At 63.1% G+C, this 97,444-nt stretch carries 89 protein-coding genes, 4 tRNA genes and 1 pseudogene; 50 read left to right on the forward strand and 44 right to left on the reverse strand.

Going from position 1 to position 97,444, the window contains the following annotated elements:
• Positions 1-133: 133 nt before the first annotated feature.
• A complete protein-coding gene (locus LB557_RS28510) occupies positions 134-1,711 on the reverse strand; it encodes a trimethylamine methyltransferase family protein (RefSeq protein ID WP_224643637.1) in 1,578 nt (525 codons plus the stop codon).
• A 260-nt stretch (positions 1,712-1,971) separates the two neighbouring features.
• Here LB557_RS28510 and LB557_RS28515 point away from each other — a divergent pair, with 260 nt between their 5' ends.
• The 8 genes from LB557_RS28515 to LB557_RS28550 all read left to right on the forward strand — a co-directional run bounded on the left by LB557_RS28515 (position 1,972) and on the right by LB557_RS28550 (position 11,494).
• Entirely contained in the window at positions 1,972-3,219 is a 1,248-nt protein-coding gene (locus LB557_RS28515; protein ID WP_224643636.1) for a phospholipase D-like domain-containing protein, read from the forward strand.
• Positions 3,220-3,234: 15 nt separating this feature from the next.
• On the forward strand, positions 3,235-3,879 hold the full coding sequence (locus LB557_RS28520) for a phospholipase D-like domain-containing protein (RefSeq protein ID WP_224643641.1): 645 nt from the start codon (positions 3,235-3,237) through the stop codon (positions 3,877-3,879).
• Positions 3,880-4,043: 164 nt separating this feature from the next.
• Positions 4,044-5,219 (forward strand): MFS transporter, encoded by a 1,176-nt coding sequence (locus LB557_RS28525; protein ID WP_224643635.1) that lies wholly within the window; start codon positions 4,044-4,046, stop codon positions 5,217-5,219.
• A 96-nt stretch (positions 5,220-5,315) separates the two neighbouring features.
• Positions 5,316-6,476 carry an MFS transporter gene (locus LB557_RS28530; RefSeq protein ID WP_140615956.1) on the forward strand — a complete coding sequence of 387 codons (1,161 nt, stop codon included), beginning with the start codon at positions 5,316-5,318 and terminating at the stop codon, positions 6,474-6,476.
• Positions 6,477-6,574: 98 nt separating this feature from the next.
• Positions 6,575-8,644 carry a prolyl oligopeptidase family serine peptidase gene (locus LB557_RS28535; protein ID WP_224643634.1) on the forward strand — a complete coding sequence of 690 codons (2,070 nt, stop codon included), beginning with the start codon at positions 6,575-6,577 and terminating at the stop codon, positions 8,642-8,644.
• 244 nt (positions 8,645-8,888) lie between these two features.
• The gene (locus LB557_RS28540) at positions 8,889-10,268 is read left to right on the forward strand and encodes an aspartate aminotransferase family protein (protein ID WP_224643633.1); all 1,380 of its coding nucleotides are present in this window, start codon (positions 8,889-8,891) and stop codon (positions 10,266-10,268) included.
• A 134-nt stretch (positions 10,269-10,402) separates the two neighbouring features.
• Positions 10,403-10,768 carry a hypothetical protein gene (locus LB557_RS28545; RefSeq protein ID WP_224523117.1) on the forward strand — a complete coding sequence of 122 codons (366 nt, stop codon included), beginning with the start codon at positions 10,403-10,405 and terminating at the stop codon, positions 10,766-10,768.
• Positions 10,769-10,849: 81 nt separating this feature from the next.
• Entirely contained in the window at positions 10,850-11,494 is a 645-nt protein-coding gene (locus tag LB557_RS28550; RefSeq protein ID WP_224643632.1) for a cytochrome c oxidase assembly factor Coa1 family protein, read from the forward strand.
• A 282-nt stretch (positions 11,495-11,776) separates the two neighbouring features.
• On the opposite strand, the gene mmsB is transcribed toward LB557_RS28550, so the two are convergent.
• From mmsB to LB557_RS28565, 3 genes are read right to left on the reverse strand one after another with little or no spacing between them, the layout of a single operon-like run.
• Complete coding sequence (gene mmsB / locus LB557_RS28555) at positions 11,777-12,661, reverse strand: 3-hydroxyisobutyrate dehydrogenase (RefSeq protein WP_224643631.1); 885 nt, start codon at positions 12,659-12,661, stop codon at positions 11,777-11,779.
• Positions 12,662-12,714: 53 nt separating this feature from the next.
• The gene (locus LB557_RS28560; protein ID WP_224643630.1) at positions 12,715-13,083 is read right to left on the reverse strand and encodes a four helix bundle protein; all 369 of its coding nucleotides are present in this window, start codon (positions 13,081-13,083) and stop codon (positions 12,715-12,717) included.
• 20 nt (positions 13,084-13,103) lie between these two features.
• Positions 13,104-14,270, reverse strand: coding sequence for an isobutyryl-CoA dehydrogenase (locus LB557_RS28565; protein ID WP_224643629.1), 1,167 nt, complete (start codon positions 14,268-14,270; stop codon positions 13,104-13,106).
• A 144-nt stretch (positions 14,271-14,414) separates the two neighbouring features.
• On the opposite strand from LB557_RS28565, the gene LB557_RS28570 reads away from it, so the two are divergent.
• The gene (locus LB557_RS28570; RefSeq protein ID WP_224643628.1) at positions 14,415-15,029 is read left to right on the forward strand and encodes a dimethylsulfonioproprionate lyase family protein; all 615 of its coding nucleotides are present in this window, start codon (positions 14,415-14,417) and stop codon (positions 15,027-15,029) included.
• A complete protein-coding gene (locus LB557_RS28575) occupies positions 15,029-16,504 on the forward strand; it encodes a cobyric acid synthase (protein WP_140723862.1) in 1,476 nt (491 codons plus the stop codon). The genes LB557_RS28570 and LB557_RS28575 overlap by 1 nt, the downstream gene beginning before the upstream one ends.
• Before the next feature lie 167 nt (positions 16,505-16,671).
• On the opposite strand, the gene LB557_RS28580 is transcribed toward LB557_RS28575, so the two are convergent.
• A complete protein-coding gene (locus LB557_RS28580; RefSeq protein WP_023769888.1) occupies positions 16,672-16,842 on the reverse strand; it encodes a hypothetical protein in 171 nt (56 codons plus the stop codon).
• 51 nt (positions 16,843-16,893) lie between these two features.
• Positions 16,894-17,679, reverse strand: a complete 786-nt coding sequence (locus LB557_RS28585; RefSeq protein WP_140724190.1) for a TSUP family transporter — start codon at positions 17,677-17,679, stop codon at positions 16,894-16,896.
• 114 nt (positions 17,680-17,793) lie between these two features.
• Here LB557_RS28585 and LB557_RS28590 point away from each other — a divergent pair, with 114 nt between their 5' ends.
• Entirely contained in the window at positions 17,794-18,225 is a 432-nt protein-coding gene (locus LB557_RS28590; RefSeq protein ID WP_015317458.1) for a TerB family tellurite resistance protein, read from the forward strand.
• A gap of 16 nt (positions 18,226-18,241) precedes the next feature.
• Here LB557_RS28590 and LB557_RS28595 read toward each other — a convergent pair whose 3' ends face one another.
• From LB557_RS28595 to LB557_RS28615, 5 genes are all read right to left on the reverse strand, one after another.
• Positions 18,242-19,864 carry an ABC transporter ATP-binding protein gene (locus LB557_RS28595; protein ID WP_224643627.1) on the reverse strand — a complete coding sequence of 541 codons (1,623 nt, stop codon included), beginning with the start codon at positions 19,862-19,864 and terminating at the stop codon, positions 18,242-18,244.
• Positions 19,861-20,730 carry an ABC transporter permease gene (locus LB557_RS28600; RefSeq protein WP_015317460.1) on the reverse strand — a complete coding sequence of 290 codons (870 nt, stop codon included), beginning with the start codon at positions 20,728-20,730 and terminating at the stop codon, positions 19,861-19,863. Before LB557_RS28600 ends, LB557_RS28595 begins: the two co-directional genes overlap by 4 nt.
• Positions 20,727-21,674 (reverse strand): ABC transporter permease, encoded by a 948-nt coding sequence (locus tag LB557_RS28605; protein WP_224643626.1) that lies wholly within the window; start codon positions 21,672-21,674, stop codon positions 20,727-20,729. Before LB557_RS28605 ends, LB557_RS28600 begins: the two co-directional genes overlap by 4 nt.
• A gap of 34 nt (positions 21,675-21,708) precedes the next feature.
• Positions 21,709-23,187 carry an ABC transporter substrate-binding protein gene (locus tag LB557_RS28610; protein ID WP_224643625.1) on the reverse strand — a complete coding sequence of 493 codons (1,479 nt, stop codon included), beginning with the start codon at positions 23,185-23,187 and terminating at the stop codon, positions 21,709-21,711.
• A gap of 162 nt (positions 23,188-23,349) precedes the next feature.
• Entirely contained in the window at positions 23,350-24,630 is a 1,281-nt protein-coding gene (locus LB557_RS28615; RefSeq protein ID WP_224643624.1) for an acetylornithine deacetylase/succinyl-diaminopimelate desuccinylase family protein, read from the reverse strand.
• A gap of 215 nt (positions 24,631-24,845) precedes the next feature.
• On the opposite strand from LB557_RS28615, the gene LB557_RS28620 reads away from it, so the two are divergent.
• Positions 24,846-25,274, forward strand: coding sequence for a L,D-transpeptidase (locus LB557_RS28620; protein ID WP_140714882.1), 429 nt, complete (start codon positions 24,846-24,848; stop codon positions 25,272-25,274).
• A 70-nt stretch (positions 25,275-25,344) separates the two neighbouring features.
• On the opposite strand, the gene LB557_RS28625 is transcribed toward LB557_RS28620, so the two are convergent.
• The 10 genes from LB557_RS28625 to LB557_RS28670 all read right to left on the reverse strand — a co-directional run bounded on the left by LB557_RS28625 (position 25,345) and on the right by LB557_RS28670 (position 33,299).
• Complete coding sequence (locus LB557_RS28625; RefSeq protein WP_181171093.1) at positions 25,345-26,328, reverse strand: lipid A biosynthesis lauroyl acyltransferase; 984 nt, start codon at positions 26,326-26,328, stop codon at positions 25,345-25,347.
• A 126-nt stretch (positions 26,329-26,454) separates the two neighbouring features.
• Positions 26,455-27,483: a zinc-binding dehydrogenase gene (locus tag LB557_RS28630; RefSeq protein ID WP_224643311.1), complete on the reverse strand. Its 1,029-nt coding sequence runs from the start codon at positions 27,481-27,483 to the stop codon at positions 26,455-26,457.
• Between the two features lie 36 nt (positions 27,484-27,519).
• The gene (locus LB557_RS28635) at positions 27,520-28,791 is read right to left on the reverse strand and encodes a beta-ketoacyl-ACP synthase (RefSeq protein WP_224643310.1); all 1,272 of its coding nucleotides are present in this window, start codon (positions 28,789-28,791) and stop codon (positions 27,520-27,522) included.
• 44 nt (positions 28,792-28,835) lie between these two features.
• Positions 28,836-30,026, reverse strand: a complete 1,191-nt coding sequence (locus tag LB557_RS28640) for a beta-ketoacyl-ACP synthase (RefSeq protein ID WP_224643309.1) — start codon at positions 30,024-30,026, stop codon at positions 28,836-28,838.
• A gap of 55 nt (positions 30,027-30,081) precedes the next feature.
• Positions 30,082-30,363: an acyl carrier protein gene (locus tag LB557_RS28645; protein WP_010909964.1), complete on the reverse strand. Its 282-nt coding sequence runs from the start codon at positions 30,361-30,363 to the stop codon at positions 30,082-30,084.
• 175 nt (positions 30,364-30,538) lie between these two features.
• Positions 30,539-31,681 (reverse strand): slipin family protein, encoded by a 1,143-nt coding sequence (locus LB557_RS28650; protein WP_224643308.1) that lies wholly within the window; start codon positions 31,679-31,681, stop codon positions 30,539-30,541.
• A gap of 357 nt (positions 31,682-32,038) precedes the next feature.
• A tRNA-Met gene (locus LB557_RS28655) sits at positions 32,039-32,103 on the reverse strand.
• Position 32,104: 1 nt separating this feature from the next.
• Positions 32,105-32,178, reverse strand: a tRNA-Tyr gene (locus LB557_RS28660).
• A 230-nt stretch (positions 32,179-32,408) separates the two neighbouring features.
• The gene (locus LB557_RS28665) at positions 32,409-32,957 is read right to left on the reverse strand and encodes a histidine phosphatase family protein (RefSeq protein WP_015317470.1); all 549 of its coding nucleotides are present in this window, start codon (positions 32,955-32,957) and stop codon (positions 32,409-32,411) included.
• Between the two features lie 93 nt (positions 32,958-33,050).
• Positions 33,051-33,299, reverse strand: a complete 249-nt coding sequence (locus LB557_RS28670; protein WP_140873571.1) for a hypothetical protein — start codon at positions 33,297-33,299, stop codon at positions 33,051-33,053.
• A 57-nt stretch (positions 33,300-33,356) separates the two neighbouring features.
• Here LB557_RS28670 and LB557_RS28675 point away from each other — a divergent pair, with 57 nt between their 5' ends.
• The 3 genes from LB557_RS28675 to LB557_RS28685 all read left to right on the forward strand — a co-directional run bounded on the left by LB557_RS28675 (position 33,357) and on the right by LB557_RS28685 (position 37,057).
• Positions 33,357-34,307 (forward strand): AEC family transporter, encoded by a 951-nt coding sequence (locus LB557_RS28675; RefSeq protein ID WP_140873573.1) that lies wholly within the window; start codon positions 33,357-33,359, stop codon positions 34,305-34,307.
• Between the two features lie 183 nt (positions 34,308-34,490).
• Complete coding sequence (locus tag LB557_RS28680) at positions 34,491-35,948, forward strand: NAD-dependent succinate-semialdehyde dehydrogenase (protein WP_224643307.1); 1,458 nt, start codon at positions 34,491-34,493, stop codon at positions 35,946-35,948.
• A gap of 86 nt (positions 35,949-36,034) precedes the next feature.
• Positions 36,035-37,057: an aldose epimerase family protein gene (locus tag LB557_RS28685; RefSeq protein WP_224643314.1), complete on the forward strand. Its 1,023-nt coding sequence runs from the start codon at positions 36,035-36,037 to the stop codon at positions 37,055-37,057.
• 5 nt (positions 37,058-37,062) lie between these two features.
• Here LB557_RS28685 and LB557_RS28690 read toward each other — a convergent pair whose 3' ends face one another.
• Complete coding sequence (locus tag LB557_RS28690; RefSeq protein WP_224643306.1) at positions 37,063-37,986, reverse strand: sugar kinase; 924 nt, start codon at positions 37,984-37,986, stop codon at positions 37,063-37,065.
• 151 nt (positions 37,987-38,137) lie between these two features.
• Between LB557_RS28690 and LB557_RS28695 the strand changes: the two genes are divergently transcribed.
• Together LB557_RS28695 and LB557_RS28700 are read left to right on the forward strand one after the other, a co-directional pair.
• Complete coding sequence (locus tag LB557_RS28695) at positions 38,138-38,587, forward strand: FixH family protein (RefSeq protein ID WP_023791673.1); 450 nt, start codon at positions 38,138-38,140, stop codon at positions 38,585-38,587.
• A gap of 7 nt (positions 38,588-38,594) precedes the next feature.
• The gene (locus LB557_RS28700; RefSeq protein ID WP_224643305.1) at positions 38,595-39,794 is read left to right on the forward strand and encodes a cytochrome-c peroxidase; all 1,200 of its coding nucleotides are present in this window, start codon (positions 38,595-38,597) and stop codon (positions 39,792-39,794) included.
• Position 39,795: 1 nt separating this feature from the next.
• Here LB557_RS28700 and LB557_RS28705 read toward each other — a convergent pair whose 3' ends face one another.
• Entirely contained in the window at positions 39,796-40,248 is a 453-nt protein-coding gene (locus LB557_RS28705) for an Lrp/AsnC family transcriptional regulator (RefSeq protein WP_015317477.1), read from the reverse strand.
• Positions 40,249-40,411: 163 nt separating this feature from the next.
• On the opposite strand from LB557_RS28705, the gene putA reads away from it, so the two are divergent.
• Positions 40,412-44,020: a bifunctional proline dehydrogenase/L-glutamate gamma-semialdehyde dehydrogenase PutA gene (putA, locus tag LB557_RS28710; RefSeq protein WP_224643304.1), complete on the forward strand. Its 3,609-nt coding sequence runs from the start codon at positions 40,412-40,414 to the stop codon at positions 44,018-44,020.
• 9 nt (positions 44,021-44,029) lie between these two features.
• On the opposite strand, the pseudogene LB557_RS28715 reads toward putA, so the two are convergent.
• From LB557_RS28715 to LB557_RS28730, 4 genes and pseudogenes are all read right to left on the reverse strand, one after another.
• Positions 44,030-44,338: pseudogene (locus LB557_RS28715) on the reverse strand (antibiotic biosynthesis monooxygenase family protein); the annotation flags it as partial.
• Between the two features lie 59 nt (positions 44,339-44,397).
• On the reverse strand, positions 44,398-45,450 hold the full coding sequence (locus LB557_RS28720; RefSeq protein WP_318013385.1) for a TonB family protein: 1,053 nt from the start codon (positions 45,448-45,450) through the stop codon (positions 44,398-44,400).
• Positions 45,451-45,531: 81 nt separating this feature from the next.
• Positions 45,532-45,969 carry a hypothetical protein gene (locus LB557_RS28725; protein WP_224643303.1) on the reverse strand — a complete coding sequence of 146 codons (438 nt, stop codon included), beginning with the start codon at positions 45,967-45,969 and terminating at the stop codon, positions 45,532-45,534.
• 2 nt (positions 45,970-45,971) lie between these two features.
• Complete coding sequence (locus LB557_RS28730; RefSeq protein ID WP_224643302.1) at positions 45,972-48,161, reverse strand: TonB-dependent hemoglobin/transferrin/lactoferrin family receptor; 2,190 nt, start codon at positions 48,159-48,161, stop codon at positions 45,972-45,974.
• A gap of 198 nt (positions 48,162-48,359) precedes the next feature.
• Here LB557_RS28730 and hemP point away from each other — a divergent pair, with 198 nt between their 5' ends.
• From hemP to LB557_RS28755, 5 genes are read left to right on the forward strand one after another with little or no spacing between them, the layout of a single operon-like run.
• Positions 48,360-48,566 carry a hemin uptake protein HemP gene (gene hemP / locus LB557_RS28735; RefSeq protein ID WP_015317483.1) on the forward strand — a complete coding sequence of 69 codons (207 nt, stop codon included), beginning with the start codon at positions 48,360-48,362 and terminating at the stop codon, positions 48,564-48,566.
• 23 nt (positions 48,567-48,589) lie between these two features.
• The gene (locus tag LB557_RS28740; RefSeq protein WP_224643301.1) at positions 48,590-49,651 is read left to right on the forward strand and encodes a hemin-degrading factor; all 1,062 of its coding nucleotides are present in this window, start codon (positions 48,590-48,592) and stop codon (positions 49,649-49,651) included.
• Between the two features lie 10 nt (positions 49,652-49,661).
• Entirely contained in the window at positions 49,662-50,570 is a 909-nt protein-coding gene (locus LB557_RS28745; RefSeq protein WP_224643300.1) for a hemin ABC transporter substrate-binding protein, read from the forward strand.
• A gap of 5 nt (positions 50,571-50,575) precedes the next feature.
• Positions 50,576-51,676: a FecCD family ABC transporter permease gene (locus LB557_RS28750; RefSeq protein WP_224643299.1), complete on the forward strand. Its 1,101-nt coding sequence runs from the start codon at positions 50,576-50,578 to the stop codon at positions 51,674-51,676.
• Between the two features lie 7 nt (positions 51,677-51,683).
• The gene (locus LB557_RS28755; RefSeq protein WP_140661088.1) at positions 51,684-52,475 is read left to right on the forward strand and encodes a heme ABC transporter ATP-binding protein; all 792 of its coding nucleotides are present in this window, start codon (positions 51,684-51,686) and stop codon (positions 52,473-52,475) included.
• A 32-nt stretch (positions 52,476-52,507) separates the two neighbouring features.
• Here the strand turns inward: LB557_RS28755 and rirA are convergent, their stop codons facing one another.
• The gene (rirA, locus tag LB557_RS28760; RefSeq protein ID WP_015317488.1) at positions 52,508-52,972 is read right to left on the reverse strand and encodes an iron-responsive transcriptional regulator RirA; all 465 of its coding nucleotides are present in this window, start codon (positions 52,970-52,972) and stop codon (positions 52,508-52,510) included.
• A gap of 268 nt (positions 52,973-53,240) precedes the next feature.
• On the opposite strand from rirA, the gene LB557_RS28765 reads away from it, so the two are divergent.
• From LB557_RS28765 to LB557_RS28775, 3 genes are all read left to right on the forward strand, one after another.
• Entirely contained in the window at positions 53,241-54,536 is a 1,296-nt protein-coding gene (locus LB557_RS28765; RefSeq protein ID WP_224643298.1) for a DUF445 domain-containing protein, read from the forward strand.
• Positions 54,537-54,642: 106 nt separating this feature from the next.
• Positions 54,643-55,071: a phasin family protein gene (locus LB557_RS28770; RefSeq protein WP_224643297.1), complete on the forward strand. Its 429-nt coding sequence runs from the start codon at positions 54,643-54,645 to the stop codon at positions 55,069-55,071.
• A 259-nt stretch (positions 55,072-55,330) separates the two neighbouring features.
• Complete coding sequence (locus LB557_RS28775) at positions 55,331-55,828, forward strand: MaoC family dehydratase (protein WP_224643296.1); 498 nt, start codon at positions 55,331-55,333, stop codon at positions 55,826-55,828.
• Between the two features lie 232 nt (positions 55,829-56,060).
• Here the strand turns inward: LB557_RS28775 and LB557_RS28780 are convergent, their stop codons facing one another.
• A complete protein-coding gene (locus LB557_RS28780) occupies positions 56,061-57,461 on the reverse strand; it encodes a PLP-dependent aminotransferase family protein (protein WP_224643295.1) in 1,401 nt (466 codons plus the stop codon).
• Between the two features lie 107 nt (positions 57,462-57,568).
• Here LB557_RS28780 and LB557_RS28785 point away from each other — a divergent pair, with 107 nt between their 5' ends.
• Entirely contained in the window at positions 57,569-58,459 is an 891-nt protein-coding gene (locus LB557_RS28785; protein ID WP_224643294.1) for a DMT family transporter, read from the forward strand.
• A 12-nt stretch (positions 58,460-58,471) separates the two neighbouring features.
• Here LB557_RS28785 and LB557_RS28790 read toward each other — a convergent pair whose 3' ends face one another.
• Positions 58,472-59,515: a zinc-dependent alcohol dehydrogenase family protein gene (locus LB557_RS28790; RefSeq protein WP_015317494.1), complete on the reverse strand. Its 1,044-nt coding sequence runs from the start codon at positions 59,513-59,515 to the stop codon at positions 58,472-58,474.
• A gap of 109 nt (positions 59,516-59,624) precedes the next feature.
• Complete coding sequence (locus LB557_RS28795) at positions 59,625-60,086, reverse strand: winged helix-turn-helix transcriptional regulator (protein ID WP_224643293.1); 462 nt, start codon at positions 60,084-60,086, stop codon at positions 59,625-59,627.
• 99 nt (positions 60,087-60,185) lie between these two features.
• On the opposite strand from LB557_RS28795, the gene LB557_RS28800 reads away from it, so the two are divergent.
• Positions 60,186-61,430, forward strand: coding sequence for an MFS transporter (locus tag LB557_RS28800; RefSeq protein ID WP_224643292.1), 1,245 nt, complete (start codon positions 60,186-60,188; stop codon positions 61,428-61,430).
• A gap of 4 nt (positions 61,431-61,434) precedes the next feature.
• Here the strand turns inward: LB557_RS28800 and maiA are convergent, their stop codons facing one another.
• A complete protein-coding gene (gene maiA / locus LB557_RS28805; RefSeq protein ID WP_224643291.1) occupies positions 61,435-62,085 on the reverse strand; it encodes a maleylacetoacetate isomerase in 651 nt (216 codons plus the stop codon).
• A 3-nt stretch (positions 62,086-62,088) separates the two neighbouring features.
• Positions 62,089-62,784 (reverse strand): fumarylacetoacetate hydrolase family protein, encoded by a 696-nt coding sequence (locus LB557_RS28810; protein ID WP_224643290.1) that lies wholly within the window; start codon positions 62,782-62,784, stop codon positions 62,089-62,091.
• Positions 62,785-63,011: 227 nt separating this feature from the next.
• Between LB557_RS28810 and LB557_RS28815 the strand changes: the two genes are divergently transcribed.
• Positions 63,012-63,695: a response regulator gene (locus tag LB557_RS28815; RefSeq protein ID WP_224643289.1), complete on the forward strand. Its 684-nt coding sequence runs from the start codon at positions 63,012-63,014 to the stop codon at positions 63,693-63,695.
• 13 nt (positions 63,696-63,708) lie between these two features.
• On the opposite strand, the gene LB557_RS28820 is transcribed toward LB557_RS28815, so the two are convergent.
• Positions 63,709-65,049: a hybrid sensor histidine kinase/response regulator gene (locus LB557_RS28820; protein WP_224643288.1), complete on the reverse strand. Its 1,341-nt coding sequence runs from the start codon at positions 65,047-65,049 to the stop codon at positions 63,709-63,711.
• A 14-nt stretch (positions 65,050-65,063) separates the two neighbouring features.
• Positions 65,064-66,200: an FIST signal transduction protein gene (locus tag LB557_RS28825; protein WP_224643287.1), complete on the reverse strand. Its 1,137-nt coding sequence runs from the start codon at positions 66,198-66,200 to the stop codon at positions 65,064-65,066.
• 316 nt (positions 66,201-66,516) lie between these two features.
• Between LB557_RS28825 and LB557_RS28830 the strand changes: the two genes are divergently transcribed.
• The 4 genes from LB557_RS28830 (at position 66,517) to LB557_RS28845 (ending at position 71,665) form a co-directional block, all read left to right on the forward strand.
• Complete coding sequence (locus LB557_RS28830) at positions 66,517-67,017, forward strand: (2Fe-2S)-binding protein (protein ID WP_224643286.1); 501 nt, start codon at positions 66,517-66,519, stop codon at positions 67,015-67,017.
• 112 nt (positions 67,018-67,129) lie between these two features.
• On the forward strand, positions 67,130-69,475 hold the full coding sequence (locus LB557_RS28835) for a xanthine dehydrogenase family protein molybdopterin-binding subunit (RefSeq protein ID WP_224643285.1): 2,346 nt from the start codon (positions 67,130-67,132) through the stop codon (positions 69,473-69,475).
• A gap of 114 nt (positions 69,476-69,589) precedes the next feature.
• Entirely contained in the window at positions 69,590-70,387 is a 798-nt protein-coding gene (locus tag LB557_RS28840) for an FAD binding domain-containing protein (RefSeq protein WP_224643284.1), read from the forward strand.
• A gap of 255 nt (positions 70,388-70,642) precedes the next feature.
• Positions 70,643-71,665 carry an acyltransferase family protein gene (locus tag LB557_RS28845; protein WP_224643283.1) on the forward strand — a complete coding sequence of 341 codons (1,023 nt, stop codon included), beginning with the start codon at positions 70,643-70,645 and terminating at the stop codon, positions 71,663-71,665.
• A 125-nt stretch (positions 71,666-71,790) separates the two neighbouring features.
• Here LB557_RS28845 and LB557_RS28850 read toward each other — a convergent pair whose 3' ends face one another.
• Together LB557_RS28850 and LB557_RS28855 are read right to left on the reverse strand one after the other, a co-directional pair.
• Positions 71,791-72,279, reverse strand: coding sequence for a GNAT family N-acetyltransferase (locus tag LB557_RS28850; protein WP_224643282.1), 489 nt, complete (start codon positions 72,277-72,279; stop codon positions 71,791-71,793).
• Entirely contained in the window at positions 72,276-73,034 is a 759-nt protein-coding gene (locus LB557_RS28855; protein ID WP_224643281.1) for a copper homeostasis protein CutC, read from the reverse strand. The genes LB557_RS28850 and LB557_RS28855 overlap by 4 nt, the downstream gene beginning before the upstream one ends.
• Positions 73,035-73,233: 199 nt before the next feature.
• On the opposite strand from LB557_RS28855, the gene LB557_RS28860 reads away from it, so the two are divergent.
• Together LB557_RS28860 and LB557_RS28865 are read left to right on the forward strand one after the other, a co-directional pair.
• On the forward strand, positions 73,234-73,662 hold the full coding sequence (locus tag LB557_RS28860; protein ID WP_015317508.1) for an SRPBCC domain-containing protein: 429 nt from the start codon (positions 73,234-73,236) through the stop codon (positions 73,660-73,662).
• Between the two features lie 102 nt (positions 73,663-73,764).
• Positions 73,765-74,220 carry a carboxymuconolactone decarboxylase family protein gene (locus LB557_RS28865; protein ID WP_224643280.1) on the forward strand — a complete coding sequence of 152 codons (456 nt, stop codon included), beginning with the start codon at positions 73,765-73,767 and terminating at the stop codon, positions 74,218-74,220.
• Between the two features lie 96 nt (positions 74,221-74,316).
• Here LB557_RS28865 and LB557_RS28870 read toward each other — a convergent pair whose 3' ends face one another.
• The gene (locus LB557_RS28870) at positions 74,317-74,748 is read right to left on the reverse strand and encodes a cupin domain-containing protein (protein ID WP_224643945.1); all 432 of its coding nucleotides are present in this window, start codon (positions 74,746-74,748) and stop codon (positions 74,317-74,319) included.
• Positions 74,749-75,088: 340 nt separating this feature from the next.
• Between LB557_RS28870 and LB557_RS28875 the strand changes: the two genes are divergently transcribed.
• From LB557_RS28875 to LB557_RS28885, 3 genes are all read left to right on the forward strand, one after another.
• Positions 75,089-75,577: an Hsp20 family protein gene (locus tag LB557_RS28875; RefSeq protein WP_224643946.1), complete on the forward strand. Its 489-nt coding sequence runs from the start codon at positions 75,089-75,091 to the stop codon at positions 75,575-75,577.
• A gap of 68 nt (positions 75,578-75,645) precedes the next feature.
• Positions 75,646-76,098: a hypothetical protein gene (locus LB557_RS28880; RefSeq protein WP_015317512.1), complete on the forward strand. Its 453-nt coding sequence runs from the start codon at positions 75,646-75,648 to the stop codon at positions 76,096-76,098.
• 43 nt (positions 76,099-76,141) lie between these two features.
• Positions 76,142-76,441, forward strand: a complete 300-nt coding sequence (locus LB557_RS28885; protein WP_023791605.1) for a DUF982 domain-containing protein — start codon at positions 76,142-76,144, stop codon at positions 76,439-76,441.
• Between the two features lie 140 nt (positions 76,442-76,581).
• Here the strand turns inward: LB557_RS28885 and LB557_RS28890 are convergent.
• Positions 76,582-76,656: transfer RNA gene (locus LB557_RS28890), tRNA-Asn, on the reverse strand.
• A 222-nt stretch (positions 76,657-76,878) separates the two neighbouring features.
• Here LB557_RS28890 and LB557_RS28895 point away from each other — a divergent pair.
• Positions 76,879-77,139: a hypothetical protein gene (locus LB557_RS28895; protein WP_015317514.1), complete on the forward strand. Its 261-nt coding sequence runs from the start codon at positions 76,879-76,881 to the stop codon at positions 77,137-77,139.
• 47 nt (positions 77,140-77,186) lie between these two features.
• Here LB557_RS28895 and LB557_RS28900 read toward each other — a convergent pair whose 3' ends face one another.
• Entirely contained in the window at positions 77,187-77,438 is a 252-nt protein-coding gene (locus LB557_RS28900) for a hypothetical protein (RefSeq protein ID WP_224643944.1), read from the reverse strand.
• 217 nt (positions 77,439-77,655) lie between these two features.
• Here LB557_RS28900 and LB557_RS28905 point away from each other — a divergent pair.
• From LB557_RS28905 to LB557_RS28940, 8 genes are all read left to right on the forward strand, one after another.
• Positions 77,656-77,729, forward strand: a tRNA-Cys gene (locus tag LB557_RS28905).
• Between the two features lie 90 nt (positions 77,730-77,819).
• Positions 77,820-78,488, forward strand: coding sequence for a protein-L-isoaspartate O-methyltransferase family protein (locus LB557_RS28910; protein WP_224643943.1), 669 nt, complete (start codon positions 77,820-77,822; stop codon positions 78,486-78,488).
• 180 nt (positions 78,489-78,668) lie between these two features.
• Entirely contained in the window at positions 78,669-80,054 is a 1,386-nt protein-coding gene (locus tag LB557_RS28915; RefSeq protein ID WP_015317517.1) for a TolC family outer membrane protein, read from the forward strand.
• Positions 80,055-80,306: 252 nt separating this feature from the next.
• Positions 80,307-81,131: a PopZ family protein gene (locus tag LB557_RS28920; protein ID WP_224643942.1), complete on the forward strand. Its 825-nt coding sequence runs from the start codon at positions 80,307-80,309 to the stop codon at positions 81,129-81,131.
• Positions 81,132-81,442: 311 nt separating this feature from the next.
• Positions 81,443-84,226 (forward strand): valine--tRNA ligase, encoded by a 2,784-nt coding sequence (locus tag LB557_RS28925; RefSeq protein WP_224643941.1) that lies wholly within the window; start codon positions 81,443-81,445, stop codon positions 84,224-84,226.
• Between the two features lie 359 nt (positions 84,227-84,585).
• Positions 84,586-85,809, forward strand: a complete 1,224-nt coding sequence (locus LB557_RS28930) for an OmpP1/FadL family transporter (protein ID WP_224588157.1) — start codon at positions 84,586-84,588, stop codon at positions 85,807-85,809.
• A 290-nt stretch (positions 85,810-86,099) separates the two neighbouring features.
• Positions 86,100-87,824: a dihydroxy-acid dehydratase gene (gene ilvD / locus LB557_RS28935; protein WP_224643940.1), complete on the forward strand. Its 1,725-nt coding sequence runs from the start codon at positions 86,100-86,102 to the stop codon at positions 87,822-87,824.
• Complete coding sequence (locus tag LB557_RS28940; RefSeq protein WP_224643939.1) at positions 87,811-88,659, forward strand: tetratricopeptide repeat protein; 849 nt, start codon at positions 87,811-87,813, stop codon at positions 88,657-88,659. Before ilvD ends, LB557_RS28940 begins: the two co-directional genes overlap by 14 nt.
• A 23-nt stretch (positions 88,660-88,682) precedes the next feature.
• On the opposite strand, the gene LB557_RS28945 is transcribed toward LB557_RS28940, so the two are convergent.
• The 4 genes from LB557_RS28945 to erpA are packed head-to-tail and all read right to left on the reverse strand — an operon-like array spanning position 88,683 to position 90,603.
• Positions 88,683-89,000: a hypothetical protein gene (locus tag LB557_RS28945; protein WP_224643938.1), complete on the reverse strand. Its 318-nt coding sequence runs from the start codon at positions 88,998-89,000 to the stop codon at positions 88,683-88,685.
• Between the two features lie 50 nt (positions 89,001-89,050).
• Complete coding sequence (gene xth / locus LB557_RS28950; protein ID WP_140873614.1) at positions 89,051-89,848, reverse strand: exodeoxyribonuclease III; 798 nt, start codon at positions 89,846-89,848, stop codon at positions 89,051-89,053.
• A gap of 7 nt (positions 89,849-89,855) precedes the next feature.
• A complete protein-coding gene (locus tag LB557_RS28955) occupies positions 89,856-90,248 on the reverse strand; it encodes a VOC family protein (RefSeq protein ID WP_224643937.1) in 393 nt (130 codons plus the stop codon).
• Positions 90,249-90,255: 7 nt separating this feature from the next.
• Positions 90,256-90,603, reverse strand: a complete 348-nt coding sequence (erpA, locus tag LB557_RS28960; protein WP_140661113.1) for an iron-sulfur cluster insertion protein ErpA — start codon at positions 90,601-90,603, stop codon at positions 90,256-90,258.
• Between the two features lie 76 nt (positions 90,604-90,679).
• On the opposite strand from erpA, the gene LB557_RS28965 reads away from it, so the two are divergent.
• The 3 genes from LB557_RS28965 (at position 90,680) to LB557_RS28975 (ending at position 97,295) form a co-directional block, all read left to right on the forward strand.
• A complete protein-coding gene (locus LB557_RS28965; protein ID WP_140716620.1) occupies positions 90,680-91,894 on the forward strand; it encodes a deoxyguanosinetriphosphate triphosphohydrolase in 1,215 nt (404 codons plus the stop codon).
• Between the two features lie 60 nt (positions 91,895-91,954).
• Positions 91,955-93,712: an arginine--tRNA ligase gene (gene argS / locus LB557_RS28970; protein ID WP_140791068.1), complete on the forward strand. Its 1,758-nt coding sequence runs from the start codon at positions 91,955-91,957 to the stop codon at positions 93,710-93,712.
• A gap of 103 nt (positions 93,713-93,815) precedes the next feature.
• Positions 93,816-97,295, forward strand: a complete 3,480-nt coding sequence (locus tag LB557_RS28975) for an SPOR domain-containing protein (protein ID WP_224643936.1) — start codon at positions 93,816-93,818, stop codon at positions 97,293-97,295.
• Positions 97,296-97,444: the final 149 nt, after the last annotated feature.

Consider the following 97,444-nt stretch of genomic DNA (forward strand, 5'->3'; position numbering starts at 1 on the left):
GCGCGAGCCTAGCCCAGTTGGCTCCCTTCCTCTCGAGGGGGGAGAGGTGGCGCTGCGAAGCAGCGACGGAGTGGGGGTCGACTATTCATCGAATCCATACGAATGATCGGCTCATCAAAACGAACACTGCCGCTCAAAAATCGGTCGGCGCGCCGCCTTCAGCTGTGCGCTTCGCAACAAAGGCGTTGAGCTCCTCGCGGATGGCGGGATCCATGTAGGGCTCGTCATAGGACGCCAGCCGCTCCTTCCACACCTTGTTGGCCTTTTCCATTGCCGTTGGCGAGCCGGCTTCCGCCCAGGTCTCGAAATTGCGCCAGTCCGAAAGGATGGGCGAATAAAACGCGGTCTTGTAGCGGTCCTGCGTGTGCTGGGTGCCGAAGAAGTGGCCGCCGGGGCCGACCGACTGGATGGCGTCGAAGCCGAGCGCTTCATCGGAAAGGTCAAGCGGGGTCAGGAATTCGGCCACCATCTGCAACAGGTCGATATCCAGAATAGTCTTCTCGTAGGAGCAGCGCAGGCCGCCTTCCAGCCAGCCGGCCGCATGCATCATGAGGTTGCCGCCGCCCTGCACCGCGCCCCACAGAGAGAACACGCTTTCATAGGCTGCCTGCGCATCGACGGTGTTGGCGGCGCAGGTGTTGGAGGTGCGGTAGGGGATGTTGTAGCGGCGGGCGAGCTGGCCCCCGACGAGCTGTGCCTTCATGTATTCGGGCGTGCCGAAGGCCGGCGAACCGGACTTCATGTCGACGTTAGAGGTGAAGCCGCCATAGCCGACCGGCGCGCCCTTCCTGACCATCTGGGCGAAGGCAATGCCGGACAGCGCCTCGGCATTCTGCTGCACCAGCGCGCCGGCGATGGTGACGGGCGCCATGGCGCCCGAGAGGGTGAAGGGCGTGACGATGACGACCTGGCCCTTGCTCGACATCTGGATGATGCCTTCCATCATCGGCACGTCGAGCTTGAGCGGCGAATTGGTGTTGATGATGGTGAAGACGGACGGTTCCACGAGCAATTGCTCATGGCTGATGCCGCGCGCGATGCGGGTGATCTCGATGCCGTCGACATTGCGCTCCTTGCCGAGCGAATAGATGTGGAACACCTTGTCGGTCAGCGTGGCGAGGTCGCGGATGCATTCGAGATGGCGCACCGACGGGTGGATGTCAGTCGGCTCGACCGGATAGCCGCCCGTGCAATTCAGGATGTTGTGCATCTGCGCCAGCCGCAGGAAATTGCGATAATCCTGCTGGTTGCCGGGCCGGCGGCCACGATCGATGTCGGAGCAATTGGGCGCCGAGGCCATCATCGAGATGATCAGATTGTCACCGCCAAAGCGCACATTGTGCTCGGGGTTGCGGGCATGGATGGTGAATTCGGACGGGCAGTTCGACACCAGCTCCAGGATCATGTCGCTGTCGAAGCGCACGCGCTCCGAGCCCTCGCGTACGTCGGCGCCATGAGCCTTCATGATGCTGCGGGCTTCGTCGTGCAGGACGTCTACGCCAATCTCGCGCAACACCCGCAAGGAGGCGAGGTGGATCGATTCCAGCTCGTCCTCGGACACCAGCTTGGTCGGCGTCAGCGGATTTTTCAGTTGGCGGAAAGCCGGCTGCTCGAACGCGGCCGAGCCACCGGCGCGCTTGCCGGCGCGACCGCCGCGGCGGGCACGGTCGGGCGCCAATGCCGGTTCTGAGGGTTGTAGGGCGGCGGTCATGATGGTCCTCGTAGGATGCGATAACGGGCGGCATAATGGACCGGCGCCCCTCCGGCCATTGCGGAGGCGGCGACCACTAGAGCGAGGGAAGCGACATGCCGGAACGGCAGCCAGGTGGGCGCGACATCCGCCCTGGCCACGTCGGCGCGCCGGCAGGCGTCTGAGTAAGGCCGTCCGATGGTGCAGATTTAAAGAGGCGTTACAGTACCGTCTTTTACTTCTGACATACTTGCGCGTTGAACTGCTTTTGGAGGGACGCCATGCCTGACGTCGTCAAAGTGCGTGCCGCGACAAACAACGAAGTCGCGTTCCTTTCCTGGGATCTTCACGGGATGATCCCAGGCTGCCTCGGTTTCGAGATCGTGCGCCTCTATCCCGATACAGGCGAGGAGCGTTGCCTTGCGTCCTGGGTGCCCTTCAAGGGTCAGCGCAATCCCCGATGGATTCCTCAGGATACCGGTGTCTGGCCGGTGCAGAAGACATTCTGGCGCGATCTGACTGTCAGGCGCCGCCGCGACAGCATAGACGTCAGGCCGGACGGCGAAATGATCGCCTACCGCGTGCGTCCCGTTGGCGACATGAAGCCGGGTCTCGATCCCGTGCCGGTGCGCCCCGATCAGGTCGTCGACGGCAAACCCGCCTATACCGGACCGGCGCAGCCCCTTGGCTATCTTGGGCAGGGCGCGGTCAGTCCGCCAATCTTCCTGGGCCAAATGTTCGGCAAGGCACGCGTTGCCTTCACCAACGGCGTGCTTTCGACGCAATGGATGTCGCATGCGCTGGCGGAAGCCGGCATCAAGGTCGGCCAGCGCGACAAGATCAGGGCGGTGCTGCAAGACCCGACCAGCAAGATCCGCGCCTATCTGCATGGCGACGTGCCTGACGTGCTGACCAGCCTGTTGAAACGGGCCAAGGCCGAAGGCGGCACGGTCAGGCTTGCGCTCTATGAGCTCGGCGACGACGAATTGTGCGACGCCATCATCGCAGCCAGGGATGTAGTCGAAGTCATCCTCTCCAATTCCGGCAGGGATGACCAGACCAAGGCCTGGGATGCCGGCAACGCACCCTACAGGAAGCGTTTGCACGATGCAGGCGTCGTGGTGACGGACCGCCTGTTCAACAACAACCATATCGGCCACAACAAGTTCGTCGTCTACCGCGACACCCAGGGCAATCCGCAAGCGGTCATGACCGGCAGTACCAACTGGACGTCGACTGGCATATGCGGCCAGTCCAACAACGCTTTTGTTCGCGACGATCCGGCGATGGCGGAGGTGTTCGACGCCTATTGGGAACGCATGAAAGCCGATGTGTTTCCGCCACCGGCTTCGGAAAGTGCTGCCGGCCACGTCGTGCAGACGCAGGGCGTGCCGTTCCGCAAGGAGAACCACATCCCAAACCCGCTCAACGGCGCCTCGGTGGTGTTGGACGGCATGACGGTGTGGTTTTCGCCCAACGACCCGAACCGCAACAAGAAGGACATTTCGGTGCGTCCGGTCGACCTCTAGGACGTCTTTGCCCGCATCAAAGCGGCGAAGCGGGCCGTGCTGTTCCTGGTGTTCAACCCTTCGCTGCTCGGCGAAAATTCGATCGTGGACCAGGCGGTTGCGGCGGCGAAAGCCGATCCGAACCTCATCGTGCAGGGCGCGATCAGCGACGAAACGGCCATGCCCAACTATGTCGCTCCCACCAAGGATCCGGTCACCCACAAGTCGAACAAGGACGGCAAGTCGCCCTTTGTCTATCCGGAGAAGGTCTGGGAGGCCCCGAATGTCTCCATTGTACGGGCGGCGAACCTGACCGGGGCCACCATCGCGACGGATTTCCAGGCCGAAGTGCTCACCGTCGGCCACGCGATCGTGCACGACAAGATTGTTATCATCGATCCGATGGAGGACAACGCCACCGTCATTACCGGCAGCCATAACCTCGGTTACAAGGCGTCCTACGAAAACGACGAGAATTTGGTCATCGTGGAAGGCGACAAGACCTTTGCCGCGGCCTATGCCGTGCACATGCTCGACGTCTTCGACCACTATAAGTTCCGGGCCTGGCGCAGGACGATCGGCAAGGGGCCTTCCGACGCTGACGGGATTGCCATCGACGACAAGTGGCTGAAGCCCTATGCGGACGGCAAGAAAGGCGCAATCGCCCGCTACTTCCCGTAGCCGTCGCGTTCTGCATCCAAGTTCATTCGGGACCGATTGGCGTCGGCCGCCCGGTCGATTTCCTTGGTGCAAGGGGATCTCCGGTCCGGCTCTTTCTTTCCTCTGGTCGAACCAGTAGCTAGTCGTGCTTGCTGGCCGATGGCCGCACTGACATGGATGACGGCATGGTCGCGACCGGCTCGAGCGAAGGCGAAGCGGGAACGCAATGGGCGGCGCTCGCGGGCGTCACCGCCGCACTAGCCATGTTCGGAGCGGCGCAAGGGTTGAGCTCGCCGCTCTTCACGATCCTGATGCAGAAGCAAGGCATGTCGCCCGCCCTGATCGGCTTGTCGGCGGCGATGATGCCGGTTGGCCTGATTCTTTCGGCCTCTTTCGTGCCGGCTGCCGTGCGGCTGTTCGGGGCGCGAAACCTGGCCGTTGGCTGCTCGCTGACCGGGGCGATGTGCTTCCTGGCCATCTTCTGTCTGCAAGACTGGGTTGCCTGGTACGTCATCCGATTCATCATCGGCATCGTCATCAACCCGCTCTATGTGCTGGGCGAAGTCTGGGCGCTGTCGCTGGCGCCGCCGTCGCGGCGCGGGCGAGTGATGGGCGTGTTCAACACACTGATGGGCGCCGGCTATGCCGCAGGCCCCTTTACGCTCACTCTGGTCGGTATCGAGGGCTGGGCTCCCTTCAGCGTCGGCATCGTCGGTTTCCTGCTCTGTGCCGTCATTTTGCGCCTTGTCTCCTCGAAGCTCGCCGGTTTCGAGGATGACGGCCAGCCTGCCGGCAGCTTTGTCGGTTTTGCCCGGCTGGCGCCGGCGCTGCTGCTGGCGGTGCTGGTCTCGGCCGCCGTCCAGCAAAGCACCTATGCGCTGGTTCCCGTGTTTGGGGCGGGCTATGGCTTGCCGGAGGCGGTGCTCGCCGCGCTGGTGATGTCGCTGTCGCTGGGCAACATCCTTCTGCAGATCCCGCTCGGCCTGCTCGCCGAACGCTTCGGTGGCCGGCCGATGATCCTGGCCTGCGCGGTGGCGACGACCGTTTGCGCTGTTCTGCTCCCGCTGCTGATCACCACACCGCTGATCTGGGGCGTGCTTCTGGTGATGGGCGCGGTGGGCTACGGTGTCTATACGATGGCGCTGGTCGAACTCGGCAGCCGCTTCAGGGGTTCGCTGCTGGTCACCGGCAATGCGGCGTTCGCCTTGCTATGGGGTGTCGGCGGTATCGTTGGTCCGCCGGGCGCGGGCCTGCTGATCCAGGCGATCGGGCCGGTGGGTTTGCCAACCGTGATCATTGGCCTCGACGCTTTGCTGGTCGCGTTCGCGCTTTATAGATCGGCCAACCGCGGAGGCTCCTGACAGGGTCTGGCTGGAGCCGGGCATCCGTCCGGGCCGCGGGGCTTACCGCCGCCGGGCCGAACCGCTAAGTCTGCAACCGCGACAGCGTTATGGATCATGGATCTGGTGGATACGAGAAGCGACGAGACGATGCAATGGGCAGCGATCACCGGTGTGATCGCGACCGTGTCCGTTTTCGCCATCGCGCAGGGCCTGTCCTATCCGCTGCTGAGCTTCATCCTGCAGCGCCAGGGTGTCTCGCCCGCGATGATCGGCCTGTCGGCGGCGATGACGCCGATCGGGTTCATCGTCTCGTCGCCAATTATTCCAGCGCTGGCGAGGCGGTTCGGAGCAGGGCGCACGGCTCTGACTTGCGCGGCGCTTTCGGCTGTCGTGCTGGCGCTGATCGGCTGGACGCAGAACGTCTATCTCTGGTTTCCGCTGCGCTTGCTGATCGGCGTCGTGACCAACCCGCTCTATGTGCTCAGCGAAATCTGGGTAATCGCGCTGGCGCCGCCGGCCCGGCGCGGCCGCATCATGGGCCTCTATTCGACGATCATTTCCGCCGGCTTCGCGACCGGTCCGCTTTGTCTGCTCGCCGTTGGCACAGAAGGCTGGCCGCCGTTCCTTGTCGGCATTGGCGCCTTCGTGCTCTGCGGCATCTGCCTGGCGTCGGTTCTGCCACGGCTGCCCAGAGTAGACGAGGCCGGGCATCAGGTTTCGGTGATGGGTTTCATGCCGCTCGCCTGGCTGCTTCTGTCGGCGGTGGTCGTAGCCGCGGGCTTCGAGCAGGCGGTGCTGGCGCTGCTGCCCGTCTACGGCACGCATTATGGCATCGCGGAGGCTCGCATGTCGGCGCTGCTATCGGTCATGATCGCCGGCAACATCGCCATGCAGGTTCCGCTTGGCCTGCTGGCCGAGCGGCTGACGGCCCGTCTTGTGCGCTTCATCTGCGTCCTGCTGACGCTGTTTGGCTGCGTGCTTTTGCCGATGCTGATCGAAACGCCGCTGATCTGGCCTTGCGTCTTCGTCTGGGGCGCGGTGTCCTACGGCATCTACACGATGTCCATCATCGAACTTGGCGAGCGCTTCACCGGTTCGGCGCTGGTTGCCGGCAATGCGGCATTCTCCCTGATGTGGGGTGTCGGCGGCATCCTGGTTCCGCCGCTTACCGGTGGCGTTATGGATGGGATCGGCGCGGGTGGCTTGCCGCTGACGCTCGGCGCGATCTGCGCCGTGCTTGCGTTGGCGACGATTATCCGTCGGCGGGTGCGGTGAAGCAACGCCGCGAGGGCCGCAAAACACCGTATCGCACCTTGAATGTCAGCGCCGCCAACGCAATGTAGGCGAAGCCGTCCAAAATCCCGGAGACCTGCATGACCTCTTCGACGACCAAAGCCCAGCCCTTTCAGAAGACCGGCGATCCCTTCCTCTGGCTGGAAGACAGGACCAGCAAACAGTCGCTCGACTGGGTGCATCGCCAGAACGAGGTCACTGTAGCGGAATTGCAGGGCGACCCATCCTACCAGGCGTCGTTCCAGACGGCGCTCGACCTGATGACGGCCGAGGACAATATCGCGGTTGGCGCGGCAATTGCCGGTCATGTCTACAATTTCTGGCAGGACAAGACCAATGCGCTCGGCCTGTGGCGGCGCACGACGGTCGCTTCCTACAAGACCGACAAGCCCGACTGGGAGACAATCATCGACTTCGACCAGCTGGCTGCGGAGGAGGGGATAAAATGGGTGTTCGGCGGCGCCGTCAGGCTCTACCCCGATTTCAACCGCTGCCTGGTCTCGATGTCGCCCGATGGCGGTGACGCCAGCGCGATGCGCGAGTTCGACATCGCGGCCAAGTCCTTCGTGGAAGGCGGTTTTCAGGCACCGGCGTCGAAATCGGGCTTCGGCTGGCTGGACGAGGATACGGTCATCGTCTCGGCCGCTTTCGAAGAGGCCGACAAGACAGAGTCCGGCTATCCGCGTGTGGTCAAGCTCTGGAAGCGGGGCACCAGGCTGGAAGAGGCGACCCCGATCTTCGAGGGAGAGATCGAGGATCTTGCCGTTGGCGCCGGTGTCGAGTTCGACGGCGAGAAGCGTCACCTGTTTCTGGCGCGGACACTCAACTTCTTCGCATCGCACAGTTTCCTGCGGCTGCCTTCGGGCGAGAACCGCCGTATCCCGCTGCCCGACGACGTCACCGACACCTCGCTCTTTAGGGATCAACTGGTGTTCGGGGTGCGCACGCCATGGACGGCGCCGGACGGCACCGCATGCCAGCCGGACGGGCTTTACTCCTTCGACTTCGCGCATTGGATCGAAAACGGCGATTTTGGCGCCATCGAAACCTTGTTGGCGCCGGCGCACCGGGTTTCCATTGCCGGGCTCGCCAGAACGCAGGACCGCCTGTTCATCAGCTTGATGGACAATGTGCGCGGCAAGGTTCTCGTCTGCGAGCGCGAGCGCGGCGCCTGGTCGCTGAAACCCGTCGTGCTGCCTGAAAACGGCACTGTCGGCATCAGCCATGCCGAGCATTTCGGCTCCACCGTCTCCTTTTCCTTCACCGATTTCCTGACGCCAAGCTCGATCATCTGGTCCGATGACAATGGCGAGACGCTGGCGACCGTGAAATCGCAGCCGGCCCGCTTCGATGCCTCGCCGCTGATCTCGGAGCAGTTCGAGGCGCGCTCGAAGGACGGCACGATGATCCCTTATTTCGTCGTCAGGCGGCGCGACCAGAATGGTCCGGTACCGACATTACTCTACGGCTATGGCGGTTTCGAAGTGCCGCTGTTGCCCGGCTATGCCGGCGTGCGCGGCAGGCTGTGGCTGGAGAAAGGCAATGCCTATGTGCAGGCCTGCATTCGCGGCGGCGGCGAGTTCGGACCGGCCTGGCACCAGGCGGCGCTGAAAGGCAAGCGCCAGAACGGGTTTGATGATTTCGCGGCAGTGGCGCAGGACGTCGTCGAACGCGGCATAGCAACGGCTCAATCGCTCGGCATCCAGGGCGGCTCCAATGGCGGCCTGCTGACCGGCGCTTCCCTGACGCAGCATCCCGAGCTTTTCGGCGCCGTCATCATCGAGGTGCCGCTGCTCGACATGCTGCGCTACACCGAATTGCCGCCGGGCGCTTCGTGGATGGCCGAATATGGCGATCCGTCAAAGCCGGAAGACGCCAAGTGGCTTTCCGCCTATTCACCCTATCAACATGTCAAGGCCGATGCCGCCTATCCGCCGGTGCTCTTGACGACCTCGACCGCCGACGACCGGGTCCATCCCGGCCATGCGCGCAAGATGGCGGCCCGCCTGCAGGAGGCAGGACACGGCAAGACGCTGTTCTTCGAGGAGACCGAAGGCGGACATGGCGGGCGCGGCGACCGCCGGCCGCAGGCGGCGCAGACGGCGATGAAGTATGTCTTCCTGCAGCGCGCACTGAGCGGAAAAGCCTGACCTCATTCCATGGCCCCCCTGAGCAAAGGGTGGTTCACCTCGACCGCCCTTTGCTCTAAGGTACCTTCATGGCTCTCGCTACACTATCAGCTCGCGCATTCCGGGTCGCGGTGACACCGTCGTCACGCACGCTGCGCGCCGAGCTTTTGCGGCTGTGCGCCCGCATCGGCTATTCGCCGCCTGCCGTCCTCTGACGAATTCGCCCCGGCGCCGCCGGAATGATTTCAGAGGAAAGACCAGATCAATGACCTATCAGAATTATTCGCTGAAGCAGCTTCAGCAGATCGACGCCGCGCATCACCTGCATCCCTTCACCGACCATAAGGAGCTGCGTGAGGCAGGCGCCCGCGTCATCACCCGCGCCAATGGCCCGTTCATCTACGATTCCGAAGGGACGGAACTGCTGGACGGCATGGCCGGCCTGTGGTGCGTCAATATCGGCTATGGCCGCGACGAGCTGGCCGAGGCCGCCTATGCACAGATGAAGGAACTGCCTTACTACAATTCCTTCTTCAAATGCTCGACGCCGACGCCGGTGCTGTTGTCGAAGAAGCTGGCCGAGATCGCACCACGCAACGTGAATCAGGTGTTTTACGGCTCGTCCGGATCGGAGGCCAACGACACCGCCTTGCGCCTGGTGCGCCATTACTGGGTGCTTGAGGGTAAGCCGGAGAAGAACCGCGTCATTTCGCGCAAGATGGCCTATCACGGCTCGACCATTGCCGGCACTTCGCTCGGCGGCATGGATGCCATGCACAAGCAGCTCAACGGTGCGGTGCCCAACATCGTCCATGTGATGATGCCCTATGCCTACGAGCTGGCTCTGCCGGGCGAAAGCGACCACGATTTCGGCCTGCGCGCGGCAAAGTCCGTCGAGGATGCCATCCTCGAGGCCGGTGCCGACAAGGTCGCGGCCTTCATCGGCGAGCCGGTGATGGGCGCGGGCGGCGTCAAGATACCGCCGGCGAGCTACTGGCCCGAAGTGCAGCGCATCTGCCGCAAATACGATGTGCTTTTGATGCTGGACGAGGTCATTACCGGCTATGGCCGCACAGGTGAGTGGTTCGCGGCGCAGACCTTCGGCATCGAAGCGGACACCATCACCACGGCCAAGGCGCTGACCTCGGGCTATCAGCCTCTTTCGGCGCTGCTGGTTGGCGACCGCATTGCCTCAACGCTGGTCGAGAAGGGCGGCGAGTTCAACCATGGCTACACCTATTCGGGGCATCCAGTGGCTTGCGCCGTGGCCTTGAAGAACCTGGAGATCATCGAGAGGGAAGGGCTGGTCGACCGTGTCAGGAACGACACCGGACCTTATTTCGCTAGCGCGTTGCAGGAGCGTATTGCCGGGCATGATCTGGTCGGCGAGGTGCGCTCGATCGGCCTGATGGGCGCGATCGAGATCGTCAAGGACAAGGCGACGAAGGAGCGCTTCCTGCCGTCGGGGAGTGCCGCGGTGACGGTGCGCGACCACGCGATCGCCAACGGCATGATGCTGCGCGCCACCGGCGACACGATGATCCTGTCGCCGCCGCTGATCTGGACCCGCGATGCGATCGACATGGCTTGCGAGCGCATCGGCAAGGCGCTCGACCTGGCACAGGCGGACCTGCGCAAGCGATAGGAGCAAACCTCGATTGGGCGTTTTTGCGAAGAAACGCCCAATCCCGGAAATATGCGCTATGAGCGGGAACGAATTTCGCCTTCGGCGCGTAATGTAAGGGGCGGCCGATCCGGCCGCGACAGGGGATTGCCCACATGAGAAAGACCGGCAAAAGCCGACGCGTGCAAGAGGCGGCCAGCCTTGGCGCGGACCTGATGCTGGCGCCGCTGGTGGTGATGATGCGGCTGCCGCTGATGGCCATGGAGGCGCGAAGCGGCGAGCCCTGGAGCGCGGAGACGGCAATGGCTGTCAGCGAGAAGACCGTCGCCATGGCCGAGGGCGCGCTTGCGGCGCAAATGTCTTTCCTGCAATCGGCGTCACGTTTCTGGCCGGAGGTTCTCTCGGGTCGAATGCCGTCGCTGTTCAACGGCGTCGCGGCCGAACGGTCGATCAGCGCAGCGCTGAAGCCGGCCGGCCGCGCGGTGAGGGCAAATTTTCGCCGCCTTTCCACAAAGGGTTGAGGCGGAAGCCCCGGAACTTTTTTGCGCATCGTCGAAGTCTTGCGCTAGAACCAATCGGCATACACGCCGATGGGGAACAACATGGCCGGACAACCGCTCAACCAACCGGCTGAAATTCCAGCCGAACTCGATCGCTGGAACTGGGGCGCCTTCTTCCTCAACTGGATTTGGGGCATCGGCAACAGCACCTTCATCGCGCTGCTGGCGCTGATCCCGGTCGTCAACCTCATCATGATCTTCGTGCTTGGCGCGCGCGGCAGCCGCTGGGCTTGGCAGAACCGGGCCTGGCGCGACGCCGAGCAGTTCCGCAAGACGCAGCGCAATTGGGCGATTGCCGGCCTTGCCGTATGGGTGGTCAGTATCGGCGGTTGTGCGACGATGGTCGGCAGCATCCCTTTTGTGCTCAAAGGCAGCGACGCCTACCGCATGACCATGGACGCCGTCCGCGCCGATGGTCGGGTCAAGGGCGCCATCGGCGACGATTTGGCCGACAATTTCTGGGTCGGCGGTCATCTCAACGTCAATGCGAATGGCGCGGGCGACGCCCAGCTCAGCATTCCCGTCCACGGCGCCAAGGGCAAGGGCACCGTATATTCCCACCTGGTTCGCAATGCCGGCACATGGAGCACGCGCCTGCTCGTGGTCCGTGTGGACGGCGTCGATGCACCGATCGTGCTGACCAATGAAGACCATGTGCCGATCCCCGGTGCGGCGATCGGAATATAGACGGATCGTCGGTAATAAAGGGGCCGGAAATGCAAAAACCGCGCCCCATCGGGAACGCGGCTTTGCCAGATACGCATGGCGTTTCGCTACGAAGACACTTGCGAAACTTACGGGCTCCGGTACGCGAGACCTGATCCGGAGCGCCGGGCGGATGCGATATGTCCGCCTCGCAATCTGTTTTATAGGGACATCGTTACCGCGGAGTTATCGAGAGCTTAAGCAAATCTAAATTTGCGGCCTTGGTCCGGAAGAACCCGAAAAAAACTAAACCAAATCCGCTGCTTACGCCGAGTTGCCGCGCAGAAAATTTATTATGCCGGAGAAATCGGCGCCGCCATGGCCTTGGGCGTTGAAAAGGGCGTAGAGCTGCGCCGCTTCTGCGCCAAGCGGTGTCACCGCGCCCGTGCCAAGCGCTGCTTCCTGCGACAATTTCAGGTCTTTCAGCATAAGAGCCGCCGCAAATCCGGGCTTGTAATCCCTGTTGGCGGGCGAAGTGGGAACCGGGCCAGGCACCGGGCAATAGGTGGTCAGCGACCAGCACTGGCCCGACGAGGTCGAGGCGACGTCGAACAGCGCCTGATGCGACAGGCCGAGTTTTTCCGCCAGCACGAACGCCTCGGCGACGCCGATCATCGAAATGCCGAGGATCATGTTGTTGCAGATCTTCGCCGCCTGTCCGGCGCCGTCACCGCCGCAATGGACGATGCGGCCGGCCATCGGCTTCAGGATCGGCTCGGCCGCCGAGAAGGCATCGTCGGCTCCCCCAGCCATGAAGGTCAATGTTCCGGCCGTGGCACCACCGGTGCCGCCCGAAACCGGCGCGTCGATGGACAGCAGGCCGTGCTTTGCTGCGATCGAATGCGCCTTGCGCGCCGATTCGACGTCGATCGTCGAGGAATCGATGAACAGCGCGCCGTTCCTGGCCTTGGGAGCGATGTCCCCATAGACCGACAAAACATGCTTGCCGGCCGGCAGCATGGTGATGACCACGTCGGCATCCTTCACCGCCGCGAGCGCATTGGCCATAACGACGACGCCATGTTCGCGCGCGACCGCGAGGTTTTCCGGCATCAGGTCGAAACCGTGCACGGCATGCCCAGCCTTGACCAGGTTTGCAGCCATCGGATTGCCCATATTGCCGAGGCCGATGAAGGCGATGGTGGTCATAGTGGCGCTCCGTGATTGGGTAAGTAGGCAGTAGGCAGTAGGCAGTAGGCAATCTATTCCGGCGCAAGTTTGCTGATGAGTTGGCGGAGCATTTTTCCGATGCCCTCGGTTGCTAACAGCATGCGGTCAGCTTGATCATGCGTGGCAAGACCGATGCGCTCAGCGATCTGGAGATGGGTCTCCAACTCCTTCAGCGAGCCTTGGGCGATCCTGAGAAATTGCTGATATGAGCCTCGATTGTCCCGGCCATAACCTTCTGCAATGTTTGCGGGAATAGAGGTTGCAGAGCGGCGGATTTGGCTGGTAAGGCCATACAATTCCTCTTTAGGCCATGCTTTGGTCGAGGCGTATGTCGCGACGGCCAGATCCATCGCCTGCTGCCATACGATAAGATCCTTGTACGAATTGATCGTGCCGGTCATCTGCCTACTGCCTACTGCCTTTACCGTCCTATCAGGGCGCGCGCGATGATGACGCGCATGATTTCGTTGGTGCCTTCGAGGATCTGGTGCACCCTGAGATCGCGCACCAGCTTCTCGATGCCGTAATCATGCAGGTAGCCGTAGCCGCCCAGCAGTTGCAGCGCGTCGTTGGCGACGTTGAAGCCGGTGTCGGTGACGAAGCGCTTGGCCATTGCCGACCATTTGCCGGCGTCCGGCGCCTTGCGGTCGAGTTTGGAGGCCGCCGCATAGAGAAAGATGCGCGCCGCCTGCAACTCTGTCTCCATGTCGGCCAGCCTGAACTGCAGCGCCTGGAACTGGTTGATCTTCGAGCCGAATGCCTTGCGCTCGGCGGTATAGGACAGCGCCTTGTCGAGCGCCGACTGGGCGCCGCCCAGCGAACAGGCGGCGATGTTCAGCCGGCCGCCGTCGAGCCCGGCCATGGCGATGCCGAAGCCGGCGCCTTCGCCCGACAAGAGGTTCTCCGCCGGCACCTTGCAGTCCTCGAAGATGACCTGGCGGGTCGATTGCATGTGCCAGCCCATCTTGTGCTCATTGGCGCCGAAGGAGAGGCCGGGCGCATCCTTGGGCACGACGATGGTGGAGATGCCTTTCGGGCCGTCGGCGCCGGTGCGCACCATGACGGCATAGACATCGCTGTCGCCGGCGCCGGAGATGAACTGCTTGGCGCCGTTGAGGATGTAATCGCCGCCGCTTTTCACCGCGCGCGTCTTCAGCGCCGCCGCATCCGAACCCGAGCCAGGCTCGGTCAGGCAATAGCTCGCCAGCCATTCCATGGAGGTGAGCTTCGGCAGGAAGCGCTGGCGCTGCTCATCATTGCCGAACCGGTCGATCATCGAGGCCACCATGTTGTGGATCGAGATGAAGGAGGAAAAGGCCGGGTCGGCGTGCGACAGCGCCTCGAAGATCAGTACGGCGTCGAGCCGGCCGAGCGCGGAACCGCCGACATCGTCCCTGACATAGATGCCGCCGAGGCCGAGCGGCCCCGTCTCGCGGATCACATCGGCGGGGAAATGTCGCCTGCGGTCCCAGTCGAGCGCATTGGGCGCCAAGCGATCGGCGGCGAAGGCCCGCGCCATCTCCTGGATGGCACGCTGTTCCTCATTGAGTTCGAACTGGCTGGTGCTCGCATCGACCGCGGCGTCCATGGCGTGCTCCCTGTAGGCTGGCCAGCTAGCCCGCTGGCCTGTCGTTTTTGGCTTTGCGCGCGCATCAATCTAGACCAATGATGCCGCCGCGCAACCCGACCTATCGCGGAGCGGCTGTGCACCAATGCATGCCCGGAGCAAGATGTGACGACAAAATTCGATAAGCTGCTGGAAAAGTTCCACGCCTATCTCGCTTCCGTCGATGACGCTCTGGTGCGCGAGGCGGTGGCGCGTATCGGCTGGGATATGCCAGCCCGAAATTTGGAGCCGCACCGGCTTGGTTGTCTGCGCCATCTCGATCGCGCGGCCGAACTGGCGCCGCCGGATGCGGGGCCGCTGGTGCGATTGCTGGCCGAGCAGCGCAACGAACTGCATTGGGGGCAGACCTACACCGAGGCTGATTTCGGCAGAGCCTTCACCGACAATTACGGCTGGCTGGAAATCTTCGGCACGCGCGGGCACTTCGTCAACGAAGAGGTCGCCGCCGGGTTGCTGATTCTCGGACCCGGGATCGTCTATCCCGACCATCATCATGTCGCCGAGGAAATCTATATTCCGCTGACCGGCGGTACGGAATGGCGCATGGGCGAAAGCTGTTTTCGCAGGCGGGAGGCCGGCGAGGTCGTCCACCATGCCTCCAATATCAACCACGCCATGCGGACTGGCAAGGACCCGCTGCTGGCGCTCTACATATGGCGCGGCGGGCCGTTGGCGCAAAAATCCACGATCACCGGCACCGCGACGCAGGGCAGGGGCTGATGGCCAGGGCGATCATGCTGCAAGGCACAGGGTCGGATGTCGGCAAGACGGTGCTGGTCGCAGGCCTGTGCCGCGCCGCGAAAAAGCGTGGCTTGCAGGTGCGGCCGTTCAAGCCGCAGAACATGTCGAACAACGCCGCCGTCGCCGATATCCCCGGCGACAACAACCATGGCGGCGGCGAGATCGGCCGCGCGCAATGGCTGCAGGCGATCGCCTGCGGCGTGCCGCCATCGGTGCATATGAACCCGGTGCTGCTCAAGCCGCAGACCGATGTCGGCGCGCAGGTCATCGTCCAGGGCAAAGTGTTCGGCGAAGCAAGGGCGCGCGACTACCAGGCGCTGAAGGGCCGGCTGATGGATGCGGTGCTGGAGTCCTGGGGCCAGGTCTGCGAGGGCGCCGACCTGGTCATCGTGGAGGGCGCCGGCTCGCCGGCCGAAATCAACCTCCGCAGCCGCGATATCGCCAATATGGGCTTTGCCACGCGCGCCGATGTGCCGGTGGTGCTGGTCGGCGACATCGATCGCGGCGGCGTCATCGCCTCGGTCGCGGGCACGCATCTGATCCTGCCGGAAGAGGATCGGCGCATAATCGTCGGCTATCTCATCAACAAGTTCCGGGGCGATGTTTCGCTGTTCGATGACGGCATCGAGGCGATCGAGAAGTTCACCGGATGGCGCTGTTTCGGCGTCGTGCCGTGGCTGAAGGCGGCGGCGCGGCTGCCGTCGGAGGATTCCGTGGTGCTGGAGCGGCTGGCATCCGGCGAGGCGCGCGCGCTCAAAGTCGCGGTGCCGATGCTTGGCCGCATCGCGAATTTCGACGATCTCGACCCGCTCAAGGCCGAACCGCAGGTCGAGGTGGTATTCGTGCCGCCGGGAAAGAAGCTGCCGGCCGATGCCGGGCTGGTGGTCATTCCCGGCTCCAAGTCGACGATCGGCGATCTCCTGAAGTTTCGCGAGAATGGTTGGGATCGGGATCTTGCGGCGCACCGCAAGCGCGGCGGCCATGTCGTCGGCATCTGCGGCGGGTTCCAGATGCTCGGCCGCATGGTACGCGATCCCGACGGCATCGAAGGCTCCGTCATGGAAGCCGAGGGGCTCGGCCTGCTCGATGTCGAGACGGTGATGGAGCCGGAAAAGACGGTGCGAAATGTCAGCGCCCGGTCAGTGCCGTTCGGCCTGCCGCTCGAAGGCTACGAGATCCACCTCGGCCGCACCACGGGTCCGGACACCAGGCGCCCGTCGGCGATCATCAATGGCGCCGAGGATGGCGCGATCTCGGCGGACGGCAAGGTGATCGGCACTTACATGCATGGCCTGTTCGGCGCCGACGGCTTTCGCGGGAAATTTCTCGAAAGCCTAGGCATCAAGGGCGGTGGCCTCGACTATCGTGCCGAAGTCGAGCGGGCGCTGGACGAAGTCGCGGCCGAGCTGGAGACCCATCTCGACTGCGACGCGATTTTTTCGCTGGCGCGTTGAAGGTCGGGCCTTCTCGCTGGCCTTCGGCCAGTACGTGCCGAACGACCAGACATCTCGATTGGCATTGCCCATCCTTCCGCCAAGCGAATCTAACAGAGCCCGCATTAGAATCAAAAACGCCCGGCTTGGCCGGGCACTCTCAGTCCCCGCTTGTCGAGGGAAACTTGTCAGGCGCCGCGCATCAGGCAGCCGGCGGCCAGCACGATGTAGGCGATAAGAACAATCCACACCGATGCGATCGGAATGAACGCGAGGACGCCAAGCGCGGCAAGAATGCCGATGATGGCGATGACAACGGAGATGATGAAAACAATCTGGGTAGGCGCGCTGAGATTCATGTCTGGCTCCTCCAACATGATTCGAACATCAGCACTGTAACAGGCGCGTGATCACAGACCAATCATGACACGCAACGGGTTGGCCGGATCGGCCAGCAGCTTCACCGCCAGAGCCACGCAGACAATGACCAGCAGCGGCTTGATCAGCTTGGCGCCGATACGCATGGCCAAGCTCGCGCCGACGCGGGCGCCGAGGAATTGGGCGACGCCCATCATCAGGCCAATCTTCCATGAGATGACGCCGACAGCGGCAAAGATGATGAAGCCGCCGATGTTGGAGGCGAAATTGAGCAGTTTGGTGTGCGCCGTTGCCTTGAGCACGCCGTAGCCGGCGAGCGTCACGAAGGCCAGCATGTAGAAGGAACCGGCGCCCGGCCCGAATACGCCATCATAGAAGCCGATGGCCGGCACCACGGTCACGCCGAACAGGAAGGGCGACAGGCGCTCGGCCCGGTCGACATCGTTCATGTTGGGCTTGAGCGCGAAGTAGAGCGCAATGGCAATCAGCACCAGCGGCAGGGCCGCGCGTAACAGGTCGCCGGGCACGACCGTGGCCAGCAGTGCGCCGATGGCGCCGCCAGCGAGGGCAAGCAGCGCCGATGGCAACTGCCGGCGCAGGTCGACATGGCCTTTCGAGGCGTAGTGGATCGTCGCCGACCCGGAGCCGAACATGCCTTGCAGCTTGTTGGTTCCAAGCGCCTCGACCGGCGAAAAACCGGCGAGCAGCAGCGCCGGAATGGTGATCAGCCCGCCGCCGCCGGCAATCGAATCGACAAAGCCCGCGGCAAAGGCGGCGAAAGCGAGCATGGCGATGGTCTGGGCGGTGAGGTCGATCATCTGATATGTCGAGATGTCCGTCGGCTGCAGCGCGCGTTCGACCACGGCCACCCCGTTTGCGCAAGGCCGATTCCGCGCTAATTCTGTTGACGAGGAATCGGAAAGGGGCCGTTCATGGCATTCGCATTGCTGGACCAGATACGCTCGATCTTCGACGGCGACCCGGGCGTGCGCAAGGTCGCGGACGATCCCGTCCTGTCGGCGGAACTGCTGATGCTGTTCCGGATGATCCTGGCCGATGGCACGGTGAGCGAGAGCGAGATGATCGCCTTCCGGCGCATCTGCAAGGATGCTTTCGGCATTCCGGAAACCAGCATCGACGCCGTGATCGAATATCTCAACGAATTCGGCTACGAGACCAACGGCTCGCAGGCGATCGCGCTGTTTCGCGACCTCGACGTCGGGCGGCGCAAGCAATTGGCGCAGCACATGGCGGAAATCGCCAAGGCGGATTCGCAACTGGCCGAGACCGAGGTGCGCCTGTTGCGCCGCACGCTCGATTTGCTCGACATCAGCCCGGTCGATGTGGTGAAGCCGGAAGAGTAGCGGGCGGATCGGCAACTCACCCCTGTTCCTGCATCCGTTTCGCGATCGCCCGGCGCAGATCCGGCGCCGCAGCGACAAGCGCCTTGGCCGCCTCTGATTGTGGCTGATCGAGCACTTCGCTCGTCCTGCCGCGCTCGACGATCTTGCCGTCATGCATGACAAGCACCTCATCCGTGATGGCGCGGGCGACGGCCAGGTCATGAGTGATGAAGAGATAGGCGATGCCGAGTTTCCGGTTGAGTCCGGCGAAGAGGTCCAGGATCTGTGCACGAATCGAAACATCGAGCGCCGAGACCGGCTCGTCGGCGACGACAAGCTTGGGGCGCGTGATGATGGCGCGGGCGATCGACAGGCGTTGGCGCTGGCCGCCGGAAAATTCGTGCGGATATTTGTCCATGTCGCGTTGGTCGAGGCCGACCTCGTGCAGCGCATGCGCCACCATCTCGCGGCGCTCGGCGCGCGTCGGTTTTTTCTCCAGGACATGCAGGGGTTCGGCGACCAGTTTTTCGACCTTCTGGCGCGGATCGAAGGAGCCGTAGGGGTCCTGGAAGACAACCTGCATATCGCGCCTGGCCGGCTTCAGCTCGGCCTCGCTCCTGCCGGTGATGGGTTCGCCGCGAAAGCGGATCACGCCCGAACTCGGCCGGTCCAACGCCAGGATCATGCGGGCAAGGGTCGACTTGCCGCAGCCGGAGCGGCCGACCAGCGCCACCGACTGGCCCGGCGCCATCGACAGGGAGACATCGTCGACCGCAAGTATGTCGGGCGCGCGCCTGAACAGCGAGATGCGCCGGCCGGGGTAGTCGCGGCTGACGCCCTCAACCTGCAGCAAGGGTTGGTCCATCCCGACACGATGAGGCTTGGCGCGCGCCGGAACATGCATCGAGGCCTGCGCCAGCTGGCGCGTATAGGGATGGAACTGTTCCGAGAGCGTACGCGCCGTGTCGCCGGCGTCCATCACCTCGCCATGGCGCAGGATGGTGATGCGGTCGGCCATCTCTGTTACGACAGCGAGATCATGCGAGACCAGCAGCAGACCCATGCGGTTCTCCGCCACGAGATCGCGCAGGAGGTCGAGGATCTGTGCCTGCAGCACCACGTCGAGCGCCGTCGTCGGCTCGTCGGCGATCAGCAGCTTCGGCTTCAGCGCGCAGGCGATGGCGATGACGACGCGCTGGCGCTGGCCGCCCGACAATTCGTGCGGATAGCGCGACAGCGGGAATTTCGCTTCGGGCAGGCCGACGCGGTCGAGCATTTTTCGCGCCCGCTCCTCGGCGTCGGCACGGCTTGCCCTGGTGTGCCAGCGTATGCCTTCGGCGACTTGTTCGCCGATCGTCTTGACCGGATTGAGCGCCGTCATCGGCTCCTGGAAAACCATGCCGATGTCGTCGCCGCGCAAGGCACACATCTGGTCCTCGGTCGCGCCGAGAATATCGATGCCGTCGAATGTGATGCGCCCGGTGGCGCGTGCGGCATGGGGCAGGAGCCGCATCACCGTCAGCGCGATCATCGATTTGCCGGAGCCGGATTCGCCGACCAGCCCCATCACTTCGCCGGGCGCGACGGAGAGCTCCATATCTTTCAGGATCTGTGTGTCGCCGATGACCAGCGACAGATTATCGACTTCGAGCAGGCTCATCGCTGCCGCCGCGACTTCGGGTCGAGAATGTCGGCGATGCCGTCGCCCAGAAGATTCAGGCCGAGCACGGTGACGACGATCGCCATGCCGGGGAAGATCGCCATCCACGGCGCCACCACCATGCGCGTCTGGGCGTCGAACAGCATGCGGCCCCAACTCGGCATTGGGGGCTGAGCGCCGAGGCCGAGATAGGAAAGCCCAGCTTCGGCCAGGATGCCCAGCGCGAACTGGATTGTGCCTTGCACTAGGAGCAGCGTGGCGATGTTGGGCAGCACGTGTTCGATCGATATCTGCGTGCTGCTCTTACCGGCGGCGCGCGCGGCAAGGATGAATTCACGCGGCCAGACGGCCAGCGCGCCGGCGCGGGCGACGCGGGCGAACACCGGAATGTTGAAGATACCGATGGCTATGATCGCGTTGACGGCGCCCGGCCCGAAGATGGCTGTTATCATGATGGCCGACAGCAGCGCGGGGAACGCGAAGACGAGGTCGTTGATGCGCATCAGCGCCTCGTCGACGAGGCCGCCGCGCGCGGCGGCGAAGGCGCCAAGCGGCACGCCGACACCCATGCCGATCCCGACGGCGACCAGCGCCACGGCGATCGAGTTGCGGGCGCCAACCATGATCATCGACAGGATATCGCGGCCGAAATGGTCGGTGCCGAACCAGTGCGCCAGCGAGGGACCTTGCGTCTTGTCCGCTATGACGAGCCTCGTCACATCGAAGGGTGTCCAGACATAGGAGACGACAGCCATCGCCAGGATCAGCACGGTGATGACGAAACCGGTAACGAAAGCGGTGTTCCCAAACGCCTTGACCAGGATGCCGCGGAACGTCTCGTCGGGGATGTCGATGCGCAGCGTCATTGCCGGGTCCTCAGGCGGGGATCGACCACCGCATAGGAAAGATCGACGACGAGGTTGACGGCAATGACGGCGGCGACCAGCAGCATGACGACGCTCTCGACGACGATCAGGTCGCGCTGGGTGATCGCCTGGAACACCAGCCGGCCGAGTCCGGGCAAATAGAAGACATTTTCGATGATGATGGTGCCGGCGAGCAGGAAGGCGAACTGCAGGCCAAGGATGGTCAGCACCGGGATCATGGCGTTGCGTAGCGCGTGCCGCCACAGCACGGCTCGATAGGGCAGGCCCTTGGCGCGGGCGGTGCGGATGTAATCCTCGTTGAGCACCTCGATCAGCGCCGAGCGGGTGACGCGCGCCAGGATCGCCGCTTGCGGCAAGGCAAGCGCCACCGCCGGCAACAGCAGCGATTTCAGTACCGGCCAGGCGCCGGCGCCCCAACCAGGAAAACCACCGGCCGGGACCAGACGCAGCCAGACGGCGAAGACATAGATCAGCATCAGCGCGAACCAGAAATTGGGCACGGCAACGCCAAGCTGCGCGACGCCCATTGAAATCGTATCGCCGGCCCGTCCGCGCCGGCTGGCCGAAAACAGGCCGACCGGAATGGCGATCAAGGTGGAGAGCGCGAGCGCGATCAGCGCCAGCGGCAGCGAGACGGCCAGCCGTTCACGCACGAGATCGATGACCGGGACCGAGTAGGTATAGGAGCGGCCGAAATCGAGGGTGAGCAAGCCGCCGGCCCAGTGCAGATAGCGCAGTACGATCGGCGCGTTGAGGCCCATCTGGTTGCGCAAGAGTTCCACTTGGTCGGCACTGGCGTTCATGCCCAGCATCAGCCGCGCCGGATCGCCGGGGAGGATCTCCAGCACGGCGAACACCACCATCGAGGCAAGCACCAGCGTGGCTAAAGCGACGGCGAGGCGCTTGAGGAGGTAGGCGCTCATGGAAGGCGAGGGAGTGGCGCGCGCACCACGAACCTCACTCGCTCCACTTCACCTTGGTCAGGTCATTGGCCTGGATCGGCGCATTTTCCCACAGGCCTTGCAGCTTGGCGTCCCAGACACCGACCTTGGGCAATTCGTAGAGGAAGCCGACCACGGCGTCGTCGGCCAGGATCTTCTGCGCCTCGCCAAGCAGTTCCTTGCGCTTGGCCTCGTCGGAGGTGAGGTTGAGGTCGGCGATCACCTTGTCGAAGGTCGGATTGTCGTAGTTGAAATAATAGTCCTTGCGCGCATAGATATCGATGTCGTTGGGCTCGGTGTGGGAGACGATGGTCAGGTCGTAATCCTTCTTGGTGAACACCTGGTCCAGCCACTGCGCCCATTCGACCGGGATGATCTCCAGGTTGATGCCGACATCGCGAAGTTGCGAGGCGATGATCTCGCCACCGAGCCGTGCATAGCTGGGCGGCGGCAGTTTCAGCGTTGCCTTGAAGCCGTTCTCCAGCCCGGCCTCCTTCAGCAGTTCCTTGGCCTTGTCGACATTGTGTGGATAGAGGCCGGTGAGGTCGACATAGTCCTTGTTCGCCGGCGACATATGCGAGCCGATCGGCAGGCCAAGGCCGGCCGAGGCGCCGTCGATGATCGCCTTGCGGTCGAGCGCGTAGGAGATCGCCTGCCTGACCTGCAGCTTGTCGAAAGGTGGCTTCTTGTTGTTGATCGAGAGGATGGTCTCGCCTTCGGTCGAACCGATCACCACCTTGAAACGCGGATCGTCCTTGACCTGTGCGAGGCTGTCGGGATCGAAGAAGGGGAAAGCTTGGATGTCGCCGGACAAAAGGGCCGGCACATAGGCCGCGGCATCCGGCACGATGCGGAACTCGACCTTGGCGAGGAAAACCGGAGCGCCCCAGTAATGGTCAGATTTGACCAGCGTGATCGATGATCCCTTGGCCCAGTTCTGGAACTTGAACGGGCCGGTGCCAACCGGGTTTTCCTTGTTGGTGTCGGCGGATTTCGGCGACACCATCACCGCGTCGCCCCAGCCCATATTGTAAAGGAAGGATCCTTGCGGGTTTTTCAGCGTGACGTTCACCGTCGCCGGATCGATGACATCGACCTTGTCGATGGCCGCGAACAGGCCCTTCTGCGCGTTGACCGAATTGTCGGCGCGGGCACGGTCGAGCGAGAATTTCACGTCATCGGCGCTGAAATCGGCGCCGTCGTGGAATTTGACGCCGGTGTGCAGCTTGAAGGTGTAGACCTTGCCGTCATCGGAAATGGTCCAGCTTTCCGCCAGATCCGGCAGCACTTCGCCATTGGGTCCGATCCGGGTCAGGCCCTCGAAGACATTGGCGTAGAGCACTTCCTTGATCGCCGCAGCGGCACCAGCGGTTGGGTCGAGATGCGGCGGTTCGAGCGGAATGCCGATGACCAGGTCGGTTCGGGCCGCAAAGGCGGAGGTTCCAGCGGCCAATGCGAGAACCGCGGCGGCCAGAATGGTTTTCCACAATCTCATCGTGCAACTCCCCATGCGTTCAGGACACGTGCTCAAGCCGGGCGATAGAAGCGTGATTTCGCGTGGGAGTAAATTGCGTTTCGTGCTGCCAGGCAGGATGGCTGGGAATGTTTTTGTCGTGCCAGCCCTGTCGGCGGGCCGAAGCTTATCGCGATGCAGGGGTTATCCCGTGGCCGTGCCGCGCAGCAGCACGTTGAGCCCGATCGCCATCACCTTGGCCGATTCCACCATGTCCGATATGCCGACCCACTCGTCCGGCCGATGGGCGAGGTCGAGAATGCCCGGGCCATAGGCGATGCAGTCGTGGATATGTCCGATGCGGGCGATGTGCTTCTGGTCGTAGGTGCCGGGCGAAATGACGTAGTCGGGCTCGCGGTCGAAGATCGCATGAATGCCTTGCGCCACCGCCTTGACGACGGGCGCGTCGCGCTCGGTCATCAGCGGCAGTACTTCCATCAGATCGCGGATCTCGTAGTCGAATTTTTTGCGCTCGCGCTTCAGCCGGTCGAGAATGCCGGTCACTTCGGCTTTGACCGTGGCCAGATCCTCCTCGAGAAGGAAGCGGCGGTCGATGGTCAGACGGCAGGAATCGGGCACGTTGGGGGAGGGCAGGCCGGGGCGGAAATCCTCGGTCTGGCCGCCGTGAATGGAATTGATGTTCATGGTCGAGCGCCTGGCGCCTTCCGGCACCACCGGCATGCGCGTGATCTTGCGGTCGAGTGCCGGGAACAGTTCGTTCTCGAATGCCTGCAGCACCGCGCCCATATGGCGCACCGCATTGTCGCCGAGAAACGGCATCGAGCCGTGCGCGATCTCACCCTTGGTCTCGATCTCCGCCCACCAGACGCCGCGATGGCCGAGGCAGATGCGGTCCTTGTTGAGAGGCTCGGGAATGATGACGTGATCGACCCTGGGTTTCGAGAAATAGCCGAGGCCGGCCAGGTGGGCGACGCCGCCGAAGCCGCCGGATTCCTCATCGACCGTTCCCGAGATCTCGATGGCGCCCGGAAAGTCGGGAAAGACTTCCAAAAAGGCTTCGACAGCGATGATGGAGGCGGCGAGGCCGCCCTTCATATCGCAGGCGCCGCGTCCATAGACCTTGCCATCCCTGACGATGCCGGCGAACGGATCGACGGTCCAGCCGTCGCCGGGTTCGACAACGTCGATATGCGAATTGAAATGGACGCAGGCACCAGGTGACCGTCCATCAAACCGCGCAACGACATTGATGCGCGGATAGCGATCGGTGTCGCCGGGCGTGCCGTCGGCGCGGATGAACTCGGTCTCGAAGCCGCTCTTCCTTAGCCGCGCACCGATATAGTCGGCGCATGGCCCGTAGGCTTCGCCGGGTGGATTTATGGTCGGAAAGCGGATCAGGTCGGCGGTCAGCGCCACCAACTCGTCGCGCCTGATGTCGATTGCCTTGAGGAGTCGCCCGTTCATGCCGCGAGTTGAGCAGCGATCCCAGTGGTTTTGCAAGCCCGTGATCAAACCCGTGCAACGTGTCGTTGTGGCAACTATCGCGGGAAATCGTTCAAATTCACTGCTTTGGATTGGCGAATTGGTCAAAGACTGTGTGTTATCTGTTCACCGCCATTAAAAAGGTGAAAAACAACGTGATGGCGAGCAGGCAAGGGCAATCAAAGGGGTTTGATCGCATGAAAATGTCATTTCTCAAGGCAGCAGTATTGGTCGTTGCGCTGTTTGGCGCATCGGCGGCAAGTCAGGCGGCCACATTGGTGGCGAACATCGACGTGTCGTCGCAGACGATGACGGTTCGTTATGGCGATTCTGTCTATAGGTGGGCCGTCTCGACCGCCCGTCCGGGCTATTTCACGCCGCGTGGCACCTACCGGCCGCAGCGCACGGCGCGGATGTGGTATTCGCGCAAATACGACATGTCGCCGATGCCGTACTCGGTGTTCTTCCGTGGCGGCTATGCCATCCATGGAACGGGCGCCGTCAGGCAGCTCGGCCGTCCGGCTTCGCATGGCTGCGTAAGGCTGCATACAGCCAATGCCGCGGCCTTCTATTCAATGGTCCGCGAAGTGGGCTTCGGCAATACACGCATCGTCGTCACCAATTAGGCAATTGGCGATTTGTTGATACAGGCTTTGTTTGCTGGCGGAGGAACTCACGTTCCCGCCAGCGGCTTGCTCATGTGTTTGAGACGGGAGCCGGCTTGGTGCGGTTTTTCCGCCGCCACTTGCTGATCTCCCACCTTTTGTGGAACCACATCCATTGGCCTGGATCCTCTCGGACCCAGCGCTCGACGACGTCGTTCAGCATCTGGGTGGTGGCGTGGACATCGACGCTGCCGTCGGCGGTACGCGGCAGCACCAACTTGTCCTCGATCTCGAGCCGGAAGCGGTTGCCCGGCAACCTGATACAACGCGCCGGATAGACGTCGCAGTCATAGTGGCGGGCAAGGGTGCCGAGCACGCGGTTGCTCTGACAGGGACGGCCGAAGAAGGTCGTGTCCAGGCCGTTGGAGAATTTCTGGTCGACGAGAACGCCGATATTGCCGCCATTCTCCAACACCCCCGCCAGCGCGAACGAGGCACCGGCCATCGAAGGCAGCAAGCCTCCCATGGTGGATCGCCTTGTCGAAAGGATGTAGTCGGCGAGGTAGGGGTTGTTGGGCGGCCGAAACAGCGCCGTGATGTTCATGCCGAAGGTCGCGGCCGCCACCGGCAGCAGCTCGAAATTGCCGAGATGGCCGGTGAAGACGATGTGCGGCTGCTTCTCGGCCGCGATCTCCACGAAATGCTCTGTTCCCTTGACCTCGATACGGCCGGACTTTCCGGCCGCTGGATCATAGTCGAACAGGGCGTCGAGGAAGATGTATTCAGCGGCAAGGCGGGCCATGTTGCCCCACATGTCGGAGGCGATGGCCCGGATTTCGTCCTCGCTCTTTTCCGGATAGGCCTTGCGCAGATTGTCGAGGGCGACCTGGTGGCGTCCGACCCTCGGACCGATGAGGCGTGCGGTGCGGTCGGCAAAATTCAGCGCGCTGTCGACCGGCAGCAGGCGCAGCAGCGACATGATGACCATCGCGAGACGCGCAACAAACCAGTAATTCACCTGGCGCAATTGTCTGCCATAGCGAAATTTCAGATCGCGGCGAAGCTTCTTGAGCACGGAAATCGAGGCTCTAGAGCATGATGCCGAAAAGTGTGAAGCGGTTTTCGGATGACATCATGCTCTATTCCTTGATTTAGAGGCGGATTCAGATTTCAGGTCAATTCGACCTGAAATCATCCGACTCTAGGCGACGCGCAGGATGATCTTGCCGAAAACGTCGCGGCCTTCCATGCGCTTCAGCGCGGCATCGATATCGTCGAAGCCGACCTCGGTGTCGATCACCGGAGCGACCTGTCCAGCGGCCATCTTCTGCATGGCGTTGGCCATGTTCTCCATCCGGCAACCGAAGGATCCGAGCAGTTTCAACTGCTGCTGGAAGAGCTGCATCAGGTTGATCTGAGTCGACACGCCGGAGGTCGAACCGCAGGTCACAAGGCGACCGCCGCGCTTCAGGCACAGCATCGAACCGGCAAAGGTGTCGGTGCCGACATGCTCGAACACCACGTCGACGCCTTTCTTCTTCGTCAGCTTGCGCACGACGCCCTCGAAACGATCGTCGCGGTAGTTGATGACATGGTCGGCGCCGAGCGCCTTGGCCTTGTCGATCTTGTCGTTCGAGCCGACCGTGGTGATGATCGTGCAGCCCATCCGTTTGGCCAGCTGGATGGCCGCCGAGCCGATGCCGGATCCGCCGGCATGGACGAGGATCGTCTCACCGGGTTCCAGCTTGGCATTGTCGAACAGCATGTGCTCGACGGTGCCGAAGGTAACGGGCGCCACCGCGGCCCCGATATCGGTCACACCGGGCGGGGCGGGGACCAGCAGGCGCGCCGGCAGGTTGATCTTCTCCTGCGCGAAACCGTCGAGATGGAAGCCGTGAACGCCCGAAACATGCTCGCACAGATTGTCGCGGCCTTCGCGGCAGGCACGACAGAGGCCGCAGGTGCGTGCGCCGTAGATCGATACCAATTGTCCGGGCAGCAGGCTGGAAACGCCGGGACCGACCGCCTCTACCTCGCCGGAGGCCTCGGCGCCGACGACCAGCGGCAGCTTGCGCTTGGCGAAGGCCATGCCGCGCCAACCCCAGACGTCGATGTGGTTCAGCGCCACCGCCTTGATGCGCAGCGTCACTTCGCCAAGCGCGGGAGGCGGCGGGGGTGGCAGGTCCACCGTTTCAAGGCGGCGGTCCTCGATAAGTTGCAGTGCGCGCATGGAGCCTGTCGGTTCTGTTAAGCGGAAAGGGCTCGCTTAGACCGGTTCCCGCGCCATGACAAGGCAAGTGTTCTGGCCGCCAAAGCCGAAGGAGTTCGACAGAACGGAGCGAACCTGCGCATCGCGCTTCTTGTTCGGCACGACGTCGAGCACGATCGCCGGGTCAGGATTGTCATAGTTGATGGTCGGAGGAATGACGCTTTCGCGCATCGTCATCAGCGAAAACGCCGCTTCGACAGCGCCCGCCGCCGACAGCGTGTGGCCGATCATCGACTTGTTGGACGAGATTGGCATCGAGCCGATGCGCTCGCCAAACACCGTCGACAGCGACAGGTGTTCCATCTTGTCGTTTTCTGGCGTCGAGGTGCCGTGTGCGTTGACATAGTCGATCTCGTCTTCGCCGAGACCCGCATCGGCAAGTGCGGCCCGGACAGCGGCAATCGCCGGCGATCCATCCGGCTTGGAGCGCGTGCGGTGGAAATCGTCTGCTTTTTCGCCACAGCCGCTGAGGATGCCGAGAACGGCGGCCCCACGGGCAAGCGCCGCCTCCAGCGATTCCAGCACCAGGGCGCCGGATCCCTCGGCCAAAACGAAGCCGTCACGGTCCTTGGAAAACGGCTTGGAAGCCTTTTCCGGATTGTCGTTGTGGGTGGAGAGCGCCGACAGCAGCGAGAAGCGGATCAGCGCCTCGGCGGTCGCCGAGCCGTCGGCGCCGATCGACAGCGCGCGGTCGCATTCGCCACGGCGGATCGCCTCGACGCCGAGCTGGATGGCGGTGGCGCCGGAGGCGCAAGCCGTCGAGAGCGTGATCGGCAGGCCACGCGTGCCGAACCGGTTGGCTAGCCGGTCGGCGATCGAGCCGAACTGGGTGGTTTCGAAGAGATCGAGTTCCTTCAGGCCGCGCGCCACGCGCAGCAGCCTTTCGGCGCCGGAATCCTGCTTGTCGGAATTGTAGAGCGAAAAGCGATCGTGCCAGTCGAGTTCGACCGGCGGCGAGGCGAGGAAGAGAGGGCCTCCGAAATCGCCGGAATTCAGGCCGGCTTCGCCAACAGCCTCCTGAGCCGCGGTTTCCGCCAGTTCATAGGTGAGAAGGCTTGCTCCCTTGGAGCTCGACGGCAGAAAATCGACCATGCCGGAGATCCGTGTGTTGAGGTGATCGACCGGAAAGCGGGTGATCGGGTGGATGCCCGACTTGCCCGAGGTCAGCGCGGCCCAATTGTCTGATTTGCCGACGCCGAGCGAGGTCACCACACCGATACCAGTGACGGCAACCACGGGCCTGCCCATGTGATCTCTGAAATTGGCCATCCGGGAGCCCTCTTATCTCTGCAGTGCGTTCGCCAGACGCCGCCTCAAGCGGCGTTGACCAGCGCCATGCCCTCGAATTGGTGATAGCCGATCGCCGTTGCAAGGACGCTCGCGGGAATGCCTTCAAACGGCTTTTCGGCCGTGGCGTCAAAGACAGGGTAGGCGGCCTTGCGGTCGACCGCGAGTGCCGCCAGCGCTACGGCGAAGGGAAACTGCGCTTCCTTCATGTGCCCGGTCAACGTTGTAAAACCGCGCGCCGATATCGCCGGATTGGCGTCGAGCGCCGCCTTTTCGGCCGATGTTGCCGCATGCGCGCCCGATGCTCCCGACATGGCGAGCAGCTTGCCGTTCAGCGGCAGCGCCTGTTTGAGCAGGAGAGCGATCTCGGCGTCGAGTTCTCCGCGCGCGCGCCTGGCGCGGCCGGAGACGACGGGGCCGAGTTCAGCGTAGATCTTGCGTCCGCGGCTTGCCGCGTGTTCGCGCTGCTCAAGCACCAGGAAGGCACCGCCGGAACCTGAGACCACGCCGCCGCCCTCGGCGCCCTGCCTTTGCCAGACGGGCTTCCACGGGCCGCGATGCAGGTAACCGGCCAGCTCGTAGCCGAGCAGCATGTCGGAATGTTCCGTCTGGAAGGCGCCGCCGACCAGGATGTGCGTCGACTGGCCGGAGCGAATGCGCGCGGCTGCCGTCTCGACGGCGGCGACGCCAGCGCCTTCCTCGCCCATGAAGGTCCTGGACGAGCCGGTCACCTTGTGGACGATGGAGATGTTGCCGGCGAGCAGATTGGAAAGCTGCGCCAGGAAAAGCGTCGGTCGCAATTCGGTGGTCAGCTTCTCGTTGAGCAGCACGTCGCGGTCGTTGCGGTTTTCCGAAGCGGCTAGAATGTCGGCGTCGACCGCTTCGTCGCGCTCGCCGCCGCCGGCCGCCACAACCATGTCCATGGTGGTGCAGAGTTCGTCATTGCCCTTGATGCCGGCGTCGTCGAGCGCGAGGCCCGCTGCATAGGTGCCGAGCCTCTGCCATGTCTCCATCTGCCGCTGATCGCCGCGCTTGGCGATCTGCAGGTTCCAGTCGATCTCGGGCAGTGGATGAACCGTGTAGGGCGCGAAGCGCCCGGCCTCGAGCACCGGCTCCCGGCCCGGTTGCGCCAGCTTTTGCCAATGGGCGTCAGGACCTTCCCCCAGCGAGGAAACAAGGCCGATACCTGTGATGACGACGTCGTGGGGGCTGCTCATGAGCGGCTTTGTGGGTCAGGTGACGGAGCGCGTCAAGTCACGCGCCCTGATGACCTCAGGCGGTCTTGGCGGCAACCAGCGCGTCGATCTTGGCGCACAGGTTCTTCATGACGAAGTAATCGTCGGTCGAAGCCTTGCCGTCATTGACTTCCTGGGTCCACTTTTCCAGCGGCACCTTGATGCCGAATTCCTTGTCGATGGCGAACACGATGTCCAGGAAGTCGAGGCTGTCGATGCCGAGATCGTCAATGGTGTGGCTCTCGGGCGTGATGGTGTCGATATCGATCTCGCTGGTGTCGGCAATGATCTTGGCGACTTTGTCGAACGTTGTAGACAAGGGGCTTTTCCTTCTTTGCGGGCGGAATCTGTCCGCATTCGTTTGGGCGCTGTCTAATCGGTTTTTCCCGGCAGGAAAAGGCCTGTTAAGCCGGGTGCAGATGGGTAGGATGCCCAGGAAACGCAAGAAGGGCCGCCGGTCGACCCGGTGGCCCTTCCGTTGACGCTACGTAAGCTCAGCTGTCGCGGAGCTTGACCAGATCGTTCAGCAGCCCGCCCGTTCCGTTGTGGACGGTCAGCCGCTCGACCTTGCCGGCGATGGTTTCCAGAGCCTCGAGCTCCTTCAGCCGCAGCATCACCGGGTTCTCCGCCATCACCTTGGCCGTGTTGAGAAGGGAACGCGTGGCGTTCGTCTCCTCGCGGCGGCGGATGACGTTGGCCTCGGCCTGCTTTTCGGCCGAAACCACCTGGTTGAGGATCTCGCGCATCTCACCCGGCAGGATGACATCCTTGAGCGCGATATCGCTGACCTCGACCCCGATCTCGGCCATGTCGGCACGGACCTTGGCCGCCGCTTCCTCGTCGACCGTCACCTTCTTTTCGAGGATCTGGTCGAGCGTGAGCGCGCCCAGCGTCTTGCGGAACGCGTACTGCAGGGCGCGGTAGAGGGCCTCGGAGAAGTCCTTCACCGCACTCACCGCCTTGACCGGGTCGATGACCCGGTATTCGGCCGCGATGTTGACGCGGACCGTGACGCGATCCCTGGTCAGCACTTCCTGCCCGGCGACATCGAGCGACTGGCGCTTGAGGTCGACGACCTTGATCTGCACCATCCGTCCGACGTTCCAGAAGCCGTGCACGCCAGCGGCAAGCGTCCGCACAAGGACACCGTCGATGAACAGCAGCCCGGCCTGGCCGTCGACAACCGGGTGAACGGACATCAATTCCGCCTTCCGAGCCTGGCCGAGCCGGCGCATGACAGCCGGATCGATGGCAAGATCGGCCGAGGTGTCGATCACCGTCACCTTCCACGGTCCGGCATCGGTCCACAGTACCAGCTTACGGTCGGGGGCCTGCACGGAATGCAGGTTGCCGTCACGCTCGATGACGGCAACTTCCGTGCGCCCGGTGCGCACGATGGTGAAATGACGCGCGGCCACGTCCGGGAGCTTGTCGAACAACGCCTTCTCGTACGCCGAAACGAATTCCGGGCTCTTCAGATCGTGCCGGGACACCTCAAGGCTCTGGTTCCGGTTGGCGAGCCAGTGCTCACCCGGCAGCAGGACAGCCTTGATCTCTCCCTTGTAGAGAGTGAGGGCACGTTCGTTTTCCTTAACGAGGACGCGCTCGCGCCCAAGAACTGTATCGAGAATAGTCATTGTCTTACTCCTGTCGGGCATGGCCCCATGCGAGGCGTCACGTCATGCGTCGATCTTCCCTTCGTTTCTCGTTTCACTTCCAATTCCGGACACGAATGATCCGGGGACTGGTGGCATCGATGCGCGGCGGGCCTGCGGGAGCGGATCACGGGGCAGCGAAGCGGGCGCCGGAGGCGAGCCTCCCTTGCCGGCGACACTGCGCCTTGACCATCACCGCGAGCCTGGCCGCGAGCCGATGGCATCGGACCTTTCGATACGTCCTGGCCCGAAGGCCTCGGCCGTCCGTCACGTCTTCAGCATTCCAGTCCCCGGACCGTTTCAGATAACACCTGGCAGGGTGCTGGCTTATCGAGCCAATGGAGAAGGAATCGAACCTTCGACAATCAGATTATGAGTCTGATGCTCTACCAACTGAGCTATCCGTGGTGCAGACGACGGGACTCGAACCCACAACCTCCGGATTATGTCCGGCGCTCTCCCAGTTGAGCTACATCCGCGATCCCAATCCCCAAAGCGGCGCCGTATACAGGGCGGCAAAGCCGTCTGCACGGGCGGAGACGAAAGCTCCAACCGGTGTGCTCGCTTCGGTTTTCGTGACCGGGAGCGCGCCTATAGCCCCTGCGACGGGTTGTCGCAAGCGACATTGTCGTGTCGAATTCGCGGCTTCTTTCGGCGGTGGCATTTCGGCAACACTCATTGCCGCGCCCGCGTTCGGGAGCAGTGGTTCTCAGAAGGTGACGCGGCCGAGTACGCGCAAGCCGTCGCCTTGCGGCTCGACCACCACTGCTTCGCCTTCGCGCGGCGACACGCCGGTCAGCGCCACGATGTTTTCGAGATGGGTGACCAGGACCAGATTGTCGGAGCCGGAATAGGCGCGGATTTCCTTCATGATGGCGGCGATCTGCGCTGCTTTCTGCGCATCGTCACCCTTCAGGAGATCGAGCGGTGCGAACAGCTCCGGCTCGGCTTCGAAGGCGGTGCGCGCGGTGTCGAGGCAGCGGCAATAGCGGCTGGACAAAATGCGCTCGATGGGAGCCGCGCGGGCGGCAAACAGGGCGCCGATCTTGCTTGCCTGCTGCTTGCCGCGCGCCGACAGATTGACCTGGGTGGCGCAATTGCCGATGTCGAAATTGGCCGGGTCGGTGGTGCCGGTGACCATGGCGTGGCGCAGCAGCACGACATGGCCGCCATCGCGCAGCAGCGCCCAGCCGGCGTCCGTCGCGTGCGCGGCGGCGGGGACGACAAGCAGGAACAACGCCAAGGCTAACCGGATCATCGCCACCCTTCCATGCTCCCGTGTCGGGCTCCAACCATTCGCATATAAGGATTGGAAAGCAGGCACAAAGACAAGCCGGGCGTCAGCCGCGTCTCACGCCTCACTTTTGGCGAGCTGCTGCTTCACCAGATCGATCTTCTGATCGGTGAGCGGGATGGGGATCGTGTAGCCGGCTTCGGTAAAGCCCTGTTTGGCATTATCGAAGAAGGCAATCGCCTTGAGGTATTCGGGCTTGCCGCCGCGCACCGGTTCCAGCCCGCCAGCTCCGATCGGCTCGGCCGAGTGGGTTGGCGCACGCCGCACCCATGGCATCGGCAGGAAACGGATTGGTGCGGCAGGCATCGAGCAGCATGACCGGGTGCGATTGCGCAGCGACCGTGGCTCGCCTATCCCTGAAAAATGTCTCCGCTTACCGAAACCGTCCTGTTCGTCTTCAGTCTTGTCGCGCTCGGCTATCTCGCCGGGCTCACGGGCTATTTGAGACCGGCGAGCGGCGAGGGGATATCCGACTTCGCGGTCTCGGTGGCAATGCCGCTGCTCCTGTTCCAGACCATGGTGACGGCGGATTTCCATGGCGTGGCGCCCTGGCCGCTGTGGGGTGCTTATTTCACGGCGGCGGCGATCACCTGGGCCGCCGGCCATCTCGTCATCACGCGGATATTCGGGCGGGATGCCCGCGCCGGCGTTGTCGGAGGCGTCTCGTCGGCCTTCTCCAACATCGTGCTGCTCGGCGCCCCCTTCATCCTCGGCATATTCGGCCCGAGCGGCTTCGAAGTGCTGTCGCTGCTGGTCTCGGTGCATCTGCCGATCATGATGATGGCTTCGATCGTGCTGTTCGAGATGTTCGGGCGCGGCAGCGGCGAACACGTGCATCCCTTGCGCGTTATCAGAAGTTTCCTCAGGCGGCTGTTCATGAATCCGCTGATCATCGGCATTGTCCTGGGCCTGGCATGGCGGCTCAGCGGCGTGCCGCTGCCTGGTCTCGCCATGCGCCTGGTGGATGCATTGGCCGATACGGCCGGGCCGGTGGCGCTGTTTGCCATGGGGCTCAGCCTGCGCCGCTTCGGGATATCAGGCAATGTCCGGCCGGCGCTGGCGCTTTCGGCGCTCAAACTGTTCCTGATGCCGGCACTGGTTCTTGCCTTCGTCTGGCTGCTCGGCCTGCCGCCCCTGACCGCCAAGGTGGCGGTCGTGGTGGCGGCGCTGCCCTCCGGCATCAATTCCTATCTCATCGCGGTGCAGTTCAACACCGGCCAGGCGCTGGCATCGAACCAGATGACCATCGCCACGGCCTGCGCGGCGATCACCACCGCTTTCTGGCTGACGGTTGTCCTGCATGTTTTCGGGTAAGGTTGGCGACGCTGTACGCCAACGCGCTCTCGTCTTGTGCTGGTCCAACCCCTATATGCCATCTTGCGATTGCTTGCGGGGCTTTCCCTAGGTTAAGAGCAATGGCTCCAGCGCGCGGCCCTGCCTGCGCTTTACCGAAGACATCCAGATAGCGGCCCGTGAGCGCCGAACGGAGGCTAGACCATGCTTCAGAAAACCAGCCATTTCATGCGGCAGGCCAATCTCATCAACGGCGAATGGGTGCAGGCCGACAGCGGCCAGACGGTCGACGTGAACAATCCGGCTACAGGCCTCAAGATCGGCACCGTACCGAAGTCGGGCAAGGCAGAAGCTCGCCGCGCCATCGAGGCCGCCGATGAAGCTTTCAAAACCTGGCGCAAGACGACCGCGCTCGAGCGCTCGAAGCTGCTGCGCAAGCTGCATGATGCGATGATGGACAATCAGGACGTGCTGGCCGAACTGCTCACCATCGAGCAGGGCAAGTCGCTGTTCGAATCCAAGGGCGAGATCGGTTCGGCTGCCGCCTACATCCTGTGGTTCGCCGAAGAAGGCCGCCGCACTTATGGCGATGTCGTGCCCTCGCCATGGGCGGACCGCCGCATCCTGGTGACGAAAGAACCGGTCGGTGTCATCGCCGCCATCACGCCGTGGAATTTCCCGTCCTCGATGCTGGCCCGCAAGCTCGGTCCCGCACTTGCCGCGGGCTGCACCGCCGTCGTCAAGCCGGCCTCGCAGACGCCGTATTCCGGCCTTGCCTGGGGGGCGCTTGCCGAGGAAGTCGGCTTTCCCAAGGGCGTCGTCAACATCCTGACCGGCGCCGCCGGTGAGATCGGCGACGAGATTTGCGCCAATCCGCTGGTCAAGAAGATCACCTTCACCGGCTCCACCGAAGTCGGCAAGATCCTGATCCAGAAATCGTCGGTGACCGTCAAGAAGGTATCGATGGAACTCGGCGGCAACGCGCCGTTCATCGTTTTCGACGACGCCGATATCGAGCGTGCCGTGGCCGGCGCGATCACCGCCAAATATCGCAATTCCGGCCAGACCTGCGTCTGCACCAACCGCTTCCTGGTCCAGGCCGGCGTCTATGACAAGTTCGTCGAGAAACTCGCCGCGGCCAGCAACGGGCTGAAGGTCGGTTCCGGCCTGGAAGAGGGCGTCCAGCAGGGGCCGCTGATCGACGAGAAGGCGGTCGAGAAGGTCGAGGAGCTGATTGCCGACGCCACGGCGAAGGGCGGCAAGGTCGTCGCCGGGGGCAAGCGCCACGCGCTCGGCGGTTCGTTCTTCCAGCCGACGGTCATCGCCAACGCGACGCCGAAAATGCGCTTTATGAAGGAAGAGATTTTTGGGCCGGTCGCTCCCGTGTTCAAGTTCGAGACCGAGGAAGAGGCCGTGGCACTCGCCAACGACACGGAGTTCGGCCTTGCCTGCTACTTCTACACCGGCGATCTCGGCCGCGCCTTCCGGGTCATGGAAGGCCTGAAATACGGCATGGTCGGCGTCAATGAAGGGCTGATCACCACACCTGAAGCACCGTTCGGCGGCGTCAAGGAATCCGGACTTGGCAAGGAGGGCGGACATCAGGGCATCGAGGATTACCTCGATACCAAATATGTGTGCATCGGCGGCCTCGGCCTCTGATAGGCTAGTCCTGTGGCAGGCTCGTAAACCTGCCTCGAGGCTGAAGAACCAGCCGAAGTCCTTTGGATCCACTGACGTTTGCGGGCATGATGATGAAGGACGGCGAGGTTTTCGGCACGACGCAGGCAGGCGAACCGGTCCGCCGCTTCACGATCAGGGGCGGCGGCCTCACCGCCAACATCATCGGGCTCGGCGCCATCGTCCAGGACCTGCGCCTGGCCGGGCATGATGCGCCGCTGGTTCTCGGCTACAGCACTCTGGAAGCGTATGAGACCGATACCGGCTTCTTCGGGGCGGTGGTTGGGCGCTACGCCAACCGCATCGGCGACGCTCGTTTCACAATTGGCGGCAACCGCTATCAGACCGAGCGCAACTTCCTGGACAAGCATACGCTGCATGGCGGCTCGCAAGGCTATTCCCACCGGCCATGGACGGTTTCGCTGCATGGCAGGGACTTCGTCACGCTGACGCTGCATGATCCCGATGGCGCGATGGGCTTTCCCGGAGCGCTCGACGTTACCTGCACCTACCGGCTGAAAATTCCCGGCACGCTCAGCGTCGAACTGACGGCGACCTGCGAGGAGCCGACGCCGTGCAATCTCACCCAGCATTCCTATTTCAATCTCGACGATGGCGGCACCGGCGACATTCTCGACCATCGGATGATGCTGAACGCCGGCGCCTATCTGCCTGTCGACGGCGACATGATCCCGACCGGGGTGGTCAAGCCGGTCGACGGCACGCCTTTCGATTTTCGCCAGGCGCGGCCGCTGCGCATGGAGACCGAGGGCGAACAGTTATCCTACGACCAGAATTTCTGCCTGGCCGCGGCGCGCGGTCCGCTCAAGGAGGCAGCTTGGGTGCAAGGGGCGAGTTCCGGCGTCGAGATGGAAGTCTGGACCACCGAGCCCGGCGTCCAGCTTTATACCGGGCAATATGTGACGCCACGCACCGGCCTTGAAGGGCGGAACTACAAGGCCTTCAGCGGCTTCTGTCTGGAGCCGCAGATATGGCCCGACGCGCCGAACCGGCCCTATTTCCCGCAGGCGACGCTATGGCCTGGCGCGATCTACCACCATGTGACGGAATATCGCTTCCGGCAGGGCTAACTTTTTCAGGACTGGCCGAACGCCGCCCGTAGCGTCTCGAACGGCGCCAGCGCGCCGCGGACCTGCACGACGGCGGCGGCGACGCGGTGCGCACGCTGGACAGCGTCCGCCGGGGCAATCCCGCCAAGCCGTGCGGCGAGATAGCCGCCGTTGAAGGAATCGCCGGCACCTGTCGTGTCCACGGGCGCAGCCACGTGGATTGCGGCGACCTCCCGCAGCGCTCCACCCTTGCCGATCAATGCCGGTGCCTCGCCGTTCTTGACCACGACCTCCTTGACCAATTGCCCGAGGCGCTCGGCGGTCGCCTGCGGTGTGTCATCGCCGAACAGCATCCGCTCGTCCGGAAACGTCGGCAGCGCGATGTCGGTAATTGCAAGCGCCCCGGCAATCGCTGCTTGCGCGTCCTCGCGGTTGCGCCAGAGCCGTGGCCGATAGTTGGGATCGAAGGCAATCAGCGAGCCCGCCGCACGCGCCTTTGCCACCGCGGTCAGCAGCGTCTTGCGCGCGGCCTCATCGAGAATTGCCAAAGTGATTCCGGAAAAGTACACAAGCGACTGATTTTCCAGGTTTTTGCCCAGTGCCGCCGGGTCCGACGCGAGCTGCTTGGCGGCGGCGTCGTCGCGCCAGTAGGTGAAGGAGCGCTCGGCGCCGGTCAGCGTGATGGCATAGAGGCCGGGGCGCGCGCCCGGTATGACCGGACTGGAGCCGATGCCGATGCCGTTTTCGGCGAAGAAGTCGATCTGGCCCTGCGAGAAAGGGTCGTCGCCGAAGGCCGAGACGTAGGTTGCCGGCCGGTCAGCGCTTAGTGCATGCAGCGCCCACAGCGTGTTGAACGTGTCGCCGGCAAAGCCCATGCGCCAGTTCGGCCCGGTCTGGCCCGACAGTTCCAGCATGCATTCGCCGATCGAGGCGACGCCGTTTCCCACCATCTGCAATCCTCCAGTGCTTTCGGTGCTGTAGCTTTTTGCCGGACGCAGCGCCATGCTTGGCAAGCAGGCTTTTTTCCGCCACAGCGTTTTCCCACAGGCCGGCGGGATGCGATCCGCCCGGCAGGACGTTATCTGCGAAAGAGGAACCGGTTTGGCATCGTTATGGCGTTATCTCCTGGCAGGTCTTGGTCTAGCTGCTTTGCTGGTCGGCGTTCTCGCGGCCGTCTATCTGACCGCGCCGCATTCGGCACAGCCCGTCGGCCCGGATGTCTCGCGGACGAAAAAAACCGACAACGGGCTGTACGTAGCGAGTTTCGTGCCGGAACGGGGCGTCGTGCGGCAGGGCGAACTGGAATCCTGGCTGCTGACGCTGAAGACAAAGACGGGGGCCTCCGTAGAGCGAGCCGCGATTGCCATCTCCGGCGGCATGCCGCAACACAATCACGGTCTGCCGACCAGCCCGCAGGCGACCGACTATCTAGGCGAGGGGCGCTACCGCATCGAAGGGGTGAAATTCACCATGAGCGGCTGGTGGCAACTGCGTTTCGCCATATCGTCCGGCGCGGGCTCTGACACTGTGCTGTTCAACGTGGTGCTGTGAGCGGTCGATGAGGCGCTTTTTCTGGTTTTTGGCACTGACGGTGGCAGCCATCCTTGCCGGTTGCGGCAAGCCGGATTTTTCCGATGCCGAGAAGAAGACGATTGCATCGCTCGCGCTGAATACGCTGCCGGCACTGAAGCCTGATACCACCAACCGCTTCGCCGATGAGCCGGCCGCGGCGGCGCTCGGCTCGACGCTGTTCTTCGACGTCGGGATGAGCCGCGACGGTACGGTGTCCTGCTCGACCTGCCACAAGATCGACCGGCAGTTCCAGGACGACCTGCCGCAGGCGGTCGGAGTCGGCCACACCAACCGGCGCACCATGCCGCTGGCCGGCGTGGCGCGCGACCCCTGGTTCTTCTGGGATGGACGGCGCGACAGCCTGTGGGCGCAGGCGCTGACACCGCTCGAAAACCCGTTGGAACAGGCGGGAAACCGTGCTGCCTACGCGCATTACATGAAGGCGCGTTTCGGCGAACGCTATGAGCGCATCTTCGGGCCATTGCCTGATTTGTCCAGCATTCCGCCAAATGCCAGCCCGCTTGGAAGCGATGCCGAAAAAACCGCCTGGAACGCGATGAGCGATGCGCAGCGCGACGCAATCAACGGCGTCTATGCCAATATCGGCAAGGCGATCGCCGCTTTCGAACGCTCGATTGAGCCGGCACCGACACGCTTCGACCGCTTTGCGCTGGACCTTGCGACAGGCGCCGAGCCGAAAGGCGATGCCGTCTTTTCCACGGAGGAAATCCTTGGGTTGAAACTGTTCGTCGGCAAGGCCAATTGCGTGACCTGCCACAACGGCCCGCGCTTCAGCGACAACGGTTTTCACAACACGGGTGTACCGCCTGCTGCCGGCCTGCCGGCGGATCGTGGGCGCGTCGATGCGGTGGCCCAAGTCGAGGCCGACCCGTTCAACTGCTTCGGCGCCTATCGCGATGGCGAGGCCAGTGCCTGCGGCGAGCTGCGCTTCATGGTCAAGGATGCGCCAGAACTTGTGCGCGCCTACAAGACGCCGTCACTGCGCGGTGCGGCGACGCGGCCGCCTTACATGCACGCCGGGCAGTTTTCATCGCTCGACGAGGTCGTCGCTCACTATGCCAAGGCTGCGCCAAGCGTCGAGGGCAGTTCTGAAATTCACCCGCTGGAGCTCTCGGACCGCGAGCGCGCCGCACTGGTGGCGTTCCTGAAGACGCTATCGGAATAGGTTACCTGTCCTTGACCGTCTCCATCGCCACGAAGGTCGAGGTCTGGGCGACGTGGGGCAGGGCGGAGATGCGCTCACCGAGCACGCGGCGATAGGCGGCGATGTCCTTCGTGCGGACCTTCAGGAGATAGTCGAAGCTCGACGCCATCATGTGGCACTGCTCGATTTCCGGCACGGCTTGTACGGAGCGGTTGAAGGCATCGAGCGCGGCGGATCGGGTGTCCGATAATTTCACCTGCACGAAGGCGACATGGCCTTCGCCCATGCGTTCGCGGTCGATGATCGCCTGGTATCCCCTGATATAGCCGTCCTTCTCCAGCCGCTTCACCCGCGCCTGCACCGGTGTCTTCGACAGGCCGACCTTGACCGCCAGTTCCGACATGGAAAGCCGGCCATTGCCGGCCAGTGCCGACAGGATGTTCCTGTCGATGCGGTCCAATTGATCTTCTGTCATCGAAACTGCAGCCCGAATGAGCAATTTTTCGGCAACATGATAGATCAATTGAGCTGCCCTGTCGATTTTTTCAGACCGCCTGAAATCTGGCACTTGTGCTAGCTTGCGCCATTCGGTCCGGTGACCGCCGGCCCGTTCCCTTGTGCTTGCTCATAGGACCGCCATGCCGCTCGACGCCATCCGCCAGCAGATCCGCGCCAATTATTTGCCCGACGAAGACGCAGCGGTTAAGCGATTAGCCGAGGCGGCCGGGCTTTCGGCCGGAGACCGTAAGGCGATCTCGGCGCGTGCGGCCGACCTGGTGCGGGCGGTGCGCGGTTCGTCCGATCCCCGGCTGATGGAAGTCTTCCTCTCGGCCTACGGCCTCTCCACCAAGGAAGGCGTGGCGCTGATGTGCCTGGCCGAGGCGCTGCTGCGCGTACCCGACACAGAGACGATGGACGATCTCATCGCCGATAAGATCGCGCCGCACGACTGGTCGGCGCATTCGGGCGGTTCGAGTTCGATCTTCGTCAACGCCTCGACCTGGGCGCTGATGCTAACCGGCCGCGTGCTCGATGAAGGTGAGGGCGGTATCGAAGGCACGCTGCGTTCGATGGTGCGCCGGCTGGGCGAACCGGTCATCCGCAAGGCAGTGGCCGCAGCCATGCGGGAGATGGGCGAGCAGTTCGTGCTTGGCCGCACGATCGCGGAAGCCGTCAAGCGCGGCCGGCCAATGACGCAGAAGGGTTACCTCTACTCCTTCGACATGCTGGGCGAGGCGGCCCGCACCGAGGCGGACGCGCTGCGCTATCACAAGGCCTATGCCGACGCCATTTCCTCGCTCGATGCTGGCTCGAACGGGCCAGATATCCGCCAGAACCATGGCATCTCCGTCAAGCTTTCGGCACTGCATCCACGCTACGAAGAAGCGCAAAAGGAAGAGATGCTGCCTGTGATGGCCGAGCGGCTGTTGTCGCTGGCCCTGGCCGCACGGCATTCGCGGATGGGGCTCAACATCGACGCCGAGGAGGCGGATCGTCTCGACCTGTCGCTCGACGTGATCGAGCGGGTGCTGGCCGAGCCGGAACTCGCCGGCTGGAACGGCTTTGGCGTCGTCGTGCAGGCCTATGGTCCGCGCGCGGCTTTCACCATCGATTGGCTCTATGCCCTGGCCAACAAGCATAATCGCAACATCATGGTCCGGCTGGTCAAGGGTGCCTATTGGGACACGGAGATCAAGCGGGCGCAGACACTCGGGCTTGCCGGTTATCCCGTGTTCACGCGCAAGGCCAACACCGACGTCTCCTACATGGCTTGCGCGAAAAAGCTGCTTGGCATGACCGACCGCATCTATCCGCAGTTCGCCACCCATAACGCGCACACCGTCGCCGCCATCCTGTCGATGGCTGACAGTCGCGACACCTTCGAATTCCAGCGCCTGCATGGCATGGGCGAGGCTTTGCACGAAACGGTGCGCAAGGCCGAAGGCACGCGTTGCCGTATCTATGCGCCGGTCGGCGCGCATTCGGACCTGCTGGCCTATCTGGTCCGCCGGCTCCTGGAAAACGGCGCCAACTCCTCCTTCGTGCACCAATTGACCGACGAGGAGGTCGAGCCGGAGGATATCGCACGCGATCCGCTGGAAACGGTTGAAAGCCAGGGTCCCGCCGCCAATCCGACGATTGCCCGGCCTTCCCAGATCTTTGGGATCGGGCGCCGCAACTCGAAGGGATTCGACATCACCGACACGGTGACGCTGGCGGCAATCGAGCAGGCCAGAGCGGCATTTGCGGGTCCCGATCGCTGGCACGCCAAGCCGATCACGCGCGCCGCCGGCTACGGCAAGCAGCGCCCGATCCTCAATCCGGCAAAGCCTTCCGAGGTGGTCGGCACGGTTCACGAGGCCGCCGCCAAGCAGGTCGCAACCGCCGTGCGCATCGCTGTCGAGGCGCAGCCGGCGTGGGCAAAACGCCCGGTCGCCGAGCGTGCCGCTATGCTCAACCGTGCCGCCGATCTTTACGAGGCCAATGCCGTCGAGTTCTTCGCGCTCGCCACGCGCGAGGCCGGCAAATCGCTGGCCGACGGCGTCGCCGAAGTGCGCGAGGCGGTCGACTTCCTGCGCTATTACGCCACCGAGGCGGCGAACGCCGAAATGGGCACGCAAGCGCGCGGCGCCATCGTCTGCATCTCGCCGTGGAATTTCCCGCTCGCCATCTTCACCGGCCAGATCGCGGCAGCACTTGTCACTGGCAATTCAGTGATCGCCAAGCCAGCCGAGCAGACCCCGCTGATCGCCTTCCGCGCCGTCGAGATGCTGCGCGAGGCCGGCGTGCCGGAAGACGTCATCCAACTCCTGCCCGGGGACGGCCCGTCGGTCGGTGGTCCGCTGACAGCGGACCCGCGTATTGCCGGCGTCTGCTTCACCGGCTCGACCGAGGTCGCCAAGCTGATCGAAAAGCAATTGGCCGAGACCGCGGCGCCGGACGCCATGCTGATCGCCGAGACCGGCGGCCTCAATGCCATGATCGTCGATTCCACGGCACTTCCTGAGCAGGCGGTGCGTGACATCCTCGCGTCGGCCTTCCAGAGTGCCGGCCAGCGCTGCTCGGCGTTGCGCGTGCTCTATGTCCAGAAAGACGTCGAGAAGAAGATGCTGGAGATGCTGAAAGGCGCCATGGAGGCGCTCAACGTCGGGGATCCCTGGCGGATTTCGACCGATGTCGGTCCGGTGATCGACGATGACGCGCAAAGTTCGATCCGCGATTATTGCACGACGATGGGCCTGCAGGGCCGGCTGATCGCTAAACTTGAGGCGCCCAAGGATGGCCGCTTCGTCGCGCCGCATGTCTTCCGGGTCAAGGGCATCGAGGAGATGGAGCGCGAAGTGTTCGGTCCGGTGCTGCACGTCGCGACCTTCGACGCCGACCAGATCGACAGCGTCATCGCCGCCATCAACCGCAAGGGCTACGGCCTGACCTTCGGCCTGCACACCCGTATCGAGGGCCGGGTGCAGCATTTCGTCGACGGCATCCATGCCGGCAACATCTATGTCAACCGCAACCAGATCGGCGCTGTCGTCGGTTCGCAGCCATTTGGCGGCGAGGGCCTGTCCGGCACCGGGCCAAAGGCCGGCGGGCCGCACTATCTCAGGCGTTTCCGCAAAGGGCCTGAAGCGGGCACGGAAGTCGGCGAAGGCCATAAGGTGACGGCGACCGAACTGGCCGACAATCTGCCCGATCCCGCTCTCGGCGGCTGGTCGACGCGGCCGGACCGGGTCGCCATCCTCAGGAAGCATCTTCGCGGCAAGGGCGCGGCCGCGATCGGTGCCGCCGCCAGCATTGATTTCGGCCAGGTCGATCTGCCCGGGCCGACCGGCGAGGCCAACACGCTGTCGCTGTCGCCGCGCGGCCGGGTGCTGTGCTTGGGGCCGGACGGCGACACGCTGCTGGCGCAGACCATCCAGGCGCTCGCCGCCGGCAATGCGGTGCTGGCTGTTGCGCCGGGTGCACCGGCGGCGCTCTCGGCATTGACCGGCAAAGGCCTGCCGCTGGCGGCCATCGACGGCCGCCCCGATCCTGTCGAGGCGCGCTCGCTGCGCGTCGATGTGGTTGCTTTTTCAGGCACGCCCGAGGCGGCGCGCATCGTGCGCAAGGTCATCGCCGAGCGCAGCGGGCCGATCGTCCCGCTGGTCAGCGAGGTGCTTTATCCGGCGGCTTATGCGCATGAGCGGGCGGTCTGCGTCGACACGACCGCCGCGGGTGGCAATGCCAGCCTCTTGGCCGCCGCATAGGTCGGCATCGCCCTCGACGACGGAAAAGCCCTCGAATTGCGGGTGGCCGAGATAGTGGACTTTCGTCGTGCCGACATTCCGGTGGGCGGCGCGGAAGTTCTCCGACTTGGTCCAGGCGACGAAATCATCGTGACTTGCCCACGCCGTGTGCGACGCGAACAGCGTGTAGCCCTCGGTCTCGTTGACCGGGCCGCGCAGCAGGTGAAATTCGCGAAAACCTTTCATCTCGGCCAGGCTGGAGTCGCGGTTCTTCCACATGGCTTCGAAGTTGCCCTCCGAGCCGGTCTGGACCTTGAAGCGGTTCATGGCGATGTACATAGGGGGTCCCTTTCATGCGGGTGTTGATGGTTGCGCCGCAACGTTTGTCCCGGGCCTAGTCAAAACGGGCCGATCCCGACCTCGAACTCCAAGCTCGGGTTCGATGCCTGTGACGGAATTGGAGGGAAGGGAGCGGCCTTGCGCACGATGCCAAGCGCGGCCTCGTCGAAAGTCGGCGATCCTGAGCTTTCCAGAATGCGCAACTGGTCTATGTCGCCCTTCCTGCCTATGGCGAATGCCACAACCGCATTGTTACGCGCGGCCAGTTGCAGCGACGGCGGGAGAGTACGATTGACGCTGCCGAGTTTTCGAAAGACGTTGCCGCGGTAGCTGTCTTCAGCAGTGCTGCCTGGGTCTTTTTGCCTTTTGCCCTTGCTGGCCGCTTCCGCCAGCCGGTCCTGGCCATCGGCCGTGCCGCTCCGTTCATTAGCTGCTCCAGCAGTGGCAGGGGCAGCCGCCCCAGTTGGCCTTGCAACGGGGATCGGCGGTTGGTCGGGAACGGTGACAGGAATTTCGGTGGTTTCGGCCTGGGCGTGCGGCCGTGCCGGCGTTTCTGTCCTGGCAGCCACGCTCTGGTCGTCCGGGCGCGGGGTTGCCGCCACCAGTATGTCCGGCGTGGCCACGGGCTGTTTGACCGGTTCCGCCGAGGGCTCCGAAGCCTGCTTCGCGGCGTCACGGGCAGGCTCGGGAGCGTGTGTCGCCGGTTCCTGCGCGGGCTGTGAAGGTGCGGTCGGCGCCGGCCTGGCCGCCTTTGCCGGATGAGGCTTGGCCGTCGGCGGGGGCTGCACCAGCGTGACATTCATTGCCGCCGGGTCCTTGTCCAATGCACTGCCGGCGACCTTGTCACCTTTGTGATCGCCGCCTTCCGACTGCTCTGCCTCCCTGGAATCGAACTTGCCGGCGGACAAGATCAGAAAAGCCGCCGCCACGCCGGCATGGAGCAGGCAGGAGATGGCGATCGCAGCCTGCCACTTGCCGTTGCTGGCTTGCGGTCGTGCCTGGGCAAGTCGCTCTGCCGGCGCTATTGCCAACTCGCTGCCAGTGTCGGGGAGTGGACTGATTTCCTGCATGTCGCGGGCGCGAAATTGCAGCGATACGCGCAGACTTGTCAAATCAAGATCGGCTGCCTCAACCGGTAAGCAATCGAAGCCGGCCAGCGGCCCTGCCACGGTCTTTTCTTATGCAGTCCCACTTCAGACGCCGAAAGCGATGCCGGTCCTGGTGTCCGTCTTCAGCTTGCGCATGCAGGCAGTTGGTTCGACGCCCGTGCCAGCGCAATCCGTTCCGCTGTTGACCAGCACGCGGCTGACCTTGGTGCAGTCGGTGCCGGCCAGGTCAAAGCGTGTCACCTTGGTCTTGCCGTGCGGCAGGTCCTTGAAGTCGAGCACGGTCAGCCGGTCGACGATGCCGGCCTCGTTGAACAGGGCGATCTCGAACGCCGCCTTGGTCAGGTCGGCGCCGAGATTGTTGCTGATCAGGAAGGTCAGCCGGCAGCCCTTGTCGGAAGGTTGCGCGGCATTGAGTTCGAGGGTCAGGACCGGCGCGGACTGCTCAGCCCACGCCGGAATTGTCGTCAGCGACATCGCCAGCGTCGAGGTCAGCAGACGAAGGGATGCCGTCAAGGGCGTCATGGTCAGCCTCCAAAGCGCATGGTTGCCGCCAGCTTCAGCGTGATACCGGGTTCGTAGACCGCAACCGTGGTGCTGCCGTTCAGCGGATTGGCGTATTTGACGTCGAACAGATTGTCGGCGCGGAAATCGACTTTCAGATTGTCGGTCGCCTGATAGCTGGCGAAAGCATTGACCAGTGTGTAGTCCGTCGCGACGGCATTGCCCTTAGGCTTGCCGTTATACTGCACCTCACCGCCGACGGTCAGCTTGTCCTCGAGGAAACGCAGGCCAAGCTGAGCGGTGACCTGAGAGGAGGGGATAGTGGCGAGGTCGGCTTCCACACCCTTGTAGGAAACGGTGTGGCCATCCGTGATCGAGGCCGAGAGGCCGGCATAGCCCCATGCCGCGTCATAGACGCCCTCCAGCTCGAAGCCGTTGATCTTGGCCTTGGCGAAATTTTGGTACTGGAAGCAGATCGGGATTCCGGGGCCGAAGGGGCAGCCGCTGCCTGGAGCGAACGGCGACAGCGTTACGCCGTCGATGTAGTCGTCGACATCGTTGTTGAAATAGGCTGCTTTCAGGCGAAAGGCGTCGCCCGGCTCGAAGATATCGTTCTGCTTGTAGTTGACGCCGAACTCGGTCGTCTTGCCGGTTTCAGGCCGCAGATTTGGATTGGGCAGGAACGGGAAGCTGACGCCGGCTGGATGATTGCCGCTGATCAGCGTTTCCGTGATCGAGGGCGAGCGGTAGCCTTCCGCATAAGTGCCGTAGAATTGCAGGCCGGCAAGCCCGGCGCTCTCGAACGGCGAGACACCGACGGTGACGCGCGGGGATAGCCTGTCGCCGGAAATATCATGCATGTCATCCTTCAGGCTGTAGCTGTCGTAGCGCAGGCCAGCGACGACTTCGAGCCAGTCCCAGGTGAGCTTGTCCTGGACGTAGGCGCCGGACACGTTGCGCTTGCCCGACGGCGTGTAGAAACTGTCGCCCCCGGCCGCGCCACCCGTCTTGACGTTGTCGCCGACCCAATCGCCGCCATAGGTCAGTTCATGCGCGATGCCGTTCGTTTCGAACCGCGACGTGTTCCAGATATCGATGCCGGTCGTGCCGACATCGAATGTCGACAGCGATCCTGCCGGCAGCACCAAGGGAAGACCGGTCGCCGGATCGAACCGGTTCTGCGGCGCGAGACTGGTCAGGTCGAGATTGGTCTTGTTGTAGGACGTGTTGATGTGGAGATCGAGCCAGCTCTTGTCTTCGTCCGTGATGTTGTAGCGGGCCGTGAAGGTGTTCGACTTCAGGTCGACATCGTTGACCGGCACGCCGCCGCTGGTCTCGTCCCAGCCGTCGCTCGAACCGACCCAGCCGAGCTTGAGCTCACTGTTCTCGGTTGGCCGGATGGTCGTCTTGAGCAGGCCGCTCAGCACGTCGAAGCCGGTGCCGTTGACCGTGTCGCCGTCGCCGTCCTTGTAGTTGTCGTAGTCGCGGTAAACGATGTTGCCCAACACGTCCCAGTTCTCATTGATGCGATAGGCACCGGTGGCGCTCGTGGTCCAGCCCTTGCCGTTGCTCTCGTAGCGTCCGGTGACGGAACCGGCCCACGTCTCGTCGGGCTTAAGGAAATCGACCGCATCCTTGGTGTCGAAGAAGACGACGCCGCCAATGGCGCCCGAGCCATAGGTGTTGGCGACAGGACCACGGATCACGTCGACGGATTTGACGAGCTCGGGATCGATATAGAAGGTCGACTGGGTGCCGTGGTCGGAACGCTGGAAATTCTGGCGCGCGCCATCGACGATCACCGCGACGCGGCCGAAATCCTGCAGGCCGCGGATGTTGATGCTGGTGCTGACGCGCCTGGCGTCGGCCTGCGCAGCGACGCCAGGCACACCGAAAAGCATCTCGTTCGGCGTTGTCGCCATGCGGCGATCGAGCTGTTCCTGGTCGACATGGCTGGCCGAGGCCAGCGACTGTACCGCCGTTTCGCCAGTGCGGCTGAGCACCAGGATCCTGTCGAGCAACGTAGCGACCGCGGGGGCTGCCTTTTGCTGGTCAGTCTTCTTCGATTGATCCGTCTGCTCGCTCGCCGCCTGCGTCGCAGGTTGCGCGTGCGCCGATGGCGCGGATAGAGCGATCGCCGCCACGCTTGCGAGCAAAGCCGCCGCACCGTTCGCCGCCGACCGGCCGCGCCGTTCCCAACTTATAAACCCCATGCCCCAACTCCAAATCCCAGGTTCCATGCTGGCTGGCCCGGGGCTTGCTGGCATTTTGATCGTATCCGGCATCTTAAATGTTGACTCATTTAGTCCGGTATTGCACTGACTAATAAACATGATTATTCAAGTCAAGAAATGAATCGGCAATTCGCAACGCCTAGCCAGATGCCCGGCACAGGAAAGGGATCGACCCAGATGAACACGCACAATCCCAACGAGTTTCGCTATCGCGTCCGCCGTTCCGACGATACCTCCACCCGTTTCGATCGGGTCTCGCTGGCGGTGCGGACGCTGTCCAGCAACACGCTGTTCCAGGGCGAGCACGAAATCGGCATCGAGCATCATGGCGCGCTCTACCGGCTGAAGATCACCCGCCAGGGCAAGCTCATTCTCAACAAGTAAGGCAAGGCATCAGAGGTAAAGACATGGACCAGCGCGTAAAACCCGCTCCGCATGAAATCCGGCGGGCCCGGACCGACAATCCGAAAGCGCGCGAGCGTGACCTGGCCGCCCAGCTCGGTATTTCGGAGGCCGAGCTGGTGGCCGCCCATTGCGGCGACGGCGTCGTCCGCGTCGAACCCCGCGTCAACGACCTTCTGACCGGTATCGAGGCCGTTGGCGAGGTTATGGCGCTGACCCGCAACGAAAGCGCCGTACACGAGAAGATCGGCGTCTATGACAAGGTCGTCACCGGCAATCACAATGCCATGGTGCTCGGCGAGAACATCGACCTGCGCATTTTTCCGAAAATCTGGGCGCATGGCTTTGCCGTGGAGAAGCGCGACGGCGACGACATCCGCCGCAGCCTGCAGTTCTTCGATGCGGCCGGCGACGCGGTGCACAAGGTGCATCTGCGCCCGGCCTCCAGCCTCCATGCCTACCAGAAACTGGTCGCCTCGCTGGAATCGCGGAACCAGGAGCCGACGATCGACATTTCGGGGCCGGTTCTCGATGAGGAAAGCGAGGCCGGGGCATCGACGGCGAGCCCGGATGACCTGCGTGACCGCTGGAGCCGGCTGACGGACGTGCACCAGTTCTTCGGCATGCTGAAGACGCTGAAGCTCAGCCGCCGCCAGGCGGTGCGCATGGTTGGCCAGGACTACGCCTGGCTGCTCGATAAGGACGCGGTGCGCGCCATGTTCCATCACGCCGCCGAAAGCGAGATGCCGATTATGTGCTTCGTTGGCAACCGCGGCTGCATCCAGATCCACTCCGGTCCGATCAAATCGATCAAGCCCATGGGGCCGTGGATCAACGTGCTCGACGAGACCTTCCACCTGCACCTGCGCACCGACCACATCCATGAAGTCTGGGCGGTGCGCAAGCCGACCAAGGACGGCCATGTCACATCGCTCGAGGTCTATGCCGCCAATGGCGACATGATCATCCAGTTCTTCGGCAAGCGCCATGAAGGCGAAAGCGAGCGCGACGACTGGCGTTTTCTGGCCGAGCACCTGCCGCGCATTCCGAACCCGACGGCAGCCTGAGGAAAGTGTGATGCGTTTTGTTTCGAGACCGTCCGCCCTGCGCGGATCGATGGTCGGTTATGCAATCGGCCTTTCCATGGCTTTCGCCGCGCTGCAACCAGCCGGCGCCACCGAAGGCGTTTCGGTGTTCGCCGATCCTTCGAAGATCGCCGCTATTGGCGGCTCCATCACCGAGATCGTCTATGCGCTGGGCGAGGAGAGACATTTGGTGGCGCGCGATTCCACCAGCCTCTATCCAAAGGCCGCGCTCGACCTGCCTGATGTCGGTTACATGCGCCAGCTGTCGCCGGAAGGCGTCTTGTCGGTCAATCCGACGGGCATACTGGCATTGCACGGCAGCGGTCCCAAGGAAGCCGTCGACGTGCTGAAGAAGACGAGCATTCCGTTCATCGAAGTGCCCGAGCAGTACAACCGCGAAGGCATCCTCCAGAAGGTCCGCATTGTAGGCAAGGCGATCGGGGTCGAGGCCAAGGCCGAGGTGCTGGCCAGGGCGCTCGATGCGAAACTCACAGCCGCCGAAAAGCGGACAGCCTCGATCAAGGAGCGCAGGCGCGTGCTGTTCATTCTCTCGACGCAGGGTGGCAAGATCCTGGCGGCCGGCAGCGAAACCGCGGCCGACGGCATGGTCAAGCTGGCGGGCGGGGTCAATGCGGTGGAAGGCTTTTCCGGCTACAAGCAAATGTCGGACGAAGCGATCATCACCGCAAGGCCGGACGTGATCCTGATGATGAGCAATGCCGGGCCGCCGGTCTCGGACGACGAAGTGTTCGGCAATCCATCCATCGCCTCAACGCCGGCCGGAACGGCGCGCAAGCTGATCCGCATCGATGGCGCCTATCTACTCGGCTTCGGGCCGCGCACGGCCGACGCGATCCATGATCTCGCCGTTTCGCTTTATGGCGCACAGGTCACGGACTGAGCATCATGACCGACCAGTCGGTCGCCGGTCCGGCGAAGGCGATTAGGGCATCCGACGGGGATCGTTCCGGCCGCGCCCGTGCCGTCATCCTTCTGCTGTGCCTGGGCTTGGCGATCGCCATCTTGCTTTCGCTCACATCCGGCGCATCGGATGCATCCGCCGTGACCGTCTTCAGGGATTGGCTCTTTGGCTCCGTCCCCGGCGATGCGGCGCTCAACGCCCGCGACAGCTTGATCGTCCATGACATCCGCATGCCACGCGTCATCCTCGGCATGTTGGTGGGTGCGGCGCTCGCGGTTTGTGGCGCCGTCATGCAAGGACTGTTCCGCAATCCGCTCGCCGACCCCGGTCTGATCGGCGTTTCCGCAGGATCCAGCCTTGGCGCGGTGGTCATCATCGTTCTTGGCGGGACCGTGCTGGCGCCGGTGACCGCCTTGCTCGGAACGCTGGCGCTGCCGCTTGCGGCGTTCGTCGGCGGTCTCGTCACCACATTGGCGCTCTATCAGGTCGCCACGCGACGTGGACAAACCTCGGTCGCCACCATGCTGCTCGCGGGCATAGCCCTGGCGGCACTTGCCATGGCGCTGACCGGAATCCTCATATTCATGGCCGACGATCGCCAGCTGCGCGACCTGACCTTCTGGTCACTGGGATCGCTCGGCGGTGCGACATGGGCCAAGATCGCTTCCGTAGGACCCATAATCGTCCTGGCACTGGCGGCGATGCCGTTCCTGGCCCGCGGCCTTAACGCGCTGGCGCTGGGCGAAGCGACCGCCGGCCATCTCGGCATTCCGGTGCAGCGGCTGAAATACACTGCCATCATCGGCGTTTCGGCGGCGGTCGGCGCCTCCGTCGCCGTCAGCGGCGGCATCGGCTTCGTCGGCATCGTCGTGCCGCATCTGCTGCGACTGCTGATCGGACCCGACAATCGTTACCTGCTGCCGGCCTCGGGGCTGCTCGGCGCCTCCTCGTTGCTGCTTGCCGATGCGGTCGCCCGCACCATCGTGGCGCCGGCCGAGCTGCCGATCGGCATCGTCACCGCGATATCAGGCGCGCCGTTCTTCCTGTGGATATTGCTGCGCAGGCGCGGCGTGATCGATTTGTGAGGCTGGAATGATCGAGGCGAGGAATGTTTCGGTCGATATCGCCGGCAAGAGAATTGTTGCCGGTGTCGATTTCGATGCGCGGCCGGGCGAGGTGGCGGCAATCGTCGGCCCCAATGGTTCGGGCAAGACGACCTTCCTGAGGGCATTGTCGGGGGACCTCGGCTATACCGGGAGTGTCGTCCTCAACGGCCGCGACCTCGCAGCGATGAAGCCGGTGGAGGTCGCCGTCCAGCGGGCTGTGTTGCCGCAGGCGACGACACTGTCGTTTCCTTTCACTGTGCGGGAGGTCGTCAGGCTTGGCCTGGTCGGTGGCCGTTCGGGCGCGCTGCCGGGCGAGGACGGACGCCTGCCGGAACGGGCGCTGGCGCGGGTCGATCTCGACGGCTTTGCCGGCCGCTTCTATCAGGAGCTTTCCGGTGGCGAGCAGCAGCGTGTCCAGCTTGCGCGCGTGCTGTGCCAGGTCTGGGCGCCGGTGCTCGACGGCAAGCCGCGCTATCTGTTCCTTGACGAGCCGGTGTCCAGCCTCGACATCAAGCACCAGCTGATCATCATGAACATCGCCCGCGACTTCGCCAGAAGGGGCGGGGGCGTGGTAGCGATCCTGCACGACCTCAATCTGACGGCCATGTACGCTGACCGCATCTTCGTGATGCATCGCGGCCGGCTGGCCGCCAGCGGCTTGCCCCGCGACGTGCTGAGTGACGACCTGATCGAGAAGGTGTTCGATTGCCGGCTCAAGGTCGGCGTGCTGCCGGCCGGCAACATGCCGTTCGTGCTCCCGCAATCGTCGGTCAGCTGATATTCAGCCGACACTGCACGATGCGGCAGGGATCAGGCCGCTGGGGCGCGGCGCTCCATCAGCATGTCGATGCCGAGCAGGGCGCGTACATTTGGCCTTGCCGCCACGAGGTCGGCGATCGTGTAGCGGGCAAGCACGGCGAAGAAGGCGTTGAGCGCTTCGCGCAATGCGGAGTTCAGCGCGCAGCTGTCGACCAGCGGGCATTCGGCGGCATCGTTCTCGAAGCACTCCGCCATGGCAAAACTTTCCTCGGTCACGCGCACAACGTCGAACAGGCTTATCGATTCGGCGGCACGGCCGAGCCGTACCCCTCCGTTCCGGCCGCGCACAGTCTCGACCATGCCATTCTCGACCAGAGGCTGCAGGATTTTGAACAGGAACAGTTCCGACACCGAATAGGCGGCCGCGATCTCCGGGATGCGGCTCAACCGGTCATTGTTGGCGGCGCAATACATCAGAATGCGCATGGCATAGTTGGTTTGGCGCGTAAGCCGCATCTTGTCCTCACTCGGCGCTGATATGATGCAACCACGCCAGATTCTAAACTTTGCTGGCGCGGCCCTCGTCCGGAATCCGGATCGCTGCACTGGTCTCGGCGGAATATGGCCTATACCTTGGAATAATTCCAGACTAGCCGGGCATCATAGATGAATAAACTCGTCAACTTTATGTGCGCCGCCGGGCAAAAGCCGGGACAGACAAACCGGCTGCCACGGGCATTCCGGCGGCCGCGGCACTAGATAGGCCTAATAGACGAGGAGCGGCATGGCTCAATCGGACCAATCCCTGGCGCCAGTGCGGTTCGATGCCGACGCGGGCGGCAAGCTTTCCGCGCTGCGGCGGACAAAGTTCGTCGCCACGGCGGCATTGGCACTCTGCGTGGTGGTCTTTGCCTTGGCCAAGTCCTTCCAGAGCAGCTATCCATGGCTCGGCTTCGTCGCCGCCTTCGCCGAGGCGGCAACGATCGGCGGCCTTGCCGACTGGTACGCGGTGGTGGCGCTGTTCAAACGGCCGCTCGGGTTGCCCATCCCGCACACCGCCATCATCCCGGAAAACCAGGACCGTATCGCCGACAATCTCGGCCGTTTCATCGAGGCCAATTTCCTGGCGCCGGAACCGGTGCGTGAAAAACTCGCCGAGGTCGATTTTTCGGCGCTCGTGGCCGACTGGCTGGCCGATGCCGAACGCGCCGCCGGCCTGTCGCGCTTCGTCGTGCGGCTGGTGCCGCAGACGCTTGCCGCCGTCGAACAATCCGGTCTGCGCGGCTTCGTCACCAGCCGCATGCTCGAACAGATCGAAAAGGTGCCGCTGGCGCCACTTGCGGCCGAACTTCTGTCGGCGCTCACCGACGACCGCCGCCACCAAAAGCTGTTCGACGAGTTCATCAAGGTCATCGGCCGGTTCCTCAACGACGAACAGGCGCTGGCGACGATGCGCGACAAGATCCGCGAGCAATTGCCGTCGCTATTCAACCTGTTCCGGGCCGACGCCTATCTCCTGAAGAAGATCGTCGCTTCGGCTGGCTCCTTGCTGGACGAGGTGCGTGCCGATCCCGATCACCCGATGCGCGCCGAATTCGACCGTTTCGCGCAAAGTTTCGTCGAGCGGCTGCGCACGTCCAAGCAATATGCCAGGCGAGCGGAGAAAATGAAGCGCGACTTCCTCGCCAGACCCGAAATCAGGGCGCTGGCCGGCGACATGTGGGAGAGCCTCAGCCTGTTTATCGAGCAGGACGCCAAGGCGCCGAATTCGTTGATCAGGGAGCATCTGGCCAACATGTTCGTCGAAGTCGGCCGCCATCTTGCCGGAGACGCGCAGATCCGGGCCGACATGAACCAAGGATTCGTGGTGGCGCTCGCTTCTTTTGTCGAGAGCCAGAAGAGCGGTGTGTCGAAATTCATCGCCGACCAGGTCAAGCGCTGGGACCTTGCCCAACTGACACGCCTGATCGAGATGAACATTGGCAGGGACCTGCAATATATCCGCTTCAACGGCATGATCATCGGTGGGCTGGCGGGCATCCTGCTTTACACGATCGAGCTGCTGCTCCCGGTCAATTGATCCCTAGCGATCGCCTAGGCCCGTGTTCGAAATGGACACGAGGCGTTCGAGTGCTATTCTCCTCGATGAGGGCGTCCGCGATCGCGGCAAAGGGGAGATGACAATCATGGCCAGACAATCGGAATCCGATTCCTTCATGGAAATGTTCGGCAGGTTCGGCCGTGACCTGAAGGTGCCGAATGTGGATGTCGAAGCGATTCTTGCGCATCACCGCAAGAATCTCGAAGCTTTGGAGAAATCCGCGCGTGCCGGGGTGGCTGGGACGTCCTCGCTGTTGTCTAGGCAACGCGAAATGCTGCAGGACACGTTGCGCGAGATCGCCGACATGGCGCAGAGCTACCGCGCACCGGGCAATCCGCAGGAGTTGATGGCCAAGCAGACCGAGTTTGCCAGAAAATCCTTTGAGGCGGCGCTCAAGAACGCCGGTGAAGTGGCTGAGCTAGCCAGGAAATCAGGCACCGAATCGATCGACATCCTGCGCGCACGCATCAAGGAGGCGATGGAGGAGGTCCGCGCCGGTTACGGGCAGAAGTAGGTTCTCATGGGCTGTCGTTCCGCTCTCGGCCGGGCACACCCCGTTCCCGATACCGTAACCCTTCGCACAGTTGCATTAGCGCCACGCCATAAGCTCCCGGCAGTCTGAAAGGTCGGAAAAGTCCCAATTCGCCTGCCATCGCATGGCAAGACATGGCACGAGTGAGCGCGAATCCGCCGGAACGGATTTGCGAGGGACGAATTGACAGAGGCCGCCGGTTCGTGGTCCGGAAGCTTTGGAAGCGATCGGGAAAGCAGGCATGACGGAAGTACGGCCTAAAACGCCGCCAACCTACGAGCAGCTGAGAACGATGTCCGGACAGGAGCTCGGCGTCTCGGAATGGACCACGGTCGACCAGAACCGTATCAACCAGTTCGCCGAATGCACGGGCGACCATCAATGGATCCACGTCGATCCTGAACGGGCGCGGCGGCAAAGCCCGTTCCGCACCACGATCGCGCATGGCTATCTGACACTGTCGATCATCGGCGCGCTGGCGCTTGAAATGGGTATCGTGCCCGAGAATACGCAGGCCGCCTTCAACTATGGTTTCGACAAGGTGCGTTTCCTGGCGCCGGTCAAGGTCGGCGCACGCATTCGCCTGCGCACGACGCTGCTTTCCATGGAAGACAAAGGCCCGGGCCAGTATCTGATGAAGGCAGCCAACACGGTCGAGATCGAAGGCGAGGAAAAGCCGGCGCTGATGGCTGACACACTCGTCATGCTCTACGAGCGCCGCAAACGGGCAGGGGCCTGAACGGAGCCCGCCAGGCTCCTTGCGTCATTTCCTTCAGCTGTTCTTGTGCGGCAAGGAATAGGCCCAGATCTGGGTATGGCATTTCGGAAAAGGCATGATTGAGCATCCGCGCAAATGGTGAGATTTGGCGGCGTTGTGCCGTTTCATGGATGGTCTGATTTGATGGGGCAGAAGGCCGCAACAACGAGGTGTTGTCGCGGCTTATTTGTCTGCTGACTTGGTGGTTCCCATATCAGCAAGCCATCGCCGTTTCGAGCGACTTGAAAATCCGCTCGTCCGCGCACTGGGCGACGTTGAAGCGCAGGAAGCGGCTGGCGGACTGCGACAGGCTGAACGCATTGCCGGGCGCCAGCACGATGTTGTCGGCGAGCGCACTGCGGGCGATTTCGGCCGCGTCCACGCCTTCCGGCAGGGTGCACCACAGGAACAGCCCAGCCGGCTGCTCGATCCAGGGCGTGATGCCGATCGCCTTCAGCCGGGCGCTGGTCTCGCCCATGGCCCGCGAAAGGCGGGCGCGCAGCAAATCCATGTGCTTTCGGTAGCTGCCGTCCTTCAGCAGCGTCAGCACAAGTTCGGCCGCCAGCCGTCCGCCGCCGAACGTCGTGGCGATCTTGAGGTCGGTCAGCCCCTCGATCCAGTCACGGGGCGCGGCGATGAAACCGCAGCGGACCGACGCCGACAGCGTCTTGGAGAAACTGCCGATCTGGACGACGCGACTAAGGCCGTCGAACGCCGCTAGCCTTGGGGCGGGAATGTGCTCGAAATCGGCGAAGATATCATCCTCGACGATGGTCAGATCCGACTGGTCGGCCAGTTTGAGCAAACGATGGGCCATCACCGGAGACAGGATCGCGCCGGTCGGGTTATGGATGGCCGAGTTGGTGATGTAGAGGCGCGGCCGGTGTTCGGCCAGCGCCTGGGCGAACAGCTCGATGTCCGGCCCCGATGGCGTGTAGGGCACGCTGACGACCTTGGCGCGGTGGGCGCGCAGCAGAGCATGGAAATTGAAGTAGCAGGGATCGTCGACCAACACGGTGTCGCCCGGCTCGATCAGGAACCGGCAGAGCAGATCGATGGCCTGGGTGCACGATTCCGTCAGCATGATCTGGTCGGGGAAGGCTTCGATGCCGTGCCCGGCCATGCGCCGCGCCAGCAATTGCCGCAGCGGCGGCAGCCCGAGCGGCGTGCCGTAATCTGCGAGCGCGACATCGTCGGCACGCGCGACAGTGCGCAATGCCCGGCGCAGCCCGGCCTGTGGCATCCATGAAGCCGGCAGCCAGCCGCAGCCGGGTTTCAGGATCTCGTCGCCAGCCTCCAGGGACTGGCGCGAGACCCAGAGCGGATCGACGGCACGGTCGAGCCGGGGACCGATCTCGGCGAGCGACAGCGGTGCCAGCGACCCGGCGGCATAGAAACCGGAACCGGGCCGCGAACGGATCGCGCCTTCGGCGGCAAGCCGTTCGTAGGCCTCGACCACGGTGGATTTCGACACCTGCATGGATTTGGCGAAAGCGCGGATCGAGGGCAACCTTGCTCCAGGCGTCAGGCTGCGCGCGGCAATCCGCTGCCGGATGGCGGCCATGACCCCTTCGACGAGAGTTCCGCCGCTGTCGAGCCTCACTGCTTCGTCCATCTGTACCTTCCAGAAAACCATGACAGTTTTATCGAATTGTACTGCATTGTCTCTGGTGGCGCCATAGCCGCGGGCCCCATAGAGGGGCGAAACAAACGGAGCCTGCGATGGACAAGACGGCGAGCGGCTGGGTGAGCGGATTTATCGGCGTGCTGATTTTCAGCGGTTCGTTGCCGGCGACGCGCGTGGCGGTGATGGATCTCGACCCGATATTCCTGACGTCGGCCCGCGCGGTTATTGCCGGCCTGCTCGGTCTCGCGCTGCTGCTTGTGTTCCGCGAGAAGCGTCCCGGGCGTCATGACTTGCTGTCGCTCGTCATCGTTGCGCTTGGCGTGGTCGTCGGCTTTCCCTTGCTGACGGCATTGGCGCTGAAGCATGTCACCTCGGCCCACTCCATCATCTTCGTCGGCCTGCTGCCGCTGGCGACCGCGATCTTCGGCGTGCTGCGCGGCGGTGAACGGCCCCGGCCGGCCTTCTGGCTGTTCTCATGCCTGGGCAGTGCGCTGGTGGCGGGCTTCGCGCTTGCGCAAGGCGTGACGGCTTCGCCGGCTGGCGATGGGCTGATGCTTGCGGCCATCGTCGCCTGCGGCCTTGGCTATGCCGAGGGTGCCGCGCTGTCGCGCAAGCTCGGGGGCTGGCAAGTGATCTGCTGGGCGCTGGTGCTGTCCCTGCCGGTCATGCTGGTGCTGACCTTTGCGACCCTGCCGCCATCCTTCGCCAGCGTAGGCTCCAATGCCTGGATTGGTCTTGGCTATGTCTCGCTGTTCAGCATGCTGATCGGCTTCGTGTTCTGGTATCGGGGCCTGGCGCAAGGCGGCATTGCGGCGGTGGGGCAGTTGCAGCTTCTGCAACCGTTCTTCGGGCTCGCACTGGCGGCGACGCTGCTGCATGAACAGGTCAGCCCGATGATGATCGTCGTCACGCTCGGCGTGGTGCTTTGCGTTTTCGGCGCGAAGAAGTTTGCCAAGCAGGATTTGCCGCGTCGTGCGGCTGCATAGCGGTGCCGACCCTCACGAGAACTTCGTCACCACCCCAATGCCGATACCCTCGAAGCCGCCCATCGCCATCAAGGCTGCTGGCGCTTCGTCGAGGCTGATTTTCTTGCCGACCAGCAGTTCGGGTTTGAGCTTGCCGTGGCGGATCATCTCCATCATCGCGGGGTAGCGATAGGCCTGCATGCCGTGACTGCCGAGGATTTCGAGTTCGAAGGCGATCACCTTGTCCATCGGCACCTGCGGGCGGGCGTGTTCGCCCAGCATCAAGCCGACCTGCACGTGACGGCCGCGCCGGCGCAGGTTGGCGATCGAGTTGAAGGACGTCGTCGGATGGCCGAGCGCGTCCATCGACATGTGAGCGCCACCATTGGTGATCTGCTTGACGGCCTTGACGACGTTCGGCGTCGTCGAAGCGTTGATGGTCGCCACGGCGCCGATCTGTTTGGCGAAGTCCAGCTTTTCCTCGGTGAGGTCGATGGCGATGACGTTGGCGCCCATCGAACTGGCGATCATGATTGCCGACAGGCCGACGCCGCCGCAGCCATGCACCGCCACCCATTCGCCGGGCTTTACCCGGCCCTGATCGACAATGGCGCGGAACGATGTGACGAAGCGGCAGCCGAGGCTGGCGGCGGTGGCGAATTCCATTTCGTCGGGCAGGCGCACGAGATTGGTATCGGCGTGTTCGATAGCGACATATTCGGCGAATGAGCCCCAGGTGTTGAAGCCAGGCTGGGACTGGTGTTCGCAGACCTGGTGATTGCCTGATGTGCATTCGAAGCAGTGGCCGCAGCCGACGGCAAACGGCACGGTGACGCGTTCGCCCGCCTTCCAGCGGGTGACGTGCTTGCCGGCGGCAACCACGACGCCGGCCAGTTCGTGGCCCGGCACATGCGGCAGGCGGATATCGGCGTCATGGCCCATCCAGCCGTGCCAGTCGCTGCGGCAAAGCCCGGTCGCCTCGACCTTGATGACGACGCCATCGGCCGCCGGCTTGGGGTCTGGCACGGTCTGGATCGTCGGCGCTTCGCCGAATTTCTCGAAGACGACGGCTTTCATCGTTCACTCCACCCTTGAGACGGCACGCACTGTGGGAAACGATAGCCGATTCCCTGTTCGGTCAAGCGGAAATCGATTCCGCCAGGCTGGCCAGTCCGCGGACCCGCGGTCAGCTGTTTTCCTGGCTGCGGAAATCGGCAAGCCGTGTGTCGCCGGGGGCAAGCAGGCGGCCGTCTTCTGCGTGCACTTCAAGACGCCTTATCGGTCGGCCACTCTCCGTGTCGACCATGAAGGTGTAGGGCTCGCCCGGACCGGAGAAATAGGTCTCGCCCCACTGCCGCAAGGCGACCAGCACGTAGAACAGGCCGCGTCCTTTTTGCGTCAGCACATATTCATGATGCGCGCTGCCGTCGGGGGCCGGGACGGTTTCGAGGATGCCGTGCGTAACCAGATTTCGGAGCCGCGCCGACAGGATGTTCTTGGCAACGCCGAGGCTCTTTTGGAACTCGCCGAAGCGTCGCAGCCCGTCGAACGCGTCGCGCACGATGAGAAGCGACCACCAGTCGCCGATCGCATCCAACGGTCGGGCGATCAGGCAATCCGCACTCTGGTGGCTCGTTCGTTTCACCATGGCTTTCGTTGGTCCAGCTTCTTCATTTCGGTTGCAAGATAAAACTGTTCTGTTTATTCCACAAGTGGTTTCAATTTGAAACCTTTTGTGGAGAGCAGCATGAATATACAGGTGGTGAACGGCGCGCCAACGAAGGTGGAGCAGCGCGAAGAGCCGGGGCAGGTTACGCCAGAATCATCACCGGGATTATCCGGAATGACCGCGCTGGTCTTCGCCGTCGCCTGTGGCCTTAGCGTCGCCAATGTCTATTTCGCCCATCCGCTGCTCGACGCCATGGCGCATGATTTTGCCATCGCGCGGGCCTCGATCGGCATCGTGGTGACGGTCACGCAGGTTGGCTATGCTCTTGGCCTGTTCTTCATTGTGCCGCTGGGCGACCTGTTCGACCGCCGCAAGCTGATTGCCGGCCAGGCGATCCTTTCGGCCGTGGCGCTGATAGCCGTTGGACTCGCGCCGAACGCGGCGATGCTACTGGCGAGCCTCGCGGCTGTGGGGCTCCTTGCCGTCATGGTGCAGGTGCTGGTTGCCTACGCGGCCGACCTCGCCGCGCCGTCGCAACGGGGGCGGGCGGTCGGCACCGTCACCAGCGGCGTCATAACAGGCATTCTGCTTGCCCGCTTCGTTGCCGGCGTCGTCGCCGATCTCGCCGGCTGGCGCTGGGTGTATCTTGTCTCGGCAGGACTTACACTTGTCATGGCGGTTGTTCTCCACACCATCCTGCCGCGCCACGAGGCAGAGCGGCCGCGCACATCCTACATCAGGCTGTTGGGCTCGATGATGCTGCTGTTCGTGCGGGAACCGCTGCTGCGCGTGCGCGCGGTGCTCGCCTTATTGATCTTCGCCAGCTTCAACGTGCTGTGGGCACCGCTGGTGCTGCCGCTCAGCGCGCCGCCGTTTTCACTGTCGCACACTGCGATCGGGCTGTTCGGCCTTGCCGGTGTCGCCGGCGCGCTGGGGGCGCGATGGACAGGCGGCCTTGTCGATCGCGGGCATGGTCAACTGGTCACTGGCCTCAGCCTGCTTATGATGACCGCGGCCTGGCTGCCGATCGCCTTCATGGGCACGTCGCTATGGCTGCTTGTCGCCGGCATCGTCATGCTGGATCTGCCAATCCAGGCCGTCCACGTTACCAACCAGAGCCTGATTTTCGCCCGTCGGCCGGATGCGCGCAGCCGGCTGGTCGGCGGCTACATGATCTTCTACTCGGTCGGCAGTGCGCTCGGCTCGCTCGCCTCGACCATGGCCTATGCCGCGGCCGGCTGGAGCGGTGTCTCATTGCTCGGCGCCGGCATCGGCTTGATGGCGCTATTGTTCTGGGCGCTGACGCTGCGCGTTGGCCGGTGAGCCCTTACTCGGCGTCGATCTGGTTCTGTGGCGCGGCTTTCTGGAAGGCGGGTAGCGTCATGCAGGCGGCGCTGATGCGCGCGATTGTCGGGTAGGGCGTCATGTCGACGCCAAAGCGGGCGTTGCTGGTGACTTGCGCGGCAAGGCAGATGTCGGCCAGCCCCGCCGCCTCGCCATGACAGAATGCACCGGTTTCGGGCGACGCGGTGAGCAATTTTTCGAGCGGTCCAAATCCTTCATTGACCCAATGCCGGAACCAGTTGGCGACATCCTGGTCGCCTGCGCCGAACAGGGTGCGCAGCGAAGTCAGCACGCGCAGATTGTTCACCGGGTGGATGTCGCAGGCGATCATCTGCGCCAGCATTCTCACTCGTGCCCGGCTCGGCGGATCCTTCGGCAATAGCGAGGGTTCAGGTATGGTCTCGTCGAGAAACTCGATGATCGCCAGCGATTGCGTCAGGAGCATGCCGTCGCTCCAGATCAGTGCCGGCACCAGCCCCTGCGGATTGACCGCGAGATAGGCCGCCTCCAGATGCTCGCCATGGCGCAGGTGATGCGGGACGTAGTCATAGCCCACCCCTTTCATCTCCAGGGCAATCCGCACCCGGTGCGAGGTGGAGGAGCGGAAGTAGTTGTGCAGGACAACGTCGCTCATGCGTCACTTCCGCTGGCCGATGGTCAGTTCGATCGTGCCGATGCCGTCGACACCGCCTGATATCGTTTCGCCCGGCTTGACCGCGCCGACACCGGCGGGCGTGCCGGTGAAGATCAGGTCGCCGGCCTGCAATTCCACGCCTTCGCTGCAGATAGAGACGATGTCCGATACCGGCCAGATCAGTTCGGCGAGGTCGGCATCCTGTTTCACGGCGCCGTCGACGGCGAGCCAGATGCGTCCCTTGGCCGGGTGCCCGGATTTCCGCGCGGCAACCAGCGGGCCGCAGGGCGCGGAACGGTCGAAGGCCTTCGACCAGTCCCAGGGCCGCGCCGCCTTCTTGGCGGCATCCTGCAGATCGCGGCGGGTGAGATCGATGCCGACGCCATAGCCCCAGACATGGTCCAGCGCCTTGTCACGGGAAATGCGAAAGCCTGAGGTGCCGATCGCCACCACCAGCTCGATCTCGAAGTGGAGGTTTTCCGTCAGCGGCGGGTAGGGGATATCAGTGCCGGAATCGACCACCGCGTCGGCCGGCTTGGTGAAGAAGAAGGGCGGATCGCGATCGTCATTGCCGAACTCGCGCGCATGCGCCGCATAGTTGCGGCCGACGCAGAAAATGCGCCGCACGGCAAAGCGTTCGCCGGAACCCGCAATGGCGACGGAAGGCGTTGGCGGGGCGGGAAGGACAAAGGCGGTCATGGCGGTCTCTGCGTTTGGCGGGAGTTGGCGGCACATTCGGCCGATTTCCGGAGGCGGGCAAGGCGTCGCTTTTGATAAAGCGCGGGCTTCGCCTAGGCTGTATAAGGAATTCAGGCTTCCGATCATTTTTGCAGCGATGAATCCTGTTCAACAGCGATAGACTATTTGCCAATAATCCGGCCCTGGTCAGGAGACTATGGTGTGCCCGATAAACCGGAACGAGCCCTATGACAGCCCCTACCGATCGTGCCCGGTTCCTTATCATCGACGATCATCCGCTGTTTCGCGAGGCGCTGCACAGCGCCGTTGAAATGGCTTATCCCGAGGTCGACACAGTCGAAGCGCGGTCGATCGCCGAGGCGCTGGGCTTGCTGGCCGACGCAAAGCCTTTCGACCTTGCGCTTCTGGACCTCAGCATGCCCGACGTGCACGGCTTCGAGGGGTTGTTGCAGCTCAGGACCCGCTATCCGCGCCTGCCAGTGGTGATCGTGTCGGGTTATGAGGAACCTCGCATCATTTCCGAGGCCTTGTCCTACGGCGCTGCCGGCTTCATTCCGAAATCGGCGCGCAAGAGCGATCTCGCCGCCGCCATTCGCTCGGTGATGGACGGCGCGATCTATGTGCCTGAAACCTATGAGGGCCTGCCGCCGGGCGCGGACAGCACCGATCGCGCCGATATGGTGCAGCGGCTTTCCAAGCTGACGCCGCAGCAATTGCGCGTGCTGCAGATGCTGCGCCAGGGCCTGCTCAACAAGCAGATCGCCTACGAGCTGCAGGTCGGCGAGACCACGGTCAAGGCGCATGTGTCGGAGATCCTGCGCAAGCTCAATGTGTATAGCCGGACGCAAGCGGTGATCGAGGTCTCGAAGCTGGACAGTGCCGAGCTGTTCCGGGATCAGGTAGGGTTTTGAGCCAACGCTCCCGCTAAGCCAGCAGATGCGCCAACAGTGCCCTTAGCTGCGCCGGCTTCACCGGCTTGCGCATCAGTTCGATACCGCCGGCACGCGCTGCCTTGGCTACGGCTTCGGAGCTGTCGGCGGTGACGATCAGCGCCGGCACGGCGCGGCCGAGATAGTCGCGGACCTCCGATATGGTGGCGGTGCCGAGATCGCCGCCGTCGAGATGCTGGTCGGCGATGATGATGTCGGGCACCCAGTCGGTGTCGCCAAGCATGTCCAGCGCATCGGCGGTCGAGGTCGCGGCGCGCACCAGGCACTGCCAGCGTTCGAGTAGGAAGGTCATGGCTTCCAGCACTTCGGCGTCGTTTTCGACCAGCAGCACCTTGGTGCCGAACAGGCCGTAGCCGCGCGGCCGCTCCATGCTGGCGGCGCTGGCGATGGCATCGGCCGGCGCGCCGAGGCCGACGGGGACATCAATGTGGAAGATGGTACCGCGGCCAACCTTGGATGAAAACGTCACGGGATGGCCGAGCGCGCCGGCCATGCGGCGCACGATGGCGAGCCCCAGCCCAAGACCGCCGCCGTCGAGTTCGGCGGTAGCCGGCAAGGTGCCGCGATGGAACTCCTCGAACACCGCTTCGCGCTGATCCTCGGGAATGCCGCAGCCCGTGTCGGCGACATCGATGCGGATGGTGTCGCCGCGATGGCGTGTGCCGACAAGCACGCCGCCCGAGCGCGTATAGCCCAGCGCATTGGAGAGAATATTCTGCAGGATACGGCGCAGAAGAGTTCGGTCCGAGCGGACCACGGCGTTGACCGGCCGGAATTTCAGCGACAGTGCCTTCAATTCCGCCACGGGCTGGAAATCCGAGCGCAGCGACGAGAACAGCGCCTCCAGGCTGACGTCGCCAATGTCGGGCTGGACCACGCCGGCGTCGAGCTTGGAGATGTCGAGCAAGGTGCGTAGCAGGTCTTCCATCGTTTCCAGCGAGCGCTCGACCTGCCGCACGAGCTTCTTTCCCTCTTCGCTGGTCTGCACCTCGGCAAGGGCGGAGACGGAGAGATGGGCGGCGTTCAGCGGCTGCAGCACGTCGTGGCTGGCCGCGGCGAGGAACCGTGTCTTGGACAGGTTTGCCTGTTCGGCGTTTTCCTTGGCGGCGCTGAGGTCGATGTTCGACTGCTCCAGCCGCCGCAACGTCGAATGCAGTTCCTCGGTGCGCGTACGCACCCGGCTTTCCAGCGAGATCGCGGTCTGGAACAGCGAAAAGGCATTGCCTTGCTGGTCCATCGAGCGCTCGACCCGGCTGACCAAGGCAGCGTTGATCTTCTTCAGCCTGTCGAGATCGTTTATGTCCCTGAGCGGCATGCTGTTGCGCCGCCCTATTCAGCCGCCTGGCGGTCGCCGAAAGCGATGCCGGTGAAAGTCTGGTTGAGGTGCATCGACCGGTATTGTTCGCCGTAGGTGCCGAAGCCAATGACATTGTTGATCCGGTAGAGTTCCGAAATGTCACGAAAGACCTGGCGGTTGCGCGCATCCAGCCGGCGCAGCACGCAGTCGAAGCCAAGGATCATATCGATGCCGCCCAGCCTTTCCTCGACCTCGCGCAATGCCGCTCGTGTCGCGTCCACCATGTCCTTGGGCTGGGCGATCGACAGCACGACGCCGTCATCGATGGCGCAGAAGAACGACAGCGAGCCATCCGCGTGCATCTTCTGGATCGAGCGGCAGTAATATTCTCCGCCCACCTTCACCACCACCGGATGCGAGGCGAAGCTCAGCGGTGTCAGGGTTTGTGGCAGGATACCGACCGAAGCGGCATATTCCTCCGCCGCATTGGTGGCGTTGAATTCCCGCACGATGCGGTGATCCGGGTCGGACGCGGTCACCACCAGCTTTTCGTCGGTGGGGACGAAATTGTCGGTCTTGAAGACGTGGAACGGAATTTCCGTGGCGACCAGCACGATGATGGCGCTGTCGGAGGTGACCCTGCCGTTCGAGATCAGACGCGTCGTCTCGAATTTCAAATCGTCACCGGCCGAGCCGCCGAGCAGCGGTATGTCGTCGAGACCCCAGTGGATGGCCGAACTCACCGCTTCCTCGGCATAGGACAGCCCGTCGATGAAGCAGAGCGCGAAGGTGTTGCCGGTCTGCTCGCCGCCGAGCCGGGCGCGCAGCGTGCGCCGCAGGGCCTCGACCTCTTCGGTGATCCTGTCCATGCCCGATGTCGACAGATTGTCGACCATCGTGCTGACGGCCGTGAAGGACGCCGAGGGCAGCAGCATCGCCAGCATATGGCCTTCCTCGAGCCCCTGCGGCGTGATCTCGCCGGCGGTGGAACAGCCGGCATGGTGGAGACACGGCGCGTGGGCCGAGAGTGCCCGTGACAGGGCGCCGGCCTCGATCAGGCTCTGGGAAAAGAACACGAGGGCAAAGCCGGCATTGATCGCGGCGGCCTCGGCGGCTACCGCTCGTGCGAAGGCATCCGGGTCGGGCTCGTCCGTGGTCAGCGCCGACAAGCCGCATGCGTAGCGCGTCCGTGAACTTGTCAGCGGCGGTCCTCCCGCATTTCCTCCGACGCCTTCTTGCTTGTGCGCGGCTTTTCAAGTGCTTCTGGCGCGCGGGCGACGAGGGCATTGTTGCCGCCAGGAGGCGTTTTGGCAATGGGGCCGGAGGAATGCACTTTGGTGCCCTGGCCACGACCGAAAGTACAATGATCCGCCTTTTCCGTCGTGCTGTTTTTTGTGCGTTGTGCGGTGTACGACTAGCACATGGCCGAAGTGCCAGCGGCGCGTCGGCAGCGTGATGACCAAGGTTGACACCCAGGGAGGGGCTATGTCGGACGTTTCGTTGATGGTGAACGGCAAGCGGGTCGGCGGTGCTGTCGAGGATCGAACGCTGCTCGTCCATTTCCTGCGAGAGAATCTGGGCCTGACCGGCACTCATGTCGGTTGCGACACCTCGCAATGCGGCGCCTGCGTCGTCCATGTCGATGGCAAGGCGGTGAAGTCCTGCACCATGCTCGCGGTCCAGGCCTCGGGGTCGAGCGTGATTACGATCGAAGGCCTGGCCAGCGGCGCCGACCTGCATCCCGTCCAGGCAGCCTTCAAGGAACATCATGGTCTGCAATGCGGCTTTTGCACGCCGGGCATGATCATGGCCGCGACCGACATGATCAACCGCCACCCCGAAGGCCTCGACGAGGCCACGGTGCGGGCAGAACTCGAAGGCAATATCTGCCGCTGCACAGGTTACCACAACATCGTGAAAGCCATCCTCGCCGCATCGACGACGATGTCGAAGGGGGCCAGGGGCAAGGCAAAGCAAGCGGCGTGAGGGAAAAGAGGAGTGGAGTAGTCGGTAGTCAGTAATCGGTCTGAACCGGCGGCTGTCCTCACTACTACTTCCTATTCACACTTCCTATTCACTTTTCGGGAGGAATCTCTGCATGGGTATCGAAGGTGTCGGCGCTCGGGTCGCGCGCAAGGAAGACAAAAGATTCATCACCGGCGCCGGCCGCTATGTCGACGACATGGTGGTGCCCGGCATGAAGCATGCGGCCTTCGTGCGCAGCCCGCACGCCCATGCGCAGATCAAGAAGATCGACGTGAAAGCGGCTCAAGGCATGCCGGGCGTCATCGGCGTCTTGACCGGCAAGGAACTGAAGGCCGACGGCATCGGAAACCTCATCTGCGGCTGGATGATCCATTCCAAGGACGGCACGCCCATGAAGATGGGCGCATGGTCGCCGCTGGCAGTCGACAAGGTCCGTTATGTCGGCGATGCGGTCGTGGTGGTGGTGGCGGAAACCAAGGGCCAGGCACGCGATGCAGCCGAGGCGGTCGAGATCACCTACAAGGAATTGAAGGCGGTCGTCGATGCGACAAAGGCACTCGAAAAGGGCGCGCCGCAGGTCCATGCCGAGGCCGAGAACAACCTGATCTTCGATTGGGAAATCGGCGATGCCATGGCCACCGACGCCGCCATCAAGGCGGCGGCGCATGTCACGCGCATGAAGATCGTCAACAACCGGCTGGTGCCGAACGCCATGGAGCCGCGCGCCGCACTTGGCCATTACGACAAGGCCGAGGATCATTATACCTGCTGGACGACATCGCAAAACCCGCATGTCGCGCGGCTGGTGATGAGCGCCTTCTACAATGTCGCGCCCGAAAACAAGCTGCGCGTGATCGCGCCGGATGTCGGCGGCGGCTTTGGTTCCAAGATCTATATCTACCCGGAAGAGATCGTCTGCCTGTGGGCCTCCAAGAAGACCGGCGTGCCGGTGAAATGGGTCGCCGATCGCACCGAGAGCTTCCTCACCGACGCGCATGGCCGCGACCACGTCTCGACGGTGGAAATGGCATTCGACAAGAACAACAGGATTACCGGCTTCAAGGTCGATACGATCGCCAATCTCGGCGCCTATATGTCGCTGTTCTCGTCCTGCGTGCCAACCTATCTCTATGCAACGCTGCTGTCGGGCCAATATGACATCCCGGCCATCCACGCCAATGTGCGCACTGTCTATACCAACACGGCACCCGTCGATGCCTATCGCGGGGCAGGGCGGCCGGAAGCCACTTATCTTCTGGAACGCACCATGGAAGCGGCGGCACGCGAGCTCGGCGTCTCGCCGGCAGACCTTAGGCGCAAGAATTTCATTACCACGTTTCCGCACCAGACACCGGTGATCATGAACTATGACGCCGGGGACTATGGCGCTTCGCTCGATGCGGCGATGAAGACCGCCGACTATACCGGCTTTGCCAGGCGCAAGGCGGATTCGGTCAGGAATGGCAAGCTGCGCGGCATCGGCATGAGCTGCTACATCGAGGCCTGCGGCATCGCGCCGTCGGCGGCGGTCGGCTCGCTCGGCGCCGGCGTCGGCCTGTGGGAATCGGCTGAGGTAAGGGTCAACGCCGTCGGCACGATCGAGGTGCTGACCGGCTCGCACAGCCATGGGCAGGGGCACGAGACGACCTTCGCGCAACTGGTCAACCAGCGTTTCGGGGTGCCAATCGATTCGGTGTCGATCGTCCACGGTGACACCGACAAGGTGCAGATGGGCATGGGCACCTACGGCTCGCGCTCGGGCGCGGTCGGCATGTCGGCGATTGCCAAGGCGCTCGACAAGGTCGAGGCCAAGGCCAAGAAGATCGCCGCCCACCTGCTCGAAGCCGACGAGGGCGACATCGTCATCGAGAACGGCGAGGTCAAGGTCGCCGGCACCGACAAGAGCCTGCCGTGGTTCCAGGTGGCTTTGGCCGCCTATACCGCGCACAATTTGCCGGCCGGCATGGAGCCAGGCCTTAAGGAAACGGCGTTCTACGATCCCGCGAACTTCACCTTCCCGGCGGGCTGCTATATCTGCGAGGTCGAGATCGATCCGGAAACCGGAACGACCGAGATCGTCCAGTTCGTGGCTGCGGACGATTTCGGCAACATCATCAATCCGATGATCGTCGAAGGCCAGGTGCATGGCGGCATCGCCCAGGGCATCGGCCAGGCGCTGCTGGAAGGCGCTCACTACGACGCCAGCGGGCAACTGCTGACGGCAAGCTACATGGACTACACCATGCCACGTGCCGGCGACCTGCCGTCGTTCAAGGTCTCGACGTCGAACACGCCATGTCCGAGCAACCCGCTCGGGATCAAGGGCTGCGGCGAGGCCGGTGCCATCGGCTCACCGCCGGCAGTGATCAATGCCATCACCGACGCCATCGGCATCGTCGATATCGCCATGCCGGCCACACCGTCCACCGTGTGGGCCGCGATTTGCGCGGCGAAATGAGTGACTAGGGAAGTAGTGAGTTGCGGATAGGGCAGCGTGCCACCTCCGGCAGCGGCCATTCCCTACTCCCTACTGACTACTCACTGCTGACTAACCACTTAGGGGGAGGATCCCATGTACGCAGTCAACTATCACCGTGCCGCCTCGGTCACTGAAGCCGCCAAGCTCGTGAAGAGCGGCGACGCCAAGCTGCTCTCGGGCGGCATGACCTTGATCCCCGCCATGAAGACGCGGCTGGCGGCGCCGTCCGATCTGGTCGACCTGTCCCGCATCAAGGAACTGCAGGGGGTCAAGGTGTCGGGCAAGACGGTCACGATCGGCGCTGCCACCACGCATTTCGAGGTCGCCAATGACGAGAAGCTGCGCAAGGCCTGCCCGGCACTTGCCCAGCTGGCGTCGCTGATCGGCGATCCGGCGGTACGCCACAAGGGCACGATCGGCGGTTCGATCGCCAATAACGATCCGGCGGCGGACTATCCGGCCGCACTTCTGGCGCTCGGCGCCACCATCATCACCAACAAGCGCGAGATGTCAGCCGACAAGTTCTTCAAGGGGCTGTTCGAAACCTCCTTGAAGGACGGCGAGATCGTCACGGCGGTCTCCTTTACGGCACCGGCGAAGGCTGCGTACGAAAAATTCCGCAATCCGGCCTCGCGCTACGCGATCGTCGGCGTGTTCGTGGCCAAGGGCAAGGACGGCGTCAGTGTTGCCGTCACCGGCGCCGGCGACGACGGCGTCTTCCGCTCGAAGGAGATCGAGGCAGCACTTGCCAAGAGCTTCGATGTCGCTTCGCTCAATGGTGTGAAAGTTCCGGCGAAGAACCTGATGAGCGACATTCACGCTTCATCAGACTACCGTGCCAATCTGATCACAGTCATGGCCAAGCGCGCGGTGGCGGCAGCCAACGCCTGACGCAAGATCGATTACGGACGGGGGAACGGGCTGTCACGGCCCGTTTTCATTCCCGGCGACCGTAGGCCTAGTTCCCGTCGGCCACGTCCCCATCCTTGCTTGAAGCAATTCCGGCCCATGCTGCGGGGGACATGCATCGGCGGCAATCTCGCACTTGCACAAACTTATATTGCGCTGCAGTATATATCAGGGCGGGAATGCGAGCCGGGTTCGGGAATAGCCGTGCCTTTCGCATTACAATGCGAAGGGATCGGCATGTCCGAAATTTCCGCGACCCATCTGGTTTCGCCCCGAGCGATCGTCGAGCGACCGGCCAGGACAAGACTGGCCTATCTCGATGGCTGGCGCGGTCTGTCGATCGCGCTCGTGCTGATCGGGCATTTTTTTCCCGTTCCCGGGATCAATCTGGGCGTGCTGGGCGTCGAATTCTTCTTCGTGCTGAGCGGCCGGCTGATGGCCGAAATCCTGTTCATCGAACGCTATCCGCTGAAGAAATTTTTCAAACGCCGGTTCTCGCGCATCTATCCGGCGCTTCTGGTCTTTGTCGTCGTCGCCATGATCGCGCTCTCAGGCACGTTCATCGCCTTCAAATGGAAGGCGGCCCTGACGGCGCTGACCTTCACCTACAACTATGCCGGAATTCTCCTGAATCGGGCCGGCGCGCTCGACCACATCTGGTCGCTCTGCATCGAAGAACATGCCTATATCATCCTGGCGGCGATCAGCGCGGTCGTTGCCAGCCGCAGCCGTGTCATCCCGCTGCTGCTGGTCCTGGCTCTGGTGGCCATGGTCAATGGCGCGGTTTCCTACTGGTTCCTGCACATGGATTATGAGACCACGTACTGGCGCACCGACGTGCACATCGCCTCGATCCTGCTGTCGGCCGCGATCTGCCTGCTCAAAGCGGACGGCAAGCTGCCGACCTTGCTGAAGGGGCCTTATGTCGCCGTTGCGGCGGCCGTCGGCGCGGTTTGCCTGTTCATGGACTCGGTACCGACACCGATCCACTACCTGGCCGCGGTGCCATTGCTGGCGATTGCCGTCAACGCGCTGGATTTCAGTACGCGGTTCTTGTCCGGATGGCTGTCGTCCCTGCCGATGACGACGCTGGGTCTATGGTCATATTCGCTCTATCTGTGGCAGCAGCCCTTCTACAAATTCGTCTACGAGCAGGGCAGCAATCCATGGCCGATGCTGGCCGGGGTTTTTGCCTGCGCGCTCTGCAGCTACTACCTGATCGAGCGCCCAGCACGCGAATGGCTCAACCGCAATTGGTGAGCCGCCCGATTGTTTTGATGGTGGCCAGACGATAGCCGTACGACCGCGAGGTCCCTTTTCGTCAGATAGCGCTTAGCTGTTTTGGGGGTGGCGCAACGTCCAGGTGAGTCGGCGGGTGCCACCGATCAGGCGGCGATCTGCCTGACGTAATAGCGCACCGCTTTCTTGCCGCCGTGGATCACCGCGTCGCCGACTTCGGCGAAGCCGAGTGCGGCGTGGAAGGCATCCGAGGCGGGGTTGGGCGGGTCGGTGTTGACCTCGCAGGTGACCAGCGCGTGACCGGCGCTCCGCGCATGGTCGAACAGGTCCCGATAGAGCCGGCGAGCATGGCCGCGGCCTCTTGCGTGCGCCGCCACGACGACGCGGTCGACATAGATGAAGCTGATGTAACGCTCGCGAAACCAGACGAAGTTCGGGCTGTCGTAGTTGGCATCCTGGTCGAAGGTCATGATGAAGGCTTCGAGATCGCCGATGCGGCGCGCGTAAAAGGCCTCGGCGAGCAGGAACGACAGCCGTTCGGCTTCAAGCCACGACAATTCGGCGGCGTGCTCGTTGTTGAGCGCCAGTACGGCCGCTTCGTCGGCCTGCGCAATGTGGTCTATGGGCGAGGTCATGCCTTGGCCGCCGCGATTGTCGCCGCCACCAGCGCTGTATCGGTCAGCGTGTTGCGATATTCGCGATCGAGATCGGAGCCGCCCATGCCGACCTTCGGATTGCGGTACCGCATGGCGCTCGACACGTCCTTGAGGGCGGCGAAGTGCATTTCGGCCAGGCCAGTCCTTGCGCGCACCTCGGCGATATTGCCGAGATCGAGCCCGCCGCAACCGAGGATGATGATGCGCTCGCCGGCCAGCAGGACCAGCTCTTGCAGCAATGCCAGGCCTTCAATCGCCGTGTCGCGCTGGCCGCTGGTCAGCACGCGGCCAACCCTGCAGCGGATCAGCGCTTCCAGGGCTTCGGCCGGATCGCGCGTCATATCGAAGGCGCGGTGGCAGGTGACGTTCAAGGGGCCCGCCGCCTCTGTCAATTCGCTCATGCGCTGCTCGTCGATGGCGCCGTCGGCGTTCAGGCAGCCGAACACCACGCCGGGCACGCCGAGTTCGCGAAGCGCGGCGACGTCGGCAAGCATCGAGCGGTATTCGGCATCGCTGTAGAGAAAATCCCCGCCGCGCGGCCGCACCATGACATGAAAGGGCACGGTCGCCTGGTCGAGAGCGGCGCGCACGGTGCCGAGGCTCGGCGTGGTGCCGCCTTCGACAAGGCTGGCGCAGAGTTCGATCCGGTCGGCGCCGGCGGCCTGCGCGGCGAGCAGGCCATCAATGCCTTCGACACAGATTTCTATAAGCGGCGGGCGAATTTTTGGGGTCAAGGGGCGATCCAATCCATGGTGTTGCGCAAGCCCTAGCACCCGGGCGCCTGGCGCGGAAGCGTGAACGCTACGCCGCCACTTGGACCAGACGGCAGATTCCATTCTTGACAGTCACATAACTGCAGGGTTATGGGTTATACATAGCTGATGGGTTATGATTTTGCGCGTGGCACCACTACAGCAACGAGAGGAGCAAGGCATGACGGAAACCAAATCGATCGTCGTCGAAAGGCTGATTCCATATTCGGCGGAAAAGATATGGCGAGCACTGACCGTGCCGGCACTCGTCGGCGAATGGCTCATGCAGAATGATTTCGCTGCCCAAGAGGGGCATCGCTTCACATTCCGTGCGACACCAGTTCCCGGGTGGTCCGGGGTGACGAACTGCATGGTGCTGAAAGTCGAGGCGCCGCGGCTGCTGGCTTATAGCTGGGGCGATGGGACGGAATCGGACAGCGGGTTGAAAACCGTGGTGACGTGGTTACTGACACCCGAGGGGATGGCGACCCGGGTGCGAATGGAGCAGTCGGGATTTCGGCCCGCCGACGAGCGTGGCTATATCGGCATGGGAAGCGGCTGGCCGCGCATTCTCGAACGGCTCGAACAGGTTACCTCAAAACAGACCTGACACCCGGCAGGCAGCTAACAGTTCCATCAAGTCGAAACCCTGGATGCGAGGCGTCCGGGCCGGGAAAACACGCCCGGAGAACAGTTCAAAAGGAGAAGACACATGCAAGCGAGAATCAAGAGCCCGGTGATGCTCATCCCAGGCGCCCTGCAGGCGTTTCTGGCGCTGGACAAGTCGACCGAGGCAGCGGACCTGCCCTATGTGACACGCAAGCTCGTGCATCTGCGCGCCAGTCAGATCAACAGCTGCAGCGTCTGCGTCGACATGCGCGCGCGCGAGCTCAAGAAAGCCGGCGAGAAGGAAGAGCGCATCTTTGCCCTCGCTGCCTGGAGGGAAACGCCTTATTTCACCGACGCCGAACGCGCGGCATTGGCGCTGGCAGAAGCCGGCACAAGGCTCGCCGACCGACCGGACGCGGTGCCGGACGATATCTGGGAGGAGGCGGCCCGGCATTATGACGAGAAGGCCCTTGCCGCACTGGTCATCCAGATCGCCCTGATCAACGCCTTCAATAGGCTGAACGCGACGACCCGGCAGCCGGTTGGCGCCTGGGGCTGAGCGCCGGGTTCGCATGGGGGGCTGGATCCACGGGGCGAGGGGGCGGGCGGCGCATTGCCTTCCCGCCCCGCCGGGAGCACTTATGTAACCTGGTGGCTACTGTCGCAATTCGGTATTCTTGGCGCCTTCCTCGACCTGATCGACCACCAGGAGCTTGACCGGCCCGTCGCCAATGTTGGTGGCCTGGTGCCACTGCCCGATCATTTCGATGATGAAATCGCCAGTCTTGTAGGTGTTGCTGTTGCCGGTTTCGACATTCGTGACCTTCAGCGTTCCGGCCTGGACATAGGCGTAGCGCGGGAAGGGATGGCGATGGACCGGCAAGGTCGCGCCGGGCGCGATGTCATAGGTCGAGACCAGCACCTGCACGTTCTTCCGCGGCAGCGTGATCGGCTGCCCGGATGCAGTGGTGGTACGTGATGCGAGTGGCGTCACGACGACTGGGGTTCCGCTGCTGTCCAGCGCATGAGCGCCGGTCGCGAACGATGCTGCCGTGAGCAGCAATACCGATGCCAGGATTTTCCGCATGATGTCCTCCCTTGACCGACGCATCTATCGCGCGGCGGCGGCGGCGTGCAAGCCGCTCGTGACCAGAGGCCGAACCTGGCGTGCATTTGCACGGGCGGTTGATCCACCACCCGGGCCATATTCCTCACCCGCTTCCAACCGGAGGGCTGTCGCCGCAAGGCCTGATGCATGCCCGGTCAGGAATGGCCGTAGTCCCGCTTCAAAAAAATTTCGGGCGACCTCTTGAATAAAAAAATCGTGATTCCCAGATCGTTTTCCGTCGAGGCTTCGGCTCGACATACCGCGTCGCGGCGACGCTGCGGCGACCCGTAAACCATGTTGCTTCACGGAGGATATGGCTATGAGAAGCTTTGATTATTCGCCTCTTTACCGCACCACGGTCGGCTTCGACCGGCTCTTCGACATGCTCGAAAACAGTGTGCGCTCCGACTGGCCGCCCTACAACATCGAGAAGAATGGCGACAACGACTATCGTATCACGATGGCCATCGCCGGCTTCGGTCTCGACGAAGTGGAACTTGTGCAGAACGGCCCTGAATTGTCCGTCATCGGACAGAGAAAGCCCGATCAGCAACATCGGGAGATCCTCCACCGGGGCCTGGCGATAGGCAACTTCAAGCAGGTGTTCAAACTTGCAGACCACGTCAAGGTCAAGGCGGCCAATATTCATAATGGCCTGCTGTCGGTGGACCTGGTCCGCGAAGTGCCCGAGGAACTCAAGCCCCGGCGCATCGAGATCGGTTCCAACGCCGCAGCGGTTCCGCTTCAGGATGGCGGCAACAAGCAGTCCATGGATGTGGATGCCGAGCCGCAACGCAAGGTGGCCTGATACAAGAAACCTCAGTCTGTGGTCCGCCTCCCGGCTCGGCCGGGAGGCACAGATCGCGGAGAACGGAGATGAGATTCCAAGCTTACAGTTTTCATGAATCCAAACCGACGGATTACGCAGCGGAATTCGCTGCGCTGCGTACGCCCGAGGACGTCCTGAACGAGAACATGACGATCGGCGAGAAGAGGGCTCTGCTCGCCTTCTGGGCCTCGGACGCCCATGCGGTTCCTGACAATCCAACCCTGCGTCAATTGGACAACGGTGCGATGGCGCAGGTCAGCGAGATTCTTCGTGCGCTCCACACCCTGGACGAGATTGCGCGCAAGCCGACGGCCAGGGCACCGTTTGATCGCAGTCCGTCCTCAGACCAGCGTCGCAACAAAACCAGGCGCAACTGGCTGCGGTACCCCTGGCGAGATGACGACGACGATGATCCGCCGCCGGTTCCGGCATATGCCGGTGTCCCACCCAGGTGTGGGGATGGCGGCATGTTCGCGGAGCCTGAGCATGCCGTCGCGTAAAAAGCTGAAGCAGACCAACTCGCTCGACCGAATGGAGGACTATATGAGCGACAGGACGTTCGATCGACCAGTGCTGGTCAAGGATGGCCAGTTCATCCAAGAAATAGGAAGCCTTGAGGATGCATTCGATTTCCTGGATGAGTGGCCGCGGGAGCGTCGAGGCCCGATTTTCGAAACGGCCTTCCGGGCTTGCCAGCGTGCTTACGATGGCCAGATACCACTCTCGGTCGCGCGCGATGCCGTCGCTGGGTTCGCGAGGTCCGTCAAGATGCTGCAGGAGCCGCTTGCTCCGCTGCCTTGGATGAGCGGCACCAAATCTGGCCGCGGTGGGGTGGCCGCCTAGCTGCGACAACGGCAGCGGCACTGCCTAAAGGTGTCGCTGCCCGCAGTCCCTACGGGTTAGCAGGACGGGTCACAGCCACGGCGAACCCCACTATGTCGCGTGGTGCCGACGATGGCAGGCAGAGAGGTCTTTTGAGAAATTGGCTCCCCGGGCCGGATTCGAACCAGCGACCAACCGGTTAACAGCCGGTTGCTCTACCACTGAGCTACCGGGGAACGGAGGCTCTTTGAGCAAGTGGCGCAGCCTATAGCAAACCCGTTTCGGCTTTGCAAAGAAGCATTTCGCATTTTTCCGAGACTTTTTCGCTCAGGCGTTTCTCGCAATCGGCCTTGCCCACCCTCATATTAGCCGTCTTGGCGACGAGCGCGGAACCGAAAGGGCGGTCGCGGCTTTCGTAAAATGAGATTGTCGAGCCCTAACACAGGCAGTTCTTCACGATGACGGCAGCGGACGAAAACCCGATACCCGCAAGAAAGATCTCGGTGTTCGGGCGTGAATTCACCATGCCGCAGTCGCGCGGCCTCAGAATCACGATCGGCGTGCTATTGACCCTTGGCGGCATCCTCGGGTTCTTGCCGATCCTCGGCTTCTGGATGGTGCCGCTCGGATTGCTGGTGCTCTCCTACGAAATTGCCATGGTGCGCCGCCACCGGCGCCGCCTGGTCGTCTGGTGGGAGCGGCGACGCCGGCCGAATTGAGCGGCCGATACCGATGCATGTCGCATGGCGGTCGCCTTCGACGAGAATCAATCGTCGCGCTGTTTCTCCGTGCTGGTGCCGGATTCCTCCGAATTCGGTTGCTGGCCTGCCTTCAGATCTTCGCTGATCTCCTTCAGGACTGCTGAAGCCGAGGCCAGGCGCGCCCGGTCGCGGGGTGAAAGCCTGCCAGTGCCTTCTACTCTCAGGCACTCGATGGCATAGCGCACCAATTCCTCGCATCCCAGCAGCGGCACGCTTTCGGTTTCGTGCGTTTCGTCCTTCGGTTTGGCCAGGGCCATGATGCAGTCCTCCCTGTTTCTCAACGCAAGCCGGTGCGCGGAGTTTCGCTCGATCATTTGCCATGCTTAACGGATTGCCAATGTGAGTGGGCGGCTCCGACGGCGATCTAACAGGGCGCGGAGCCGGCGCAAGGAAACCGTTTTGGAATGCGTGTGGCCGCTTGACGGCATTTTCGCCGCAACCTATTGGAACCGGGTGGAACGCCGGGAGCAATGAGGCCTCGTGGCGGAGTGGTTACGCAGAGGACTGCAAATCCTTGCACCCCGGTTCGATTCCGGGCGAGGCCTCCAATACCCGGGCTCCAGCGCGTCAGCGCCGGAGCCTGAAGTTCCGGTCGAAATGAACCGCGATTCTGGCGCGGCAAGCAGATTGGTTGGAGCATGAGCGCTGATTTTTCCGAACTTCGCGTCAAGATGGTCGATGGTCAGGTTCGCACCACCGACGTGACCAGCGCGCCGCTGCTCGACGCGATGCTTTCCGTGCCGCGCGAGGTTTTCGTCGGCGATCGCCAGCGCGATCTGGCCTATATCGACGAGGACATCCGCATCGCCGATAGCGCCGATGGCCCGCGTTACCTGATGGAAGCTTCGCCACTGGCCAAGCTGATGCAACTGGCCGAGATCAACCCGACCGACTCGACGCTCGATGTCGGTTGCGGCACCGGTTATGCCTCGGCCATCCTGTCGCGCCTGGCGAGATCCGTCGTGGCGCTCGAAAGCGATTCGGCACTGGCGCAAACCGCCGCGTCGACCCTGTCCGGGCTTGGCTGCGGCAATGTGACCGTGGTTCAGGGCGCCCTGGCGCAAGGCCATGCCGCGAAGGCGCCTTACGAGGTCATCTTCATCGGCGGCAGTGTCAGTAAAGTGCCGTCGGCGCTGCTCGACCAACTCGCCGAAGGCGGCCGCCTGGTGGCGGTCGAGGGCCAGGGCAATTCAGGCGTGGCGCGACTTTTTGTCAAAGCCGGGGGGGTTGTAACCGGGAGAAGGGCGTTTAATGCGGCAATTAAGCCACTACCCGGGTTCGAACGTGAGCATGCTTTCGAATTCTGAATGATTTGCCTTGCAGCAAAGACCTTGTCATGGTCGCTTGCATTTGAACGATCGTTGCTGATCCCAGACTGGGGGCACTTTGGGCTGAGCGACAGGGAACATAAACACGCCACGCCGCCTGCTCTGGAAGGAGAAGCCGGCGCGGCGCGGTTCCCATGGAAAACGAATGAGGGATACACCGTGCCGTCAGTACGCAAGTCACTTTTCACCGCCGTCCTTGTTTCGGCGACCGCGCTATCCCCACTGGCTGCTTCGGCTGAAACCATCACCGGCGCGCTTTCAAAAGCCTATCAGTACAATTCCACGCTGAATGCATCGCGCGCCGGCGTGCGTGTCACCGACGAGAGTGTGGCCATCGCCAAGTCGGGCTGGCGGCCGACGGTTACAGGTTCAGCCAACATCGATTATACGAACACGCGCCGGGCAAATGGCGGCGGCAGTTCGAAACTGACAAGCGGCAGCTACGGCATTCAGATCAATCAATCGCTGTTCGACGGGTTTCAGACGAGGAACAATGTCGCGGCCGCCGAATCCCAGGTCAAGGCGTCGGTGGAAAGCCTGCGCAATACCGAGGAAAACACGCTGTTCAACGCGGCCATGGCCTATATGGACGTGATTCGCGACCGGCAGATCGCGGTGCTGACCGAGCAGAACCTGCAGTTCCTGAGCGAGCAGGCGCGCGCCGCGCGCTCGCGCTTCGAAGTCGGCGAAGGCACGCGCACCGATGTCGCGCAGGCCGATGCCTCACGAGCGTCCGCGGTGGCATCGCTGAGCGCGGCCCGCGCACAGGCGCTGGCCAGCGCTGCGACCTATCACCAGGTCGTCGGCGACGAGCCTGGCAAGCTCAGGCCCGCTTCGCCATTGGGCCGGTTGCTGCCGTCGAGCCTCGACGCGGCGATCGCCGTCGGCTCGGCCGAACACCCGGCCATCCTTGCCACTCAGCATCTGGTCGACGCCGCAGCGTTTTCAGTCAAATCGGCTGAAGGCGCGCTGTTGCCGCAGCTGTCGGCTTCGGCCGGCGTTTCGGAAGATTACCGCAAGTCCATTCCCGACATCACCGGTTCCAACGGCAATTCGACCTCGGCCAACATCGGCGCGACGCTGACCATTCCAATCTACTCCGGCGGCCGGACGTCGGCGGTCGTGCGGCAGAACAAGGAATCGCTGGGGCAAGCACGCATCCAGGTCGACGTTACCCGCGACCAGGTGCGCCAGGCCATCGCCACGGCATGGTCGCAATACACCGCCGCGCAGCAAAGCGTATCCGCCAACAGGCAGGTTATCGACGCCGCACAATTGGCGCTGAACGGCGTCATCGAGGAACGCAATGTCGGCCAGCGCACGACGCTTGACGTACTCAATGCGCAGGCCACCGTGATTACCGCCAAGATCAACCAGGCCAATTCCGAACACGACGTGGTCGTGGCGAGCTATGCCATCCTTCAGGCGATTGGCCGCCTGTCTGTCGACCGGCTTGCGCTGCAGGTGACGAAGTACAGGCCCGAAGAGCACTATAATGCCGTCAAGGACAAGTGGATCGGCCTGCGCACGCCGGACGGCCGCTAGGCCGTTCGCTCGATCGGCGTTTTCTGGCTAGGATTCGATCGACACCGTTGGACCATCGTTCTCCCTTGGTCGGTAGCTGACGGGACCGTCACACGGCTTTGGCGGATTTGCTCTAATCTGTTGAAATCCCACATGTCCCCAGATTGGGGATTCTCGTGCGGCGATCCGTCGGTTACGCTGTCGCCATGATTCGAATCCGGCTTTTGCCGGAGCGGAAATCTGCAACGGGTCACAAGGGCGGCGGATGTGACGATGGCAACGGCAAGCAGCGCACAGCGCGAACCTTCCATGGAAGAGATACTGGCTTCCATCAGGAGGATCATCGAAGACAGCGACAATGGCCGCAAGCAGCCCGGCGAGGCCGACGAATTGCAGCAGGACCTGGAGCCGGCAGCGAGCACTGTCGCGGCCGCCGACATCGATGCGTTCCGCGCCGAACTGCATGCCGCTCCCGAGGTCAGGAAGCCGGTCGCTGTGACCGAAACAATCCAGGCGCAGCCGGCGATTGCGCGCATGGACGCGCCGCCGCGTGCCGGTCCAGTTCCGGGCAGGACGCCGATGACACTGGCCGAGGTCAGCGCCCGGGTTGCCGCCGAGCCTGCCGCCGACGCGCCAGCGGCTCCCGCGGAGGTTGCGACAAGTGAAGCCATCGTCGCCGATTGGCGGCGCGAGATCGCGGCGGTTGGCGAGCAAGCCAAGGCGATGCCGGACCGGAGCGTCCGCAGGCCAGCGGCACAGCCAGAGGTTTCGGCAAGCAAACCAGTGGCGGCGGAACCTACGATCGACCCGGCTCCTTCAATCGATGCTCCAACGGGTACGGGTGAGGCGCGCGCGGCGACGAACGAAACGCCCGCGGTGCGTCCCGCGATTCTATCCGAACATACCGGCCGCCAGGTCGCGGCCGCCTTCGGCGAACTGTCCGACGCTTTTGCCAGCCGCAGCAAGAAGACATTCGACGAGATGGCCGAAGAAATGCTGCGGCCGATGCTGCAGGATTGGCTGGACAACAATCTGCCGACGCTAGTCGAAAGGCTGGTGCGAGAAGAGATCGAGCGCGTGGCACGCGGAGCGCAATAACGTCCAGGCTTGCATCCCGAAGAAAGGCCGCCGCCGAGGCGTTTCTCGTGGTGGCGAGGTCAACCGCCGGTCAGCGAACTGGCGAAGGCGATCAACTTGCCGTCGGAGTCGCTGACAATGAAGGTGCGCGAGCCCCGGGGCTCGTCCAGCGATCGATTGGCGTCAAGACGCCCAGGGCCCGTCCGTTGAAATGAATAGGCCGACGCCTATCTGCTTGTGATGAGCCCAGCCGTCCCTCGCGGTTGACTTGGCCAAGACCTTCCGATTTACACCGAACCAGCAAAATTCCCGACAGCGCGGACCGTTTTCCCATGCTTGAAAAGACCTACGACGCAAAAACCGTCGAGCCGAAGATCGCCAAGGTGTGGGAGGAAGCCGACGCGTTTCGCGCCGGCGCTGGGGCGGAGGAGGGGGCCGAGGCCTTCACCATCGTCATTCCGCCGCCCAACGTCACCGGCTCGCTGCATATGGGCCATGCGCTCAACAACACGCTGCAGGACATTCTGGTCCGCTTCGAGCGCATGCGTGGCAAGAACGTCTTGTGGCAGCCCGGCATGGACCATGCCGGCATCGCCACGCAGATGGTGGTCGAGCGGCAATTGATGGAGAAGCAGATCCACCGCCGCGATCTCACCCGCGAAGAATTCATCGAGAAAGTGTGGGAGTGGAAGGCCGAATCGGGCGGCGCGATCTTCAACCAGCTGAAACGTCTCGGCGCTTCCGCCGACTGGTCGCGCGAACGCTTCACCATGGATGAAGGCCTGTCCAAGGCCGTGCTCGAAGTCTTCGTCACGCTCTACAAGGAAGGGCTGATCTACAAGGACAAGCGCCTTGTGAACTGGGACCCGAAACTGCTGACCGCGATCTCCGACCTCGAGGTCGAGCAGCAGGAGGTCAACGGCAATCTTTGGCACTTCCGCTATCCGGTCGAAGGCGTTGCGTTCGATCCCGAGAATCCAAAAACCTTCGTCATCGTGGCGACGACTCGTCCCGAGACAATGCTGGGCGACACGGCTGTCGCGGTGAATCCAGAGGACGACCGGTTCCAGCATCTCGTCGGCAGGAATGTCGTCCTGCCGATCGTCGGGCGCAAGATTCCTGTCGTGGCCGACGAGTATTCCGACCCGGAAAAGGGGTCCGGAGCGGTCAAGATCACGCCGGCGCATGATTTCAACGACTTCGAGGTCGGCAAGCGCCACAAGCTGCCGGCGATCAACATCCTGACCGTCGAAGCCGCCATCAAGCTCAGGGATAATGAGGACTTCCTCGCCGGCGTCGAGGTGACGCCGGAGCGCCAGGCCGTCTGGGACGAACTCGACGGCCTCGACCGTTTCGTTGCGCGCAAGAAGATCGTCGAGCTGATGGAGGCCGGCGGCTTTCTCGACAAGGTCGAGCCGCACCGCCATGCGGTGCCGCATGGCGACCGCGGCGGCGTGCCGATCGAACCGTTCCTGACCGAGCAGTGGTACGCCAATGCCGCCGAGCTCGCCAAGCCGGCGATCGCCTCGGTGCGCGAGGGGCGCACCAAAATAATCCCCAACAGCTGGGACAAGACCTACTTCCAGTGGATGGAGAATATCGAACCCTGGTGTATTTCGCGCCAGCTCTGGTGGGGTCACCAGATTCCGGCCTGGTACGGGCCAGATGGACGTGTCTTCGTCGAGAAGACCGAGGAAGAGGCGCTGAGCGCCGCCATCGAATATTATCTGGCGCTGGAAGGGCCATGGAAGGCCTGGGTCGAGGACAAGCTCGAGAACTTCAAGCCGGGCGAGATCCTGACCCGCGACGAGGATGTGCTCGACACCTGGTTCTCGTCGGCGCTGTGGCCTTTCTCGACGCTGGGCTGGCCGGAGCAGACGCCGGAGCTGAAGACTTATTACCAGACCGATGTGCTGGTGACCGGCTTCGATCTTATCTTCTTCTGGGTCGCCCGCATGATGATGATGGGCCTCCACTTCATGGGCGAGGAGCCGTTCCACACCGTTTATATGCATGCGCTGGTGCGCGACAAGAACGGCGCCAAGATGTCGAAGTCGAAAGGCAACGTCATCGATCCGCTCGACCTGATCGACGAATATGGCGCCGATGCGCTGCGTTTCACCCTAACGGTGATGGCTGCCCAAGGGCGCGATGTTAAGCTCGATCCGGCGCGTATCGCCGGCTACCGCAATTTCGGCACCAAGCTGTGGAACGCGACGCGTTTCGCCGAGATGAACGAAGTCGCGCGCAATGACGATTTCTGGCTGAACGACGCCAAGCTGGCGGTCAACCGCTGGATCCTGACCGAACTGACACGCGCCGCGCGCGAGGTCACCGACGGCATCACCTCGTATCGCTTCAACGAGGCGGCTGGAGCCGCCTACCGCTTCGTCTGGAACCTGTTCTGCGACTGGTATCTGGAACTGTTGAAGCCGGTGTTCATGGGCTCGGACGAGGCCGCCAAGGCCGAAAGCCGCGCCTGCGTCGCCTTCGTGCTCGACGAGATCTACAAGCTCCTGCATCCGATGATGCCGTTCATGACCGAGGAGCTCTGGGCTCAGACGGCGGGCGAGGGCAGGGATCGGGACTCGCTGCTGTGTCATGCCGCATGGCCGTCGCCGGATTTCGAGGACCATGAAGCGGCTGGCGACATCAACTGGCTGGTCGATCTCGTCTCCGGCATCCGCTCGGTCCGCTCGGAGATGAACGTGCCGCCGGCAGCCATTGCGCCGCTGGCGGTGGTCGGCGCCAACGATGTGACGCGCGAGCGGCTGGTTCGCGAGGAGTCGGCGATCAAGCGGCTGGCGCGTGTCGGCGACATCTCGCTTGCCGATGCGGCACCCAAGGGGTCGGCACAGATCGTGCTCAACGAGGCGACGATCTGCCTGCCCCTTGGCAGCCTGATCGACCTCACCGCGGAGGCCGGGCGGCTGCAGAAGGAACTGGTCAAGGTGACCGAGGAAATCGCGCGCCTGCACAAGAAGCTGTCGAATGAGAAATTCGTCGCCAGCGCGCCGGCCGAGATCGTGGAAGGCGAGCGGGAAAAGCTCGCCGAATATCGCGCCGCGCAGGACAAGCTTTCGGTGGCGTTGACCAGGGTTCGTGACGCCGGCTGAAAGGCAGATTCGCGAGACTTTAGCACCCCCTAAAATGGGTAGTCTTTTGCCTCGAAAATCGGCATTCCGTTGCGTTAATGTTGACGTAAACGGAAGTTTTTGCCCCATTGTTGCCATAATGTAACAATGGGGCCGAAGACCCCTTAAATCGGCTTCTTTTGGGCCTTTCTGGCCGTTTTTTTCCTTTTTTAGGAAAGGCAAACCTCGCCAAAGGCCCTTTTTTGGCGCCGCGGCATCCGCTCGCATTTTGTCCAAAATACGTTGCGGGAACATGTACATGTACGCCAATCAATTCGTTGTTGCACCGTTAACCTGAATTGGTTCTAGCTTGATGCACTAGTTATTCGGGGAGGACATCCATGAACAATTTGCGTCTGAAAGCACTGCTGGGAGCAGGATGCTTTTCGCTGGCTTTGGCGGGCTCGGTTATCCATCCGGCGCATGCAGGCGGCCTGGAGCGCGGCGGCTACGACATCGACCTGTTGTTCGATCCGGCGCCGTTCGCGACTGAAGCCGAAGCGACCTATGTGATGCCGGATCGCAAGTACAAGAATGCGACGGGTCCGGGTGGCTTCAATTTTCTCGGTTCGACGGCGGATGGCGCCGAGGGCTATTGGGTACCCCGTATCGGGGCGAAGGTGCAGGTCGTGCAGGGAGTCGACTGCATGGTCGACTATTCACAGCCGTGGGGTGCCCACACAGCGCCTGGTACGTCTTGGAATGGCGCGTTTTCCAACGTCGAAACGGATATCAAGAGCAATAACTACGCTGGTACCTGCTCCTACAAGTTCGATGTCGGCAAGGGCCAACTCCGTTTTATCGGCGGCGTGTTCTACCAGGATATTTCAGGCTTCAAGGAGAGCCTGGTTGGTTTCAATCCAATTGGGCCGTCACCGATTGGCCGCGTCGACCTGGAGGCCAATGGATGGGGCTGGCGAGCCGGCGTTGCATACGAAATCCCCGATATCGCTCTTCGCGCGAGCTTGGTCTACAATTCCCAGGTCAAACTTGACAACATCACCGGCACACTCACGACGCCACTTGGGTCTGAGCCGATTTATGGCTCGACGCAATACATGCCAGACTCGTTGGAGTTGAAACTTCAGTCTGGCATCGCACCCGGCTGGCTTGCCTTCGGCTCGATCAAGTGGGTCAATTGGAGTGTGCTGCAAAGCGTTCCGATCTGCCCGACTCGTTTTGTTCCATCCGCGTCTTGCTTTACCGGTTCCCCGGGTGCAGTCACCTCACTCGACCTGATGTATCGCGACGGCTGGACCGTCACCGGCGGTGTCGGTCACAAGTTTAACGATCAGTGGAGCGCTGCCGGTCAGCTTTCCTGGGATCGTGGCACCTCGCATGGTTACGGCGCGCAGACCGATACTTGGACGCTGGGCGGCGGCGTTGCTTATACGCCTCGGCCTAATATCGAAGTACGTCTGGCGGGTGCGGTTGGCGTCCTGACCAGCGGCCATTCCGGCACGTTGGCTGGAGAAAACGGCTACGTTGCTGGCGAAGACGCCAGCTACGACTTCGGCAACGATCTGGTCACGGCGCTATCGGGTGGAATCAAGATCAAGTTCTAAATCTCTGAAAACTATAATAAAAGGCCGGGCATTGCCCGGCCTTTTACGTTTTAGCCGGGTTTATCGGCGGCGCCGTCATCCAAGCTGCGTTGCATATAAGTCGCACTGTGGCCGCCTCGTGCAATTGTGACGTTTCAGCAACACTTCCTGAACAACCCCTGCGCTAGAAGTCAGGTCGAGGAAATTGCCCATTTCCCGCCATAAACCCGGCGCACCTCGATCTTGTCTCGGGACACGCGCCAAAAGGCTCGGCGATGGGACAGGCCGCACCGCCCGCGGCAAGGATGAGAATGGACGCCAAGGTCATCTCAAAGGCTAAGCTCCCTAGCCGCCATGTGACTGTCGGTCCGGCGCGTGCGCCGCACCGGTCCTATCTCTATGCCATGGGCCTCTCGGCGGCCGAGATCGCGCAGCCGCTGGTCGGCGTCGCCTCCTGCTGGAACGAAGCGGCACCCTGCAACATCTCGCTGATGCGCCAGGCGCAGGTGGTCAAGAAGGGCGTGGCCGCCGCCAACGGCACGCCGCGCGAATTCTGCACCATCACCGTCACCGACGGCATCGCGATGGGCCACCAGGGCATGAAGTCGTCGCTGGTGTCGCGCGAGGTCATCGCCGATTCGGTCGAGCTCACCATGCGCGGCCATTGCTACGATGCGCTGGTCGGGCTCGCCGGCTGCGACAAGTCGCTGCCCGGCATGATGATGGCCATGGTGCGGCTCAACGTGCCGTCGATCTTCATTTATGGCGGTTCGATCCTGCCCGGCAGCTATCGCGGCCGTCAGATCACCGTGCAGGATGTGTTTGAAGCGGTCGGCCAGCACTCGGTTGGCACGATCGGCGATGCCGAGTTGCTTGAAATAGAACAGGTGGCCTGTCCATCGGCCGGTTCCTGCGGCGCCCAGTTCACCGCCAACACCATGGCCACGGTCGCCGAGGCGATCGGCCTCGCGCTGCCTTATTCCTGCGGCGCGCCGGCGCCTTACGAAATGCGCGACCGCTTCAATTTCGCTTCCGGCGAAAAAATCATGGAGCTCATCGCCAAAAACATCCGGCCACGCGACATCGTCACGCTGAAGGCGCTGGAAAACGCCGCGACCGTGGTTTCGGCCACCGGCGGCTCGACCAATGCGGCACTGCACCTGCCGGCGATCGCTCATGAGGCGGGGCTGAAATTCGACCTGTTCGACGTGGCGCGCATCTTCGAGAAGACGCCTTACATCGCCGACCTCAAGCCGGGCGGCAAATATGTAGCCAAGGACATGTTCGAGGCCGGCGGCATTCCGCTGCTGATGAAGACGCTGCTCGACCATGGCTATCTGCATGGCGATTGCCTGACGGTCACTGGCCGCACTTTGGCCGAAAATATGGAGCACGTTACCTGGAATGAACACCAGGATGTGGTCCGCCCGGCCGACAGACCTATTACCCAAACCGGCGGTGTCGTGGGCTTGAAGGGAAACCTTGCCCCCGAAGGCGCGATCGTGAAGGTCGCGGGCATGGCGGAGTTGAAATTCTCCGGTCCGGCGCGCTGCTTCGATTCGGAAGAGGAATGTTTCGAAGCGGTGACGCATCGCAACTACCGGGAAGGCGAGGTTCTGGTCATCCGCTATGAGGGACCGCGCGGCGGTCCTGGCATGCGCGAGATGCTGTCGACGACGGCGGCGCTCTACGGCCAGGGCATGGGCGGCAAGGTGGCATTGATCACCGACGGTCGCTTCTCGGGCGCCACACGCGGCTTCTGCATCGGCCATGTCGGGCCGGAAGCTGCGGTTGGTGGTCCGATCGGTCTCGTCAGGGATGGCGACGTGATTACGATCGACGCGGTGAAGGGCACGATCGAGGTGGCGCTGTCCGATAGCGAGCTGGCGGCTCGGGCGAAGACATGGAAGGCACGTACGACCGACTATCAGTCGGGCGCGATATGGAAATACGCACAGACGGTAGGGTCCGCCAGGGATGGCGCGGTCACCCATCCGGGCGGTGCGAAAGAAACACACTGCTATGCGGATATCTGAGTTGTTGAAGTCAACACCAGAGTTGCTGAGGTCATCTGTCCTTCCGGCACTGGTCGCGGTTGCGATCTTTGGCGCCGTGGGCCAGGCCATGGCTTTCGACGACAAGGTGTTCGACGACAAGACCGGCGTGAAGCCGCAGTCGAGTCCCTGGGCGGTGTTCCAGTTCGGCTTCTCCGCCTACAAGAACGGCCACAAGGAACAGGCGGCCGAGGCCTATAAATACGCCGCCGAAAACGGCCAGATCGGCGCCACCTGGAAACTTGCGCGCATGTATGCCGAAGGCGACGGCGTGGCCCGCGACGATTATGAGGCGTTCAAGTTCTTCTCGGAGATCGTAGACCAGGACGTCGAGCCCGGCTCTCCGGAAGAAAGTTACGTCTCCGACGCGCTGGTGGCGCTGGGCGACTATCTGCGCAAGGGCATTCCCGGCAGCCCGGTCAGCGAGAACGAGGTGGCGGCGCAGGAATACTACATGCGCGCCGCCGCCAACTACCGCAATCCGAACGCCCAGTTCGAGATGGGGCAGATGTTCCTGAAGGGCGAAGGCGGCGTGAAGGCCAGCGTCAAGCAGGCCGGGCGCTGGTTCCAACTCGCCGCCGAGAAGGGCCATGCCGGCGCGCAGGCGACGCTTGGCCATCTGTTGTTCCAGAGCGGCAAGGTCGTGCGCGGCCTGGCGATGATGACAGCGGCCCTCGAGCGTGCTTCCCCGGCCGATCAGCCCTGGATTCGCGGCATGCAGGAAGAGGCCTTCGCCGCTGCCGGCGAGGCCGACCGTCGCACGGCGATCTCGCTGGCGGACGATATCCTGACCAAGGGCAGCAACGCCGATCAGTAAGGTTCTTTCGAGGAACCGGAAAATCAGTTTTCGGTTGGTTCGGTCGGCACCATGCTTGGCGCGGGTGTGGAGATCGGCGTGACGTGCAGGTGCGGCGCCATCGTGTTTGCGGGGCAGCTATCGCCGACCTTTGTCCACGACGTGTTGTTGAGCACCATGTCGCAGCGAGCCAAATGACTTTGATCGGCAACCGTCAGGCAGGCGACCTGGCCGATCGGATAGGATTTTCCATTGGCAAGACATTCCTGCGCGGCGAAGGCCGGCACGATCGCGGCCGTGGCGAGTGCCAAGCCGATCGGACAAAGGGCAAATCGAATGGTCATGGGAACCCCGGCCGCCATGATGATCTCCCATCATGCGTCGGAATGTGGCAATATGAGGGTTTCTCTGGTTATCCGGCCGGCTGCAGCGCGAGGTTGATCGCTACCGGGACGTGATCGGACGGTTTTTCCCAGGCGCGCACATGTTTTTCGATCGAAGCCGATGAGAACCGGTTTGCGGCTTCCGGCGACAACAGCAGATGGTCGATGCGGATGCCGTTGTTCTTCTGCCAGGCGCCGGCCTGATAATCCCAGAACGTGTAGGTATCAGGCGCATCGGTGACCGCGCGCACCGCTTCGGTGAAGCCGAGGTTCAGCAGCCGGCGGAAGGCCTGCCGCGTCCGCGGCTGGAACAGCGCGTCGTCCAGCCAGTTCTCCGGAAACCGCGCGTCGATGGGCTCGGGGATGACATTGTAGTCGCCGGCCAGCACCAGCGCCTCTTCCAGCCTCAGGCGCTCCTGCGCCCACCGCTCCAGCCGCGCCATCCACGACAGCTTGTAGGGGAACTTCTTCTCGTCATCGATCGGGTTGCCGTTGGGCAGATAGAGCGAGGCGACACGAAGCGCGCCCTTGTCGGTGGAAAAAACACCCTCGATGAAACGGGCCTGCTCGTCGATGTCGTCGCCCGGCAGGCCCCTGATGACCTCGTCGAAAGGAAGCTTCGACAGCAGGGCGACACCGTTGAAGCCCTTCTGGCCATGGGTTTCGACATTATAGCCAAGCGCCTCGATCTCGGCACGCGGGAACTGCTCGTCGACCGTCTTGATCTCCTGCAGGCAGACGATGTCGGGCGCGCTCTCGGTCAGCCAATGGGTCAGGTTGCCGATGCGGGCGCGCACGCCGTTGATGTTCCAGGTGACGATTTTCATGACGGTCTCATTGTTCCTGCGGCGGACGGCGTTCGACCAAACCGATCGTATTGCCTGCCGGGTCCTTTATAAAGGCCATCCATTCGCTTTCCCCCGCCGGGCCGAACTGGCCCTCGGTGTCGCGATGGACGAGCGCCGGTGGCGCGGTGAAGGGGATGCCGGCTGCCTTGGCCTCGGCGTGGAAGGCTTCGAGGCCTGACATGTCGAGATAGAGGGTGCCGGCCGGGATGCCGTCGGTAAACAACAGCCTGACATCGCCGGCCATGATGAAGGCGATGCCGGGCGGATCGTAGCGGGCATGAATGCTCATGCCGAGGACGTCGCGCCAAAAGGCCAGCGTCGCGTCGAGGTCGCGACCGGCTGAGAGCGCAACCTGACGAACCGCGCCAGTTGCGGGCATCTCGGTCCTAGATGGAGAAGCTGGTGCCGCAGCCGCAGGAGGCGACCGCATTCGGGTTCCTGATCTGGAACGACTGTCCCATCAGATCGTCGACGAAATCGATCACCGAGCCACCCATATAGACCAGCGACATGTCGTCGATCAGCACCGTGGCGCCATCCTTCTCGATGGCGACGTCGTCGTCATTGCGTGTGTCGACCAGATCGAATTTGTAGGAAAAGCCGGAGCAGCCGCCACCTTCGACGGACACACGCAGCGCCGTCTTGCCGGCTTCGGCCGAAACAATCCTGGCGATCCGCTTGGCCGCGGCCTCGGTCATATCGACTTTCATGGCAGTCTTGGCATCCGCGCCCATGGGCGTCACCTTGCTTTCGGTTTCACATGATAGGTATGAAGCGCGACGGGGCAAGTCAACTGCGGCAGCATCAGCCATGACAAATGAGCTTGGCGACATCGGTTTTGGCTACCGGCCGCGCGCGGCCTACGCCACGGATCCCGCACGTTCGCGGGGCCGTCTGTTCGACGAGGTGGAAAGTCCGACCCGCACACCGTTCCAGCGTGACCGCGACCGGATCATCCATTCGACGGCGTTTCGGCGGCTCAAGCACAAGACGCAGGTCTTCATCGCGCACGAAGGCGACCACTACCGCACAAGGCTGACCCATTCGATCGAGGTGGCGCAGATCGCACGTGCCTTGGCCCGGGCGCTGCGCGGCGACGAGGATCTCGCCGAAGCGGTGGCGCTGGTGCATGATTTCGGCCACACGCCTTTTGGCCACACAGGCGAGGACGCGCTGAACGAAAAGATGGCGGCGTGGGGCGGCTTCGACCACAACGCACAATCGCTGCGCATCGTGACCAGGCTGGAGGCGCGCTACGCTGAATTTGACGGGCTCAATCTGAGCTGGGAAACGCTGGAAGGCCTGGTCAAGCACAATGGTCCGCTCACCGACAGTAGCGGCCAAGGCCTGAAAGGGCCGGTACCGCAGGCGATCCGCGACTACTCGCAACTGCAGGATCTCGAGCTCGACCGGTTCGCCGGCATCGAAGCGCAGTGCGCGGCGATTGCCGACGACATTGCCTACAACACGCATGATATCGATGATGGGCTGAGGTCAGGGCTGCTGACGCTTGACATGCTGAAGGCCGTTTCGCTGCCTGGAACGATCCTGAAAGCTGTGCGCGAGCGCTATCCCAGGCTTGATGACGTGCGCACCGGCCACGAATTGATGCGGCGCCAGATCACGGCCATGGTCGAGGATGTGATCAAGTCGACCACCGCCAATCTGGAGCGGATCAGGCCGCTGAGCGCTGACGCGGTGAGGGCGGCGGGCGAAACGATGGTAACATTTTCGATCGAAATGGCGGAAGCCGAGAAGGAACTGAAGGCCTTCCTCTACAAGCACCTCTACCGGCACGAGGAGGTCATGCGGGTGCGTGCGGACGCCGAGCAGATCGTCCGGGACCTGTTCGACGTCTATTTTGCCGACCCGCGCGCCATGCCGGACGGCTGGCGCGAAGGGCTGGACCGCGCCGAGGATCGCATCAAAGCGCGCAGCGTCGCCGATTTCCTGGCCGGCATGACCGACACCTACGCGCTCAAGGAACACAGGCGTTTGTTTGACCGCACCCCGGATTTGAGCTAGGGCGGGCTCGATTTGCCGGCCAAAGGGCCGGATTCGTCATAAAGCCACCGAGCATACACCATGAACATCTTCGCCGATTTCACCGCGCGAGTCACAAAGGCTGTCGAAGCGCTAGACCTGAAGGACCAGGACGGCGTTTCGCCTGATCTGTCGCGCATCGCCGTCGAGCCGCCGCGCGACGCCAGCCATGGCGATCTCGCGACCAATGCGGCGATGGTGCTGGCCAAGCCAACCGGACAGAACCCGCGCGCGCTGGCCGAGAGATTGGCGGACGCCCTGCGGGCCGACCAGGATGTCGCCGCCGCCGAGGTCGCCGGTCCCGGCTTCGTCAATCTCAGGCTCCGGGACGGTTTCTGGCAGGCGCATCTGTCGGCGCTTTTGGGCGAGGGTCCCAACTACGGCCGCTCGACGATCGGCGCCGGCCGCAAAACCAATGTCGAATATGTCTCGGCCAATCCGACCGGGCCGATGCATGTCGGCCATTGCCGGGGCGCCGTCGTCGGGGATGCGCTCGCCAACCTGATGGCGTTCGCCGGTTACGACGTGACCAAGGAATATGTCATCAACGACGCCGGGTCGCAGATCGACGTGCTCGGGCGCTCGGCGATGTTGCGCTATCGCGAGGCGCTTGGCGACGATATTGGCGAGATTCCGGCAGGACTTTATCCCGGCGACTATCTGGTCTCCGTCGGCGAGGCTCTGGTCAGGGAGTTTGGCCGTTCCTTGCTGCAGATGCCTGATGACGAGGCATTGGCCATCGTCAAGGATCGCACCATAGATGCGATGATGGTGATGATCCGCGAGGACCTTGCACTGCTCAACGTGCATCACGACGTGTTCTTCTCCGAACGCACGCTGCATGCTGACAATGCCAGGAAGATCCGCTCGGCGATCAACGACCTGACGCTGAAGGGCCATATCTACAAGGGCAAGCTGCCGCCGCCCAAGGGCGAGAAGCCGGACGACTGGGAAGACCGCGAACAGACGCTGTTCCGGTCGACCGCCGTCGGCGACGACATGGATCGGGCGCTGGTCAAGTCCGACGGCTCGTTCACCTATTTCGCGGCCGACGTGGCTTATCTCAAGGACAAGGTCGACCGCGGCTTCGTCGACCTGATCTATGTTCTCGGCGCCGACCATGGCGGCTACGTCAAGCGCCTGGAAGCCTTGGCGCGGGCCATTGCCGGCGACGACGTCAAGCTCACCGTTCTCCTGTGCAATCTCGTCAAGCTGTTTCGCGATGGCGAGCCGGTGCGGATGTCGAAACGGTCCGGTGACTTCGTGACGCTGCGCGAGGTGGTGGAAGAAGTCGGACGCGATCCGATCCGCTTCATGATGCTTTATCGCAAGAACGATGCGCCGCTCGATTTCGATTTCGCCAAGGTGACCGAACAGTCCAAGGACAATCCGGTGTTTTACGTGCAGTACGCCTCGGCGCGCTGCCATTCGGTGTTCCGGCAGGCGAGCGAACAATTGGGCGAGGCGAATTTCGACCGCAACAGCCTGGCGGCAGCGTCAACGTCGTTGACCGACGAAGGTGAAATCGGCTTGATCAGGAAGCTTGCGGAATATCCGCGCCTGATCGAGTCCGCCGCTCTTGCGCTCGAGCCGCATCGGCTGGCATTCTATCTTTATGATCTGGCTTCCAGTTTCCATGGACACTGGAACCGGGGTACGGATAATCCGGACTTACGTTTTGTTAAGGTTAACGACCGACAATTGACGCATGCCAGACTAGGGCTGGTGCAGGCTGTTTCGGATGTTCTGACGTCCGGCCTGACGTTGATCGGGGCCGCCGCGCCCACCGAAATGCGTTAGGTTTGACTAAAAAACCTGTCACCTTTTGCCCACATTGCGCTGGTAAGGGCCAACCCTGCGCGACGTCCATGGCGTCCGAATGAGTGCGAGTTCGGGAACAATAATGGCAGACAGAACCCAGCTGAGAGTAGCCGACAACAACGACATCGCCGCCGATGATCCGTTCGCGGAACTGACCAGGATCATGGGATTCGACCCCCGCCAGCCGGTCAAGCCGCAGGCGCCGGCCGAGCCGAAAGCCATGGTCGCCGATCAGGCTGCGGAAGAGGGCGATTTCGATATCGATCTCGAGAAGGAACTGATGGGCGAATTCGACGCTGTCGACAGCGTCGCCGCTCCGCTTGTCGAGGCTCATGAGCCGGCATTCGAGCCGGTGGCAATCGATGTGTCGGATGACGATCTCGCGCTGTCGCTTGATGACGATTTTCACCTGGACATGGCTGGGACCGATGACCGGACGGTGGCCGCCAGCCATGCCGGCGCCGCGGAAGCCGTGCAGTCCGTCGAGCCTGCCGTCGACTCCGATTTCGACAATGCCGTGGCAAGCTCGGCCGTGGCCAGCTCGCTCGAAGACGTTTCGGCCTTCGACGACGATCTGCCGATGGAAGACGAGCTTGCCGCTTCCCTCGACCGGGATTTCCATATCGAGGACGAGGCCGCCGAGCCCCGGTATGCCGTTGAATCGCCGGTTGCAGAAGTGCCGGCGGCGGCCGAGCCGGCTTCCGATCAAGAATTCGACGATGCCGTTGCGATCTCGCTCGAGGACGAGCTGATGCTCGACGACCATTCGGCGGATCAGCGCCAAGTGGCTGCTGCCGAATATCCAGAGCCGGCGCCGGCCGCCGCGGATGAGACCCAGTCGATCTCCGGCGAGGATTTCGTTGGTCAGTTCGACGATGCCATGGCCGATGTCGACGTGGATTTTGACGTTCAGGCCGATGAGCAAGAGGCTTTTGAGGAGCCGCGAGCACATGAGTTGCTTGCCGATGTCATCGGCACGAAGGACGAGATTCCAGGCGCTGAAGCCATTTCGGATGATGCTTTCGACCTGGATTTGGACGAGGCGTTTGCCGAGCCCGCCGAAGAGCCCGTCGCCGAAATCGCAGCGGCTCCCGCGCAGCCGATGGCGGCGGCAGCCATCGCGTCGCCAGTGCAGGCGCCCATCACGGACGAACGAAGCCTCGAAGACGAGTTGAACGCGCTTCTTGGCGCCATGACCGCGCGCACGCTGCCGTCGGCCAGGGAGCCGGCCATGGCTCAGCCGGTCGTGCCCCAGCCGGCCGCCGCGCCTGTTCAGCCGCCACTCGTCGCGAATGCAAAGGCTGCGGAGGAACCTGTCGATCTTGTTGGTGATCTCGACTGGGATCTCGATGAAGCAGCGTCCGAGGATGTGCATCAGTCCGGTTCCGCCCATGCCGCCGACGTTGACCTCGACGACCTGCTGCTCGATGAGCTTCGGGACCATGATTTCGGCTCGGAGACCGCTGAACAGGGCGATGTCGATTTCGACAATGACACCATCGACGCCACCCGGGCCAAGGGCGTCGACCCGCGTGACGAAACAGCTTCCCCGCAGGATCAAGCTGATTCGCTCGATTGGCTGGCGGAACGCTCCGCGCCGTCGGAGCCGGCCCGTTCGTGGAGCCGCGTGACACCGGTTCCCCAACAGCCGGCATTTGCCGCGCAGCCTGCCGCCCCGATGGCGGCCTGGACGGCAGCACCGGAAATGGCCGCGGTGCCGTCCTACCATCCGGCCGAGCCGGTTGCAGCCGCTCCCTACGTGGCTCCGTCGGCACCGCAGGCGCAGCAGTCGTCGCGTTACGAAGAGATGCCCGATGTCGAGACGGTCGATGTGCCGGAGCGCGTCGTGGCGCTGGCCGACGATCTCGACATTCCAGAATTGCATTTCGAGGATGATGAGCCGGTAGCATCCGGTTATGACGATCTCGACGCCGAATTCGCCAGCCTTCTGACTGAAATGAATTCGGTGGAGGTCGCGCCTGCTTCTGCCAGCAGCGCCGCCTATGCGGATGAATCCTACAATGCCGGGTTCAATCCGGGATACGGCGCGGCCAATCCGGGATACGGTGCGGCCAATCCGGGATATGACGCGGTCACTCCGGAATATGAGGCGGTCAATCCGGGATACGAAGAATCCAGGCCGGCCTATCAGCCGGAAGCGCGGACCTATGCGGCACGGCCGGCGGAAATGCCTGCCCGCGCGGCGGCGGCCTCGACCTATGCCGATGCTGCTGAAGGCTTCGATGATCTGCCCGGCAGCCAGCCGATCTCGCAGGCGGACGATTTCACCGTCGATGAACTCGACTACGATCCCGAACTGGACGAAGCGATGTCGGTTCCGGGTCTCGGCGAGCGGGAAGCCGCCCGGTCGTCCGGCCGACGCGGCCTCTTCATCGCGGCGATTGTCGGTGCCGTGGCGGTCGCGGGCGGCCTTGGCGCCTTTGCGCTGTCTTTCGGCGGCAAGGGCGGCAGTGAGGCTCCGGTGATCGTCAAGGCCGATAATTCACCGATCAAGATCAAGCCGGAAAATCCGGGCGGCACCGTGGTGCCGAACCAGGACAACAAGGTCTATGACGCGGTGGTCAAGGGCGCGAAGCCGGCCGAGCCGGTCCAGCAGAAGCTTGTCACCAACGCCGAGGAGCCGGTGGACGTGCAGGCGAAGGACCCGGCTCGCGCCGTCGATCTTTCTCCCGACCAGAACGCCGCCGCCGGCACGGATGGCGCAGGCGACGTCTCGACCGCTGGTGCGGCCCCCGCCAACATTGCGGCGCCCACGCCGAAGTCGGAGGATCGCATCGCGCAGGTCCTGCAGGAAGCCGACAAGGGCACCAGCAACGATGTCGTTGCCGTTGCGCCGCGCAAGGTCAGGACCATGGTGGTCAAGTCCGACGGCTCGCTGGTGGCGCGTGAGGATCCGGCACCGGCCGCACCCCAGGTCGCCGCGGCGGAGCCGACCGATCCGGCACCACAGCATGTGGCGCCTGCCGCGCAGGCCAATACCGATCAGACCGGGGCCGACCAGACTGGCGCCGACCAGACTCGCGCTGACCAGACTGGCGCCGCCCAGACCGGTACCGCCCAGCCTGGCACCGACCAGACTGGAACCGTGGCGCCCGCCGCCGCGCAGGCCGACGATGAGCCGGCTCTGAAGCCCGCGGCCAAGCCTGCCAAGGCTGAAGCCAAGGCGCAGTCGGCCAACACGCCGGCCAAGGTTGCGATCGCGCCGCAGCGTCCGTCCGACCAGCCGGTCGACGTGGTCGGCGAGGTCAAGCCAGATCAGGTCGCTTCCATCGATCCCGCCTCGACCGCGACCGGCAGCGGTTCGTGGTCGATGCAGATCGCTTCTCAGCCGACGGTAGAGAGTGCCCAGTCGACCTACCAGGACCTGCAGCGCCGCTACGGCAGCGTGCTCTCCGGCCGCACGGCCAACATCGTCAAGGCCGAGATCGCCGGCAAGGGCACGTTCTACCGCGTGCGCGTTCCGGCTCAGTCGCGCAACGATGCGATCAATTTGTGCACCAGCTACAAGACCGCGGGCGGCAACTGCTTCGTATCGCGCTAGAGCCGGATGATTTCAGGTCGAGTCGACCTGAAATCTGAATCCGTCTCTAAATCAAAGAGAAGAGCATGTCGTCCGAAAAGCGTTTCACACTTTTCGGCATCATGCTCTAGACGTCGATCCAATCTCTCAAAGTCGGGGCGGCCTTGGGC

It is taken from the genome of Mesorhizobium sp. BR115XR7A (assembly GCF_020165315.1).
In the GTDB taxonomy this organism is placed as follows: Bacteria; Pseudomonadota; Alphaproteobacteria; order Rhizobiales; family Rhizobiaceae; genus Mesorhizobium; species Mesorhizobium australicum.

Coding starts and splice junctions, on each gene's coding strand:
- LB557_RS28795 (WP_224643293.1), bottom strand. CDS start 60,086: ATGGTGAAACGAACGAGCCACCAGAGTGCGGATTGCCTGATCGCCCGA.
- LB557_RS28685 (WP_224643314.1), top strand. CDS start 36,035: ATGATGATGAAGGACGGCGAGGTTTTCGGCACGACGCAGGCAGGCGAA.
- LB557_RS28665 (WP_015317470.1), bottom strand. CDS start 32,957: ATGATCCGGTTAGCCTTGGCGTTGTTCCTGCTTGTCGTCCCCGCCGCC.
- LB557_RS28880 (WP_015317512.1), top strand. CDS start 75,646: ATGAGATTCCAAGCTTACAGTTTTCATGAATCCAAACCGACGGATTAC.
- LB557_RS28750 (WP_224643299.1), top strand. CDS start 50,576: ATGACCGACCAGTCGGTCGCCGGTCCGGCGAAGGCGATTAGGGCATCC.
- LB557_RS28920 (WP_224643942.1), top strand. CDS start 80,307: ATGGCAACGGCAAGCAGCGCACAGCGCGAACCTTCCATGGAAGAGATA.
- LB557_RS28820 (WP_224643288.1), bottom strand. CDS start 65,049: ATGCCGCTCAGGGACATAAACGATCTCGACAGGCTGAAGAAGATCAAC.
- maiA (WP_224643291.1), bottom strand. CDS start 62,085: ATGAGCGACGTTGTCCTGCACAACTACTTCCGCTCCTCCACCTCGCAC.
- LB557_RS28595 (WP_224643627.1), bottom strand. CDS start 19,864: ATGAGCCTGCTCGAAGTCGATAATCTGTCGCTGGTCATCGGCGACACA.
- LB557_RS28900 (WP_224643944.1), bottom strand. CDS start 77,438: ATGGCCCTGGCCAAACCGAAGGACGAAACGCACGAAACCGAAAGCGTG.
- LB557_RS28725 (WP_224643303.1), bottom strand. CDS start 45,969: ATGACGCCCTTGACGGCATCCCTTCGTCTGCTGACCTCGACGCTGGCG.
- LB557_RS28755 (WP_140661088.1), top strand. CDS start 51,684: ATGATCGAGGCGAGGAATGTTTCGGTCGATATCGCCGGCAAGAGAATT.
- LB557_RS28615 (WP_224643624.1), bottom strand. CDS start 24,630: ATGAACGGGCGACTCCTCAAGGCAATCGACATCAGGCGCGACGAGTTG.
- LB557_RS28885 (WP_023791605.1), top strand. CDS start 76,142: ATGAGCGACAGGACGTTCGATCGACCAGTGCTGGTCAAGGATGGCCAG.
- LB557_RS28975 (WP_224643936.1), top strand. CDS start 93,816: ATGGCAGACAGAACCCAGCTGAGAGTAGCCGACAACAACGACATCGCC.
- LB557_RS28875 (WP_224643946.1), top strand. CDS start 75,089: ATGAGAAGCTTTGATTATTCGCCTCTTTACCGCACCACGGTCGGCTTC.
- LB557_RS28515 (WP_224643636.1), top strand. CDS start 1,972: ATGCCTGACGTCGTCAAAGTGCGTGCCGCGACAAACAACGAAGTCGCG.
- LB557_RS28965 (WP_140716620.1), top strand. CDS start 90,680: ATGACAAATGAGCTTGGCGACATCGGTTTTGGCTACCGGCCGCGCGCG.
- erpA (WP_140661113.1), bottom strand. CDS start 90,603: ATGGGCGCGGATGCCAAGACTGCCATGAAAGTCGATATGACCGAGGCC.
- LB557_RS28730 (WP_224643302.1), bottom strand. CDS start 48,161: ATGGGGTTTATAAGTTGGGAACGGCGCGGCCGGTCGGCGGCGAACGGT.
- xth (WP_140873614.1), bottom strand. CDS start 89,848: ATGAAAATCGTCACCTGGAACATCAACGGCGTGCGCGCCCGCATCGGC.
- hemP (WP_015317483.1), top strand. CDS start 48,360: ATGAACACGCACAATCCCAACGAGTTTCGCTATCGCGTCCGCCGTTCC.
- LB557_RS28835 (WP_224643285.1), top strand. CDS start 67,130: ATGGGTATCGAAGGTGTCGGCGCTCGGGTCGCGCGCAAGGAAGACAAA.
- LB557_RS28640 (WP_224643309.1), bottom strand. CDS start 30,026: ATGAGCAGCCCCCACGACGTCGTCATCACAGGTATCGGCCTTGTTTCC.
- LB557_RS28580 (WP_023769888.1), bottom strand. CDS start 16,842: ATGAATCTCAGCGCGCCTACCCAGATTGTTTTCATCATCTCCGTTGTC.
- LB557_RS28620 (WP_140714882.1), top strand. CDS start 24,846: ATGAAAATGTCATTTCTCAAGGCAGCAGTATTGGTCGTTGCGCTGTTT.
- LB557_RS28700 (WP_224643305.1), top strand. CDS start 38,595: ATGAGGCGCTTTTTCTGGTTTTTGGCACTGACGGTGGCAGCCATCCTT.
- LB557_RS28925 (WP_224643941.1), top strand. CDS start 81,443: ATGCTTGAAAAGACCTACGACGCAAAAACCGTCGAGCCGAAGATCGCC.
- LB557_RS28780 (WP_224643295.1), bottom strand. CDS start 57,461: ATGGACGAAGCAGTGAGGCTCGACAGCGGCGGAACTCTCGTCGAAGGG.
- ilvD (WP_224643940.1), top strand. CDS start 86,100: ATGGACGCCAAGGTCATCTCAAAGGCTAAGCTCCCTAGCCGCCATGTG.
- rirA (WP_015317488.1), bottom strand. CDS start 52,972: ATGCGGCTTACGCGCCAAACCAACTATGCCATGCGCATTCTGATGTAT.
- LB557_RS28585 (WP_140724190.1), bottom strand. CDS start 17,679: ATGATCGACCTCACCGCCCAGACCATCGCCATGCTCGCTTTCGCCGCC.
- LB557_RS28525 (WP_224643635.1), top strand. CDS start 4,044: ATGGTCGCGACCGGCTCGAGCGAAGGCGAAGCGGGAACGCAATGGGCG.
- LB557_RS28775 (WP_224643296.1), top strand. CDS start 55,331: ATGACGGAAGTACGGCCTAAAACGCCGCCAACCTACGAGCAGCTGAGA.
- LB557_RS28635 (WP_224643310.1), bottom strand. CDS start 28,791: ATGGCCAATTTCAGAGATCACATGGGCAGGCCCGTGGTTGCCGTCACT.
- LB557_RS28870 (WP_224643945.1), bottom strand. CDS start 74,748: ATGCGGAAAATCCTGGCATCGGTATTGCTGCTCACGGCAGCATCGTTC.
- LB557_RS28810 (WP_224643290.1), bottom strand. CDS start 62,784: ATGACCGCCTTTGTCCTTCCCGCCCCGCCAACGCCTTCCGTCGCCATT.
- LB557_RS28785 (WP_224643294.1), top strand. CDS start 57,569: ATGGACAAGACGGCGAGCGGCTGGGTGAGCGGATTTATCGGCGTGCTG.
- LB557_RS28575 (WP_140723862.1), top strand. CDS start 15,029: ATGGCCAGGGCGATCATGCTGCAAGGCACAGGGTCGGATGTCGGCAAG.
- LB557_RS28675 (WP_140873573.1), top strand. CDS start 33,357: ATGTCTCCGCTTACCGAAACCGTCCTGTTCGTCTTCAGTCTTGTCGCG.
- LB557_RS28705 (WP_015317477.1), bottom strand. CDS start 40,248: ATGACAGAAGATCAATTGGACCGCATCGACAGGAACATCCTGTCGGCA.
- LB557_RS28830 (WP_224643286.1), top strand. CDS start 66,517: ATGTCGGACGTTTCGTTGATGGTGAACGGCAAGCGGGTCGGCGGTGCT.
- LB557_RS28845 (WP_224643283.1), top strand. CDS start 70,643: ATGTCCGAAATTTCCGCGACCCATCTGGTTTCGCCCCGAGCGATCGTC.
- LB557_RS28565 (WP_224643629.1), bottom strand. CDS start 14,270: ATGGACGCCGCGGTCGATGCGAGCACCAGCCAGTTCGAACTCAATGAG.
- LB557_RS28650 (WP_224643308.1), bottom strand. CDS start 31,681: ATGACTATTCTCGATACAGTTCTTGGGCGCGAGCGCGTCCTCGTTAAG.
- mmsB (WP_224643631.1), bottom strand. CDS start 12,661: ATGACCACCATCGCCTTCATCGGCCTCGGCAATATGGGCAATCCGATG.
- LB557_RS28790 (WP_015317494.1), bottom strand. CDS start 59,515: ATGAAAGCCGTCGTCTTCGAGAAATTCGGCGAAGCGCCGACGATCCAG.
- LB557_RS28840 (WP_224643284.1), top strand. CDS start 69,590: ATGTACGCAGTCAACTATCACCGTGCCGCCTCGGTCACTGAAGCCGCC.
- LB557_RS28740 (WP_224643301.1), top strand. CDS start 48,590: ATGGACCAGCGCGTAAAACCCGCTCCGCATGAAATCCGGCGGGCCCGG.
- argS (WP_140791068.1), top strand. CDS start 91,955: ATGAACATCTTCGCCGATTTCACCGCGCGAGTCACAAAGGCTGTCGAA.
- LB557_RS28560 (WP_224643630.1), bottom strand. CDS start 13,083: ATGACCGGCACGATCAATTCGTACAAGGATCTTATCGTATGGCAGCAG.
- LB557_RS28530 (WP_140615956.1), top strand. CDS start 5,316: ATGGATCTGGTGGATACGAGAAGCGACGAGACGATGCAATGGGCAGCG.
- LB557_RS28605 (WP_224643626.1), bottom strand. CDS start 21,674: ATGAGCGCCTACCTCCTCAAGCGCCTCGCCGTCGCTTTAGCCACGCTG.
- LB557_RS28865 (WP_224643280.1), top strand. CDS start 73,765: ATGCAAGCGAGAATCAAGAGCCCGGTGATGCTCATCCCAGGCGCCCTG.
- LB557_RS28850 (WP_224643282.1), bottom strand. CDS start 72,279: ATGACCTCGCCCATAGACCACATTGCGCAGGCCGACGAAGCGGCCGTA.
- LB557_RS28690 (WP_224643306.1), bottom strand. CDS start 37,986: ATGGTGGGAAACGGCGTCGCCTCGATCGGCGAATGCATGCTGGAACTG.
- LB557_RS28540 (WP_224643633.1), top strand. CDS start 8,889: ATGACCTATCAGAATTATTCGCTGAAGCAGCTTCAGCAGATCGACGCC.
- LB557_RS28610 (WP_224643625.1), bottom strand. CDS start 23,187: ATGAGATTGTGGAAAACCATTCTGGCCGCCGCGGTTCTCGCATTGGCC.
- LB557_RS28680 (WP_224643307.1), top strand. CDS start 34,491: ATGCTTCAGAAAACCAGCCATTTCATGCGGCAGGCCAATCTCATCAAC.
- LB557_RS28945 (WP_224643938.1), bottom strand. CDS start 89,000: ATGGCGGCCGGGGTTCCCATGACCATTCGATTTGCCCTTTGTCCGATC.
- LB557_RS28600 (WP_015317460.1), bottom strand. CDS start 20,730: ATGACGCTGCGCATCGACATCCCCGACGAGACGTTCCGCGGCATCCTG.
- LB557_RS28535 (WP_224643634.1), top strand. CDS start 6,575: ATGACCTCTTCGACGACCAAAGCCCAGCCCTTTCAGAAGACCGGCGAT.
- LB557_RS28765 (WP_224643298.1), top strand. CDS start 53,241: ATGGCTCAATCGGACCAATCCCTGGCGCCAGTGCGGTTCGATGCCGAC.
- LB557_RS28930 (WP_224588157.1), top strand. CDS start 84,586: ATGAACAATTTGCGTCTGAAAGCACTGCTGGGAGCAGGATGCTTTTCG.
- LB557_RS28800 (WP_224643292.1), top strand. CDS start 60,186: ATGAATATACAGGTGGTGAACGGCGCGCCAACGAAGGTGGAGCAGCGC.
- LB557_RS28955 (WP_224643937.1), bottom strand. CDS start 90,248: ATGCCCGCAACTGGCGCGGTTCGTCAGGTTGCGCTCTCAGCCGGTCGC.
- LB557_RS28815 (WP_224643289.1), top strand. CDS start 63,012: ATGACAGCCCCTACCGATCGTGCCCGGTTCCTTATCATCGACGATCAT.
- LB557_RS28940 (WP_224643939.1), top strand. CDS start 87,811: ATGCGGATATCTGAGTTGTTGAAGTCAACACCAGAGTTGCTGAGGTCA.
- LB557_RS28510 (WP_224643637.1), bottom strand. CDS start 1,711: ATGACCGCCGCCCTACAACCCTCAGAACCGGCATTGGCGCCCGACCGT.
- LB557_RS28910 (WP_224643943.1), top strand. CDS start 77,820: ATGAGCGCTGATTTTTCCGAACTTCGCGTCAAGATGGTCGATGGTCAG.
- LB557_RS28770 (WP_224643297.1), top strand. CDS start 54,643: ATGGCCAGACAATCGGAATCCGATTCCTTCATGGAAATGTTCGGCAGG.
- LB557_RS28590 (WP_015317458.1), top strand. CDS start 17,794: ATGGCATTCGCATTGCTGGACCAGATACGCTCGATCTTCGACGGCGAC.
- LB557_RS28670 (WP_140873571.1), bottom strand. CDS start 33,299: ATGCCTGCCGCACCAATCCGTTTCCTGCCGATGCCATGGGTGCGGCGT.
- LB557_RS28895 (WP_015317514.1), top strand. CDS start 76,879: ATGACGGCAGCGGACGAAAACCCGATACCCGCAAGAAAGATCTCGGTG.
- putA (WP_224643304.1), top strand. CDS start 40,412: ATGCCGCTCGACGCCATCCGCCAGCAGATCCGCGCCAATTATTTGCCC.
- LB557_RS28860 (WP_015317508.1), top strand. CDS start 73,234: ATGACGGAAACCAAATCGATCGTCGTCGAAAGGCTGATTCCATATTCG.
- LB557_RS28550 (WP_224643632.1), top strand. CDS start 10,850: ATGGCCGGACAACCGCTCAACCAACCGGCTGAAATTCCAGCCGAACTC.
- LB557_RS28630 (WP_224643311.1), bottom strand. CDS start 27,483: ATGCGCGCACTGCAACTTATCGAGGACCGCCGCCTTGAAACGGTGGAC.
- LB557_RS28745 (WP_224643300.1), top strand. CDS start 49,662: ATGCGTTTTGTTTCGAGACCGTCCGCCCTGCGCGGATCGATGGTCGGT.
- LB557_RS28545 (WP_224523117.1), top strand. CDS start 10,403: ATGAGAAAGACCGGCAAAAGCCGACGCGTGCAAGAGGCGGCCAGCCTT.